Below are 115,343 nucleotides of genomic sequence, written 5' to 3' on the forward strand. Positions count from 1 at the left end.
GTTCAGGAATTATCAGCTGAAGAAAGGGCCGAAATGGCAAAAGCGCCTTTCAGCTTAGAGAAATATAAAAATGCTTTGAACATCGCTGATGTTTACGGCGAAAAAGGATATGTAACCAACGAACGCAACTCAATCCGTCCGACATTAGACGTAAACGGAATCTGGGGTGGTTACACCGGAGAAGGTGCCAAAACGGTTATTGCCAGCAAAGCATATGCGAAAATTTCTATGCGTCTGGTGCCTAATCAGGACTGGCACGAAATTACAGAACTTTTTACCAAACATTTCACCAGTATTGCTCCGGCAGGAGTTACCGTAAAAGTAACACCGCACCACGGAGGTCAGGGCTATGTTACGCCAATTGACAGTATTGGGTACAAAGCAGCAAATATGGCATATACCGAAACGTTTGGAGTTCCTGCTATTCCGGTTCGTTCCGGCGGAAGTATTCCGATTGTGGCTTTGTTTGAGAAAGAACTAAAAAGCAAAACTATTTTGATGGGATTTGGTTTAGATTCTGATGCTATCCACTCTCCAAATGAACACTTCGGAATCTTTAATTACCTGAAAGGAATCGAGACGATTCCGTTGTTTTATAAATATTTTGTAGAGCTTTCGAAATAATTTTTTCATTATAAATTCTAAATCCGTTCAGCAATGAGCGGATTTTTTTTGTTTAAAATTTAAGATTTGAAATTGATTTTTGCCATTGAAATTGATAATTGTTATTGCATTTGGGCGTTCCCTGCGGTCGGGCTTTCGGCTAAATTCCCGATTAACAAAAACTACGGCTGAAAAAGCCTTGTTTTTCTAAATCGGGAGATACCGCCTCTATCCCTAACGCATTCTCGTGTAAATTAGAAAATTTTGATTTCATAACTAATTATTTTACAGTTAGATGAAAATAATTGTAATAATAATTCCACATTTAAAATTTTGTTCTACATTTGTAGAGTTAAATCTATAATTGTAGAATCAGAATGAGTAAAAAAGTATGTTTCATAATAATTCTGATTTCCTTAATTGGCTGTAAAACGGCAGTAACCAATCAGACAATAGATAAGAAAAAAGAAGGTAAATGGGTAGAATTGTACGACGATGGTAACAAATACAAATCGGTTGAATATTACAAACAGGGACAACCAGTAAAAAAATGGAAATCGTACATTGACGGAAAAATTTATAAAACAGAAAAATACAAAAATGGAATTTGTACTGTAAAATATTATCACCCAAACGGAAAACTGCAATCAAAAGGAAAAACCAGCGTTGAAATTGATTCAGTCGAAACACATTGGTTTTACTTTGGAAAATGGAAATTCTATTCGGATAAAGGAAAATTAACCGATATCAGAAAATATGATAAAGGAAATTTAGTTTCAGAACAAAACATGGAATAAAAAACTTAGAACCTCGAAAAACATGCAATTATCAAACTCAGAAGAACAATTAATGGAGCATCTCTGGAAACTTGAAAAAGCCTTCATGAAAGAGCTGCTCGAAGCGTACCCAGAGCCAAAACCGGCAACCACAACAGTTGCAACGCTTTTAAAACGTATGATTGACAAGAAATTTGTTGCTTACAAAGAATTCGGAAATTCAAGGGAATATTATCCATTGGTTAAAAAAACAGATTATTTCTCCAAACATGTAAAAGGTCTGATTAGCAATTTCTTTAATAATTCGGCTTCACAATTCGCTTCTTTCTTTACCACCGAAACCAATTTATCAGCTTCGGAACTGGAAGAACTCAAAAAAATAATCGATTCAGAAATTCAAAAGAAGAAAAAATGATAAGCTATCTTTTAAAATCCGGATTACTGCTTTTTCTTTTTTATGCAGCCTATAATTTATTGCTGGAAAACGAAAAGATGTTTCGTTTTAATCGTGCTTACCTGCTTCTAAGTTTAGCATTTAGCTTTTTAGTTCCACTACAAATCATTTCATTACAATCTGATGCTAATAATGAAATAGGATATTTTAGTTTAGATGAATTAGTGATTCAAAAAAGCAATGAAAGTTTAAAATCATTAGTTGATTATCTAAACTTACCTAATGTTATTTTTGGAATTTACTCTCTTGTAGTTTCGGTTTTAATTATTCGTTTCGTATTGAATCTGTATTCATTATGTAAAAAAATTAAAGCAAATGAAACACAATTTATAAACGGAGAGAAAATCATTTTAATAGAAGAAAGTATTTTGCCACACTCGTTTTGGGATAGAATTTTCATTAATAAATCAGCATTCGAAAACAACAAAATCCCATCAGAATTAATAGCGCATGAAAAAGCGCACTTGCAGCAAAAACATACTTTGGATATTCTGTTTATAGAAATTTTACAAATTGTGTTTTGGTTTAATCCAATCCTTGTTTTATACAAAAAAGCGATTAAACTTAATCATGAATTTCTGGCAGATGAAGCAGTTAATATTCGATACAATTCAATTTCAAAGTATCAGAATTTATTACTTGAAATAGCTTCAGATAAAACCAGTATTAATTTGGCGAGTACTATCAATTATTTAATAACCCAAAAACGTTTTGTTATGATGACCAAAAAAGAATCCAAAATCAAATCGGCTCTAAAAGCATTTGCTGTAGTTGCATTTTCAGGTTTACTATTATTTGTATTTAGTCATAAAAGTACTGCTCAAGAAAATAAGGAAAAATTAAATGATGACAGTCAAACAATTCCTGTTGACCCAATTGAAACACAGCCCGAATTTCCCGGCGGAAAAGAGGCGTTTTATAAATTTATAGGAGAAAATTTTAAAATGCCACCAGAGGCTGATAAAAACAAAGTTAATGGGAAACTTTATCTTCAATTTGTAGTGGAAAAAGAAGGCTCTTTATCTGAAATCAAAGTTTTAAAAGATTTAGGTTATGGACTGGGAAATGAAGCAATTCGAGTATTGAAACTGTCCCCAAAATGGACTTCGGGAAATATAAATGGAAAACCGGTTAGGATTTTATATAGCCTCCCCATAACTATTCAATCAGCAAATTAATTTAAAAAATCCGCTTCTTTTTTACCAGAAGCGGATACTAAAAAAATTCAAAAACTAAAAATAAATCCGTTTAAAACAAGTCCGGATTGTATCCAAAATACGGCATGCTTTGTTCATAGAAAACAACTCCGTAACTTTCTAATTCTTCTAAAATAGGGAAATACACTTCTCTATTGATTGGGAGCTGCACACCGGGAGTTGTAATTTTTCCGTTCAAAATCAACAAGGTCGCAATAGCCACCGGAAGTCCCACAGTTTTTGCCATTGCAGTATACGTCTGATCGTCGCCAATGCAAACCATTTTTGAGTCGATTTGTCTTTTGTCACCGTTGAGTTCATAGCCAAATTTATGGTACATTACAATCATATCTTTATCATCGGGCTGTAGTGTCCAGCTGTCGGTAAGTATTTTTTCTAAAATCTGTGCCGGAGTTGCATTAGGCAGGTTCACTTTTTTATTGGGGTTAAATAAATCCAGTTCCAAAAGTTTGTCCCACATTATATCGTCCTGATCGATTTTTAAAATTAGGCGCATTTTTATTTCAACCGAATCCGTTGGGTGGTAAGGTAAAAACGAATTGGTAAATTGACGGTAACTCATATTTTCGGAATCTTCCATGATGTAACTGTCGTCGGTCATGCCTAATTGCACAAACATGTTCCAGGCTTTCGAAAAACCCACTCTTCTGATTGTTCCTCTGTATAAAGTCAGAATCTCATCCAAACCATAAATAGAACGATATTTAAGCGAATCACGGTTAGAATAGGCCTCAAATTTACCATAGCCTTCTACCTCAAGAAACTCTGTCCTGCGAAATAAAGTTCCGTATGGAATGTATTTATAAGTACCTTCCTGAATAAATTTTGCTGCACCACCCTGACCGGCCAATACTACATTTCGCGGTGCCCAGGTAAATTTGTAATTCCACAAATTGTTATCTGACTCCGGAGCTACGAGACCTCCACAAAACGATTCGAAAAGCAACATTTTACCACCTTTTGCTCTGATTTCGTCAATAACTTTCATGGCACTCATATGATCTATTCCGGGATCGAGGCCTATTTCATTCATGAAAATCAAATTGTTTTTTCGGACTTCTTCGTCAAGTTCCATCATGGCATCGCTGATATAGGAAGCGGTAACGAGATGTTTTTTATATTGCAGACAGTCTTTTGCAATTTCAATGTGCAAATATGCAGGAAGCATCGAAATAACGATTGAAGCTTTTTCTATGGCAGCTTTCCTTTCTTCAACATCAAAAATATTCAGGGCAATTGGGGTGGCATTGGGGTGGTTGTTTATTTTTTTTTCGGCCAGGGCCAAAGATAAATCAGCCACAATAATATGCAGGTTTTCGCTTTCAGATTTTGAAAGTAAATACCGTATCAAAGATGATGCGGATCTTCCGGCTCCAATGATTAAAACATGCCTCATTATTTACATATATAACACAAACATAGTAAATTGTTACAAAAATAACAATTGATGAGCAGTGAAATTTTTAAAAGATTTGAAACAAAGTAAATCAGATTTTTTTGAAAAGTGTATTTGAAATGTTTTTTGTTTGGATCAATTAAGCCTATTTTTGTGATATTAAAAATACATAAAATGGAAAGAAAAATAATTATTACAGCTGCTATATTCGGAATGTTGGCCATTATTTTGGGCGCTTTTGGTGCACATGCCTTAAAGGCGATCTTGACTCAGGAGCAATTGACCAGTTTTGAAACCGGTGTTCGCTATCAAATGTATCATGCTTTCTTTTTATTTTTTGTGGCGTCACGTACAGAATTGACTTTAAAGACACTAAGAGTGATTTATAATTTAGTTCTGGCGGGTGTACTTTTATTCTCAGGTTCGATTTTTTTACTGACTACAAAAAACGCTACCACTATTGACTTCAAAATTATAGGATTCGTAACTCCAATTGGCGGATTCCTATTAATCTTCGCCTGGTTAGTCCTTTTAGTTACTTTTTTTAGGAAAAAATCATAAAATTGGATTAAAAAAATTCTATCTGAATTATAATGATTAATTTTGTTGTATATATAACACATAACTTGATCTGTGTGAATATTTTGTTTTTTAAATACTTAATGACAAATAATGTAACACACACTTGAGTTATTTATATCTTAAAGTTGATATTTAAGAATAAACAATATAACTACAACAATTAAAAATTTATGGAGACGAATACACTTTCCACGAAATCGATTTCGCTAAATAATTTAGGAATCAAAAACGCAAATGTTCACTATCAGTTATCTCCAGAAGAGTTACATGCTTTAACAATAGAGGCGGGACAGGGTATTGAAAGCTCTACAGGAGCATTGGCGATTAATACAGGTGAATTTACCGGACGTTCTCCACAAGACCGTTTTATTGTAAAAGACAGTATAACAGAAGATAAAGTTTGGTGGGGAAATGTAAATATTCCGTTTTCACCGGATGCTTTCGAAAAACTATATAATAAGGTAACACAATTTTTATCAGATAAAGAAGTTTTTGTACGCGATTCATATGTTTGCTCTGATGCCAATTACAGATTAAATGTTCGGGTTGTTACAGAAACTGCCTGGTCTAATTTGTTTTGCTACAATATGTTTCTACGTCCCGAAGAATCTGAACTGCCAAATTTCACTCCTGAGTGGACTGTAATCTGTGCACCAGGTTTTATGGCAGATCCTGCTGTTGATGGTACACGGCAGTCTAATTTTGCTATTTTGGATTTTACTAAAAAAGTAGCACTTATTGGAGGAACAGGCTACACTGGAGAAATGAAAAAAGGAATTTTCTCAGCTTTGAATTTCATTTTACCAGTCTTCGAAAATACATTGCCAATGCACTGCAGTGCCAATGTGGGGGAAGCTGGAGATACTGCAATTTTCTTCGGATTATCGGGAACCGGAAAAACTACCTTATCAGCAGATCCGGAACGTAAATTAATCGGAGATGATGAACATGGATGGACAAGTGAAAACACTGTTTTTAATTTTGAAGGCGGCTGTTATGCCAAAGTAATCAACTTATCTGAAGAAAATGAGCCGGATATTTTCAGGGCGATCAAAAAAGGAGCGCTTTTGGAAAACGTGGTTTTCAAAGCAGGCACTAATGAAGTTGACTATGATAATGTTTCAATTACGCAAAATACACGCGTGAGTTATCCAATAACACATATCGATAATATTCAGCCGGGTTCTATTGGTCACAATCCTAAAAATATATTTTTCTTAACGGCTGATTCTTTCGGAATCCTGCCTCCAATCTCAAAACTGACTCCAGGTCAGGCGGCTTATCATTTTATCTCAGGCTATACTGCAAAAGTAGCCGGAACAGAAGCCGGTGTAACAGAACCTCAGCCAAACTTTTCAGCTTGTTTTGGAGCACCATTTATGCCTTTACATCCAACGAAATATGCTGAAATGTTAAGCAAAAAAATGAAAGATGCTGATGTAAAAGTATGGTTAATCAATACCGGATGGACTGGAGGAGCTTACGGAACCGGAACCCGTATGAAGTTAAAATACACACGTGCTATGATTACGGCAGCTCTAAACGGAGAACTGGATAATGTCGAGTACATAAACCATAAAGTATTTGGAATCGCCAAACCACAATCCTGCCCGAATGTTCCAAGTGAAATTTTAAATCCGAGAAATACATGGGAAGATCCTGCGTTATATGATAAAAAGGCATTAGAATTAGCTCAGAAATTCAAAGCTAATTTTGCCAAATTTGAAGAATTTGCGAATGCTGAAATCTTAGCAGGCGCACCGATTACAGAATAAAAGGAATTATTGATTCAAACTAAAAAAGCTGTTCATAACGAACAGCTTTTTTGTTTGGTCTCCAATCGCAGCTAAAAATAAACACTTAACACTGACGCTGCGACTGAAAACACAGTAAACACTGAAATTTATTTTTTGGATTCATCAATACGTTTCTGTATCAAGTCCCAGGCATAATAATGAAATGTCATTCCGTTGCTCATGGCTACGAAAAGTCCGTTTTTGTATTTTGAGCCTAAATTTACACTGGTTACATCGGCACCATCGCATTCGATTGTTGAAGTTGGAACTTCTGCCAGTAATTTATAGGTATTTGGATTTCCGTTAACCCCTTCTCTTGGATAAACCATAAAAGTATTCGCCTGCTGGTTTGAAACTAAGATATATCCCGTAGAATCTGTTTTTTTGTAAATCGCAATTCCTTCATGATCGGCTTTGAAATCTTTTTGCCCAAAGAATGCTAATTCTTTATTATCGTTTAAAGCAGGATCTGCTTTGTATTTTCTGATTCCTGCCTGCTCGTCACAATAGTAAACTGAGCCTAATTCATTATCAACAGCAAGGGCTTCGATTTCTTTTTTACCGCTGTAAGTTCCAAATTTGCGAACCAATTTTGCTGTAGCAAATTTTCCGTTTCCAAAAAGTTCGTACTGCCATAAATAACTTCCTGAAGGACCTGATTTTCTTCCCACAATAGCAAATATTTTACCGTCTGTTGGGCGTGTGTATAAAGAAATTCCCATTGGATCGCGTTGTGCTTCTCCTTCAAAAACTGAAATACCTCCGTTGTCAATTGGTTCTAAGTCAGGCAGACTGAAGATTCTGATTTTGTTGCTTTCTCGTTCTGTAGTTACTGCGATATCAATTTTTTTTCCATCAACAACCAATCCGTAAGCGATATCAACATTGTTTGGGCGTTTTAAAGGGATTGATTTTTTGAGGATTTTTCCGTTTAAATCAAAAGCATACAAACCACCGTCTGTATCTTTATCAGTTCCTACAATAATGCTTTTTGTAGCATCAGTTGGGTTAATCCAGATCGAAGGATCATCAGTATCGTGAGGCAAAGCTTCTGTAACAGCTGTTGGTTTTACCGCATTTGGTGCAACAGGAGCCAGTTTATCATTTTTACAAGCCGTAAATGAAAGGGCTAAAAGTAAAAAGGCAATTATAGATTTATTCTTCATTTTATCATGTATTTTATGCAATTAGACAGAGCCGTTAAACTCTGTCTAATTTAAGAATTTTAAAAAACAGGTTTTTATAAGTCTAATTTCAATCCGAAATTGTAACGAGCCTGATAGTATTCAGCTTGTTTTGTATTCGATTCAATTCCCTGATAGTAACGCAACGGCTGATTTGTTAAGTTGTTAGCTTCTGCAAAAAAGCGAAGTTTAGGCGTAATTTTATAGGAAGCATTCGCATCTAAGAAAAACTGTTTGTCATAAAAACTGTCTTTGTAAGATTCTGAACCTAATTCATCTAAATAATCGGATGTAAAGTTCGTAGAAATTCTCGCCGAGAAACGTTTGTTCTCCCACGATAATGATCCATTGAACATGTGTGGAGCAGTTCCAGGAAGACTGATGTTTTTTCTTTCATTTCCATCTTCATCAGCAATTCCTTTTGCTTCAGATTTAGTATAAGTATAATTTACATAAATACCGAAACCTTTTAGGAAAGCACCAGGCAAAAAGTCTAACTTACGCTGAAAAGCTACTTCAAAACCATAAACATCAACAGTATCACCGTTTCTTGATTGTAAAAATGACCAGTTTTCGCCTGCAGGAATTGGATTTACCTGATTTGGGAAATCTGCAGCAAATTTGGCATCTGTGTATTGATTATCACTGTAGTTATAAATGAAATCATGTAATTTTTTGTAGAAAACACCTCCTGAAATCAAACCAACCGATTTGAAATAATTTTCAGCCATGAAATCATAATTATATGAATAGGTTACATCAAGATCCGGATTACCAGCCGTAATTTCTTTATCAGCCGCAATATTGTTTACATAAGGTGCCAGTGCATAATAATTTGGCCTCGCTAAAGCTGTAGTGGCAGCAGCTCTTAAAACTAAATCTTTTGTAGCGTTGTATTGGAATGATATACTTGGCAATAAATTAGTATAAGAGTTTGTGGTATTGATTTTACTTTCTAGTTCTTCTTCATCTAAAACACGATTTCCTGTATAATCAATGTGTGTGTTTTCAACACGGAAACCCAAAACCATTGAAAGTTTATCATTAAAATCCTGATCCCATCTTACATAAGCAGCAGTAATTCTTTCTTTAGCGTTATAATTAACAGCCAAATATTCAGCCGGATCTGCTTCTTTATCAAATAAACTGGCGTTATTAAGATCTAAACTGCCTAAGAAATCAGCCGAAGCAAAAGTTCCCGGTACATATTTGCTTCCCGGATTAAAGTTTTTTCCATCAAAATAGCTTGTTGGAACCTCAGATAATAATTCCATCCCGTCATTGATTGGCTCGTAAGCATAGAAAGTATTGTTTCTTTCTTTTTCTTTCAAACGAAGTCTAAGACCGGTTCTTAATCTTCCTTTTTCACCTGCGATAACAGAGAAAGGGAAACGGATATTCACTTTTGCTCCAAATTCGCTTTCGCTGGTCTCGTCAGTATTTTCTGAAACAGAGTTAAATTTAAATTCATCTGTAGATTCACCAGCGGTTGTCAGTAAAGGAAATCTTGTGTCAGATAAATCCTGGAACATGTCTAAACCTTTTTGACGGTATTCGATGTAACGCTCTTCAGGACGGTATTCTCTTGCTTTTGCATAGTTGGCAGACCAGTCTAAATCTAATTTTGAACTGATTAAATGTTCTCCACGAATTGAATAATTCTGAACTCGCTGATCTTCCAGTCTTCTGTTTTTATTGCGATTATTATCTGCACCTCCTTTTGTCTGACGTTTTACACGGCCTTCAAAACCAATGATTTCTTCACCGTTATAAAGTGGCTCAATATCATCATAAGTAGTTCTGAAACGGTTTTCCCTGTCGTCTCTCCAGTTGTAAATTGCATTGGCGAAAATACTGTTGTTTTCATCAAATTTATAATCTAAAGCGATAGATCCGCTACGGCGAATACGTTGTACATCGTATTTTCTAATTTCTGAAGCTTGCAAATACTGGTTTCCGAAATCGTCTTTTACCCATTCGTTTTCGATATTATCAGAACCGTAATCTACATTATTATAAGATCCGCTTACAACCATTCCTAATTTATTATTTAAAAAGCGATTTCCATAAACAAGTCCGGCTGTGTAAGACGCTTTTTCACGAATTGGAAGATAACCTCCTGCAAGTGTTGCTGAAATTCTTTCGCCATTTGGAGTTGCCCTTGTAACTAGATTTACAGAACCTCCAATCGCATCAGCATCCATATCTGATGTCAATGTTTTGTTTACTTCGATAGTCGAAATCATATCAGAAGGTATCAAATCCATCTGAACGTTTCTGTTGTCACCTTCTGCAGATGGAATTCGGTCACCGTTTAACGTTACAGAATTTAATGAAGGAGCCAAACCTCTAATGATGATATTACGTGCTTCACCCTGATCGTTTTGCATCGTGATACCCGGAACACGTTTTAATGCGTCACCTACATTAGCATCCGGAAAACGGCCTACCTGATCTGATGAAATTATGTTTCCTATATTTTTGTTATTTTTTTGCTGGTTCAGCGCTTTTGCCTGACCTTTCAAGATGTCACCCACTACAACCTCATTCAATTCTGTTCCTGTCGTTTTAAGGGAAAAATCGATTACGTTGTTTTTGCCCAGTTCTACTGTTATTTCCTGAGTAGTGGAGGTATATCCAATATATTTAACCGTTACCTGATATGTACCAACATTGATATTAAGCAATTCAAAACGGCCATTGTAGTCAGAGACAGTATATTTGTTTTCTCCAACAATCTGTATCATGGCTCCCGGCAAAGGAAGTTTATCATCAGCATCTAATACTTTTCCTGATATTATTGCTTTTTGAGCATAACCTGATATGGTTAATATAAAGAGTATTGCTACCACATAAAAATTTCTCATTCTGTATTTGGTTTAATTTTCGGTTGCGAAACTAAAACCTGAATGTTATTAAAGCCGTTAAAAAAAATTAATATACTGTTATGATTGGGTGTTCAAAATGAAGTTTTTTAATGTTTAAGTAACATTCAAACAGCAAATAATTGATTCACAACTAAAAACAATTCCGCTATTCGACTCCCAATTAAATTTTTGGCGTTAAATTTGCCATATCAAATCAATCAAAAATCATCAATCATGTTAAAACAATTTTTTATCCTGTGCTCAGGAGCTGACCGGGATCTTCTCGAAGGCTGTTCAGAAGGCGAACAAACCAAATATGTTGGTATTGGTGCCACTGTTTTTTTTACTGCAGTTATGGCTTTTCTAGCCAGTGCTTATGCGCTTTTTACTGTTTTTGACTCTATCTATCCAGCCCTGGCTTTTGGATTGGTTTGGAGTTTACTCATTTTTAATCTGGATCGTTTTATCGTTTCAACTATTAAAAAAAGAGATCGCTTTATGGATGAATTCCTGCAGGCAACTCCCCGAATCATGCTGGCAATTATTATTGCTATCGTAATTTCAAAGCCACTCGAAATCAAAATTTTCGAAAAAGAAATCAATACCGTTTTGCTAAAGGAAAAAAATGAAATGGAACTGGCGAATAAAAAGCAGGTTGGCAATTACTTCCAATCGGATTTAGATAAAAATAAGGCTGACATTGCTGCTTTAAAGGCTGATATCCAGAAAAAAGAGAAAGAAGTAAATGATTTGTATTCTACTTACATTACAGAAGCCGAAGGAACTTCGGGAACCAAAAGATTAGGAAAAGGTCCGGTTTATAAAGAAAAAAGAGAAAAGCACGATGCTGCCTTAAAAGAATTCGAAAGCCTAAAAACCGCTAACGAAGCCAAAATTGCCGAAAAAGAAAAAGCAGGCACACAGCTTCAGGCTGATCTGGATAAAAAAGTTTCACAGACACAACCAATTATTGAAGGTTTTGACGGATTAATGGCGAGAATAAATGCCTTGAATAAATTGCCATGGCTTCCGTCATTTTTTATCATGCTGTTGTTTTTAGCAATCGAAACCTCTCCAATAATTGCTAAATTACTGGCTCCAAAAGGCGAATTCGATATAAAACAAGAAGAAGCCGAGACTGCCATGAAAGCTACTTTGGAACAAAATAAATACCAACGCGAGTTACTGATAAAAACTAGTGCTGAAATGCATGACAAAGTGTATGGGGATATTGCCGAAGATAAAAACCTGTACAATCTGCAGCGAAAAAATGCAACTGATTTGTTAGAATTGCAATCGCATAATTTTGTAGAGAAACAAAAGGCAACTTTATAGGCATATAAAAAAGCAAAAAACCTGTTTCAGCAAAATGAAACAGGTTTTTTTATTTATTCAGAATATCTTTTAAACGTTTTTCAGATTGATGATTTCCTGATCTGTCAGAAAACGCCAGTTTCCTCTTGGTAAGTTTTTTTTGGTCAGACCTGCAAAAGATACACGGTCTATACGCAAAACATTATATTCAAAACTCTCAAAAATTGAACGAACCACTTTTACATTCGCAGTACGCAATTTTAGGCCCACTTCGCTTTTTGGCTCATTGTCAATATAGCTTATTTCCTCTACAAAAACACGGTGTCCATCCAAAACCAATCCTTTGCTGATTTTTTCCAGATCCTCATATTTTAGGTTTTTATCCAATGAAACCTGATAGATTTTAGATGATTTCTGATTCGGTAAAGTAAACTTACGAATCATATCATTATCATTCGTAAACAATAATAATCCAGTGGTGTTTTTATCCATTCTCCCTACCGCTGCTATTTTAGCGTTTGTAGCACCACGCACCAGTTCCAGAACATTGCGGTATTCCTGACCTTCATCTAACGCCGTAGTAAAGTTTTTTGGCTTATTTAGTAAAATATATTCCTTCTTTTCGGGAGTCAGGATAACACCGTCAAAATTCACAACATCATTTAGTTTTACTAAATAACCCATTTCAGTTACCGGAACACCATTTACTTTTACGTTTCCGGACTGAATGTATATATCAGCATCTCGACGCGAGCATACACCCGAATTCGAAATATATTTGTTCAATCGAATTTCGTCTGAAGCTTTTTGTCTTTTTGGAGCCTGATTCTGTTTTTTTAATTTTGCTGCTTTTTCTTCTTCCGCAGCTTTAACAGCAGGATTCACTTTTTTTGGCCCTTGCGCACGCTTTGCCATAGGAGGTTTCGGCTTGCTGGAGTTTGATCTTGAGCTGTTTGGCCTTGATCCGCCTCTTTTATTATTGCCTTCCTTGTTGTTCATAAATTCTGTAATTTGTGCAAAGATAGTTTTTTCCTGCTAATAATCTTAAGTTCAATGTCCTTAGATTGATAGCCTTAAGTATTAAATAAATTTGAAGCATCATATCCGGCTTTTTATTAAATATGGATTCCCGTTTTCCGTTCCCAATCTTTTATTTTTTAAAGGAAAAAATAAAAGGATTTCCACTTCAACCGGGGCTAGATTCAAACAATTGGCTTTTTTTAAAGATTAGTTATTGCACAAAGCTTCTCAAAGTTAGCACAGAGCTGCACAAAGTTTTTTAAAGTTCTTTGATTTGTGAGCCTTTGCGAAAAATCTCAGTGTATCTCTGCGGAACAAAAAACTAAAAATTCGATATCAATTGTTTCCCGTGCCACAAAACACTCGGATTAATCAAAACAATACAAAATACGCCTGAAACAATCAAAAATTTAAGCACATTATGAAGCAGTAAATATTGCTCTTTAGAATTTGATTTCCATAAATATAACAGAAAAAAGAGTAATGCCATAAAACACACATAGAAATAGATATCCATATAGCCCACATCATAAACATTGATCAATATGTACACGGGAAATATGGTCATAAAGGTTAAAACTGTAATAATCTGCTTTGATGCCCTTTCGCTGTAAAGAATTGGAATAGTCTGATAATTATTAGCTAAATCACCTTTTAAATTTTCAAGATCTTTAATCATTTCCCGAATTAGCAGTAGCAAAAATAAAAACATTGCATGTGCTGAAATTACTGCAAAATGACTTCTGTGGTTTTCTATTTCGTCAAATGAAATCTGATGGTAAAAAAAATACAATAAAATGGCAAAAAAAGGCAGCACAGCTAAAAAAGCCGCTGTAAGATTTCCAATAATGGCATACTTTTTAATTTTATGCGAATAAAACCAGATTAGGAAAATATAAGCTGAAAAAAATAAGCAAGCTCGCCAAGAAACGATTAAAGCAGTTAGAACAGCCATAAAGTTCAGGGAAAAGTAAACTGAAAGTTTTGTTTTCTGACTGACCAGACGATCCAGCATTGATTTGTTGGGTCTGTTGATCAGGTCTTTTTGACTGTCATAAAAATTATTAATAATATAGCCAGAAGCAATCGTAACGGCAGAAGCAAATACAATCAGAAACAAGTAGGAATCCAGTAAAATATCGAGGGCTCTTTTCTCAGGAGCTAATATAAAAATCGCAGATAAATACTGTGCCAATACAATAATCGGAATGTTATAACCTCTTACTACAGAGAACAGACTGACAATTTTCATTACTAAAAGTTTGTGCTGCCTGCTTAACATCATACGGATTTAAAGTTTGGAAAAGGTTAAATTAGAACTGATAAACCACTTCTAATTTATAGTCTTTTAGGGAAACTTTAGCGCGCTCTAAATCTTCGGTAAAACCTAAAATATAACCGCCCCCGCCAGAACCGCAAAGTTTTAAATAATAATCGTTGGTATCAATTCCGTGTTGCCAGATTCCGTGAAACTGCTCCGGAATCATTGGTTTGAAATTATTTAAAACGACTTTAGAAAGCTTTTTAGTATTAGTAAACAACGATTTCATATCGCCATGCAAAAAGTTTTCAACGCAAGCATCGGTATATTTTACAAATTGGTTTTTTAGCATCGCACGGAAACCTTTGTCTTTCAGGTTTTCCATAAAAATATTCACCATCGGAGCGGTTTCACCCACAATTCCTGAGTCTAATAAAAACACAGCGCCTTTCCCGTCAAAACTTTGAGTCGGAATTCCGGTTGCTTCAATATTATCTTTAGAATTAATTAAAATCGGAATGCTCAAATAACTGTTTAACGGATCAAGACCAGAACTTTTTCCGTGGAAAAAACTCTCCATATTTGCAAATATGTTTTTTAGCTGCAATAGTTTTTCACGCGTCAAATTCTCAAGAACGGTAATTTTATTAGTCGCATATTTATCATAAATAGCCGCAACCAAAGCACCGCTGCTGCCTACTCCGTATCCTTGTGGAATACTGGAATCAAAGTACATTCCAGTCTCTACATCGCTTTTTAAGGATTGCAAATCAAAAGCAACCAAATCAGGTTGTTCAGTTTGTAGGTTTTCAAGGTAAAGGGTATAGCGTTTTAAACTTGCATTTGAGGCAATGGCTTCTGCAGAAGGATTTTCATCTTTCTTCAGTGCGCCATTATAAAAATTATAAGGAATAGAAAGTCCTTTAGAGTCGCGAATGATTCCGTATTCTCCAAAGAGTAATATTTTTGAGTAAAATAAAGGTCCTTTCATATGTTTATTTTATGTCTTTCTTTATTTGATTTGGGTCTTGTCTGGTGTCGAAAATTGCAATAATTTCAACTCTTTTAGAATTAAATTTATAAAAAATTGTAGTCTGTTTTGTTATTACGCATTTATGAACACTTTTATTAAAATCAGATTTTGGAAATGCTTCCGGACTGTCTTTAATGATTTTTACAGTACCATAAAGTTTTTGTGCAAATTTTTGGCGAACAGTTTTAGACCATTTACTTTCAATATATTCTAAAAGATTTTTAATCTTAAGCTGAGCATAATCTGAAATTACAATTTTTCTCATTATTTAATTTCAAACATATTTCTGGATAAAAGATTCAAAATCAGAATACTCTCCGTTTTCAATTTGTTTTTCTCCAAATTTAATTTCTTCTTTCTGCTCCTCAGTCAAATCTTCCCACCAATCTTTTTTCTTTTTGGTGAAAATTTTTTGAATAGATTGAATTATAGCCGGATCTTCTGTATCTGCTAACATTTTTATCAACTCAAGTTTTTTTAACTGAATGTCCATAATCAAAATTTTAATTAAAGATACGCAAAATTATAATGCAATTGCACCAGTTCCAATTTTGTCGCAAATGTACTGACCATTTTGACAAAAGCCAACTAATTCGTTCTTAATAAATTGTAATACTTTTTCTTTAGCATTCTCAGGATACAAAACATGCACATTTGCACCTGCATCCAAAGTAAAACAAACTGGAACATGGGTTTCGTTTCTGAATTTCCAGATTGCATTGATAATCTGCAAAGTATTTGGTTTCATCAATATATAATACGGCATCGAAGTCATCATCATAGCGTGCAAAGTCAATGCTTCGCTTTCTACAACCTTAATGAATTCTTCAATATTTCCCCTTTCAAAAATGTCAATTAATTGATCCAGATTTTCATGCGCCTGCGCAAAACGTCTTTCTGCATACGGATGGTTGTGCATCAAATCGTGTCCAACAGTGCTCGAAACTTGTTTTTCTCCTTTATCAACCAATAAAATCGTGTCCTGATAATTATGGAAATTTTCGTGAATTGTATGCGGAAATTCAACTCCAAATAAATCGGAACTTCCTATAATATTGGACTGATTGCCCCAGACTACAACATTTCCTTTTACACTTCTACAGGCACTTCCTGAACCTAAACGGGCTAGAAAAGATGCTTTTTGGTAAAAATATTCGTCTGTCATTTCAGGATTCAGCAGTTTTTCAAGACTCATAAAATTCATTGCTAAAGCTGCCATTCCCGAAGCCGAAGAAGCTATTCCTGAACTGTGCGGAAACGTATTATGGGTATCAATCGTAAAATGATACTCTTTCAAAAACGGCAGATAGACTTCGATTCTTTCTAAAAACTTTCTGATTTTTGGCTTGAAATCTTCCTTAGGTTTTCCTTCAAATAGTAAATCGAATGAAAAAGCATTCTGATTTTCTTTCTTTTCAAAAGCCAGTTTTGTAATCGTTTTGCAATTTTTTAAAGTAAAACTTACCGAAGGATTCGCCGGAATCTGGTTCTCTTTTTTCCCCCAGTATTTTACCAATGCAATATTGCTGGGTGCGCTCCATTCGAAATTTCCGTTTTCGACTGTTGAAGAATATGTTTTAGGAATAAAATCAGCTGCTGTAAACATGAATTGTAAAATTTTGGCAAAGATAGTTTTTAAATTTTTTCACCATATAAGTTATATAAGAAATATAAGTAGCTTTTGACTATTTTTGATTCAAAATTTTATATCATGAATAAGTTTGTAAAAATAGCAATAGCATTAGTAATTTGTCTGGCAGTAGGCTATTCTGCAAGTTTGGTAACAAGACCAAGTGTAGCAGAGTGGTATCCTACAATCCAAAAACCTTTTTTTAATCCGCCTAATTGGATTTTTATGCCGGTTTGGACCTTGCTTTATGTTTTTATGAGTGTAGCTGCCGGCTTAGTCTGGGATAGAATAAAAGAGCAAAGTGAAGAAGTTAAAAAAGCGTTAGGATTCTTTTTAATTCAGTTAACCCTGAATGCTGTCTGGTCGTATTTATTCTTCGGATTAAAAAACCCGATGCTGGCCTTAATCGAAATCGGGCTTTTATGGCTGATGATTTATGAAACCTACTTAAAATTTATCAAAATCAATAAAACGGCTGGTTACTTATTGATTCCATATTTGGCATGGGTTGGATTTGCAGCTATTTTGAATGCGAGTATCTGGTGCCTGAATAGGTAACTTTTGTTTCATGTTTAATCAACACGTTTATACTTTATGAATAGATTTAAGGTTTTTGTTATTGTTTTGATTTTAATTTCGATTAAGTCTTTTGCTTGTTTGAATGGTGAAAGTAAAATTTTAAAAAATGGAGCGTATGCTTATCAAGACTATGATGGAATTAATCCTAAAGGTCATTATTTTTTCACAGGAGATTTTCCAAGATTGATAATTGAACTTGACAGTTTGTATAAAAAAACAAGAGATCTCGATTATTTATCTGATAAAGGGTATCTTTTAATTGTTCTGAGAAAATATGAAGAAGCTTTAAAATTATATTTGACCATTGAAAAAATTAAGCCCAATAGATATTCCACGGCATCTAATTTGGGAACACTTTACGAATTAATGGGCGAAAATCAAAAAGCTTATAACTGGATTAAGAAATCTATTGCTATTAATCCTAAATCTCATGAAGGATCAGAATGGCTTCATTTGAAAATACTAGAAGCTAAGATCAAGAATATAAATACTGTTTCCGGTCAGTTTTTAATAAATACAAATTTTGGAACTTCCCGTCAACCTAAAACAAAATTATCTAAAAAAGAAATTGACGAATTAGCACAATCGATTTATTTTCAGGTAAATGAACGAATGTCATTTATTGAACCAAAAGATAAAATCATTTCAATTCTACTTTTTGAACTTGGCAATCTTGCAGAATTGTTAGGTGAACACAATAGCGCACTTGATACTTACAGAACCGCTAGAGAATATGGTTATGATGGAGATTTGATTGTAGAAAGAATGATTACTAGCACTCAAGGCGAAATTGACTATTATCGTGAAAGAGCTGTAAGTTATGGTTCACAACTTCGTGCTTTAAGAGAAAGTAAAAAGGATATAAATTCAGATTATATATATAAAGTTGAAACAAGTTTAATTATTCTTTCTGGAATTATAGTAATTCTTTTGATGGCTTTAGTTGTATTTTTCTTAAAATGGAAAAAACTTAAAAAATCTATTTCAACTTCTTAAACTCATGATTTTTAGCATACAAAAAATCCATCGTAGCCAGAATATTTGGATTGTCCAGAAGTGTTTTAGATCTGGGATCAGCATCGCAAAATTCAAGAAATAATTCTTTTTCTTCGGGTTTTAGTTTTAAATCTTTCTCGAAAAAATCAGGATTTAGCGTGTTTTTTGCAAGCTGCCTAAAATCAATTTGTGCTATTTCCTTTTTGGGTGTTTCCTCTTTTTTCAATAAATTGTGTATTCGCTTTCCAAGGTAAATAAAATCAACACCGTTTGGCATAGTCGCTTCTTTATAACCAGCAATTTGTAACCCTTCCTTTGATTTGTGGGCATTTAGCTTAATTTCTCTTATGTCTTCTTTAGTCAGCCAAACCGCTTTTGCCTCCTTATTTAAAACGACAACTTCTTTTAACTCTTCCGGTCTCGCAATCATGTTAACTAATAAATTATTAGTCTGAATGTTTTCTAAGGTGATTTTTAATCTTGAAAAGAAAAAATCTTTTGAGAAAAATAAAAGACTGTCATTTACATTTACGGCAATTTCAAATTCTCCTGCTTCATTAGTTTTAGTGTTTCTTTTTGCCGTTTTATTGATTACTTCGACATTTTTTAGTATCAGATTTTGAGAGACTACTTTGCCATGAAGTAATTTTTCGGTTTGTGAAATACTCAGCTGATACGTGAAAAAAGAAATTGTGGTAAGTAATTTTACTCTCATAAAGTACTAATTTGTTGAGAGTAAAATTATTAGAATGGTCTTAACGAAAACTTACAGAATATGTAAAGTCTTGTTAAATAATATTTAAAAGGAATTTTTATAAAATATTTAGTAACTCAAAAGGAGTATTTATAACCACTTTCGCTCCGCTTGCTTTCAACTCTTCTTTGGTTCTGTAACCCCATGTCACGCCAACCGGAAACATTTTGGCATTTAAAGCGGTTTCAATATCCACATCAGAATCTCCGACAAAAAGGATTTCTTCAGGTTGTAAGTTCCAGTTTTTGCTGATTTCAATCGCTTTAAACGGATTCGGTTTTTTGAGTTCTTCTGTGGTTAAACCTGCAATTGCATCAAACAAATTGGGGAACAATGCCTCTGTTACTTTTTTAGTCAGTTCATCGGCTTTGTTTGAAAAAACAGCTAATTTGATTCCTTTCGAATTTAAATCATGTATCAATTCAGCTATTTCATTATACGGTTTAGTTTTCTGAACACAATTGCTATCGTATGTTTTAAGCATGCTCTCAAAACAAAACTCAACCTCATCTTCCGTATTGTTGGTTGGAGGCAAAGCTCTGGCAACTAATTTTCTTAAACCATTCCCAATAAAATACTGATAGCTGTCGTAGGTATGAATTGGATAATTTAGTTCGGTAAGAACACTATTCATCGCATCTGAAATATCTTCTAATGAATTGACTAATGTTCCGTCTAAATCAAAAATAATTCCTTTAAATTTCATTTTTATTTTAAATATTATTGGCTAAAATGAATCCGCTGGTCCAGGCATTTTGAAAATTAACACCTCCGGTAATAGCGTCAATGTTTACAATTTCACCCGCAAAATACAGATTCTGGTGTAATTTGCTTTCCATGGTTTTAAAATTGATTTCTTTTAAATCAATACCAATCAACACTACCATCATTTTTAATTAGGAAAATTTTCTTGATATGGGTTGATTTATCTATAAAATGATACAGGGTGTTTGTTCTTATATTTAGATTTGAAGATAATATCCATTGATCTTTTTGATCGTTTTCTTCAATCACTCTTTTGCAAATTTCTACGTTTGTTACAAAATCTAAAATAAAAGTATCATTTTTTGCTTTTTTTAATTCTTTATTCTGTACATCGTTTAAATTAATATCCTTTTTAAAAGGTAAAGAAGAGATGTGTATAATTTCTCCAAATTTATCAATGATGAAAGGTTCTTTTACTTCTTCTACTGTACGGTACTTATATTTAGTCAGGCAGTATAAATTTGTTTTGGATACTTTTTCAAATATTGCTATATTTTGATTAGGGTTATAAAAATAGGTAATTGGTTTCCACCAACCGTTATTCCAAATAGATAAATATAGAGGCTCTTGAAGTTTTTTGTTCAACGGTATAACTAAATCTGTGGTTTCAAAATATTCGTTAGTAACCGTTTTTGAATTATCTTCAAATAAATCGTGATAAATAATCGATTGATCATTTTTTATTGAATTTTCTGACAGTATTGCAAATTGATTTCTGCTTACTAAAGGTGCATTTTTATAAGGTAAATTGAAAAAACCTGGACCATTCTCGGATAAAGGATCAAAAGGATAGTAGTGTTTTGTTTTTGTGTCTAAAATGAAACACCAACTGTGGCCAACATCGTTAGAGGCTCTTTTATAACGAATATAATCAGAACCACTCGGAATTCCTAAAGCACGAAGTACCAATACCATCAGGTTGCACATGTCATCACATTTTCCCAATTTATCTTTTAATAATTCAGAATAGGAGCGAACCTTTTTTTCTTTAAAATAACGATTGCCCCCAAATGAAAATCTTTTTTCATAAATTTTATTTACATAAGCTGTAGCGGCTAAAACAGTAGAAAAGTTATAGATAGAATCTAGTTGCGCTTTTGTAAAGTTATTTAAAACTAAAGTTCTCCAATTTTCTAGCTTTTCTGTACTAACACGATACGGTAAAATGTATTCATAAAAATCGGCATCTGATAAATTTTTACAAAATGGGCTTTTCTCTCTGATTTCAAAGGCTTTATCAATATTGTCAATCAGGAATTGTGCCGTAATATTTTTTAAATCTGGCAAAAAGCTTTCTTTCTTATATAGTTTCCCTCTAACGTCAGCAACAGAATCAAGCCCTTTTTTTTCATCCATTTCATCTTTAAAATTAGAAATGTTATACCCAACAGACTTTTCGTTACTATCTACTAAATCATACATATAACTGCCTTTGCTACCTATATTTGCTATTAAAAAGTTCACAGCTTTCAGTTTTTCATTATCGTCTTTCTTTTTGTAATGTTTTATTACAGCTTCGAGTTCAGGATAGTTTTTAATTGTTTGCTTTAAAGTGTTTTTGTTTTGTTGACAAAAGCAATTTGGACTAATAAAAAATATTAATAGAAATATAATGAGGTTTTTCATAAATTAGGATTATGTAGTTGATGCTGTGTAAATAGTAAAAGTACCAAACTGTAAAATTTGCTACTTTTTTATCTAAAATAAAAATGTTTTTTATTGTAAATACTACATTAATATTATTCTTGATATGATATTTTCATAGGCCATAGATTATAAGAGGAATTTTTTAAATTTTCAATAAATATTATTACGTGATTGTATTTTGTATTTTTTTGATTTTTACTTAGATCTTCCACGCTAAGTGTTTTTAAATTTTTAATGGAGAGAATATGCTTTGGACTATCGATTGAATAATATTCGTAGTAATTATGAATAGGAGGTTGAGAATTTACTTTAACAATATCATTTTTATCTGTTTTTTGCCTCTTATAACCATAATTGAATACTTTTATACTAGCATTTTTATTTGTTTTGTCTTTTTTAAATACAAATAATTTTTGATTTTTTGTATTATCTATATTGATATAAATAGTATCACTACAATTTTTTTGCGAATACGAACTGAAATTTATTAAAATAAACAATAATAATATTTTTTTTCATGATCTTAAAGTTTAATTACAGTTTTCACTGCCCATATTATTAAAATTTGAGATAGTATTATTTATTTAAAGTCCTTTGATTAGGACTAAGGAATTCCATGCGGTTGTATTTTTTAATCCTTCCCATGCTAAAGAATCATAAATGTTTTGAGATAATCCAGGTTTTAATTCATTTCATGATTGTAAAATATTATGTTTTATTATTCAAATTAAAAGCACCAAATTATTGAACTTGGTGCTTTTTAAAGGAATCTGGATGTATATATCTGTGGTAAAGTTTAAAAGGAGCTCAAATATTTTCAGAATATCTTTTCAACTTAAGCAATTAGTGATATACTGGTTTTAGATCTATATTAATATAATAACTATTTTTTCCAATCGGATTCCCCTAAAACTTTTTCTACGGAATTTATTTTATCCGCATAATAAATAGGTTCTCCAAAAAAACCTTCAGATTTTTTTATACCTTCAAAATTAATAACTATATGTTCTTCGTACTTATCAAAGTTTTCGATTTTAGTTTTTATTTTTACAAATTCTTTATTAGTTGTGAATACATTAATGATTTTTTCACCATCGACTTTTAATTTAAAACGTGGATTATCTAAAAGATTATTTTGTGAAAGGAACATATAATATTGAATCCCTTTTTTTTCAGAATCAGAATATTCTTTTTCATAATTGGGATTAGAAATAATTTTGTTCATTTTTTCTTTCAAATCCTTGGGCATTCCATTAAAAAGATCATGAACATCAATTAGTTTAATGTAATAATCTCCTTTAATATTTTCATTTTGACTCTTTGCTATTATAGAAAATAGTAAAAAGATTGATACTATTAGAAATGTTTTTGTCATAATTTTTATTTTTTAATCAAGGACATGTTCCGCTCTTTGTTGGTGCTGTAGAAGAAGTTGTATTTCTTGTAGCTCCTGTTGGAAGTGAAAGAATTCGCAAATCTTGACCTAAATCACTTGGATTTCGACCAGAAAAATTTAAACCTGGTAAAATAGAATAGTTCCCGACAGTTTTTGGAATTGTCAAACCTCCTAGGCTCATAACTTTTATTCCAAAATCAGTGCAGTTAAAGTTATTTAAATCGTAGGTTCCTGGATAATTTGTAATGTATTGAATTATATTAGTCAGCTGTCCTGATGTAATATTTATTGTAACGCTTACGTCATACTCCGAACCAGAATTGTCATGTATTTCACTGGTCTGGCTGCTAAGTAATGCGGCGTTTGGAGAGTCTGGATAAAAACCTAAATTGCGTGTAACGCCATTTTGTGTAATTCCAATAAATGTATGACCTATATTGGATGTTAACTGTCTGGAGTTAGGTATAGATTGTTCTGCATAAATTGTTAGTTTAGCTCCAGAATTTTGATTGAAACATTTTAGTTCTTTAGTTAGGTTAGTGATTTTTGGAGTAAAAAATGTTGCAATTGTTAACGTTCCTGAACCAGAACCTCCATCAGAGCCATCATCACCAGTACCTGGATCTGTTGGTTGATCAGGAACTTCCCAACATGTTTCACCGTAAACAGGGTAGCAATATTCTAATTCTTCAGAACAAGATTCCCAACTTTCCCCTCCATTAATGCTATAACATTGGTAGCTGTAAACACACATATCGTACAAGTATTGGCTTTGACAAATGGTTTGATTCATTTTTTGGGTATCATTACTTACGGCTTTCTTTTTTAGTCCGGGATTTCCGTTTTTAATACCGAGTATGTCTTTGTCTAGTGCCATAAAGTACCCAATCCATTCCCCTCTGCTCCAAAAAGGCAGTTTGTTGTTTTTGGTAAAGAGGCGGGTACGTACGGTCATATCCTCTACCATAGCAATTCCTTTTGAGTCTTTTGCAAGGCTGAGTACGCCAATAACATTTTCTTTGTCTTCACTTAAAAAAGGTACTAAAATCCTTTTTTTATTTTCAATGTAAATAAACATGGCTTCGTTCCATAAGACATCGTTTTTAGCTAGTTTTCGCTCTAAAGAAGCACTGCTTGAACCATTTTTGAGCTGTTCAATGACTTTTTTCAAAACGGCACTATCACCATTGTAATGCCATAAATGGACAGCATTCGCTCTGTTGGTTTCTTCAATTTCAATTTGGTCGCTTGCACAGGAGGCAAGTAACGTCAGTAAAAATACTGACCCTAAATGTAGTAATTTTTTCATGATTGGTTACTAATTATTGTTGTTTATATAATGTTTTGCTTTAGTTATAATATTTTTTACTTCTTCACTAGGTATTTTTATTGGTGTTTGAAGTATTCGTTTTGCTATCCAATTTGCTTTATAAAAAAGAGATCTTCGTATATAATAATCTAACAAATCTTCTTGGGGTTTAAACAAATGCGGATTAGTATAATGACGTTGCAATAAGCTTTTTTCTGCTTGTTCAAAATCCCTTTTAGCCTCGTATAATTTGGCGAGTTTTAATTGAAGTAAAGGGCTATTACCTGTTTCCTTAGCTTTTTCCAGTAGTGATAATGCCTCCGTGGGATTGGTTTCTTCGAAGAATCTGGAGTAATGTATTAAATAGCTATCATCGTTTTCTAAAGCATTGAAAGCTGTTTTATATAAGTTTGCAGATTGAGTCGGATTATCAAATTGTAATTCACTGGCTTCTTTCCAATTCCTGAACGCTTTGTATTGTTTGTTAATGATAAATAACAAAAACAGACTCATACAACATCCAATTATCTTTACAGAGAATGTTTTTATTTTGGGAATATTTAAACAGGTGGTTGTTTCTTGTAATGCAATTTGATTAAGAAGAAGCAGTTTGAAAGGTAAAAATTGAAGCGGATATGAAAAACTTGCAAAAATCGCAAATGAGCAGTAAAAAACTATTGATTGCACAGAGGTCTTTGAAATAGCACTAGTAAACTTTTTATTGTAATTTTTTGAAATCCATAAAACTCCAATTAGTAAAAGCAGCGTACCAATTATTCCGTTTTCGATAATGAATTTTAATACTTCATTAAATGCCTGGGTGTTTGCATTTGCTAATAGTATCTCTTGCTGTGTGTCATTTTTTGAGAAATATTCAGCTTGGAAATTCATATAGTCTGCTTGAAACATACCATATCCAATGCCCATTACTGGTTTTTCTAAAAATGAAAAAAATGAAATCTTCCAGATTAATAAACGACCAGCAATTGAATCGGTAGATTTAATTGTTATAATTAAGAAAAGGATAGGGAAAATTATTGCGAAAGCTGCATATTTAGCAAATACTCTTTTTCTTAAATAATAATAGTATAGCAGGATTAAAAAAGCAGAGAACGATGCTAAAATTGCTGTTCTTGATTCGCTTTTAATGATTATAAAAATCATAATTATTGCAGAAAATAAATAGGAAATTAACTTTGCTATATTTGAATATATATTTTTTTGAAACAGTTCATAAAGTACTAATGCAAATAGTATTGAAAGAAATCCTGCAAGTGGCCCTGGATTTGGAAAGTTTCCTTTCATATTCCAATAAATGTTTGACGGATTTACATAACCACCTAATTCTAATAAACAATATAAACAAAGAAAAACTCCTGTGAGTGTTAAAAGTTGATAATAAAAGTTTTTTTCTTTTACGCTTAATTTTAAAGATTTAATGGCTAAAAAATAGATAATCAGGACAAAGCTATTTATGATATGAATTTCATTAAAAGTGTTTAATCTGAAAAACCGAGATAATATTGTTATGAAAAGGACTAATATTATTATTAAATCTAATTTATTAAATTTTATTTTTTGTGTTTTTATAATAAATAATAAAAAAGAAAATACTATCATATAAAACAAAACGATGTATTGATTTTGCTTGAATTTCCAAAAATCAATATCATGATTAAAAATCAAGCTGGTAATAAGGACTGTTACAATAAATACAATTTTAACGGAATTTGTTTTAAATAAACTCATGTTGGGTATTTGTAAATTGATTTTTTTTTATTGCTTTACACAATAATATTGTAATCATTTTCTTTCCAAAGAAATTATTTTTTTATCGTTTTAAAAATGTGATACGTGCATTTTTAATGTTTTAGGAACATAAATACCCCCAACATGAGAGTCTACCAAAGAATTAAACAAGAAAGAGAAAAAAAGAAGTTTTCTCAAACCTATTTGGCTTTAGAACTAAAGTTAGATCAATCCCAATACTCTAGAAGAGAAAATGGAGCTATTCCATTTACAGTTGATGAATTGTTAAAGATTGCCGAAATTCTTAGAGTAAGGCCTGAAAAGTTTTTTGGTATAATAGATGATGAATGTCCGGTAGCAAAATCGGATGAAGGAATAGTAAAAATTATAGGTTTATATGAAACTTGTATAAAAGAGAAAGACGAGCGTATTGCTTTGTTGACTTATCAACTAAATAATAAAATTGTAAAGAAATAATTTCTAAAAATTCTGCGCTACGATATACCCGCTGGTCCAGGCATTCTGAAAATTAAAACCTCCGGTAATAGCGTCAATGTTTACAATTTCACCCGCAAAATACAGATTCTGGTGTAATTTACTTTCCATGGTTTTAAAATTGATTTCTTTTAAATCGATTCCGCCAGCAGTTACAAATTCTTCTTTAAAAGTGCTTTTTCCGTTGACCTGAAATTTTGCCTGCGTTAATTGTAAAGCTAAACTTTGTAATTGAATTTTGGATAAATCCGCCCATTTTGTTTCTATTTCTATCGAAGAAGCTAAAACCAGACTTTCCCACAAACGGTTAGGAAACTCAAAAGGTGATTTTTTTGAAACGGCTTTTTTGGCATGTGCCTGTTTTAATTCTTTCAGGATTTTCTCGGCATCTTCGGTATCAACATCATTCAGCCAATTGACGAAAATCGTAAACTGATAATTTTTATCATGAAGGATTCTTGCTCCCCAAGCCGAAAGTTTTAGGATTGCCGGACCACTCATTCCCCAATGGGTAATCAATAAAGGTCCGGTTGATTCAAGTTTAGTGTCTTTTACGTTTACGGTAACTTTTGCCGCAACTCCGGGTAATTCTTTAATTCTTGGATCTTTGATATTGAAAGTAAATAAAGATGGAACCGGACTAACAATAGCGTGACCTTGTTCCTGAAGCATTTCCCATATTTTTGGATTGCTTCCGGTTGCCATAATCAATTTTTCAGCAGCATAATTATCAGTTTGCGTATCGATTTTCCAGTGGTTTTCTTTTTTGAAAATAGACTGAACGATTTGTCCTGTCAATATTTTGATACCTAATTTTTCTGTTGCTTTTAAGAAACAGTCAATTATCGTTTGAGACGAATTTGAAATCGGAAACATTCGCCCGTCTTCTTCAATTTTAAGTTCGACACCATGTTTTTCGAACCATTCAATAGTATCTCCTGAACAAAATTGATGAAACGGCCCGCGAAGTTCTTTTTCGCCACGCGGATAAAATTTAATCAATTCATTCGGTTCAAAACAAGCGTGTGTTACGTTGCATCTTCCGCCTCCGGAAACACGGACTTTAGAAAGCACTTCTTTTCCTCTTTCTAAAATGGCAATTTTCAGCTTCGAATTTTTTTCAGCAATATTGATTGCGGTAAAAAAACCAGCTGCGCCTCCGCCAACTATGATGATGTCGAAATTTTTGATCATATTTTTTTGAGCTGCCACGAATTCACTAATTTATTCTCAAAGATTGTCAAAAAATAATTCGTGAATTCGTGGCTATTTAAACTTTATATTTTGTCTGGATTATCAGAGATAATTCCGTTTACTTGATAACTTTTTACTTTTTGTATATCTTCTTCAGTGTTAACAGTCCATGGTAAAACCCAAAAACCTTTTTCCTGCATTTTGCGAACATTTTCTGCATTCAATAATTGAAAATCCGGATGAATTGCTCTTGCTTTTATCGATTCGGCGAAAGCCAAAGCGCCATCCAAATCTTCTTCTGTTAAAACACCAATCGGGATATTTGGATTTAGGTTTTGCACTTCTTTTAAAGCATTCCAGTCAAAACTTGAAATGATAAAATGTTCGTAGTTCCAGCCTTTTTTATTGATGTATTCTTCAATCAATGAAACCACATTTTTTGAAGTATCGGCATTTTTTAACTCCACGTTGATGAAGCATTTTTTGTCTACTAAATCAAAAACTTCGTTTAGAGTAGGAATTTGAAGTTTTTCAGCGATTCGAAATGACTTTAATTCGGCTAAAGTATACGAGTTGATATCGCCTTTTCCGTTGGTCATTTTATCGATTGTATCGTCGTGCATTACGATGATGTGTCCGTCAGCGCTGAGGTGAACGTCCAGTTCAATTCCGTCTGAATTTAAGTCTAAAGCTTTTTGAAAAGTCTCAAGCGTGTTTTCGGGTTCGTATGCTTTGGCACCTCTGTGAGCTATTTTTAGCATTTTCTGAGTTTTTTCTAACCGCAAAGGTCGCAAAGTTTTCCGCAAAGGGCACAAGGAATTTATAAAAAAATAAATAGCAAATTGAAGCACTTCCTATTTAATTTGCGAGCAAGCCGATTTTAACTCTATAAATAAAAAAGTTATTTTAAAAAAAAACAGACAGACTGGTCTGTTTTTTTATATCTTTGTTGAGCAATTAAGGAATTATGAGTTTACCAAAAGAAAGAATATTAGAAAAAGCCTCTGTTTTATTTCATCAGCAGGGTTATAATAGTACAGGAATTAACCAAATTATAAGTGAAGCAAATGTTGCAAAAGCAAGCTTTTACCAACACTTTAAATCTAAAGATGACTTATGTATCGAGTTTCTGAACAGGAGACATCAATATTGGTTTGAAGAACTTTCAAATTATACTTCAAATTCAAAAAAACTGGAGGCAAAAGTTATTTCTGCTTTTGATTTCATTATCTATATGAATGAAAAAGAAAATTTCAGAGGTTGTTGTTTCTTGAATATCTTATCCGAAATATCAAAAGAACAAGAAAATATTCTTACGGTTATTCAAGCTCACAAAAATGATTTGAGAATTTTCTTTAAACAAGTGCTTGAAGATGAATTATTAGCCACACATATTTATCTTCTATTTGAAAGCGCTATCATAGAAAGCCAATTATTCAAATCAAATGAAATCGTAAACAAATCCAAATCAATAATAAACAGTCTAATTTAAAAAAAATACAAAATGGAACAAAAACATCCGCTTCCACCTTTTACACTGGAAACCGCAAAACAGAAAATTCAGATGGCCGAAGATGCCTGGAACTCACAAAATCCAGAAAGGGTTTCGTTAGCTTATACTATTGACAGTGAATGGAGAAACCGAAGTACATTTGTTAATGGGAGAGAAGAAATTGTAAAATTCTTAACTGATAAATGGAATAGGGAATTGAATTATAAGCTCAAAAAAGAGTATTGGTCGCATTCGGAAAATAGAATAGCTGTCAGATTTGAGTATGAATATCAAAACAAAGACGGAAAATGGTTTAGAGCTTACGGAAATGAAAATTGGCAATTTGACGAAAATGGATTAATGGAAAAGAGATACGCAAGTATAAATGACATTGAAATAAATGAGTCAGAAAGATATCTGTAAAATGAACAGCAGGTAACTGCGGCTACACGCCATTGCTCGTTTTCGGTAAATTGAACGTTTTATTTTGATAACTCCGTTCAGAGCAGCTGAAAATATTCTGCTCTAAACACCCCCACAGGCGTGTAGCTGCGAACCTTAGAAAACTAAGCTTCTATTTTTTAAATATTTTTTTACTGCAATTCTAAAACCAAAGCTGATTTGGGTTCCAAAGTAATTTCAGAACTTAAATCGAATGTTTTTCCTGTGATAACATCTTTTCCTGATGTATAGTTTTTAATGCTTTCTTTAAAACGATTGGTTTTTACAACTTGCTCTTTTGCATTGTTATTAAAAACCACCATTACCGTTTTAGCATCTGTGTATCTGAAATAAACATAGGTATTATTCTCCGGAATATAATGTGTCATTTTTCCGAAGTGAACCGCTTCATTTGATTTTCTCCAATTGAATAATTTTGAAGTGAAATCAAAGTAAGCCGCTTGTTCTGGAGTTCTTCCTTCTTTTGTGAAAGCGTTGTTTTTATCGCCAGCCCATCCGCCCGGGAAATCCTGACGAATATCAGCATCTCCGCCTTTACCTTTGTCTCCGCCCATTCCAATTTCGGAACCGTAATAAATCTGTGGGATTCCGCGAACTGTAGCAAGTAAAGTCATAGCCAGTTTGTATTTCGCTAAATCATATTTAAAGGTATGATTCATGCGATCTGTGTCATGATTTTCGGAAAAAACCAAAAGATTATTAACGTTAGGGTATAAATAATCCATTGCAAAATTGTTGTAGAATTTAATCAGACCTCCATCCCAATTCGGCGTGTCGTCGTTGAAAACCGAACCAATCTGGCTTTGAAGCGTAAAATCCATTACACTTGGTAAATTCGAATTATAGTCCTTAATAGCGCCAATTTTACTGTCTTTCTGCCAATAGGCTAAGCTTGCCTGATTGTGCATCCAGATTTCGCCCACAATATTAAAATTTGGATATTCATTCGTAATTGATTTAGCCCAATTTGCCATTGCTGTCGGGTCTGAGTAATTATAGGTATCAACTCTGAAACCATCCAAATTGGCGAATTCAATCCACCAAATAGCATTTTGAGTTAAATATTTTGCCACAAGCGGATTTCTTAAATTTAAATCCGGCATTGAAGGCACGAACCAGCCATCAACGCAAACTTCCTGATCGATTTTTGAAGCGTGAATATCTGTAATTACTTCACGTCTGTGATGTGTTTGAGTGTATTTTTCAAACTGATTGATCCATGATTTGGTCGGTAAATCTTTCATCATCCAATGTGTGATTCCCCAGTGATTCGTCACATAATCCATAACCAGTTTCATATTTCTTTTGTGCATTTCTGCAGCAAGTCGGGCGTAATCGTCATTTGTTCCGTAACGAGGATCGATTTTGTACACATCAGATTGTGCATAGGTATGATAGGAATACTCCTTGTCGTTGTCTTCGCATAAAGGGGTGCTCCAAATCGTCGTTGCGCCAAGAGACGAAATATAATCAAGGTTTTTGATGATTCCTTCGATATCGCCGCCGTGACGTCCGCCTGGTTCTGCGCGGTTTCCTTTTTCTGTTAAATTAGCATTGCTATCGTTTTTCGGATTTCCGTTTGCAAAACGATCCGGCATAATCAGGTAAATCAAATCTGATGCATCGTAGCTTTTTCTGTCGGCAGAATTGGCTCTTCTTTCTTTAAGGGAATATTTTTGGGTAAAAGCAACTTTGTTTTTCAGTTTAAACGAAAAAGTAAGTTCCGAAGCTTTTACATCTTTTGTATCAATGGTTAAAAACAGATAATTTGGATTTTCGGTTTTCTCGACATTTTTAATTGCAACATTGTTGGAAACCGAAGCTTCGTATTGTGCCATATTTTTCCCGTAGAACATAATCTGCAACTCAGGATTCTTCATTCCGGCGTACCAGAAAGGTGGTTCTACTTTTTGGATTTGTGCTTTCGCGGAAGCGGAAAACAACAAAACCAAAAGGGCTAATTTATAGATAAGTGATGTTTTTTGGTTTTTCATAGTAAAGATGAATTTAAACCATATAAGAAATGTAAGAACATTTAAGACAAAAATGGGGGAGATTTCTATTTAAATGTACTTACATTTCTTATATGGTTAATTTAAATTATTTCGTTTCAATAATACTAATCGCATATCCTCCTCCAGGAGCAGAAAACTGAGATAATTTTGATTTATTGGTTACAGCAATTTTCTTGATGGTATAAGCTTGCGGATTTGTTTTGTAATGCGCCTCTTTTGCATCAGCATAAATAGTTGCCGTGTATTTTTTGCCTTTTTCAAGGAAACTGAAATCGATGTTTGAAGTACGCGGAGTTTCTCCGTTTACGTTTCCAACGAACCAATTGTTTGTTCCTTTTGCTTTACGGGCAACGGTGATAAAATCTCCAGGTTCAGCCTCGATATATTTACTTTCTGACCAGTCAACCGCTACATCTTTGATGAATTGAAAAGCATCTGGAAAACGGTTGTAATTCTCCGGAGTATCAGCCGCCATTTGTAACGGGCTGTACATTGTAACGTATAAAGCCAGTTGATTACAGATTGTACTGTTTACATGTGATTTATTATCAGGATTCAATTTACTGATATCCATTTCGAAGATTCCCGGAGTATAATCCATTGGCCCACCAATTAATCTTGTAAAAGGTAAAACAGTAACGTGATTTGGTTTAGAACCACCAAAAGCCTGGTATTCTGTTCCTCTTGCCGCTTCGTTTCCAATTAAGTTTGGATACGTTCTTGCAATTCCTGTTGGACGAACTGCTTCGTGAGCGTTTACCATAATTTTGTAATCTGCCGCTTTTTCAATTGCGTACTGATAGTGGTTTACAATCCATTGGCTGTAGTGGTTTTCACCTCTTGGCAAAATATCACCCACGTAACCACTTTTTACAGCATCGTATCCGTTGTCTTTCATGAATTGGTAGGCTTTATCCATGTGGCGCTCGTAGTTGCGAACAGATCCTGAAGTTTCGTGGTGCATGATAATTTTTACGCCTTTCGATTTTGCATATTCGTGAAGCCCTTTCACATCAAAATCTGGATAAGGAGTCAAGAAATCAAAAACATAATCTTTAGAATGACCAAACCAGTCTTCCCAGCCTTCGTTCCATCCTTCAACTAAAACAGCGTCGAAACCATTTGCAGCAGCAAAATCAATGTATTTTTTTACGTTGACGTTGTTTGCTCCGTGTGTTCCGTTTGGTTTTGCTTTCGCGAAATCTGTAACACCCAATTGAACTGTTGGATAGTCGTTTGTGTATGACCAAGAGCTTTTTCCTGTAATCATTTCCCACCAAACACCAATATATTTTACTGGTTTAATCCAGGAAGTATTGTCAATTTTTGATGGATCGTTTAAGTTATACGTCATTTTTGAAGCTAAAATTTCTCTAGCATCATCGCTCACCATAATTGTTCTCCAAGGCGAATGACTTGGTGCCTGGATATAACCTTTATCTCCTTTTGCGTCTGGTGTTAACCAAGAAGTAAAAGTCATGTTTTTATCATCTAAATTCAGGTGCATGCAAGAATAGTTGATCAAAGCCGCTTCGTGCAAGTTAATGTAGATTCCGTCATTTGTTTTTAACATCAAAGAAGTCTGAACTCCTGTTGGTGAAAAAGATTTTTGAGAAACGTTTGCCGTATATGCTTTTTCTGCTAAACCTCTGATTTCAGACAATTTCGATTTGGTATAATCGTATTCCTGAGTGTCATAATCTCCCGGAATCCAGAAAGCGGTATGATCGCCAGTCATTGCAAACTGAGATCTTTCTTCTTTGATTACGAAGTAAGTCAGATTTTTTTGTGCCGGGAATTCATATCTAAATCCTAAACCGTCATCAAACAAACGAAAACGGATTACGATTTGTCTGTCTGTACTTTTTTGGTTTAAAGTAACTGCTAATTCATTATAGTGATTTCTGATGTGATCCACTTCTCCCCAAACCGGTTTCCAGGTTTCATCAAAAGTTGAAGTTTTAGTATCAGTAATTGTAAAATCGTTTAGTAAAGATTTTTTGTCATCCTTCAGTTCAAGACCTAATTTACTGGTTTTTACAACTTCTTTGTTTTTGTATTTTAAGTTGTAAGTTGGAGTTCCGTCGCTTTGAAGCGAAAATTCCATTACGAACTTTCCTTCGGGTGATTTTAATTGCTGCGCCTTAGCAATCGTGCTAACCGCAAACAAAACTAAACTGGCGAAAAATAAGTTTTTCATGTTTTTAGATTTTTAGAGAATTGTAATTTAATTAATTTGTGCGAGTTTACCAGCCGTTATAGTCATGCCATTTACTATAATGTCTAAATCCTGATCGCCATCTACAGTAAAAGTAGTTTCAGTATGACTTACTGTAACTTTCAAAATCTGATGTCTGAAATTGATTTTAAACGAATACCCTTTCCATTCTTTTGGGATTTTTGGAGAGAAATGAAGCTGGTTATTTTTAACACGCATTCCGCCAAAACCTTCCACGATACTCATCCATGTTCCTGCCATTGACGTGATATGACAGCCTTCTTCTACTTCTTTGTTATAATCGTCTAAATCCAAACGAGAAGTTCTTAAATAAAAGGTATATGCCATGTCCATTTTATCTAAAGCTGCAGCCTGAATCGAGTGTACGCAAGGCGAAAGCGAACTTTCGTGAACCGTAAAAGATTCGTAAAATTCGAAATTGCGTTTTAATTCTTCTTTAGAAAAATGATCTTCGAAGAAATAGAACCCTTGTAAAACATCGGCTTGTTTAATGTACGGCGAACGTAGAACACGATCCCAGGACCATTTTTGATTAATTGGACGCTGTGATTTGTCTAAATCTTTTACGCGGACTAACTCTTTGTCAAGGAAACCGTCTTGCTGCAAATAAATCCCTAATTCCTCCGATTTTGGGAAATACATATTATCTGCCACTTTTTTCCATTCTTTGATTTCTTCTGACGAAAGATTGACTTTGTCTAAAATTCTTTTGTGATCTGACGGATATTCTTTTGCAACTTTTTCAATTTGTTCTGAAGCAAAATCGATACACCATTTAGCAATATAATTGGTGTAGAAATTATTGTTGATGTTGTTTTCGTATTCGTTTGGACCTGTAACACCCAAAATCACGTACTGATTTTTGTCATTAGAAAAAGAAGCCCTCTGATGCCAGAAACGCGCAATTCCGATTAAGACCTCTAATCCTTTTTCCGGAATATATGAGTAATCTCCAGTGTAACGGTTATAGTTATAAATTGCAAAAGCAATCGCACCATTTCTGTGGATTTCTTCGTGTGTGATTTCCCATTCGTTATGGCATTCTTCACCATTCATGGTTACCATCGGATACAAAGCTGCACCGTTTTTGAACCCTAAATTGTCATTCGCATTTTCAATAGCTTTATCCAATTGATTGTAACGATACGTTAACAAGTTTCTTGCCACCTGTTGATCTTTAGTCGCCATATAAAAAGGAATACAATACGCCTCTGTGTCCCAATAGGTTGATCCGCCGTATTTTTCTCCCGTAAATCCTTTTGGACCAATATTCAATCGGCTGTCTTTTCCGGAATAGGTTTGGTTCAATTGGAAAATATTGAAACGAATTCCCTGTTGTGCTTTAACATCACCTTCAATAGTGATATCTGACATTTCCCAAACTTTTGCCCAGGCTTCAATTTGATTTTGACGTAAAGTTTCATAGCCTAAACCAACTGCAGTTTTGATTACTTTTTCGGCTGCAGCCAAAGTATTTTCGTGGTTTAAAGAAACCGTGTAACCTCCAATTTTCTGAATAGATGAGGTTTGCCCCTTTGCAATAATGGTTCCGTAAGTAAATTGCACTTTATCAATTGTCGAATCAATTGCTGAAGGCGAAATATGGATGTTTTCACCATTAGCCAAAATTGTATTGTGCATAAAAGTCGTTACCTTAAAATGCGTCTTAAATGTTTGTGCCGTTACAAAAGCTTCACTGTTTGATTTTTTAACCTCTAATGGTTCCCAGAATTTTTCATCCCAATTGGCGTCTTCATTGGTTACACCAGCGTCAATATAGGGTTTATAAACAATCTTGGCGTCTTTGTTTAAAGGGGTAATATCATATTTAATGATTCCTGCTTCATCTAAATCCAGAGAAAGAAAACGACGGACATTAACGGCGATTTCGGTTCCGTTTTTTAAAACCGCTTCAAAAGAACGATTGTACCATCCTTCTTTCATGTTCAGTTCCCTGCGAAAGTTTCGAACCTCATCACATGCATTTAAATCGAGGCTTTCTTCGTTAATTTCGATGTTAATTCCAATCCAGTTAGGTGCATTTAATACTTTGGCAAAATATTTCGGGTAGCCGTTTTTCCACCAGCCTACTTTGGTTTTATCCGGGTAATAAATTCCGGCAATGTAACTTCCCTGAAAAGTCTCGCCGGAGTACGTTTCTTCAAAATTGGCCCGCTGTCCCATAGCCCCGTTCCCAAGGCTGAAAAGACTTTCAGAAGATTTGACCTTTTCGGTATCAAATCCTTCTTCAATGATGGACCAGTTGTCTGGTTTTATATAATCCTGATTCATTTCTTTCTTAATTAGATAATTAGAAAATATGTCCATTTGATAATTATTTGACTGTTTCTTCTAATTTGATTTTATCTGTTAATTGATGATTTATACTATTTTATTATTTGATAATTTTCCATTTCTAATTATCAAATGGACACATTTTCTAATTGATTAACTTTTGGATAAAACTTTCCTCGATAAGAGTGAAGTCCTTGAAAATGTATTCCGCTTCATGTAGAATTGTTTCCTCACCAATTCCAATACTTACCATTTCTGCGATGTTTGCTGCCTGAATTCCGGCAACAGAATCTTCAAAAACGATTGCATTTTTTGGCTCAATGTTAAGCAACTGAGCCGCTTTTAAGAAAACTTCAGGATCTGGTTTTGCATTACTGACGTCATTTCCGTCAACAATAGCATCGAAGTAAGACAGAATCCCTGTTTTCTCTAAAATTGGCCTTGCATTTTTACTGGCAGAGCCCAATGCGATTCCCTGATTTTTATCTTTCAATAATTGCAGAATTTTAAAAACTCCCGGAAGAATTTCACTTTCATCCATATCAACTAAATACGATAAATAATCCTCATTTTTCTGAATTAACATTTTGTCCTTTTCAGCCTGAGAAACCTGGACATTGCCTAATTCTAAAATGATATCCAAGGACCGAACACGGCTAACACCTTTAAGTAATTCGTTATGTTCGTGTGTAAAATTTATATGTAATGCTTGCGCGATTTTTTGCCAGGCCAAAAAGTGATATTTGGCGGTATCGACAATGACTCCGTCAAGGTCGAAGATGAATGCTTTTTTCATTAAAAAGGAGAATTCTTTAATTTATGATTTTAGAATAGCGTCGTCTACATCTTTTACTTTGTAGACTAAAAGTGCAGCAATTAAGAAACTTATGCCACTTGTGATCAGGGCATAAATTGCATCGCCATCATAAAGATATTTTACAATTGGACCGCCAATTAATGCGTTTACAATTTGTGGAATTACAACAAAGAAGTTGAAAATTCCCATGTAAACCCCCATTTTTTTAGGCGTAATTGAGCCGGCAAGAATCGCATAAGGCATTGCCAGAATGCTTGCCCAGGCTACTCCAATTAAAATCATTGGCAAAACGACCCAGTTTTCATCTGGCATGAAATAAATGGAGATTAAACCAATTCCTCCAATTATTAATGAAAGTGAATGGGTTGCTTTTCGGCCGATTTTTTTAGCAATGTAGGGTAAGAAAAACAAAGCGACTATAGCAGAAACTAAATTGTAAACACCAAATAGAATTCCGACCCAGTCACCAGCATTTTGGTATTGCTGGCTCGAAGTGTCACTAAGCGGTAATTTGTAAATATGGTGTGCAATGGCCGGAGTTGTAAAAACCCACATTCCGAATAAACCAAACCACGAAAAGAATTGCACCCAGCTCAACTGCCGCATGGTGGCAGGCATTTTTGCAAAATCTGTGAGAATATCTGTGATTTTTGATTTTTCTTCAGAATCAGGAATCACCTCATTTTGCGGATCTTCAAATTTGGCCAGTTCTTCAGGTGAGTATTCTTTAGTTGTGAATAAAGTTACCAAAATGGAACCAACTAAAACTGCTGCTCCAATGATAAAGGACAACATCAGGTTTAACGGAACACTACCGGGAACGGTGCTGTTTGGTACATCAAACCATTTTGTTAAAACGTAAGGAAGTGCTGAACCAATCACGGCTCCAAAACCAATTAATGAAGTCTGAATACTAAATCCTGCAGTACGCTGGTCTGTACGCAAATTATCTCCAACAAGTGCACGGAAAGGCTCCATAGCAATGTTAAAAGAGGCGTCCATAATCATTAACATTCCGGCTCCAACCCACAAAGCGGGCAATACTGAAATGAAAATATTGGCCTGTGGCATCAGGATTAATCCAACAGAGGCTAAAATTGCCCCAACTAAAAAGAAAGGTTTTCGTCTGCCAAATCTTCCCCATGTCCTGTCACTGTAATGACCAATGATCGGCTGTACTATCAATCCCATAAGGGGAGCAATAATCCAGAACCATGAAAGCTCATGGACGTCGGCACCAAAGATTTGCAGAATTCTGCTGGCGTTTGCATTCTGAAGTGCAAATCCCATTTGTATCCCCAGGAAACCGAAACTCATATTCCAAATTTCCCAGAAACTTAATTTACGCTTTTCCATTATCGTAATTTGTGAAAATTATACGATAAGCGCTTTGCTTATCAAAACTTACTATTATTTCGAAGTAAAAGTAAAAGCTTTGAACCAGGCTGTAAATATAGAAATATATTTCAGTTTTTTGTTTTATAAAGGCAAATAAGAGCAAACATTTTTTACTACAAGGTTGTAGTAATGAATTAAATAAGAAAAAAGTACCACTAAAATTGAAAATGATAAAGTGTAAGACAAATTCAGATTAAACAGTTGCATCACTATTCTTTACGATTGACAAAATTAGTCGGTAGATTCTCTTTTTATAAGATGCGTTTCGATAACCTCTGTTCTGTAATTTTCATTTTCTTCATCATCTTCATGTTCAGCTTCCAGTCTTTCAATAAGCATTTTAGCGGCTTTATTACCCATTTTTTTTCCGCTTTGACTCACCGTTGTAATACTTGGCGTTGAATATTTAGAAATAATACCGTCAGTAAAAGCAATTACAGCGAGATCTTCCGGAACTTTAAGCCCCATTTTGTTTGCTGTTTTAATAATGGTTACAGCAAAAAGCTCGTTTACGGCAAAAACAGCATCAAACGCCCTGTCATGTAAAAGCTGGCTGATCGTAATTTCGCAGGTATCTACGTCTTCAATTTTTATGATTAAATCTTCGTTAAATGGTAATCCATTATCCAATAATGCTTTTTCGTAACCATCGGTTCTCAGTTTCCCAACGCTTACATAATCAACAGTCGTGACAAGCGCTATTTTTTTTCTTCCGCTGTCAATCAGACTCTGAACCGCTTCGTATGCAGCAGCCTTATCATCAATAATTACTTTATCGCATAATATATCATTGGTGACACGATCAAACATTACAACCGGCATTCCCTGATTGATTACTTCGGTAATATGATGAAAATCGCCTTTAAATTGTGTTTCTTTCGAAAGTGACATGATAAAACCGTCAATACTTCCGTTGGCCAGCATTTCCATATTTAATACTTCTTTATCAAAAGAATCATCGGATAAACAGATTACAACACTGTAGCCGTTTTCATTAGCAACCTGCTCAATGCCGTCAATTACAGTAGAGAAAAAATAATGTACAATTTCCGGAATGATAATGCCAATACTTTTGGTTTTCCGGTTTTTTAAACTAAGGGCAATGTTGTTGGGTTTGTAATTGTAAAATTTTGCAAAAGCCTGAACTTTTAACCGGGTTTCTTCACCAATTTCAGGACTGTTCCGCAATGATTTTGAAACAGTTGAAATAGATACATCGAGCTCTTTTGCTATCTGTTTTAGGGTCACTTTTCGCTTCATGATGCTAATTTGAAAAAAATGTTATTGACAATAAAGGTATATTTAATTTCCACAAATCATAATTTTATTCCTAAAAAAACGCAATAACATATAAAGTTTTCAACACTACCACGTTTGCGTAAGCCAATAAAAAAGGACTGGCGTTGAGCATGTTAATTAATTCCTAATTTTGAAATTCGAAGTAAAATTAAAAGCTTAACTAACAATCACTAACTCAAACTAATTTAAACAAAAAGTATGAAAACAATTTCGAAAAAGTTGTTATTTTTATTCCTGCTGCTACCGTTTACTATGCTCGCTCAAAGCACTTTAAAAGGTACAGTTGTCGACAAAGCGACAGGACAGCCAATCCCGGGAGTAAATGTAAATGTACAGGGTGCTCCGGGAGGCACATCGACCGGATTTGACGGTAATTTTGAATTATCTAATGTAAGGAACGGAAACAAAATCACGATTTCTTTTATTGGATACAAAACACAAACTGTTGACTATAACGGACAAAAAACTCTAAATATTTCATTAGAAGAAGATACCAATCAGCTTAAAGAGGTAGTTGTACAGGTAGGTTACGGTACTGTTAAGAAAAAAGATGCAACGGGTGCAGTTTCGGTATTATCTGCTGCCCAGCTTAACAAAGGACCGGTTGGATCTGCAGATCAGCTTTTAGTTGGTAGAGCTGCGGGTGTCAGAATCACTTCTGATGGCGGTGCACCAGATTCTAATCCAAACATTAGAATTAGAGGAGGAAGTTCTTTATCAGGAAACAACAGTCCGCTTATAATTATTGATGGTGTGCCAATTGACAATACCAATCCTGCCGGAATCTCTAATCCACTAACCTTAATTAATCCGAATGACGTAGATACATTTGCAATTTTAAAAGACGCTTCTGCAACCGCTATTTACGGATCGAGAGCATCAAATGGTGTTATCATTATTACTACTAAAAAAGGTGTATCGGGTGCTCCTAAATTCAATTTTTCATCTAATGTAACCATTGGAAAAGTAAACAATCCTGTTGATATGCTAAGCGGAACTGAATTTACTTCTTTCATACAAAAATACCATCCTTCTTATACAAATCTACTGGGGATTCCTGATGGCTCAGGGGCAACTGATATTGCAGGTACTGCACAAATAGAAGGAAGGATATTGTATGATACCAATTGGCAGGATTTGATTTACAGACAATCTATTTCTACTGACAATAATTTCAGTGCCAGAGCGAATTTGTTTGGAAAAATTCCGTTCAGAGCTTCTGTTGGGTATGCAAAAAATGAAGGCGTTGTAAAAACGAATGATTTGGACAGATACTCTGCTTCTATTAAGCTTTCGCCGTCCCTTTTGGATAATCACTTGAAAATTGATATAAATGCTAAAGGAATTTCAGTTAAGAAAAATGCTATTGATGGAGATGCTGTTATTGGTAACGCTTTGGGTATGGATCCAACAAAACCGGCTTATGACAATAGCGCCAATAATAGATTCGGAGGATATTATCAATTACTAAATACCAATAATTCTTTAAGCGGACAGCAAAATCCTCTAGCTATTCTAAACCAGAGATCACGTCCTGAGGAAGTTCAGAAATTATTAGGAAACATCGAATTAGATTATAAAATGCCATTTTTGGAAGCTTTAAGAGCTGTAGCAAATGTAGGTATCGAAGCATCTAAAACTAAAATTGAGGAAACATATACAGATAATTCTATTCAGACTTATCAACTGGATAATTCAGCAGCAACAACGCCTCCAACGTATGTTTTTAATCCGGGCCTGAATTATTTAGAAAATCAAACCGTAACCAATAAAACATTGGACGCTTATTTTGCTTACACTAAAAATTTAGACGGATTTGTCTCAAGATTAGATGCTCAGGCAGGGTATTCGTATCAGAACTTTGTAACGGATGGTAATAAAGAAATTTACAGATACAGTACGGTTAATGGTTTAAGAGAGTTAACTCCAAACCCGTCCAACCCAAACAATAGATATTACAATGAAAGAAACTTACAGTCTTTTTTCGGAAGAGCTAATTTTGATTTAGTGAATAAGTATTTATTTACTTTGACCTTAAGAGCTGACGGTTCCTCTTTATTTAAAGAAGACAGCAGATGGGGTTATTTTCCCGCAGCAGGTTTTGCCTGGAGAATCAAGGATGAAACTTTCTTAAAAGATTCTGGAACTTTCAAAGAATTAAAATTAAGATTAGGATATGGTATAACTGGTCAGCAGGATATTACAGGTGTTGCAGGCTCTTATCCTTATAGTCCGTTATTTGGTTCTACGAGTGCTTCAAGTACATATATTCCGGGGGTAAACGGATATTTTGCAAAACCTTATAACGAAGATTTGACCTGGGAAAAAACAACAACTTATAATATAGGAGTTGATTTTGAATTATTTGAAAATAGTATCGTTACGGGTAGCATTGATGCGTATCAAAAATACACAAATGACTTGCTTTCAGTGGTTTCAGCTCCTCCGGGACAGGCATTAACAAATGAATTTGTTTCGAATGTTGGTAAGATGGAAAATAAGGGTGTCGAAGGAAACCTGAACGTTAAAGTAATAAGCAGCAACGATTTCAATTTAGCTGTAAATGGAAACATTGCTTATAACATAGGCGAAATTACGGACTTGAACAATAGAATTACCAATGTTGATAATGCATCTACGATTCCTGTTGGAACAGGTCAAAAGATCGCTTACAACACTGTTGGCGAACAACCTTATTCTGCATGGGTTTTTGAACAAATTTATGATTCGAACAACAAACCAATTCAAAATGCTTTTGTAGATAAAAACGGAGACGGGACTATTGATGATAATGACAGAAGCTATATCGCTTTAAGACCAAACTGGACTTATGGTTTTGGTTTAACAGCTAATTATAAAAAATTCGACCTGACCACTACTTTCAATGGTCAGATAGGCGGAAAAGTATATAATGCACGAAAACTTCAATCCGGTTATTTAGATAAAGCAATTCCTGTTAACTCTACGAATTTATCTAACGTTTTAGACACTGATTATGCTTTTCAGAATATTAACGGGAACATTCCTTTTTCTAATTATTATTTAGAAGATGCAAGTTTTTTACGTTGTCAGAATATTACTCTCGGGTATAATTTTGATACTATATTTAAAGGCACGGTTTTAAGATTATATGCTTCTGCCAATAACTTATTTATCGTAACAGATTACACTGGTGTAGATCCGGAAAACTTTAATGGAATTGATAATAATTTCTATCCACGATCCAGAACTTTCAGTTTAGGTCTGAATTTAGATTTTTAATAAAAAAACATATACAAATGAATCAATTTAAATTTAAAATAATAGGAGCTGCTTTTGTACTTTTTTTATTCGCTTCCTGTGTGGATGACCTGAATACAGAGCCAAAAGTAGAGTTGACTTTGGATAAGCTTTTAGAGCAGGATCCAAATGCAGTAGACGGTTTGGTTTCTAAAATTTACGGAACTTTCGCTCTTTCAGGACCAGATGGTCCAACATCTACAGATGTAGTTACAAAAGATGCCGGTGAAGCTGCATTTTTAAGAAGTATCATCAATTTGCAGGAGTTCTCTGCCGATGGTATGAAAAACCGTTGGGGTGATGATGGTCTGGATCAGTTGACAACTACAAGTAACTGGAACCCAAACAATAAATTTTTCCGATACTTGTATGACAGGGCTTACTATACAATTCCACAGGCCAGTAATCTGATTAAAATTCTGAAATCAACTTCTGTTGCAATTCCTGAAAAAGAAAACCATATAGCAGAACTTCGTTTTTTAAGAGCATTAGCCTACTATTATGTGATTGATTGTTTTGGTAAAGGAGTTATCACTACTGAAGATGATATTAACACCTCGACACCTAAAAAAGAATCAACAAGAAAAGAACTTTTTGATTTTGTTGAGTCTGAATTGAAGGATATCGAAGGCACCATTACAGCAACCAAATCGTACGGTAAAGCCGATAAACATGTGGTAAGAATGTTGTTGGCAAAATTATATTTAAATGCAGAAGTGTATTCAGGAACTCCAAGATATGATGACGCTTTAACATATACTAAAAAGGTAATTGACGAAGGTGGTTATACAATTGCCCCAAAATTTGTGAGTATTTTTTCTGGTGATAATAATACTTCTCCTGAAATTATCTACACCTTAATTGCGGATGCCGTTGTAAGTCAGGGTTACGGTAATACAACTTATATCGTAAATGGAAATTTAAGCACCGAAACTATGAATCCAAATGATTTTGGATCGACTGATAACTGGGGTGGACACAGGGCAACAAAAGCCTGGTACGGATTGTTTAATAACGGTGACTTAGCCAATTCTCCAGATGACAGGGCAAAACTGTTCTGGACAACCGGACATTCTTATGAAATGAATGACTATAAATTATGGACAGACGGTTATCCTAGTGTAAAATTCAGAAACAAAAACTTTGTTGGTACTTCTAATGCAACCAGTTTTTCTAATACCGATTTCCCTTTGTTCAGGCTGGCAGATGCCTATCTGATGTACGCGGAGTGTGTCGTTAGGGGAGCTTCTGGCGGTACCGCTCAACAAGCTTTGGATTATGTCAATGCGGTGAGAAACAGGTCAAACGCCGGAGCGATTACAGCAGGACAACTTACATTGAATTTTATCTTGGATGAAAGAGCCAGAGAACTGAATCTGGAGGGTCACAGAAGACAAGATTTGATCCGTTTTGGAAAATTTACCGGAGGATCTTATTTATGGCCGTGGAAAGGTGGGGTGAAAAATGGAACTTCGATTCCTGATACGTACAATTTATATCCTATTCCAACAAGTGCTTTACAGTCAAATTCAAATTTAACCCAAAATCCGGGTTATCCTCAATCTTAAATACGAAAAACATGAAAAATATAGTAAAAATAAGCATATTTTCGATGTTGTTTGCTACAATATTGTCCTGTAATCCGGATGACCATATAATGGTAACGCCATCAGAGGCACCTAAATTACTGACACCTGCGGCAGGGTTTAGTATTGTATTGTCGAAAGAAACTGAAAATAATGTTGCAGCAGAAGTAAAATGGGATGCTGCAAAATACACAGGTTCACAAACTGTGGTAAATTATACCATCGAGATTGCAAAAGCTGGGACTAATTTTGCTAATCCTATCACTGTAGCAACTACAACAGAGTTTTCCAAAAGTTTAAAAGTGTCAGAATTAAATCCGGCACTTGTAAATGGAGGTTTTGTTGAAAAACAAGTGAACGACGTAGAGATTCGCATAAAATCTGTGGTAGGAACATCAGGAATACCACAATATTCGAATGTCAATACATTCAAAGCAACTCCGTATCGGGTGCCATTGGCTTCCTCTCATTGGTTAGTTGGTGCAGCAACACCAGGCGGATGGTCATGGGAAGGAGATTCAGAAACTGAATTCCCATTAGTTACTGGAAAAACAAATGTTTATCAGGTAACAGTTGTCCTTAAAAACGGAGAAGCTTTTAGGGAGTTTTTAGGTAACAACTTTACAAATGACGGCAATTGGGATTCCAGCCGTAACTACACTTACTACACTGGTTTGGGTTTTACTATTGATTCAGAATTAGTAAATGCGGGTGATGGAGATGCCAATTTTAAATATACCGGGCCAACAGGACCAAGGGTTTTAACAATTGACAACGCTGCAAAAAAAATAACATTAGACTAATTTTTTAGTCTCAATATTCAAAAGGCTATCTGTAATGGTAGCCTTTTTTTATCGTACTAACCAAAACCAGCCACTCTTATGAAAAAAATCATACTTTTATTAATTCTTTTACTGACAATAAGTGTCTTTTCACAGCAACAAAACGTAACCTATTCCATAAGTCCTGCTACTTTTGAAGAGACCAATTCTATTACCATTACCATAAACGGAAGCAACATCAATGAGACCACATGGGGCATTGCCGGGACTCACGAATTGTATATGTGGGCATGGGCTTTTGATATCAATGACACTACTTCAAAGGGAACGCCAAATAACGGTTCATGGGCTGCTTCAAGCGCAGCGAGTATGTTTACGTATAATGCCGGAACAGATACTTATACCAAGACCATTACACCTGCTACTTATTACAATGCTACCGGAATTGGGAGAATCGGTTTTTTGATTAAAGCCAAAGACGGAACCGGAGACAAAAAATCGCAGGACATCTTAGCTGAAGTAGGCACTTTTCAGGTTACCCTTACTGCACCTTCAGAAAACAGCTCAGCCATTTTAACATCAGGGGCTACTTTTAATATTATGGCTGCAAACACCAATGGTGTTGCAAGTTATGTGTTAAAATCAAACGGAAATATTCTCAATACAAACCCAAGTACAGCAAGTTATTCCTTTAGCCATACTAATATTACTACGAATCAAAGTTATGAATTACTGGTAACGCAGGGAGCAACAACCATTTCAAAGAAGTTCTCGGTTATTGTAAACCCTAATACTGTTTCGGAAGCAATGCCTGCCGGTGTAGTTGATGGAATCAATTATAACACAACCGATGTTACCAAGGCAACTTTAGTTCTCGACGCACCTTTAAAAGATTTTGTTTACGTGGCCGGAAGTTTTAATAACTGGCAGCCTTCATCGGCGTATGCCATGAAAAAAGATCCGGTTTCAGGAAAATTCTGGCTGGAGTTATCTGGTTTGGTTTCAGGCGTAAGCAATTCTTATCAATATTGGGTAGGAGATGCTACACCATTGGCCAATTCGCCTGCATTGGTAAAAACGGCCGATCCCTATTCGACTTTGGTTTTATCCCCTTATGATGATGCTTCGATTCCTTCTGTAAATTATCCTAATATGCCTGCTTATCCATCAGGGCAGCAATTCGAAGTAACAGTTTTAAAAACCGGACAAACGACGTACAACTGGCAGGTAACCAATTTTACAAAACCTGAAAAAGATAAATTAGTCGTTTATGAAGTTTTGGTGCGCGATTTTGATGCTAACAGAAACTATCAAAGTCTGATTGACCGAATTGATTATTTTAAAAATTTGAAAATTAATGCAATTCAGTTAATGCCGGTAATGGAATTTGAAGGCAATGAAAGCTGGGGTTACAACACTTCTTTTCACATGGCGCTGGATAAGTTTTACGGGACTTCAGACAAATTAAAAGAACTAATCGATTTATGCCACCAAAATGGGATCGCGGTGATTCTGGATGTGGCTTTAAATCATGCTTTCGGAAGAAATCCGATGGTCAGAATGTGGATGAACGATCCTGACGGAGACGGTTTCGGCTCTCCAACTACTGAAAACCCTTATTTTAATACAGTTGTCAGACACAGTTATAGTGTTGGTGAAGATTTTAACCATCAGTCGGTTAGGACTCAGAATTATGTAAAACGTGTCATCAAACAATGGGTCGAAGAATACAAAATTGACGGCTTGCGTTGGGATTTGACCAAAGGGTTTACTCAAAATTGTACGGCTTCAGATGAAACGTGTACGAATGCTTATCAACAAGACAGAGTTGATGTTTTGAAATCATATGCTGATTATTCCTGGAACCTTGATCCTACACATTATACTATTTTCGAACACTTAGGAACCGATTTGGAAGAACAGCAATGGGCAAATTACAAAATTGCAGAATCACCAAGTAAAGGAATCATGATGTGGGGAAATATGAATAGTGCTTATAACGAACTGTCTATGGGTTACACAGGCAATATTTCAAGAATGACAAGTTCCAGCCGCGGTTTTACTTCGAATCGTTTAATGGGTTACGCAGAAAGCCATGACGAAGAGCGACTGATGTATAAAAACATTCAATACGGAAATTCATCAAATCCAGCGCATAATGTCAAAACATTAGCTACAGCTTTGTCAAGAATGTCGGCTATTGGAGCGGTTTCATTATTGGTTCCGGGACCAAAAATGATCTGGCATTTTGGAGATTTAGGCTGGGATTCATCTATTTTTACTTGTAACAATGGAACTGTGAATGATGCTTCGGTAACGATTTCAGGAGACTGTAAATTAGACACAAAACCACAGCCACAATGGACTGGAAACTGGCTTGGTAATGCCGGGCGAAGCAAAATTTATAACGATTGGTCAAAAATAATCACCATGAAAATTGCGGAGCCTGTATTTTCCGGAACAACAACCATGGCAAATACCAGTTCATTGTATCCGAACATTAAAATTACAAACTCAGCTCTATCTTCAGGACAACTTAAAGATGTGTTGATTTTTGCCAACTTTAATGTTACCACTCAAAACGTTGCTACAGGTTTCTCCTATCCGGGAACATGGTATAATTTGATGGACAATACTACAATAAATGTTACCGACGTGAATGCTGTAATGAGTATTCCACCAGGAGAATTCAGAATTTACGGGAACAAACAAGCGAGTCTGGCTATTGAAGATTTCGAAAAAGGAAACGCATTGAGTTTGTATCCAAATCCTGTTTCGAATTACTTCACATTGAATTTTACTGCTGTAAAAGTTGAAATTTATGCCATTACTGGTCAATTGGTAAAAAGCTTTACACACAATAAAAATGCAGATTTTCAATTTGGGGTAAGCGATTTAAAACCGGGCTTATATATTGTAAAAGCACTTAATGAGAATAATGAAGCAGAAGTAATAAAGTTTATTAAAGAATAAATTTTTGGTTGGTTTGGTAATGCGAAAAGGCTGTCCGTGTATCGGCAGCCTTTTGTTTTTTATATGATAGAAATTAATTCTCTTTGTCGTATTCTCCAGTTAAAGAGAAGTAGCCAAAAACCCCAAGTCCCAAAACGATCAATGGAGTCAGAATAAACAGAATGATAATTCCAAATACCAAATCCTCTTGTTGATCCGATAAAAATTTTGGAAGACCAAATTCAAAAACACAAAAATAGGCAGCAGCAATTGCTAATATGATCCACAGAATTCCTAAAGCTCTTTTTATAAAATTCATTTTCATTAGATTAAAGGTGAGCGTTTTTATTTTTATTATCGATGTAAATCATTCCAATTACAAAACAAACAGAGGCAATTACTATAGGATACCAAAGTCCGTCCAGATAGAAGTCCTGTTTTCCTGCTGCTTTTGAATGAGTCACAAAATAAGTCGAAATCGCAGGAAGCAAACCTCCGAAAATTCCGTTTCCAACATGATAAGGCAGCGACATGGAAGTATATCGAATTTTAACCGGAAACATTTCGACCAAAAAGGCTGCAATTGGCCCATAGACCATGGTAACAAATATAACCTGTATAAACACTAAGAAAATCAAATTCCACTCATCACTCGAATTGATCATCACAGATGTACTAAACTGAGTATCTTTTTTAGTCGCAAACACGGTTTTCTTTTCTATTGAAACAGTTCCATCAGTAAACTCTTTATGAGTCGTGTAAACAGAATCTTTTGCAGCCGTTAGTTCAACAGTAGTTTTCGTTTTTTCTGTAATTTCGGTTTTAAGAGCTGTATCTGTTGTGGTGTACATTGCCTTATAAATTGGTCTGTACAGCAAAATAGCAAGCAGCATTCCGCCCATCATAATATATTTTCTCCCCACTTTATCACTCAGCCATCCAAATACAATAAAAAATGGCGTTCCCAGTAAAAGTGCAATTCCCAATAAAGTATCAACCTGTGAAGAATCTATGTTCATGACCGTTTTCATGAAACTCATGGCGTAAAATTGTCCGGTATACCAGACAACGCCCTGTCCCATTGTGGCACCAAATAAAGCAAGCAATACAAACTTTAAATTGTAGCGGTTTCCAAAACTTTCTTTTAGCGGACTGGCGCTTGTAGTTCCTTCTTTTTTTGCTTTCGCGAATTCAGGAGACTCGTCCATATTTTTTCGGATGAGGTAAGAAACGCCAACCATGACAATCGAAACCCAAAACGGAACGCGCCATCCCCAAATATCAAAATCTTCAGCTGAAAGGACGGTTTTTGTCGCCAGAATTACCATCAGTGAAATAAATAATCCCACTGTTGCGGTGGTCTGGATCCAAGAAGTCCAATAACCGCGCTGGCCCTTAGGAGCATGTTCTGCAACATAGGTTGCTGCTCCGCCATATTCTCCGCCTAAAGCAAGTCCTTGGAGTAAACGTAAAATCAAAACTAATAAAGGTGCTAAAAAACCAATTGTTTCATAACTCGGAATACAGCCTATTAAAAAAGTTGAACCACCCATTAATAACAGGGTAGCCATAAAAGTATATTTACGGCCAATAATATCTCCAAGTCTCCCAAAAAATAAAGCTCCAAAAGGACGAACCACAAATCCTGCAGCAAAAGTCGCTAATGTTGACAGAAATGCTGCGGTAGGATTGTCACTGGGAAAAAATTTAGTTGAAATTACAACGGCTAAACTTCCAAAAATATAAAAATCATACCATTCAATCATAGTTCCCATAGAAGAGGCCGAAATCACTTTCCAAATGCCTTTTGTAGATGTATTACTCATAAAATGCAAATAATGTAATTGATAATAAATAAATAATTAAAATATTTTTTTACGAATATAAAAGATATTTATTTATTCGACTGATACTTTTTTAACAAAAGCAGATTAATTGTTTATTTTACATTTTTAAACAATGAGAAAGTTGTGGTAAATGAAAAGAAAATGTTGACCGTAAATGAGGCAAAGAACATAAAGGTTCATAAAAGTTGTAATGAGCATTATAAACCTTTGATGCACTGTGCGGTTTTAGAATTAATCAGAGGGCTAGAAATATGGAATATTTTCTTAGCTCTATGTTTAATCACCTTATTTTAGGAGATATTTTTTAAAAACCTTAAAAGTCCTATCTCTTTTTTAATCATTTTAATCAAAAGCAATCCGAAAAACAGTAAAAAACCAAACCCACTCACTAGTATATAAAGATAAAACCCAGCGGAAAAACTTTCTTTAAAAACAGGCAAGAGGAGCGCAAAACCTGCAATGTATATCAGATAAACTACCGGTGTAAAAACATAATGAATTCTTTTTCTCCATTCATAAAACTGTTCTGCCAGCTTACTATATTCAATCAAAGAAACATCTGATTTCAGGTTCTTTAATTTTTCCATACTAACCCACTCTAAAATTATACGGAATATAAGCATCGTAATCATAATGCTTAATCCTAAACTAAATAACGTTTGTTTATAAGCACTTGCCCAAACATAATAAAAGATTAATATCATTGAGGTAACGCTTAAAATTACTCTGGTCCAAAAATGATTGCGTTTAATTTTTTTGGTATATTCCTCTGCTTTTTTAACAATATCAGCGACTGCTGGTTTTGAATCTGGACCGGTTTGCTGGTTCCAAATAGTCTGTAAGTCTTCAAATGTTTTCATTTTGTACGCATTGAGTTAAACTTTTTTTAATTCGATGAATTCTAACGCGAAGTGCTTCCTCGGTTATACCAATTACCTCTGCTATTTCAGAATATTCTACGCTGTCTAAAGTCATTAGAATTATCATTTTATTTGTTTCTTCAAGTTTTTGTATGCACTGATACATTTGTTGAAGTTGTTCTTCTTTTTCATTCGAATACGATTCTGAAACAACCTGAGGCTGAATGTGAGTCCTGATTTCTTTTTTCGAAGATGATTTCCGCAAGTAAAGGAGACAGGTATTTACAGTGATTCTGTAAATCCAAGTACTAACGCTTGATTCATTACGGAAAGTGTCTAACTTCTCCCATATCTTAATGAAGATTTCCTGAGTCGCATCCGAAGCCAGTTCTGCATCTCCACAAAAATAACCTTTGCACAAACGAAACACCTTCGGATAATGGCTGTTGTATATCTTGTTAAATTGTTCTTTGGTGCTCACCTTATTTTATTTCTGATTTTATTTTTTCCATAAACCACTCCGGCTGATCATACATTACAAAATGAGCCGCTTTTTCTGCGTAATAAATTTTAGCGGAAGGTAAATTTTCGTATTGACTCTTATAGGTATTTTGTACGGTATTAATATCTGGATTTGTCGCTGCGAGAATCACTACCGGAATTTTAATTTTAGCAATTTCTTTTCGTAAATCTAAATTAAGCATGTCAATATAACCATAAACATAGGTTTTTCTATCCGCAGTTTTCATCCATTCTGCAATTATTTTTTGCTTTTCTTTATTAAAACACATGTAAGAAACCGACTGGGTATTCATAGCATTGAATGCGTTTGCATCCATAGCAAGCATCATCTTGCTCTGCGGGTTGTCATAAGGAATAATATCTCCTTTGTAATTAGGAATCATTAAAACTGCATTTGCAGGTAATGCATCCACAATAATTGCTTTTTTGAACAAATCAGTTTCTGCAGATGCCAACCATAAACTCAAAGTTCCTCCCAAACTATGACCAATTAATGTGGCTTTCTTTAATTTTTTAGTTTTTACATAAGTAATAACCTGATCCTTTATAGTCGACAACCAAGGGCCTTCAATTGGAGGAACATTTCCAAATCCTGCAAAAGTAAAAACGTGGCATTCGTAGTTTTTAGACAATTCGGCTATCGTTTCATTCCATACTTCTCCTGTACAGCTAAAGCCAGGGAATAATAAAACAGGATCACCTTTTCCTTTCACCTGTACCTCAAAGGCAGTTTGAGAAAAAACAGGTCTTGAAACGATAAGCATAAATACGATAATTAAGATTGATTTTGTTTTCATAATGTTTGTTTTTTTAAAATTTACCTTTTGATGCAGCACTATATTATTTGTTACATCAAAAAATCTACTTTTTTAAAAAAAAACTTTCAAGGCCTGATTTTACTGGCTATACGAATAATAAAAAATTATTCAGATCATAATTTTTGCCTCATTTCTTAACAAACTTTACGACTTATAATTGGTTTTTCTCATTTTAAATCCAAATAAGGATCTAAAGATTCAGCTAATCTGTTCATTCAATAAAAACTGTTTTGAAGATTGTTAATTTCAGCTTGCAAGATTTCGAATTCTCTCAATACACTTAAAGTGAATATCATAATCGTATTTGGTTTGCCTATTCGCTAATTACATATTTCAATTTTGGAGATTTGCAAATGCAAAGGAAAACAAGATTGTTTTTAACGAAAGACAATATGAAATCTTTCTTGATAAAATTGTTTCTCATATGGGAGAATATCTGAGCGTACAATTGATATAAACAACTTTATAAAAGTTTTGAATTAAAAGATCTTTATCTTTTATACCTATCAAAAGGTCAGACATTATTTTTTTCAAAACGAATTTTTGAAACTCCGGAAGATGAAAAATTGGTTTAGAAATGAAGTCTTTTTGAAGATCAAGAAACAGATAAAATTTTGTAGAAGTCTTTTTCTTTCAATCATAAAAAATTCTCCAGCTATTGATTGAGTTAAATTATTCTTTAAAATGAAGAAATTCATCTAGTTTATTATTTCGAGGAACGAGAAATTACACTCCTCGTGAATCTACAAAGAATAATTGCCAATCTTTCTCTAGTTTCTGGTGCGATTTCTCGTTGCTCGAAAATGACAAGTTTGTAATTAAAGAATTGAGAAAAAAAACTTTGGCAAGTTTTAAACTTTGCCAAAGGTTTTCCTGAATAGTTTTGGAATTTTAATAATTGGAATTCAATAACTCCAAAACCTTATCCACATTAATTTCACTATAATCATTAATATAAAAATCACATGGTGGCAATTGTTCTTTAGTATGGGTACTCAATACGCCAACTACTTTCATTCCTGCATTGATTGCAGCTGAAGCTCCCGAAAAAGAATCCTCAAAAACGACACAATCAGCCGGAGAAACGTCTACAAGCGCTGCTGACTTTAAATATACTTCCGGATCAGGTTTATGATGTTTTACATCTTCGCTGGACAACATCGAGTCCATTTTGTCTTTTATCTGTAAAGCGGTTATGATTAAATCAAGGTTAGCACGAGGTGCAGAGGTTGCCACAGCTGTTTTGAATCCGTGAGATTTTAGTTCTTTTAAAAACTTCAGGTAATGCGGAATCGTTTCTACTTTGTCTTTATATATTTCACGGAACATAGCTTCTTTTTCGAATTCAAGTTTAGCTAATTCTTCTCCCGCAACGGAACGTTTGAAGAAATGTGTCATGATGTATCCGTTATGTTTTCCGTACATATGCTCTTCAAATTCTTCCTGTGTGTATGGGATTTGGTATTTATCGAAAAAGGCTTCGAAAGCTACTACATGATGTGGATTGGTGTGGCATATCACGCCATCCATATCAAAAATTACACATTGCTGGCTCATAATTGTTTGTTTTGTTTAACGTGTGCAAGATAAGTTTTTATACAGAGATACGTGGAAGTTTTCACGGAGATACACTATAGTTTTTATTAATCTCTCAAAGTTTGTTTCACGCAGATTAAAAAAAAGATTAAGCAGATGGTGGCAAATTGTTGGTGTTCTAAAATATTAAAATTAAATCTGTGTGAAAAATTTAAGATCACTTGCGTTTTTGCTCTCAAATTTATTAAGATTGTGGGATTAATTTTAGAAAGTGATTTTTAATTTAGAAAATAGCATCGAACTAAAAATAAAAAAGCCTTTCCGTTAAGAAAGGCTTCTCCAATATTGCGGTCTGGACGGGACTCGAACCCGCGACCCCATGCGTGACAGGCATGTATTCTAACCAACTGAACTACCAAACCTACTTGCTTTATTGTGCTGCAAAAATACAATAGAACTTTGATTTTACAAGGTTTTTTGTGTTTTTTAAACAAATAAAAAGCGTTAAAATTTTAACCGGTTGATTTCTATTGTAGTAGAAAGATAAGAAAGAAGGTTTTGATCCTAAAAACAGTACAAATATGATAGGTAAGCTGCTTTTTTCGTATAGATCCGTTTTTGTATTGATCCCGTATTGATCCTATTTTACAAAAGGTAACACGAAAATTATAAAAACAAAAAACCCGAATATTGCTATTCGGGTTTTGTGGTACCTCCAGGGATCGAACCAGGGACACATGGATTTTCAGTCCATTGCTCTACCATCTGAGCTAAGGTACCTTGCTTATAATTCACTTTCTTTCTGTTTCCGTCTGTTTCTGTGAACGTGTTTGCGGGTGCAAATATAGAATCATTTTTCGTTTATCCAAAACATTTTTTTAAAAAAAATCAATTCGTACCTTAGCAGTGGTAAATAAATAAATATGGTTTTAACAGTTGATGTTGGGAATACCCGAATTAAAGCTGCTGTCTTTGAGGGAAGTACTGTTCTTGAGAATTTTGTTTTTGAGAAAAATGAGCTTGAAAAAAAAATTGAAAAAATTTTAAATAAATTTCCAAACTGCTCTGATTTAGTGGTGGCATCAGTCGGAAATATCGAAAAACAGTCTTTTCTGGCTTTCGAAAAACAGCTTGACATTCATTTTTTGACGCAGGAAGATCGCTTTCCTTTCCTAAATAAATATGCAACACCAAAAACCTTAGGGATAGACAGGATGGTTTTAGCCGCCGGTGCAACTTTACAGTTCCCAAAACAAAACAGATTGGTTATTGATGCCGGCACTTGTATTACCTATGATTTTATCGACGAATCGGATCATTATTGGGGCGGTGCCATTTCGCCCGGCTTACGATTGCGTTATGAAGCATTACATAATTACACTGCCAGACTGCCTTTGCTGTCTTTACAAGTTCCGGAATCCTATATAGGTAATACTACTGCACAGGCGATACATTCAGGTGTTGTAAATGGTTTCGTCTATGAGATTGACGGTTTTATCGATGAATATCGTACAAATTTTTCAAATTTTATAATAATTTTAACGGGAGGCGATACAGATTTTTTGGCTAAACGATTAAAAAATACCATATTTGCCAATTCAAATTTCTTGCTTGAGAGTTTGAACCAAACATTTCAATATAAAATCAACAATGATTAAAAAAATTATACTAAGCGCTTGTTTGCTTATCTCGTTCGTTTCATTCGCTCAGCAAGGTACTGCCTCACCATATTCTTTTTACGGAATTGGTGATGTGAAATTTAAGGGAACCATAGAAAACAGGTCGATGGCAGGTGTTTCAGTAGAGCAGGACAGTATACATCTGAATGTGGAAAACCCTGCAAGTTACGCCAGTCTTATACAAACAACTTTTACTGTTGGTGGGACTTACGGGAGTTCGAAATTAAAATCTGAAAATGCGCAGGCCAGTACTACAAGATCGACTTTTGATTATTTACTTTTAGGGATACCAATGGGAAAATTTGGCGTTGGATTTGGATTGATCCCGGTTTCATCAGTTGGATATAAAATCAGGAATGATCAGTCTGATGACATCAATGGAAAAAGCAGTCAATATGAAGGAAAAGGTGGTGTGAACAAAGTTTTTTTAGCATTAGCCTACAAAATAAAGCCAAATTGGAGTATAGGTGCTGATATGCAATATAATTTTGGAAAGATTGAAACAACTGGTATTAAAGCTATTACAGGGGTTGAAAGTGGTACAAGAGAAATTAATACTTCAACATTATCCGGGACTAATTTCAATATTGGTACAATGTATCAGACTAAGATTTATAAAAAAACGGAGTTGTTTACGAGTTTAGCCTATACATTTGGAGGTAATTTGAATTCAGAAACTGAAAGAACGATTCAGGTAGATGGAGATGCTGCAATAGTGACAGATACGCCTGATAGTGTTTTAAAAATGTCGAATAAAGTAACTATAGGTGCAGGTATTGGAGAAGCAAGAAAATGGCTGGTAGGGAGTTCATTAGCTTTTCAGGGTGCTGGAGATTTTAAGAATTCTTATAATAGCACTGACAATGTACGTTATGAAAAATATGCTAAATATGCTATCGGGGGGTATTATCTTCCAAATTATACCTCATTCACAAGTTATTTTAGCAGGATAACGTACAGGGCAGGTTTTAAATATGAAAAAATTGGTCTTGTAGTTAATAATGAATCCATAAAAGATGTTGGTGTTTCAGTAGGAGCGGGCTTTCCTATTACAGGAAGTTTTTCCAGTGTCAATTTTGGAATTGAATATGGTAAAAAAGGAACAGTTTCTGCAAATTTAGTTCAGGAAAATTATATAAATTTTAGCCTTAGTTTCTCTTTCAATGACAAATGGTTTGTGAAAAATAAATTCAACTAATGTGTAAACTTATGTTTTCATAAGCTCAATACAATTTACTACATTTGGCGAATGAATTTACCAAAAAGATATACTATTATAACCGTTGTCACAGTTTTTACTGTGACACTGTTTTTTGGGTGTGAAAGTAATTTTAAAGAAGTCCAGAAAATTAATTATTCAGAATTTTTTCCGGCTACAGATGCTGATACAATCAATATAAAATATACAGATTCTGGGCGAATCACAGGCGTTCTCAAAAGCCCCAAAATGCTGGATTATGCAAGCGTTGATTTTCCTTTTACAGAATTTCCTAAAGGAATTGATGTTACATTATATGATAAAAAGCAAAAGCGTACTTTTATTTTAGCTAATTATGCTGTTTCATATAAAGAAACAGGAATAATTGATTTACAGGGAAAAGTAAAAATTACTTCTGAAGCCGGACAGGTACTTGAAACAGAGCAATTGTATTTCGATCAGAAAAATGAATGGTTTTATACGGAAAGAAAATTTAAACTGACAGATGCAAAAGGAGTCTCGTATGGTCAGGGAATCGATTTTAGCAAGGATTTTAAAGTGATAAATTCACAAAGAGTAAGCGGGGAAATTGAAGCCGACGAAGATTAAAATATAGATTATGAATTATTTAAAATATACACAATACGTTTACTTGTTAATTGCAGTTGCTTTTATTTATGATGGCATTACTAAGCTTAGTGAGCCTGAGGGGACTTACTGGCTAAGTTTCTTAATTGCTGGCGTGAGCGTGTTTATGTTTTTCTTCAGAAGAAAATTTTCTAAGAAATTCGATGATCATTATAAAAAAAAGTAGAAAATGGAAATTAGTATTATAATACTATGTTTAATACTATCAGCCTTTTTTTCGGGAATGGAAATAGCTTTTGTTTCCTCTAATAAGATTTATCTTGAGATAGAAAAAAAACAGGATAATTTTATTTCCCGAATATTAACAAAACTTACCGAAAAACCATCTAAGTTTATTGCAGCAATGCTTATTGGTAATAATGTAGCGTTGGTTGTTTATGGTTTTTTTACCGCAGATTTGATTCTGAAATGCATCATAAATTTAGGATATCAGTTTTCTGGTTACACAAATTTATTTCTTCTCACTTTAATAGCTACGTTTATTATTCTAATTACTGCGGAGTTTTTCCCAAAGGTTTTTTTTCAGATTTATGCTAATTCCTTAATTCGGATTTTTGCTGTTCCTGCTTATGTTTTTTATCGGTTATTCTATTATGTCTCCACTTTTTTTATCTGGATTTCAGATTTAATTCTAAGAAAATTTTTTAAGACAGAAGGCGATCAGGTACAGCTGTTTTTTAGTAAAACGGAACTCGGGAATTATATTACGGAGCAGATGAATTCTGTTGAAGACAATGAAGAAGTAGATTCTGAAATTCAGATTTTCCAAAACGCATTAGAATTTTCAGGTTTAAAAGCACGTGATATAATGACTCCCCGAACAGAAATTGTGGACATTGATTTATTCGATAGTGTGTCCGATCTCAAGGCGTTATTTATAGAAACAGGCTATTCTAAGATTATTGTAAGTCAAAATTCTCTTGATGATATTGTAGGTTATGTGCATTCTTTCGATTTGTTTAAGAAACCAAAATCAATAAAATCAGTTTTAATGGCAGTTGAGTTTGTGCCTGAAACAATTTTGATAAAAGATGTCTTAAGCCTGCTTATCAAAAAAAGAAAAAATGTCGCTGTTGTTTTGGATGAATATGGAGGGACTTCAGGCATTATTACCATTGAAGATATTGTTGAGGAACTTTTTGGCGAAATTGAAGATGAACATGATCTGGATGAAGAATTGATAGAAGAGGAATTAGAGGGAGGGAAATATCTTTTTTCTGCCAGACTTGATGTGACTTATCTCAATGAGACATACAAATTAGAAATTCCCGAAAGTGATTCTTATGGGACTTTAGGAGGGTTTATTGTAGATTTTGCGAAGGATATTCCTGAAAAAGGCGAAAAAATCAGCATTGGAAACTATTTCTTTGTGATCGAAGAATGCTCGAATAAGAAAATCGAATTAGTAAAAATGACTGTAAAAGAATAATTATTTTAAGAATTTTAAAAAAAAGTCGAAAATAAAACACTAGTTGTATTGTTATTAACCAGATAATTGTATTTTCGCAAACTGAATATAAAATTAACGATAATAAAAATGGCAGTTTTAGCAAAAATTAGACAGCGTTCCGCATTATTGATAGGAGTTATTGCACTTGCATTATTTGCATTTATAATACAGGATCTTTTCAATAGCGGTACTTTTGGTCAAAGTTCAAAAGATGTTGGAAGCATCGATGGAAAGGATATTTCATTTGAAGACTTTAGAGTTAAAGTTAGTAATGTTGAAAAAAGTGGGCAAGGGATTACTTCAACTGAAGCTGCAAACAGAGTATGGGATCAGGAAGTTTCAATCGCTTTACTGTCAGCCCAATTTGATAAATTAGGATTGAGAGTAGGAGAGAAACATCTTTTAGAAGTTTTAAAATCGGATCCTAATATTGGTAAAAATCCAATGTTCCTGAATGCTGCAGGTATGTTTGATATTGCAAAATTCAAAGAATACTTTAAAGCAAATCCTGAAGCTGCTCAGTTCATTACTGAAAAAGAAAAAGATGCTACCTTAAATGCAAAATTCCAAATCTACAATACACTTGTAAAATCAGGTCTTTATACTACAGCAAGCGAAGGAAAGCTGAAATATGAAATGGAAGCTAATAAAGTAGATTTTTCATATGCAGCAGCCTTATATTCTTCTATTAAAGATAGTGAAGTGAAAATTTCTGACTCAGAGATTGTGGATTACATGAAGAAAAACGAGAAAAAATTTAAAGCAGATGCAACTCGTGAAATTCAGTATGTACTAGTAGAAGACAAACCTTCTAAAGAAGATGAAGCTGAAATTAAAGCTAAAATTACATCATTATTAAACGGAAGAGTAGAGTACAATGCTAAAACTGGTAAAAATGATACATTACCGGGATTTAGAAATGCTAAAAACATTGCTGAATTTGTAAACGCTAATTCAGACGTTCCTTACGATTCAACGTATATCGCTAAAAATTCTTTACCTGCAGTTGATGCTGATAAATTATTCAGTTTAGCTCCGGGTCAGATTTACGGACCATATGTTTTTGGAAAATACTATGCGATTTCTAAATCTTTAGGATTTAAAGCAGGTGTTAACGCAAAAGCAAGTCATATCTTAATTGGATATGAAGGATCTCAGACTCCTAACCAGAAAGAAAAAAGAACAAAAGAAGAAGCTAAAGCTAAAGCTGAAGATATTTTAAAACAAGTTCAGGCTAATCCTGATAGTTTTATGATGCTTGCTTTTACAAGCTCTGATGACTCATCTGCACAGCAAGGTGGTGATTTAGGATATTTTGGTCCAAACCAGATGGTAAAACCATTTAATGATTTTGTATTCAGTAACGGAATTGGAAAAGTTGGTTTGGTTGAAACTCCTTTCGGATTTCACGTTATCAAAATTACAGATAAACAAGATGGAATTCGTTTAGCTACAATTGCTCAAAAAATTCAGCCTTCTGAAGCAACATCTGATAAAGTATTTACACTGGCAACTAAATTTGAAATGGATGCTGCTGATAAAGATTTTAATGCTACTGCTAAACAGTTAGGATTAAAAGTTGAAGCTCCTGTAACGGCTAAAGCTATGGATGAATCTTTTGGTCCATTAGGAAACCAACGTGCTATTGTAAGATGGGCATTTGATAAAGAAACAAAAGAAGGTGATGTAAAACGTTTTGAAATAGCAAATATTGGTCACGTAATTGCACAATATAAAAGCGAAAACAAATCTGGTTTAGTATCTGTTACACTGGCAAGACCTTATGTAGAGCCAATCCTTAAAAACAAGAAAAAAGCAGAAATCTTGAAAGCTAAAATGACAGGTTCAAGCATTGAAGCTATCGCTAAGAGTGCCGGAGTAAAAGTGCAACAAGCAACAAATGTTACTTTAGATAATCCGGTATTACCTGGAGGTGTTGGTCAGGAGCCTAAAGTGGTAGGTAATGCATTTGCATTAGCTGCTAATAAAGTATCTGCTCCAATTGAAGGAAATACAGGGGTATATGTTGTGAAAAATATTAAAACAATTAAAGCACCAGCATTGCAAAATCATGCTGAGTATGTATCTAAGGTAAAAGCTCAAAGCGCATCTGATGCAAGCAGAATTTTACCAGCTTTGAAAAATAACGCTAAAATCGAAGATAACAGATTGCAGTTTAATTACTAATTAGTAATAATAAATACAATAAAACCCGAAATGTATTAAAACGTTTCGGGTTTTTCTTTGTTTTAAAATCATTTTGTAAGATTTTATTGTAGTATTTAAAAGTGTTTTTCTAATGTTACATAGGGGTAATAGAAATATGATTTAAAAAATTTGGGATATTCAAATTATTGCAGTTAATTTGTCAGAATTTTTGTTTTAACAAAAGTAAATTACGAAAGCATGATAGGTAATTACATTAATAATCAGGTATTTAGTTTGTTGTATGTTTAAGTTTTTTAGAAAAAAAGCTAAAGTGTATTCCAAAATTGAAAATCATATTTTTGGGATCATAACAGAACTTTTAAAAGTTAGCAGTACTGATATAAATGTTGACGAATTAGGAGGTAAATACTACTTAAGTAATGAAGAACAGCATTTTAAGGTTACTATTCTAAGTAACGATTATGTTATCAGGCTAACCAATACCCGGGATTCTGTTGCTGAGAAATATGACAAAGTTTTTGTAGAAGATGTTTTAAGGGCTGTAAAGGAAGAAAAACACCGCAGAATGGAGCTGGTATATGATTCTATTACCAACAGTATAGAAAAAATGGCAGAACGTTTACATAATACTCTCATTGAATCTAATGAACTGGAGAGTCAAAAAGTCCGGCAACTTAAAACAAAAATTACAAAAGAAAACGATAAAAAGGTAAATTATTAATATAGTTTATTACAATATCATTTCGTCATAAGTAAGGATAGTTTCATAACCTCTAGAGTTAAAATAACCTTTGGGGTTTTCTTTAGAAACGACCATAACAAAATCGCCACCCCAGGCGCCAAGACTTTTAATTACTCCATCAAAATCAGGAAAAACTTTTTCTTTAATTGTTTGCAGTTCCAGTATATCACTTAAATGGATTTCGTGGTTTTCTAATGCATGAGCAAATTCTTTTACCGTTTTTGCATTGATTACAGCATCGGTAATCTTGTTATTGTCGATTATATTTTTAGCTAAATGATTATTTTTATTATTGTAGTATGCATTAATAGCTCTTTTACTGCTTTGTTTTTGATTTAGATAAACAAAATAAATGTTTTGAGTATAATCACGATAAAAATCTATGGGTTCCACAATAGGTAAATTGTTTTCCAAATGATAAACAATAGGTATGTTATTTTGTGCACAGGCAATATCATAGCCGCTGCCTCCAAAACTATTTTTAAGCAAAGTAAAAGCATCAATTTGTGTCCACTGCGCAATATTATTTAATAGGGTAGAAGATGTACCAAGTCCCCAGTTTTTTGGAAAGGTAAGTTCTGTAGTGACTTTGTATCCGTTGGCATTCTCTATGAAAACAGGATTTAGAAGATAGGCTTCGTGTAAAATAGTAACCAGCGTTGTTTTTACAGATTCAGTTGCTGCATTTATATTATTAATTATTTCATCGAACGAAATAATATCTTCGAACCAGATTTTTCCGTCAACATTGTAACTCTTCCATTGAATTTTCTTGTCTGAGCTATTTTCTATAATCAGGTTTTGACCAAATTTTGTGGGCAATGCCAAAGCTTTTGCCCCGTCAAGAACTAAATATTCTCCTGTAATTAAAAGTTTTCCGTTGCTGTAAAAGGTTGTTTTCATTCTGTATTTTTTAGCCCCGATAGTAGTGTAAATCCTTTTGTGCCGGGGTTCGGCGCAAAAGATTGAAACGAATAGCGGGAATAGCTTCTAATTACTTTCGTAAATTTTCAATAAATTCTACTACTGCACTATGAGATATGGCAGTTTTTTTAAAATGTGCCTTAATTAAATGACGCTCTTCTTCAGTGGCTTCAAATTGGTTAATTATATTATTAAGGTGCATTTTCATATGGCCTTCCTGAATACCTGTTGTGGTAAGGGAACGCAAAGCGGCAAAATTTTGCGCCAAACCTGCTACGGCAACAATCTCCATTAATTCTTTGGAAGAGGGCTTCTGCAAAATTTCTAAACACAATTTTACTAATGGATGTAAGGAAGTTAGACCGCCAACTGTTCCCAGAGCCAAAGGAATTTCGAGCCAGAAAGTAAAAATTCCGTTTTCTATTTTAGCGTGGGATAAACTTGAATATTGTCCATTTTTTGAAGCATAAGCATGAACAGCAGCTTCAACTGCCCTGAAATCATTTCCTGTTGCCAAAACCACTGCATCGACACCATTCATAATCCCTTTATTATGTGTTACGGCCCTGAAAGGTTCTGCTTCGGCGATTTGTACAGCCTGTACAAAACGTTCTGCAAAATCCTGTGGATTGCTAATGTGTTTTTCTGTTAAATCTTCGACCGGACAGGAAACCTCTGCTCTCACAATGCAATTTGGGACATAGTTAGACAAAATGCTCATAATAACCTGAACTTCCAGACCTGCATTTTGAGTTTCTTCTTTTAGAGTAGTGGCAAATTGTTCCAGACAGGAGTTGATAAAATTCGCTCCCATGCTGTCTTTTGTTTCAAAAGTGGCATGTAGCTGAAAATAATTCTCAAGTAAATTTCTCTTGTCTTTTAATTGGATATCCAGAATTCCGCCGCCACGCTGCTGCATATTTTTAGTAATGCTTTGGGTGTCAGAAAAGAATTTTGGTTTTATTTGATTGAATAAATCGTCTAATTTTTGAGCATCTCCACTGAAAGTAAAATGAACCTGTCCGATTTTTTCAGTATCGATTACCGTTGCTTTGAAACCGCCGCGTGTAGCCCAGTATTTTGCAGATTTTGATGCCGCTGCAACAACAGAACTTTCTTCAATTGCCATTGGAATGGTTTTGTATTTACCATTAATCAGGAAATTTGGGGCAACCCCAAGCGGAATGTATAAATTAGTAATGGTATTTTCTATAAATTCATCATGCAGCTGTTGCAGCTTTTCATCTGAATTCCAGTAATTTCTTATTATATTTTGTGCCTCTTCAGGATTTGAAAAATATTCTTTTGCAATCCAGTTAATTTTTTCTTTTTTGGATAATTTAGAAAATCCGGCAACAGCGTTATTCATTCTCAGTATATTAAGTAGTATCTAGTAGCAAAGATACCATTTTAAGACTTTTATTTAAAATGTTTTTTAAAATGTAAAAGGAGTCTAAACTTTATTTTTTTAACATTTAACAATTAAAATGTGTATTATGTTCGTTTTTTTTACTAAAATTGGGCTCTTTTATACTAAAATACGATAGATGAATTCAGGTAAAATTACTGTAATGCTTTTATTTTTAGTTGCTGCCGCTTTTGGACAACAAAAAATAACTGTAGAAAATATTTATAGCGGGGCTTTTCGGGCCAAAGCGATGGACGAATTGCAGTCATTAAAAAAATCAGATCAATATACGGTTTTAAATGTTGATCAGGCGAGTAGAAGCATGCAGATTGATTTATATGATTTTGCCACCCTTAAAAAAGTATCCAATTTAATTGATACAAAAAATCATGCAGAACTTTCAGAAGGAATCGACAGCTATACTTTTGATGCTTCTGAAAAAAAGATTTTAATCGCCTGTAATTCCAATCAGATTTTCCGCCACTCGTTTACGGCTGATTATTATTTATATGATATTACTTCAAAATCTTTAACTAAGCTTTTTGATTTTCAGGTTCAGGAACCTACTTTTTCACCGGATGGAACCAAAATTGCATATGCGAAAGAAAACAATCTTTATGTGTATGATGTAGCTTCAAAAAAGTCAACCGCAATTACTACTGATGGAAAGAAAAATGCAATTATAAATGGTATTACGGATTGGGTTTATGAAGAGGAATTTGCTTTTGTTCGTGCATTTGACTGGAGCAAAGACAGCAAAAAAGTAGCTTATATTCGTTTTGATGAGAGTCAGGTTCCAGAATTTTCGATGTCTATGTTTCATAAAGATTTATATCCAACAATCGAAACGTTTAAATATCCTAAGGCAGGAGAAAAAAATTCAGAAGTTTCTTTGCATATTTTTGATATAGCCTCAAATGGTACTAAGAAAGTTGATTTAGCAAAATATAATGATTTTTACATAGCAAGGCTGCAATGGACAAATGATAACAATGTTTTATCAGCTCAGGTTTTAAACCGACACCAGGATAATCTTGATTTGCTATTTATTGATGGAAACACAGCTGCTGTAAAAGTCGTTCTAAATGAAAAAGACAAAGCCTATGTTGATGTTACTGATAATTTGACATTCTTAAAAGATAATAGTTTTATCTGGACCAGCGAAAAAGACGGATTCAATCATATTTATTTGTATGATAAAACCGGAAAACTTAAAAATCAGGTTACAAAAGGAAACTGGGAAGTGACTTCATACTACGGTTTCGATGAAAAAACAAAAACAATTTTCTACCAGTCTACAGAAAATGGTTCTATCAACAGAGCTGTTTATCGTATTTCATTAGATGGAAAAAATAAAATTGCTCTTGCAGCTAAAACAGGGACAAGTGCAGCGACTTTCAGTCCAAATTTCCAATATTTCATTACTACTTTCTCTAGTAATCTACAGCCTACAACTTATACTTTAAATGAAGCGAAAACCGGAAAGGAAATTCAGGTAATCGAAGATAATAAAGCTCTTGCTGCTAAATTAGAGGCTTATAATTTGCCGAAAAAAGAATTCTTTGTTTTAAAAACAGCTAAAGGGAATGAACTAAATGCCTGGATTTTAAAGCCAAAAGATTTTGACCCTTCTAAAAAATATCCTGTTTTTATGTACCAATATTCAGGTCCTGGTTCTCAGCAGGTTAATAATGACTGGAACAATACGGATGATTATTGGTTTCTTTCCCTTACACAGCAAGGTTACATAGTGGCTTGTGTTGACGGAAGAGGAACCGGATTTAAAGGTGCCGATTTCAAAAAAGTAACCCAGAAAGAGTTAGGTAAATACGAAGTAGAAGATCAGATTGATGCTGCGAAAGTAATAGGTGCTTATCCTTATGTAGATGCTTCGAGAATTGGAATTTTTGGATGGAGTTATGGCGGGTTTATGGCTTCAAACTGTATTTTTCAGGGAGCCGATGTTTTTAAAATGGCAATTGCAGTTGCTCCGGTAACCAACTGGCGTTTTTATGACAGCGTTTATACCGAAAGATATATGCAGACACCCCAGGAAAATGCAAGCGGATATGATAATAATTCTCCAATCAACCACGTAAATAAATTAAAAGGAAAATTCCTTTTGATTCACGGTTCTGGTGATGATAACGTTCATGTGCAAAATTCAATGCAAATGATGGAAGCGTTAATTCAGGCAAATAAGCAATTCGATTCTCAGATATATCCGGACAAAAATCATGGTATTTATGGGGGAAAAACCAGAATTCAGCTTTACAATAAAATGACTAATTTCATAAAAGAAAATTTATAAAAGTAAACAATGAGCGTAACTAGACCAACTTTACAGGAAATTCAAAATTTCGAAGGAAAATACCCTAAGCAGTTATGGTATTTATTTTTTGTTGAAATGTGGGAGCGTTTTTGTTTCTACGGAATGCGTGGTGTATTAACCATTTTTATGGCAGATCAGCTTTTAGGGCTTGCTTTGTCTGATAAAGATGCTAATTTAAAATATGGTGCTATTCAGGCTTTTGTGTATGCTTTTACTTTTATAGGCGGAATTTTTGCAGATAAAATTTTAGGATTTAAAAAATCCTTATTCTTTGGAGGTTTGATTATGATTTTAGGAAACTTAATCATTGCTTTTTCACCTCAGGCTTTGTTTTATGTTGGAATTACTTTAACTATTATAGGAACCGGTTTTTTTAAACCTAATATATCCTCAATGGTTGGCGAATTGTATAAAGAAGGAGATCCTCGTCGTGATGCAGGTTTCGGCTTGTTTTATTCAGGAATTAATGCAGGTGCTTTTTTAGGAGGAATTATTTGTGTTTACTTAGGTAAAAGTGAAGATTTTGGATGGAGTTATGCATTTTTGGCTGCTGCTGTGGTAATGGTAATAGGATTGATAACTTTTTTATATACAAAAAATGCTTTGGGTCCAATTGGAGATTCACCTTTGTTAGAAAATGAACCTTCCAAACGCAAAATCAAAGAGATTGCAGTTTATGTAGGGGCATTATTAAGTATTCCGCTTGTATTTCTAATGATTAAAAATACAGATTATACAGATTATTTTATGTATAGTATTGGACCATTGGCTTTGTTGTATTTTTTGTATGAAACATTTAAAGAAAGTAGTCATGTGGCTCGTAAAAAATTGATTGCGGCCTTAGTTTTTATTTTATTCTCAGTAATTTTCTGGGCTTTCTTTGAGCAAAGTGGAGGATCGCTGTCATTATTTGCTAAATACAATTTGTCTAATAAATTATTGTTTTTTAGTATTGATCCTAATATGGTAAATAACTCTTCAAATTCTTTATTTGTAATTATTTTTAGTCCAATAATCGGTTTGTTGTGGTTAGGGTTAGCTAAACGAAAAATTGAACCTAATACTGTAATTAAATTTGGAATTGGATTCCTTTTCCTGGCTGCTGCATTTTATGTTTTTTACTCTACTCGTTTCTTTGCAGGTCCTGATGGCAAAACATCTTTAAATGTCTTTACGATTTCATATCTGATTATTACTTTGGCAGAATTGTGTTTGTCGCCAATTGGTTTGTCAATTATGACAAAATTATCTCCGAAAAGATTGTCAGGAATGATGATGGGAATGTGGTTCTTGGCTAGTGCTTACGGACAGTATGTCGCAGGTTTATTGGGAGCAGGAATGTCATCGCCTGATGAAAATGCTTCCGCATCCGATAAATTGATTGGTTTTACAGATGGTTATTATCAATTAGCAATTTATGCACTGATAGCTGGTGTGATTTTAGTTGCACTTTCACCTTTGGTACGTAAATTAATGCAAGAGGTTAAGTAAGTTTATAAAATACTTGAAAAAATAGTTTAAATTTTTAATATGTCTCAAAACAATACAGATCAATTTTTTAAAAGTACCGTTTTAGGACATCCTGCCGGTCTATTCGTTTTATTTTTTACAGAGATGTGGGAACGTTTCTCATTTTACGGAATGCGCTCATTACTGATCTTATTTTTGACCACTTCGTTTGTTGATGGCGGTTGGGCGTGGACTCGTGAAAATGCTTCTGCTCTTTTTGGTTCATATGTAGGATTAGTTTATCTGTCTACCATGCTTGGAGGATATTTCGCAGATAAAGTAATAGGTTTTCGATGGGCCGTAGTCGTAGGAGCAGTACTAATGACCTTAGGGCATGCTTCTATGGCTGTTGAAACTGAATTTTCAATTTATCTGGGATTAGTATTACTTGTTTTTGGGAATGGTTTTTTTAAACCAAATATGACTTCAATAGTTTCAGAAATGTATAAAGACCGGCCTGAAAAGAAAGACGGAGCATATACATTATTTTATATGGGTGTAAATGCAGGTGCATTTTTTGGAATTTTGCTTTGTGGATATCTGGGAGAAAAAGTGGGTTGGAGTTATGGTTTCGGACTGGCAGGGATATTTATGTTCTTTGGAATGCTTCAGTTTTGGCTTTCTCAAAATATTTTTGGAGATATTGGCTTAAAACCAAGCAAAGAAAGTAAGGCAAAAGCTGAAGCTTTGGATACAGATAAAAGAAATCCTTTTTCGTCATTACAGTTAGCAGCAATAGCCTTCTCTTCAATTGTAGCTTTATTATGGCTTGTAAGTGATCCTGCAGCAAAAATATCAGGAGGTAAAGTAAACATTTTTTCTTTTTTGGGGGATAACGGAAATTCAATTGCGATACTTTCTGCCTTAATTGTTTTTATCTTCTTGCTGGTTTACAGATTTACTCAATATTCTAAAATTACGAAGGAAAAATTGATAGCAGTTACTTTTTTTGCTTTTCTGACTATTTTCTTTTGGGCAATTTTTGAACAATCTCCAAACAGTTTGACCATTTTTGCTAGTGATTACACAGACCGTGTTTTGGTTGGCAACTGGAGCGTTATATTTTTAGTTGTGAATTCATTAATAACGGTTTTGCCTTTGATAATCATAACCTGGGTTCTGATTTTATTGTTTAAACAGACTTTCAAATTATATGCTATCGCTAATATTATTTTGAGTATTAGTTTTATAATCATTTGGGCAATAGCAATCTGGATGCTGGTTAAAGATTATTACACAGCTGGATTTCTGACATTATCAGATGAGACATTACTGGCGTTAAAAATTGATAAGGTAACAGTTCCCTTGACAGAAGTTCCTGCAACTTGGTTTTCAACTCTAAACTCGCTATTTATTATTTCATTAGCACCATTATTTTCTAAATGGTGGGAGAGTAAATATAACCCTTCAGCGAATTTAAAATATGGAATCGGAATGGGTTTACTGGCATTAGGAATGGCTTGTGTTGCCTTTGGTGCCAATGGTATAGAACCGGGTGCAAAAACGGCTTCAGTAAGTATGATTTGGCTCATTCTGGTTTATCTTTTTCACACTATGGGAGAGCTTTGCATTTCTCCTGTAGGACTGTCATATGTGAGTAAATTGGTTCCTGGACGTATGATTGCTTTTATGTTTGGTGTTTGGTATTTAGCAGTAGCGATAGGTATGAAAGGTGCCGGTATGTTCGGAGAGAATATTGATAAAATAGCCAATGAGCATGGATTAAGTTATTTCTTTTGGATGCTCACTATTATATCAATTTTGGTTGCTTTGTTTTCAATTTTAATGACTCCTGTGATTAAGAAATTAATGCATGGTGTGCGATAACCAAGTTTATTATTTTGTTTAAATTTGAAAAAAATTAAAACCAAATGAGAAAAATATTTATACTAGCTTTTTTTATAATAGGATCTCTTGCTTTACAAGCTCAGGATTTAAACTGGCACACAGATGTGAGGGAAGCAATAGCAATCAGCAATAAAGAAAAAAAACCTTTGATGATGTTTTTTACGGGAAGTGACTGGTGTGGCTGGTGTATCCGTTTGCAAAATGAAGTATTGAAAACACCCGAATTTCAAAAATGGGCTAAAGAAAATGTAATTCTGGTCGAATTAGATTACCCTAGAAGAACTGCTCAAACTCCTGAAATTAAGAATCAAAATGCAGAATTGCAGCAGGCTTTTGGAATACAGGGTTTTCCAACCGTATATTTCACAAATGCCGAAAGCAAAGATGGAAAAGTAAATTTTAAAGGGCTTGGCAATACAGGTTATGTTGCTGGTGGTCCAACAGCCTGGCTGGCAGTTGCTGATGGAATAATTAAGGTACAAAAAATGTAAAAAATATATTTTTCACAATATTATGAATCCTCTCGCATAAATAAAGCGAGAGGATTTTTTTTGTTTAGTAGGAAAAAGTATCTCATTTTTTTGATTTTTTTAGGTTGTATTTTATTTTAATAAAATATTGTATTTAAAAAAACATATAATATAATTTTAATGCTAAAAAACCTTGTAGAATTAAAATATAATGTTAATTTCGTTTTGCTAACAAACCAAATCTTTATACTATGATAAAAAAAATACTCCTGCTAATTTTATTTTTAGGGTCGCTAACTTTCCAAGCCCAAAATGTAGTTTGGAAAACGAGTATGGATGCTGCTATAGCTGCAAGCAATGAAGAAAATAAGCCAATGTTGATTTTTTTCACTTCTTCCAGTGCTCCAAATAATCTTCAAAACGAAGTTTTTAAAACGCCTGATTTTGCTGTCTGGTCCAGGGATAATGTGATTTTAGTTAAATTGGATTTATCTGATATCAACGCATCAGATCTTGATAAAGAACAAAATGTTAAACTTAAAAATGCATTTGGTGTTGAGGATTTACCAGAAGTTTGTTTTGCAAATGCATCTGTTAGAAAAAGCAAAACAACATTTCAGGCACTTGGCAAAATTGGATATAAACCCGGAGGTGCAAAAGCATGGATTTCTGAATCGGAGGCAATTTTACATCCAAGCGAATAAAATTTTAATTTATTATTTTGTAGAATCCCTTTTCATTCGTTGCATGGAAAGGGATTTTTTGTTTTAAACAACTCTGTTTCCAATGTTTTTGAATAGTATATGAATTTGATGCATCGGCAATTATTATCTTAGGATGTAATGTTTTTAAAATCCGATCCAGATTAATTTTTGGTGACTGAATTAAAAGTAAAATGTCAGGTTGTATTTTATCCTGATAAATTCCTGTACTATCAATAATAGAAATCTTATTGTTGTTAAAATATAGTGTGTTTTTGATTTGTACTTTCTTTTTTAAAGAGCTAAAATTGCCAACCAGATAGGAATTCAAAATACCGTTTTTTGATGTTTTCTTTAAAAAATCTTTATTGCTAATCAAAGTAATGTTTTCTCCTTTTTTTACAGAAATGATTGTTTCTTTTTTCATGTTATAAATAATAATTTCCTGTTGGCTCTGGATATCATTTTTAGTCATTATAAATGAGATTTGTAAAACAATTACAGCTGATAATGCCCAACACAGTTTTAAATAGGTTGGTTTTTTTATCCAAATAATGGCAAACGTTATAAATAAGTAAAATGAAAATAAATAGTAATTGTTAAAACTAATGTTTTTTATTACAAAAGAATCAAATGAAGCTACAATATGAATAACCTTATTTAAGAGATAAATGCTTTTTTCTAAAATTTGAATCAGAAATTCCGGAGCGGCATTAAAAACGGCTAAAATCATTACCAATATCCCAACAATCATTACGACAGATAAAATCGGGATAATAACAATATTGGTCACAAAAAATAAGCCGGGAAACTGATGAAAATAATATAAACAGAGTGGTAAAGTGCCAATTTGTGCGGCAAACGAAACCGTCAAAACATTCCAGATGTTCATTACAATTTTGTTTTTAGGGTTCCATATATTTTTCAATACAGGCTGGAGCCAAATAATAAAAAATAATGCCAGATAACTTAGTTGGAAACCTACATCAAATAAAAAATAAGGTTCAAAAAGTAATATCAAAAAAAGGGAAACTAATAAAGTATGGTAAGTATTGTCGCTTCTTCGGAGATGATTGCCAATCGAAAGAAATGAAAACATGACAACTGAACGCAGTACAGAAGGGGATAAACCTGAGATTATTGCAAAGATAAATAGAGCTATCAGAATGGCAATTAGTTTTATAAAAGAGCCTTTTCGTGTATTTCCAATTGGCTTTAGAACAAAACCAATCAATAACATTATAAAACCGACATGCAGCCCTGAAACCGAAAGGATATGTGTAGCACCAGAAAATTGATAATCCTGAATAATGTCAGAAGATATTTCTTGTCTTTGACCCAGGATAAGAGCCAAAGCAACATTCATTTCAGTAGGAGCAAAATGTTGCTTATTAAGATTATTTACAATCATGGAATGTAATTTTGCCGTATAATACCAAATGTCTTTTTTTATTGTTTTGTTAATTCTTATTTCTGATTTAGTCGCAAAAACCTGCGCATAAATTTGTTTGTCTTTCAGATACCGGGCATAGTCGAACTGGTTCGGATTTTTGGGACTGCTATTTTGCTGTAATGTAGTTTTTAAGCGAATTGTGTTCCCAATTATAAGCGGGTTAGGTAAGCTGTCTTTTTGGATATTTACAATAATTCTTCCTGTGTAATTTTGATTTTCAATTCGGCTAATGATGGCTATATATCTGTCATTATAGTCATTGCTTTTTAATTTCTCACGCAGGCAGAATGTTATTTGTTGTGGCTTTTCAAAAACCTTTTTGCAATTTGTATAATTTGTTTTTTGTAATGACTCCGTATGAAATAACAAGGTGAGGCATCCAATAAAAAATGCTGACAAATAAGTATTGAGGGTAAAAAGTGTTACAAGTTTCTTTTTCTTTTGTGATAAGAAGTAAGAAGTTGTAAGAGATAGTAAGGCTAAAAAAAGAGCAAAACTTATGTAATGTAAATCGGGATTTAAATAATAACCAGCTAAAATGCCAATTATAAAAAAAATGGTGATTTTACTCAAAGGGTAATTTAATACTTTCATAATTCAAAAGTATTAAAAAATGTAAGAATTATCCTTTTTTATTTAAAATTATTCAAGTATTCTGTTGATCTGAACAAATGAAGTTTTATAATAATTCTCTTTTGTTGACGAAATAATTACTCCTTTGGAAGTTGAGGAATGTACAAATTTTATTTCATCGTGGCTTACCTCTGTTATAAGCCCAACATGATTAATTTGCTTGCTTTTGTTGGTTTTAAAGAAAATTAAATCCCCTTTTTTTGCATCATCGAATTTTATTACTCTTCCAATTTTCGATTGTTCGTAAGAACTTCTGGGAAGTTCAATGTTTTCTGTTTTAAAAGTAAAAAAGACTAAACCAGAGCAATCAAAACCTGCTTTTGTGGTGCCAGCAGCTTTATAACCTGTACCAATATTGTTAGTTGCAGTTTCAATTAATTTATTTATTACAAATTTTGTATCTTTAGTGGACTCTCTATTTGAGGTTGAAGCTGTTTTACACGATGCCAACAAAATAGGGAACAGTATTAGTATAAAGGCCTTTTTCAAAATGAAATTTTTTATTGTTTTTTTAAATCAGTGACAATAAGACTGGCTGTTTTTTTACTGGCTCCAATTCCTCCAAGCTTTTGTTCTAAAAGATCATATTTTTTTAATATTTCCTTGCGATAATCTGGATCTAATAATTTTTGTAATTCTTCTTTGATTCTTTTTGTGTTACATTCATTTTGAATTAATTCGGTTACGACTTCTTCATCCATAATCAAATTAACCAGTGAAATATATTTTAAAGTAATAATTCTTTTTGCGATTTGATAGGATGCCCAGCTTCCTTTATAGCATACAACTTCAGGCACTTTAAAAAGTGCGGTTTCTAAAGTTGCAGTTCCTGAAGTAACTAAAGCAGATGTTGAAGACCGTAATAAATCATACGTCTTATTCGAAATGAATTTAATGTTTTTATCTGAAATAAATTGCTGGTAGAATTCAAAATCCTGACTGGGAGCACCGGCAATGACAAATTGATAATCTTTAAAATCATCAACAACGCTTAACATTACGCCCAGCATTTTTGTAATTTCCTGTTTTCGGCTACCCGGTAAAAGAGCAATAATTGGCTTATCACTCAATTGGTTTTCTTTTCTAAAAATCACTTCATCAAAAGCGGGCTGATTATGAATAGCATCAATTAAAGGATGCCCGACAAATTCTACCGGAAAGCCATGTTTGTCTTCGTAAAAGCCTTTCTCGAAAGGTAAAATTACGAACATTTTATCTACATCATTTTTTATTGCTGTAATCCGGCTTTCTTTCCAGGCCCAAATTTGAGGTGAAATGTAATAATGTGTTTTATAATGCAATGTTTTTGCCCATTTAGCAATTCGCATATTAAATCCAGGGTAATCAATAAAAATGATAACGTCAGGCTGAAATTCTGAAATATCTTTTTTGCAGAATTTAATATTGTTTAATATCGTTTTTAAATTAAAAACTACTTCGACAAAGCCCATGAAAGCCAGTTCGCGATAGTGTTTTACTAAAGTTCCGCCTGCTTTTTGCATTAAATCCCCTCCCCAAAATCTAATGTCAGCTTCAGGATCCTCTTGATATAATGCTTTCATTAAATTAGAACCGTGTAAATCACCAGAAGCTTCGCCTGCAATAATGTAGTATTTCATACTTTTTAGTATTTTTTTAAAGGAATACAAAGATAGTAACTTAAATCAGTAAAGTTGAGAATGCCAAAACAATCACTGCAAAGATGACGCCTCCTGCCATAGATTCTTTATTCCTTTTTAACAAAATTGCAAAAACAGCAAGATCTAACGTGGTACCTAATGTAATTACTTTTCCTAAATAGCCATTCTCTTTAATGGTGTTGATTGCATATAGAATATCAAATTCTGTAAAAAAAGTAATGAACAAACAAGTTCCAATTAAAGAAGTCAAAATTCCGGCAATGAAGCCAATTAGTATGTCTTTTTTATTCATTTAAATTCCATGTATTTAGTTGTTGAATCGCATGATGGGCAGTCAAATCAAACTGAACAGGAACTACCGAAACATAGCCATTTTCTAACGCCCATTCATCTGTGTCATCTCCTTTATCCTGATTTATAAATTCGCCTGAAAGCCAGTAATAGTCTTTTCCAAAAGGAGTTTGTCGCTTATCAAATTTTTCCACCCACATTGCTTTTGCCTGTCTGCAGACTTTAATGCCTTTGATTTCTTTTTCTTTCAGCTTTGGGAAATTAACATTTAAAATAACACCAGGAGGTATTTTTTTTTCAAGTGTTTCTAAAACTATTTTTTTCACAAATGTTTTAATTGGTTCAAAATCGGCATTCCAGTTATAATCCAACAAAGAAAAACCTATAGCAGGGATTCCTTCAATACCTGCTTCAACAGCCGCACTCATGGTTCCGGAATAAATTACATTTATAGAAGAATTTGAACCGTGATTGATTCCGGATACACATAAATCAGGTTTCATTTTCAAGATTTCATTTACGGCTAATTTTACGCAATCTACAGGAGTTCCTGAGCAGCTATATTCTGTAATTGGATCATTTTCTTTAGATATTTTGTTAAGGTATAAAGTATTGTTTATAGTAATAGCGTGTCCGGTTGCGCTTTGAGGCTTATCGGGTGCAACAACAATTACCTCGCCAATAGTTTTCATAATTTCTATTAAACTTCTTATACCAGGAGCAGTAATGCCATCATCGTTGGTAACTAATATTAAAGGCTTTTTAGTTTTCATAAAATAAAGATTTAACACAAATGTAGGTACAGATTTTCATAGAATACCAACAAATAAATTAAAATTTGTCAACTAAATTATCAATGTTTTTAGTGATTGAAAGATTTTTATATCTTTAACAAAAAATTATAGAAGGGTTGGCTTTATTGGCTTGATTTTTACTATAACTTAGAGAAAAAAATTGATGAATGCTATTATTAAATTTATGAAAAGAAATTATAAAATCCTTATAGCCGTATTATGCTTGTCTGTAACCTTGTTTGCTTTCAAGGTTAATGCAGATAAAACAATAGATCCGGATCCTAATAAAGATAAAATGCTTTTAGAAATATTGGCATTTGTTATAGAAAAAGGGCACTATAATCCGCCACCAATTGATGATGAATTTTCAAAAGGAATTTTCAAAGATTATATTGATGCGCTGGATCCTTCAAAGAGATTTTTTCTGCAGTCTGATATTGATGAATTCAGACAGTATGAATTAATGCTGGATGATCAGTTCATTAACAAGGATTTGACGTTTTTTAATCTTACTTATGCCAGATTAATGAAACGTATGGAAGAAAGCAAAAAAAGATATAAAACGATTTTAGCACAGCCATTCAATTATAATATTGATGAAACTTTTAATGCAGATTATGAAAAAATCCCATATGCAAAAAGTACTGCTGAAATCAATGAAAGATGGAGAATGCAGATTAAATTATCAACTCTTTCTTCTTTGGTAACAAAGCAAAAGTTAGAAGAAGATAAAAAGAAAACAGACCCGTCATATAAAGTAAAATCTTTTGAAGCTCTAGAGAAAGAAACACGTGAAAGTTCTCTTAAATCATTGGATGATAATTTTAGTTTAATAAAAGATCTAGATAAGCAAGATTGGTTTTCTGTTTATGTAAACTCAATTATGACTCGTTTTGATCCGCACACCAGCTATTTTGCGCCAGAAGAAAAAGATCGTTTTGATGTAAATATTAGTGGAAAATTAGAAGGAATTGGAGCCCGTTTGACTAAGAAAAACGATTTCACACAAATTGATGAATTGATTTCCGGTGGTCCGGCCTGGAAAGGAAAGGAGCTTGAATCAGGCGATTTGATACTGAAGGTAGGGCAAGGTAATGAAGAGCCTGTAGATGTAGTAGGTATGCGTCTGGATGATGTTGTGAAAAAAATCAAAGGGCATAAAGGTACAGAAGTAAGGCTTACTGTTAAAAAGGTAGACGGAAGTATCAAAGTTATTTCAATTATCAGAGATGTAGTTGAGATAGAAGAAACATACGCTAAGTCAAGTATTGTTGAAAAAAACGGATTGAAGTATGGTGTAATTTATTTACCTAAATTTTATATCGATTTTGAAAACAAAGACGGCCGCGATGCAGGTAAAGATATTGCGCTGGAAGTTGAAAGACTTAAAAAAGAAAACATTAGCGGAATTGTACTTGATGTTCGTGATGATGGTGGCGGATCACTTTCTACTGTAGTTGATATTGCAGGGCTTTTTATCGAAGAAGGTCCAATTGTTCAGGTAAAATCAGCGGGCAAAAAGAAAGAGGTTTTATACGATAAAGATAAAAAAATTGAGTGGGATGGTCCATTGGTAATAATGGTAAACAGTTTTTCTGCCTCAGCATCTGAAATATTGGCTGCGGCAATTCAGGATTACAAACGAGGTGTAATCATTGGTAGTAAACAAACGTATGGAAAAGGTACGGTTCAGACTGTTATAGATTTGAATCAGTTTGTTCGTAATAGTGATTTTGGTGATTTTGGAGCCTTGAAAGCAACTGCTCAAAAGTTCTATAGAATCAATGGAGGTTCAACTCAGCTTGAAGGAGTAAAAAGTGATGTTGTCATGCCGGATCGTTACGCTTATTTAAAAATGGGTGAGCGCGATATGGATAATGCAATGCCTTGGGATAAAATAGATCCTGCAAACTATAATGTATGGAATTCAAACGAAAACTTTAATCAGGCGATATCCAATAGCAAAATTAGAATTTCTCAAAATCCTCAGTTTAAATTAATAGAGGATAATGCGAAATGGATTGATGTTAAAAACAAAGAAAATACGTACAGCTTAAATATTAAAAATTTCAAAGCCACACAGGAGCAAGTTGAAAGTGAAGGTAAAAAATACAAACCAATTGCTGATTATAAAAACAATCTGGTTTTTAAATCATTGCCTTATGAAAATCTTGAAATAGCTAAAGATGCTTCTTTAAAAGAAAAAAGAGAAGCATGGCATAAGGCTTTGTCAAAAGACATATATGTTGAAGAGGCTTTAAATGTATTAGACGATCTACAGCCTAAAGGCAATGTTAATAAGCAAACAAATTCTTCTAAATTAAAAAAAGACAAAGTGGTTAAGTCTTAATATTAATTATACTTACATAAAAAGTTAAAGCTCCATATTTCTTGATTTATGGAGCTTTTTTTTGAAAACATATTTAATTACATACATGAAAAAAATACTCGGTTTATTTTTAATTACATTTTGTATAATCTCTTGTAAAAAAGATGAAAATAAAGTATTGATGGCTCAAAATATATTGGTTGATTACAAACAAAATATTTCGCAATCAGGTTATACTGTTGATTATCTTCCAACTTCTACAACAAAGCAAATTGTAAAGCATGATTATTATACTTTGTCATACAATGAAAAATTTGAACAGGCAGAATGGGTGGCATATGAATTAAAAAAAGAGTATTTGAAAGATAATGATTTTAAAAGACCTTATTTTATTGAGGACCCAAAGGTGACCACCAGATCGGCAGACTGGAGGAATTACAAAAAGTCAGGGTATGACAAAGGGCATTTGTGCCCTGCAGGGGATATGGAGTTTGATAAAAAAGCTTATGATGATACCTTCTATACTTCGAATATTTCACCTCAGAACCATGAATTTAATAGCGGAATCTGGAATCGTTTAGAAAATAAAGTTCGTTATTGGGCCGGAAAGTATAATGCTATTTATGTAGTTACCGGAGGAATTTTAAGGGATTCTGATAAAAAAATAGGAACAGAAAAGGTTTCTGTTCCTAAATATTTTTATAAAATTGTTTTGGTTAAATCAGGAAAGGAACACAAGGCAATTGCTTTTTTGATTCCGAATGAAAAAAGCCAAAAGGGAATTTACGAGTTTGTAGTTCCTGTTGAGACTTTAGAAAAGATGACAGGAATTGATTTCTTTCCTAATTTAAAAAATTTAAAAAGCAGTAAGGACTTTTAAGTCGGCTATAGTTGCTATTGGATTTTCTGCCTTAAAAACAAAACTTCCGGCAACTAAAACATCTGCACCTGTTTCTACTAATTGTTTTGCATTTTTGTTGGTTACACCTCCATCAATTTCAATAAGTGTTGAAGCGTTTTTGCGTGTAATTAAATCTTTGAGTTTTTTAACTTTATTATAAGTGTTTTCAATGAACGATTGCCCGCCAAAGCCAGGATTTACGCTCATAATACAAACTAAGTCAATATCATTTATTACATCTTCTAATAAATCTATATTTGTATGGGGATTTATGGCAACACCCGCTTTCATTCCTTCGGCTTTAATAGCTTGTAAAGTTCTGTGTAAGTGGTTGCAGGCTTCGTAATGCACAGTTAAATTATTGGCTCCGAGATCTGCAAAAGTTTTGATGTAACGATCAGGATCGACAATCATTAGGTGCACATCGATTGTTTTGTTTGCATGTTTTGAGATTGCTTCTAAAACAGGCATTCCAAAAGAAATGTTAGGAACAAAAACTCCATCCATAATATCAATATGGAACCAGTCAGCCTGGCTATTATTAATCATTTCAATATCACGTTGTAAATTGGCAAAATCAGCTGCAAGAACAGAAGGAGCAATAAGAGTGTTTTTCATTGTTGTTAGTTGTGATGCGTTATTTTTTGCAAAGGTAATTATAAAAAATAAAAAACTCCGGTAATCAGCCGGAGTTTCAATCATCAATCAAAAAACGAACAGTCAATCAAACTGTTGTTTACGGTAAAAACTTCAAATTATAAATTCCAAATTCCAATTTTAGTTGGGATTTGGAATTTTAAATATTGAAATTTAATATTATTATCCTAAATAAGTTTTAAGGATTTTACTTCTCGAAGTGTGTTTCAATCTACGAATTGCTTTCTCTTTAATCTGACGCACACGCTCACGGGTTAAGTCAAAAGTTTCTCCGATTTCTTCCAAAGTCATCGGGTGCTGATCACCAAGTCCAAAATATAAACGAACAACATCAGCTTCTCTTGGAGTTAATGTTTCTAATGAACGCTCTATTTCAGTACGAAGAGATTCGTGAATTAATTCTCTGTCAGGGTTTGGAGACTCTCCAGAACGTAATACGTCATAAAGGTTAGAATCTTCTCCTTCAACAAGTGGAGCATCCATTGATAGGTGACGTCCGGAGTTTTTCATAGACTCTTTTACATCGTTTACAGTCATGTCAAGTTCTTTTGCAATTTCCTCAGCAGAAGGCGGACGCTCATTAGACTGCTCTAATAAAGCATACATTTTGTTGATTTTATTGATAGAACCAATTTTGTTTAATGGTAAACGAACAATACGGGATTGTTCAGCCAATGCCTGCAGAATCGATTGACGAATCCACCAAACTGCATAAGAGATAAATTTGAAACCACGGGTTTCATCGAAACGTTGAGCGGCTTTAATAAGACCTAAGTTTCCTTCATTAATTAAATCAGGAAGTGTTAATCCTTGATTTTGATATTGTTTGGCCACAGATACTACGAAACGTAGATTGGCTTTTGTTAGTTTTTCTAATGCTCTTTGATCACCGGCCTTTATTCTTTGTGCTAATTCTACCTCTTCATCAGCGGTAATTAGGTCAACTTTTCCAATTTCTTGTAGATATTTGTCTAACGATGCAGTTTCACGATTGGTTACCTGCTTGGTGATTTTAAGTTGTCTCATGTTGTTGTCTCCCTATTTTTTAAAGTGTACAAATGATTATACGTAAGGAGTATCAAAAAAGTTACAATAAATAAAAATATTTTTTAAAATAATAAATCTACCTGAGAATTTATTCTTTCCAGATAATAATCTATTTTTCGGATTGCCCGGTTAAAAAATAAGTTTTGCTCTTTAATACCGGATTGCCCTAACGGTTTTGAATTAATGATTTGTTGTTTGAAAAATTGAAGTACATTCTTGCAGCTTTCCTCGTTATCAGTAATAAAATAACCTAATAGAGTATAAGGTACAAACATGGTCAGTTTTTCAGGATTCTCTATGAGCATATTGTTGTTCAGCAATATGAGTTCGTTGTAATAGAGAGAAAAATTACTGTTCGAAGCATTACATTTTTCCTGAATTAAATTTATAATCCTTTTTAAATCTTTGCATAAAGCATTTGCACTTTTGAGATTAAGCAGACCGGATTCATAAAAGTACAATATTTGTTGTAAGCTGCTATTTATAGTAGTATCGTTCCAGACTTCATTTACTATTGTATTTTCATATGTTTTTTTTAGCGTTTGCATATATTCCGAAAAAGATTCATCAACTACAAAATTCTCAAAAGCAACTTTTTTCTGATTAGTGTTTAAAAGATTCAGCCAGACAAATGCTTTGAACTTTGAAAGAATAGTTCCCTCCATAAAATAAAATAAAGGAATATCTTTTGCAGAATAAAAAAGAGTAGTTTCTGAGTTTTTAGTCAATATTTCTATACGCTCAGCAGAGGATTTGAAATATTCCAGCATGTCTTTCATTGTTGTAATTTCAATGGTTTTCTCAACAATGACTTTCTCTTTTTTTGCGAATAAATTGTCTAAAGAAATGGTATAATGATTAGCCAGTTTAATGGTTTCGTCGATAGAGAATTTACTCTTTTGAGAGATTCTTCGGTGGGATGCATCGTAACTGATTTCCAGGATAGCGGCTATTTCGTCTATTAGTGACACAGATTTAGAAACTTTGCTTCTAATGGCTTTTAAAAAAGATTCCTGATGATTCATGGTTTGTGATAATCACAAATATAAAAAATAATATTATTAGTTTACACAAATTTTGATGCGATAATTGCAATAGGTTTGCCGTGTAATTTTAAAATTGAATAATTATGAAAGCCAAATATTTTAATAAATCTGATGATGAAAAATTGTTTTTTTATGTTTTAAAAGAAAGAGTTAATAAAAAACTTCAACATAAAAATGTTTCTTATGGTGACATCAGATTTTGGTTTAAAGGTTTATTTTGGACTTTAATTTGTTGTTTCTCTTATTCATTGCTTTTTTTAAGTATTAATAAAACTACTTTTTGGTTATTTTATGTTGTTTTTCAGTTATCGGGACTTTTGATTGGATTTAGTTTTGGCCATGATGCCTCTCATAACACTGCTTTCCGAAATAAAAAGGCTAATGCTGTTTTACATTTTTTTAGTTTTCTGACAGTCGGAATTGATCCTTTATTATGGGGACTCCGACATATTCGATCCCATCATTTGTATGCCAATGTAGAAGGGAGTGATATTGATATAGATAAAAATCCGTTTTTGAGACTGAGCCCAACGCATCCCTGGAAACCAAAGCATAAATATCAGGCTTATTATGCGCCTTTTGTTTATATGTTTACCTTACTGCATTCTGTTTTTATGAGTGACTGGGTGTATTTATTTTCAGATGAATATGGCTGGATGAAAAGAGGAGTTTCAAAAGCTGAATTATATTTTAGATTTTTATTATATAAAGCGTTCTATTTTTCTTTAGTATTAGTAATACCATTGTTGTATGCTGACTTTTCCTGGTCTTTTATTGTTCTGACTTATCTTAGTGCAAGTGCTTTTACGTCTATGGTATTTATCATAATGCTTGTTGGAACCCACTTTTTTGACGGCGCAGATTACCCTCAGCCGGAAGGAGAATTTTTGGAACATACCTGGGCGGTTCATCAGCTCCACACAAGTTGTGACTGGGATGCAGATAAAGGATGGGCAAGATTTTTAAGTGGTGGTTCCAATTGTCATGCGGCACATCATCTTTTTCCTAACATCTGCCACACTAACTACAGCGAAATAAATTCGATAATTAAGGAGACTACAAAAGAGTATAGCCAGCCTTATCATCATAAGACTTTATTTGAAATGATGTTTTCGCATTTTAGGCATTTAAATAAAATGGGAAACCCTAATGTTTCTGGTTTGTAATAATTGAAGCAAGTTGTTATTGTAATTTTAAAATAGAAAATTATGAAAGTTTTAAATCAAATAAAAAATAGAAAACTCATTTCAAAACTTAACAGCAAGCGATATGTGATAGTTTTGCTAATGTTTTGTGGATTTTGTTATGGACAAAATAGTTTGAAAGAAAAAAACAGTACTTTAATTGATAGTGTGTTTCAAAATCATCCTTTCAAAACCGAAAATGAAAATAATAGTCTTGATTATTTCAAATGGAAATCGGATTATAATTTAAGGAATGACAGCATTAAGATTTTTAGTTTGTCACCAATCTCCAGAAGAGTTAGCAAAGTAAATGGTTTTGCTCTTGGAGGTGGGCACTATGAAAATCAAAAAATCAAACTTCAGATCGTTAATGGATTAAATATTGAAGCCAGTCCCATATCATTGGCTTTGATTTCATTTTCCATTAATGTTCCGTTTGAGTCTTTATTTGTGGGTATTAATGATAACGTTATTAGTAATGTGGCTTTTTTTGATGACGAAATAAAAACTTATATTAAAGTGAATGGTTTAAATATAAGCTCAGGTGGTTTTATGGGAGGTGCGGAGTTAAGGGGAGTCAATTTTTCGGTATTTTCAGCAATGAATAAAATGAAAGGTTTTTCTGTTGGAGGAATACTAAATACTAAAAGTTTTTCTGGTATTAGTATTTCCGGTTTGGCTAATCTTTCTGATTCCGGAAATGGAATTCAGATTGCAATTTCAAATGTTTCAAGAAGACATAATGGCATTCAGTTAGGGCTATTTAATAATTCTAAAGATCTCCGAGGAATGCAGTTTGGTCTTTGGAATACAAATGGAAAAAGAAAATTACCTTTATTTAATTGGCAATTTAGAAAATAAACAAAATTAAAAATAGCTTTTCTTTTAAGCTATTAATCGAAAAACCCCCGATTCAAATAAATGAATTGGGGGTTTTCTATGAATAAACCTTTAGTAAACTAAGATCTGATTACTCTTTTTTCTCCTCACGCGGAGGTCTTGGAACAAGTGCTTTTTTAGACACTTTTTCTTTTTTAGTTTTAGGGTCAAGACCAAGATATTTTACTTGGAAAACATCTCCCATTTTAACTACATCAGCAACGTTTTCCGTACGTTCCCAAGCTAACTCTGATACGTGAAGCAATACTTCGTTTCCTGGTGCAGCAGTATATTCTACAACGGCTCCAAAATCAAGCATTTTAATTACTTTAACTTCGTAAGCTTCTCCCATTTGTGGTTTGAAAGTGATCGATTGGATTTTTGCCAATACTGCTTCAATTCCTGCAGGATCTGTACCTAAGATTTCGATTACACCTTGCTCGTCAACTTCGTTGATAACAATTGTAGTTCCGGTAGCTTTTTGTAATTCCTGAATTACTTTTCCACCAGGTCCAATTAATGCTCCAATAAAGTTTCCAGGAATAGTTCTCGTAATGATTTTTGGAGAATGTGCTTTTACGTCAGCTCTTGGTGCAGCAATAGTTTCAGTTAGTTTACCTAAAATATGTAAACGTCCTTCACGCGCCTGAGCCAAAGCTTGCTCCATAATGTCATAACGTAAACCATCAATTTTGATATCCATTTGGCAAGCCGTGATACCGTCAGCAGTTCCGGTTACTTTAAAGTCCATATCCCCTAAGTGATCTTCGTCTCCTAGGATATCAGACAATACTGCAAATTTCTCACCGTCAGTAATCAATCCCATAGCAATACCAGATACTGGCTTTACCATTTGAACTCCAGCATCCATAAGCGCCATTGTTCCTGCACAAACCGTTGCCATAGAAGAAGAACCGTTAGATTCTAAAACTTCAGAAACAATACGGATTGTATAAGGGCAATCTGCAGGAATCATATTTTTTAAAGCTCTTTGAGCTAAGTTACCGTGACCAACTTCTCTTCTTGAAGTTCCTCTTAATGGTTTTGCTTCACCAGTAGAGAAAGGAGGGAAGTTATAGTGCAGGTAGAATTTCTCTTCACCTTGTTCTGATGGAGAATCGATTTGGTTAGCCTCTCTGGAAGTTCCTAAAGTTACTGTAGCTAAAGCCTGAGTTTCTCCACGTGTAAATAAAGATGATCCGTGAACTCTTGGTAAGTAATCAACTTCACACCAGATTGGTCTGATGTCTGTAGTTTTTCTACCGTCAAGACGTACGCCTAATTCTAAAACTACGTTACGAACAGCCTCTTTGTTTGTTTTGTAGAAATATTTAGAAACTAAATCTCCGTCAGTAGCCAATTCCTCTTCGGTAAATAAAGCTTTTACTTCTTCTTTTACTTCTGCAAATGCAGCGCTTCTTTCGTGTTTAGCAGATCCAACTTTTGCAATAGCATAAATTTTATCGTATGCTGCAGCTTTTACTTTTTTGTATATTTCTTCGTTTTCTTTCTCACCTTCGTAAGTACGAATTTCTTTTTTACCAAAAGCAGCTTGTAAACGATATTGTGCTTCGATTTGAACTTTAATAGCTTCGTGAGCAAATTTAATAGCTTCGATCATTTCGGCTTCTGAGATTTCTTTCATCTCACCTTCAACCATTGCTACAGAATCCATAGAAGCTCCAATCATCATGTCGATGTCTGATCTTTCTAAATCTTCTCTGCTTGGGTTGATAACCAATTTTCCGTCGATACGTGCAACACGAACTTCAGAAATTAAGTTGTAAAATGGAATATCTGAAACGGCTAATGCTGCAGATGCAGCTAAACCAGCTAATGCGTCTGGCATAACTTCTTCGTCGTGAGACATTAGTTGAATCATAACCTGAGTTTCAGCATGGTAATCGTCTGGGAAAAGCGGACGTAATACACGGTCTACTAATCTCATTGTTAATACTTCACTGTCGCTTGGACGAGCTTCTCTCTTGAAGAAACCTCCTGGAAAACGACCAGCTGCTGCAAATTTTTCGCGATAATCTACCGTTAGTGGTAAAAAATCAACACCTGGGTTTGACGTACGAGCTGAAACTGCTGTTGCAAGTATCATCGTATCGCCCATTCTTACTACTACAGAACCGTCAGCTTGTTTTGCTAAACGTCCTGTCTCGATTGTGATGCTTCTACCATCACCCAAATCGATTTTTTCTACAAATAATTGTGGAATCATAAATTTTTTCCTTTTGATTATACAATGGGTTTTAGTTGTGTTGTAGTTGTTGTTGTGTAGTTATTGTTATCTAAAACCCAATGAAAAACCAAACTTTTTTTCTTGTAACAAATCCTGTCAGACTTGTGTATTGTAAAAACAAAAAGAGGCACTCTCGCACCTCTTTTCTATATTGATTATTTTCTGATATTCAATACTTTGATAATCTCACGATATCTGTTGATATCTTTCTTTTTCAAGTAATCCAACAAAGCTCTTCTTTTACCTACTAATAGTACAAGAGAACGCTCAGTGTTATAATCGTGACGATTTTTTTTCAAGTGTTCAGTTAAGTGTGAAATTCTGTAAGTGAACAATGCAATCTGACCTTCAGCGCTTCCAGTGTTTGTTGCACCACCGTGTTGTGCGAAAATTTCTTCTTTCTTTTCTTTAGTTAAATACATTCCAATATTATTTAATGATTTTTATGTATGTCGTACATCTTTTGTAAGACGGGTGCAAAATTAGATTAAAAAAACAGAAAAATCAAAAAAAAAAATAAAAGAATCTAAAAAAAGAATATCGATTCTTCTTTTTTGAATAATTTCCGCACTTTTATTTGTTTAATTTGACACTGTTATAGGTATTGAATATAAAACCCTTACAGGCACACCTCTTTGTTGTCCAGGGGTCCAGTTTTCATAGCTTGTTACTACTCTCATGGCCTCTTCATCAAGACCATATCCTAATGATTTTAGTATTTTTGGTTCAACAATTTTACCATCTTTTTCAATTACAAACTGAACGACTAATCTTCCGGAGATTTTATTAAGTACTGCTTCTTTTGTTTTTGTAAAGTTTGCGCCTATAAATTTATAAAAATCAGAAATTCCTTTTTCAGGTAAAGGTCTTGATTCCAAAACAGTGTATTGTCTTTCTTTGCCTTCAGAATTTATACTTTTTCCAGAAATAAACTTTCCGTTATCATATATATCAGTGTATTGATAGTTTGTAACTTCATTAATGCCTTTCCATTCACCATCTTTAAATCCATTTTTGACATTTCCTTTTGCAGCATATTTTTCGCGAATTTCTTCATAGGTGCCGTTTCCATTCTTAACCATCTGCTCATTTTTGGTATTCCAAAAATCATAAATTTTTAAATTGGAGCTAAATCCTTTTTCAGATTCAATATATTCAGCTTTTAATTTAGGATTTCCATTTTCATACCATTCAGAAAAACTGCCATTTAATCTTGATTTAATGTAGTTTTCTATTCTTTTTTTCTTGCCATTTTTATAATAGTAAATATATTCACCTTCTCGGGAAAAGCCGTCTTTTGTCTTAGAATTTCCTTCCATTTCTAGTACACCAGATTTATAATAATCTTTAATTTGATATAAATCTTTTTCGGTGTAATAATCTTTAATAATCCGATAAGAGAAATGCTTTTCTTTAGAAACATCTTTTCCAATTGAATCGTAATAGATGATTTTATCTGTAATGTTTTGTGAAAAAATCCACATTGGAAGTGTCAAAAAAAGAAAATGAAAACTTCTTTTCATAAAAATATAATGTATTAGTTATTTGGTTTTAGCAATTTCTTTCTCCTTTAATGAATAAGAACGACTCACATTATTTTCATCAGTCTTAGTTCCTGAAACTAAAATTCCTTTATCATAATTTTCAGTAAATGTAATTTTACGTTCGGCATCACTTCCCTGCCAGATGCCTTGCTTTAAACCATTTTTAATAGTTCCTTTTTCTGTTATAAAGTTATCTGTATTTTCATATTCTCCATTTCCATCAACTACGGTTTGTTCTTTATTTACATTCCAAAAATTAAGGATTAAAGTTTGAGCTGTTTTTGTTTTAGGATCCCAGGAATTCTGCTTCTCGCACTTTTTGCTTTGATTTTCGTACCAGGTGATTTCTTTTCCGGATTTATGATTGTCAGTATAATTTATAACAGATTCCTTTGCGCCATTTTTGTAGTAATAGATAAATTCACCATCTTTTTTCAGTATATCTCTGTCTAGAGTGGCGCCTGTCATTTTCTTTCTTCCGTTTTTATAAAAATCAGTAACCACATAGCGTACGCTTTTTTGGGAATAGTTTGTAATGATGCGTGTGTAGATTTGGTTTTCGGGCGTAGTTTCACGATATAATGAGTCAAGAAAAATTTTTTTCGAGACCATGTTAATTTGTGCAGATAGAGTAACTGAAATTAAAAGAAAGAATAATATGAAAAGGCTTTTTTTCATTTAGATCTATTTTTTGTAATAAAAATAGGGCTTCTAAAATAACTTGGCAACTTCCTGATTTACAAATTCTAAAAATCGTTCGTCAGCTTCTGTAAAAGGGTTTATTACGTGACTGTCAATATCAATTTGTCCAATGTTTACTCCGTTTACAAATAAAGGTACAACAATTTCTGATTTTACAGTAAAACTGCAGGCGATATAATTATCCTGAGCCTTAACATCCGGTACAACAAAATTGGCATTGCTTTCAGCGACCTGTCCACAAATACCTTTTCCAAATGGAATAACGGTATGATCTGTTTCGGCACCTACATAAGGTCCTAAATGTAAAGTTTTGTTATCATGATTGGCAAAATAAAAACCAACCCAATTATAATAGTCTATACTTTCGCTTAATAACTGACAGACTGCCAGTAATTTCTCGTCTCTGGTTGTATTTGTCTCAGCTACAATAGCTGAAATTTTTGGCTGTAATTCCTGAAATGTCATGATTTGAAAATTTTATACAAAAGTATTTAAAGCTGAACTCAAAAAATACATAAATTTGAAAAAAAAATCTTTTGAAAAAATATTTAGTACAATTTAAACCATTCCTTATTTTCATAGGGACTTTTTTTGTGGCTTATATTTTACTTACCCTAATTTATAAAAGTTATCTGAACAGTTTTGAGTCAAATAATATTGACGGAATTACTGCTGTTGTTGGCTCTAATATCTATTGGTTAATGGATGTTTTTAATTGTGATGTTCTGATTCAGAAAAGTTTATCGGGAGCTTATTTAGAAGTTTGGTACAATAAGCATTATGTTATTCGAATTGTAGAAGGGTGTAATGCAGTAAGTGTAATGATTTTGTTTATCTCATTTGTGCTCGCTTTTTCCGGAAAACTTAAAACGACTGTATTGTTTATCTTATCAGGAACTCTTTTTATTTATATTTTAAATGTGATCAGAATTGCGTTATTGGCTGTTTTGTTATTTCGCTATCCTGAAAAAGTACATCTTTTGCACGGCGTTCTTTTTCCTTTAATTATTTATGGACTTGTTTTCGCTTTATGGGTTTTCTGGGTAAATAAATTTTCAAAATATGCTAAATAAACTTTCCGAAAATAAATTCAGGATTATAATTACTATTCTGGTCGTTTTGTGTTTAGGGATTGTCAGGGCTTTCGAAAATAAATTGTTTTACGATCCTTTTCTGGTTTATTTTGAGTCTGATTTTAAAGGATTGCCATTTCCTCAGGTTGACAATTTAAAACTTTTTGCAGGACTTTTGTTTCGTTATGCTTTAAATACTGCTTTGTCATTAGTACTTATTTATACTTTGTTCAAGGATAAAGAAATCTTCAAGTTTAGTGCATTTTTATATGTGTTTTTTTTAGTTCTTCTTTTGGCTGCTTTTTTTATCATTCTCGAATTTTTTCCCAATGCAAACTGGCTGCTTTTTTATGTAAGAAGATTTATCATTCAGCCAATTTTTTTACTATTGTTTGTGCCTGCTTTTTATTATCAGAAGCAAAATCTTAAAAAATAACATTTTATTTAGCTTTTTATCCGGACTTTTTAAATAATTTTGCACTATGAATTTAAAGAAGTGCACAGGAGTATTTTTAGCGTTCCTATTGTTGGTATCCAACATAGGGTTTGCTTTTGATGTGCATTATTGCGGAGGAAAAATTGCTTCGGTTTCCTTAAGTAAGATTTCTCCTGAAAAAAAATGCTGTGGAGACAAAGAAAAAAAATCTTCCTGCTGTAAAGACAAGGTGGTTAAATTTGAAAAAAAATCAGATGATGCTACTTTTAAAGTTTTCTTTTTTCAGATTGCTTTTCCTGCAGTAATTCATGAATTTAAATCGCTTGGGTTTTTATCAGTTCCAAGTTTTAAAAGTAAAGAAGTCATTTCGTATTATGCTGATGCGAATGCTCCTCCTTTATATCAACTCTATCATCAATATATTTTTTACGCCTGATTTTAATGTTTAGAATCAAGCCATATTTGGTTTGTACTATACTGTTTTGGTTTTTCCTTCTGTATTCAGGAAATTAAAAGACAGTTTCTAATTAACATTAAAATCTTTTTTTATGCAAAAAAATATCATGCTTTTTATGATGATTTTGCTTTCCGTTTCTGTGTTTTCACAGGAAGATTTAGAGGAAGTAAAAGTTACCAAAAAGCAAAAATCACTTAAAAAATCCTATACGGTTACTGCTAATACAACCGTGATTACAAGCAAGGAATTGCTTAAAGCAGCCTGCTGCAATCTGGCAGAAAGTTTTGAAACGAACCCATCAATCGATGTGAATTTTTCTGATGCCTTAACCGGAACCAAACAAATAAAAATGCTGGGTTTAACGAGCCCGTATTTAATGATTACTGAAGAAAACATCCCTTCGGTTCGTGGTGCTTCCCAAGCTTATGGATTGTCTTTTACACCGGGAACCTGGATTGAAAGTGTTCAGATTACGAAAGGTGCCGGAAGTGTAATTAACGGATACGAAAGTATTTCGGGGCAAATCAATACGGAACTTTTAAAGCCTCTAAGTGATATTCCGTTTTTTCTGAATGCTTATGGCTCTACTGATGCCCGTTTTGAACTGAATACCCATTTCAATAAAAAAATATCTGACAAATGGGCGACAAGTTTATTTCTGCACGGAAATACGCGCGTAGCAAAAAATGACATGAACGATGACGGATTCTTAGATAATCCGTTAGGCAAACAAATCAATCTTTTGAACCGTTATCAATATTATAATCCGGACAGCGGTTTGGTGAGTTTTATCAATTTCAGGTATATGAATGATAAAAAACAAACGGGTGAAGTAGATTTTGATAAAGACACCGATCGTGGAACAATGAATCACTGGGGTTCAGAAATCAATACAGAACGTTTTGATGTATCGACAAAAATTGGTTACGTTTTTAAAGATATGCCCTATCAGAGCATTGGTTTTCAAAATGCTTTTAACAGTCATAAACAAGATTCATATTTTGGTTTAAATCAATACGATATTAAACAGAATAGTTTTTATTCGAATTTGATTTTCAATTCCATAATAAGCAACACAATGAATAAGTTTACAGCTGGTTTGAATTTTGCCTATGATCAATATCAGGAATTTGTAAATACAACTGATTATAGCCGAATTGATAATTCGGTTGGTGCTTTTTTTGAATACACTTATGATAATACGGATAATTTCAGTTTGATTTTGGGCGGAAGGGTTGATAATCATAACCGTTTAGGGTTTTTCGTAACCCCTCGTCTGCATATGCGATACAATCCATGGAAAGACGGTGTAATTCGTTTTTCTGCCGGAAGAGGAAAACGTTCTGCTAATATTTTTGCAGAGAATCAACAGCTTTTTGCAAGTTCGAGAGCCTTTTCAATCTTAGATAATAGTGGAAAAATTTATGGTTTAAATCCTGAAATTGCATGGAATTATGGTGTGAGTTTTTCTCAGAAATTCAAGCTTTTCAATAAAAATGCCGAAGCAGGTTTTGATATTTACAGAACAGATTTCCAAAATCAGGCAGTTGTCGATTTGATGCAAAGTCCACAAGAGGTTTTGTTTTATAATTTAAAAGGAAACTCATTCGCAAATAGTTTGCAGGTAGAATTCAATTATGAGTTAATCCATAACCTGAATTTAAGAACAGCCTACAAATACTATGATATTCAAACCGATTATTTAAGAGGTACTTTTCAGAGACCATTGCAGGCCAAACATCGTTTTTTAGGAAATCTTGAATATGAAACCCAATTAAATGATGGCAAACAATGGAAGTTTGATTACACCTTTAACTGGTCTGGAAAACAACAATTGCCATACACGGTATCAAATCCTGAAGCTGACCGATTTTCAGAATTTTCACCTTCTTATGCTGTAATGAATGTTCAGGTTACCAGAGTTTTTTCTCCAGTCTTTGAAGTATATGCAGGAGGGGAGAATATTGGAAATTACAAGCAGCAAAAAGCAATTTTAGGTGCAGAAGATCCGTTTGGTGCGAACTTTGATGCTTCAATTGCATACGCGCCAATTTTTGGACAAATGTATTATGCAGGATTACGATTTAAAATAAAATAAGCAAACAATGTCAAAAAGCAATGGCAATAACAAATTCAATAACAATAAATAATAAAAAGATGAACAAGATAATTTTAATAGCATTGATAACTTTTTTAGGATTTTCAGCTCAGGCACAAACTAAAAAAAATAAGAATTTAAAATACACTACAGAAGTTAATGGCAATTGTGAACAGTGTAAAAAACGTATCGAAAAAGCGGCTTTTAGTGTTCCGGGTGTAAAAACTGCTAATTGGGACATCAGTTCTCACCAGCTAACAGTGATTTTAAACGAAGAAAAATCATCAACAGCTGATTTGAATAAAGCTGTTGCAAAGGTTGGTCATGATACCAAAGAAGTAAAAGCAACTCAGGCAGATTATGATAATCTGCATTCTTGCTGTAAGTATGAAAGAGAATAATTAGGAAGCCCGGGTTTTGAAAAAAGCCCGGGCTTTTTTAATAGTTAATTTATCTTTAAAATACCGTATTTTATTGTGGTTAAATTAAATTATTGTTACTTTCACCAACTAATAAATGTAACCAAACCTGATATGAATAATTTCGACTGGACTCAATTAATAAACCCTGAATTTTACATCACATTAAGCATTGGAGGTTTTCAGATTGGTTTATTTATTGTTTTGTTTATCGTTTTTGCTGAAACAGGACTTTTTGCAGGCTTTTTTCTGCCAGGAGACAGCTTGTTGTTTTTAGCGGGAATTTACAGTCGGGAATTAATAGAGAATATGGTTTATATTCCTAATGATTTTTTAAACGTCTTTTTACTGGCATTTATGGTAGCAGTAATGGGGGTTTTAGGAAATATGACCGGATATTGGTTTGGCGCCAAAAGCGGATATTATTTATTCAAAAAAGAAGATAGTTTTTGGTTTAAAAAGAAATACCTCTTACAATCGAAGGATTTCTTCGAAAAGTATGGAGGTAAAGCTATTATATATGCAAGATTTCTACCAATTTTCAGGACATTTGCCCCAATTATTGCAGGTATAGTTTCTATGGATAAAAAGAAATTTATGTTCTATAATATTTTGAGCTCTTTTCTATGGTCTTTTATTCTGATTTTTGCAGGTCATTACTTATACGGAGTATTTTTAAAACAAGGAATCGATCTGAAACATCATATCGAATATATCATTATAATCATTGTGGTTATATCTACATTCCCTGTTTTGTTGAAACTTTTAAAGAAAAGACCAATTGAGAAAATCTAATTTTTAATCTATTTAAAATTTAGCTGTTTCCAAAAAGATTAAAAATTGATCTTGCAAAACGCGAATTATTTTTTTCTTCCACAGTTTCATAACAAGAGAAGCCTAAAATAATTTTAATTCCCGGAGGTATGCTGTTTAAGATGTCTCTTTTTTGTTCATCCAGAAGCAATTTTAAACTTGAAGCTACTTCAGCATTATACTTTAAATAAGAAAGGATAAGCAATGTAGAAAAGTTTAAAACTTCACGTGCTGTTTCACTTTTGATGCCAACTTCATTCGAAATCATTTCAGTAATTCTGGCTTTTTTGCTGGTGAAAATTTTTTCTAAAAAGTGATTTCCTTCTGATTTATAATTTTCATCCACAGACAAAATTCTCGAAGAAGTAAAATCAACTTCTTTGTAAAATGTTGATTCTGGTACAAGCTCAGTCATTTCGGCTAAAGCTTTTTCATCAAAATTGTTATAGCATCCCATTAAAACAGTTCCCAGCGACACATCGATAGCCTTAATTAGTAAGGCATCATTTTCGAAATAGAATTTGTTAAGTTTTGAGATGACATTAGACGAGATAAAACGGCGTAGTTCAATTTGTAGATTTGGGGTCATAATTGTTACGGGATTAGTTAATAATTGCTGTCAATAAACCGATTAAATGTGGTATTTTGTCGATTATAGTGATAAAAATATAAAATAAATTAACATATCCAAAAAATAAGTTAAATATATTATTTTGACTTTTCTGCAATTTAACTAATAAATTATAGTATTATCAACGAATATCATACTTTGTCATAATACCAAGTAGCATTAATTTAGAATAAAAAAAAGATTTTTTATTTGAACGACCATAAAAATAAGAAAATACTTAAGTGTTTATAAGCGATTAAAACAATAAATTTCTGTTCTGCCAAACTATAGTAAGAAATAATCCCATATAAATAATGCACATTAAAAAATTGATAAAACCGGAGGCTAAAAAACCAATTAGTGAACCTGTTGCAGCCTTAAATGCTCTTCTATGATCTTTAGAATCGTATAACATTTCACCTATAAATGCCCCTGCAAATGGGCCTATAATTATTCCGAAAGGAATTGGGGCAAGGATGCCAACTATAAGACCAATATTAGTTCCCCAAATGCCGTATGAGCTGCCGCCAAAACGTTTAGTTCCCTTGGCTGGAATCACATAATCTAAAATCGTGATAATAATCATGATGATAAAAGTAATTCCTAAAACCCAGTAATTATTTTCAACCGCTTTGGTTAAATACAGTAATAACAAACCAACCCAACAACTTGACAGCCCGGGTAAAACAGGCAAAAAACTTCCCATGATTCCTATAGCCATGCAGATAAAACCAAGTAAAACTAATACTAAATCCATACTAAAAACCGTTGTAAATTTTAATTGTAAATTTATGTCATCTATTGAATCATCATTTATAAAGTAATGAAAAAATAGTTCATAATTTCTCTTTGAAGAATATTTGCAATACAAAGTTTACCAAAAAATAATCGTATTTTTACAATATTAGTCAAATCAACATCAAAATCTTGAAACGTTTTTTTCTTTTTTTTGTTTTCATATCTTTAAATTCTTGTCAATATTTTGAGAAGCAGATACCTTCTGAAAAAGAATTGCTTCAAAAAGAATTAAAATCAATCAACTGGAAAGTAGTTGATGAATACCCCTCTGTGCCAGACTGCGAGAAAATCAGCGATAAAAGTCAGCGACAGCAATGTTTTTTCGAAATCATGTCGCAGCTTATTCAGGAAAAACTGGATATAGATACACTCTCCATTTTGTATCCCGAATTAGATACCATAGAAGTTAAAGTAACTGTCTTTCCTAATTCGACCCTGGAATTTGAACCACAGTTCCCTAAAGATTCAGTGACTTATGACACGATAAAAATCGATAGTATTCTCCGCGCACGATTGATAGATTTTCCAAAAGTGAATCCAGCCATTAAACGTGGAATTCCCGTTAAATCACAATTTATTTTACCTGTCATTCTTAAGGAAAAGAAAAATAAACTAAATGAGAAGGATTTAAAGTAGCTGTTCCTGCTGTCCGTTATATCTTTTTATTTTTAAAGAAAAAATAAAAAGGATGTCTCTACCATCAGGGCTAGGCAGTAAGATTCAAAAGAAAATTATACTTTAAACCGACGGTTTTTCCATTCATAAGAGCCAAACAAACTGTATAAAGCTACAGCCGAACTAAAAAAGGGATAAAACAGACTACTCAAAAGCCAACTTTTTAGATGGCCTTTAGTCAAATAAAGACTGGTGATATAAAGCAAGACAAAATCTATAACAAACTTAAGAAAAGCAAATAAAACAAAAATAGGATACGACCAGATTCCGAAAAGGAGAAATAAAAATCCAATAACAAAACTCAAATTTCCAAAGAAAACAATCAATCCCAATAACTTTCCAAACGAACTTTGATACGAGCTTGTCTTTGCCGCCCAGCGTACTCTTTGATAAAATAAGGCTTTCCAGGTTTCAGTTGGTTTGGTGGTTATGATAGCTTCTTCACTTTTTAAATAATGAACTTCTTTTGGGAATCTCTTATTTGCTTTTTGTAATAAAAAAACATCATCTCCGCTGGCAATTTTATTGTTTCCTTCAAAGCCGTTTAAGCTTTCAAATAATGATTTCGTATACGCAAAATTGGCGCCATTGCACATAAAAGCATAGTCAAGTCCAAAACTTCCAATGGTAGCCCCTTGCAGGCTTGTTAAATCCAATTGCTGGAAATGATCTAAAAATGATTTTTTGCAATCATACCTAACTGCCCCTGCGAGCATCGAGATTTTATTTTCCTGAATATAATTGTCGAATGATAAAAGCCAGTTTTCAGGAACAATACAATCGGCATCGGTGGTAATAACCCATTCGGTTTTTACATGTTGCATTGCACTGGTAATCGCGTCTTTTTTAGGGGAATTTGAAACCCGAATGTTGTCAATTATCGAAATTTGGAATTTGGAATTTAAAACTTGAAATTTATCTGTTGAATTATCATCAACCAAAATCACTTCAAATAAATCAAGTGGGTAATTTAATTTCGAAAAGCTTTCTAAAAGTAGCGGCAAATTTTCTGTTTCATTGCGAAACGGAACTATAATCGTAAAACTTGTTTTAGGTTCTAAATCTGATCTTTGATATTTTTTGACTTTGAAAAAGCCATAAATCAGCAAGCCGATTGTTATAACATAAATTTTTAATATGACGAACAATATCAGACTCATGCAGCAGTTTTTGTTTTAAAATTCAAAACATAATAACTTCCTAAAACTACAGGAAGAACTACATTTAAAAACCACATTAAAGTGCTGATGAAAACCACAATCCATTCGTTTACGCCTAAAATTCCAAAGAAATAAATCGCAACGCTGCCTTTTACCGCAAAATCCAAAAACTGAAATGTGGGTAATGAAGAAGCCAAAAAATAGACAGAAGTAATAGCGGCCATTAAAGTTAAATAAGGTAAATGAACTTCAAAAGCGAGAAACAAAAAGTAATATTGGTGCGAGAAAACCAAATAACGGCAAATGCCTAAAAATATATTTTTCTGATGAACTGGTTTAGGGATTTCATTGATTTTATGAATCAGTTTTTCAATTGAAAATCCTTTTACTTTTATCTTTTTTATTGAAAATAACAGAATCAGAATCAATACAAATCCGCCAAATAAAATCAATACTGATTTTGTGGTAATGACATCGTAAAGTGCATTGAAATATAACAAACCGAAAATGCCAAAAATGATGGTCAAAATCATCTGGATCCCGTTACAGATTAAGTTCAGGAACACCACTTTTTTAGCTTCCGCTTTAGGATAATACAAAGCTTTTCCGGCGTATTCCCCAACTCCGTTTGGAGTGAAAATGCCGGCGGTTAAGGCAGCTAAAACCTGTTTTGTTGCTTCTCCTAAAGATATCGGATATATGACTCTGGCTAAATTCTGCCATTTTAAAATTTCAAAAAAGCGATTCAGCACGCTCAACAGCAAGATAAATCCAACTCCTAAAACCGACTGATTTTTTCGGAACAATACAATGAACTTCTGCCAGTCGAGTTTATTATTGTTCGCCAGCTGGTCGTAAATAAAATAAAATGCGCCGCCAACAATCAAAAGTTTGGCCAGAAGAACAAGGAATTGCTTAGCTTTGTTAGGAATTGAAATCATGCCGCAAAAGTAGTCAATTTGAGAATGAGATAATGTGGCAATTAGTAAATTAGAAAATGATTTATTCGAGATTCAGATAACTTGAAACAAAATAAACTTGACAAAAGAACGTATCATATCATGTTTTCTATTATTACTCCTAATTTCATGTAATAAAATCGAGAATAAATCGTCTAGTTCGTATGTTCGAATTATGGTAGAAAACTCATGTGGCTATAATGATGGAAATGGAAAAGTTGTTATTCCGCTTGGGAAATATAAATTTCTAAATCCAATGGATGAAAAAGGAATGATATTGGCTGAATTAAAAGACAAACACGGTTATATTGATATTAATGAAAAGATAATTGTTCCTTTTGAATATGATGATATTAATCTATTTAATAAGGATTTAGCTTGTGTTAAAAAAAATGACAGATATGGTTTCGTGAATCGAACCGGAAAAATTGTAATTCCTATTCAATTTGATAGTGATAACGATTTTGAAGATTCAGGATTAGCGCTTGTAGAAAAAAATAAAAAGTTTGGTTTTATAGATAAAACTGGAAAAGAAATAATTCCAATTATTTATGATGATGCGAACCAAAGTACATTCGACAGTTTAGTTGTTGTGTCGAAAAATAAAAAATGGGCATTTTATAACAATCAAGGAAAACAGAAAACAGATTTTATTTATGATGAAATAGTTCTGACAAGTTTTGAGAAAGATAATATTGCAGGAAATACTTTTTGGAAAAACGGTTTAATTTTAGTTAAAAAAAATAATCAAATTGCGTATTTAAATAAAAACTTAAAAGAAATAATTTCTTTTGGGAAATACAACACCGGCGAAAGATTCAATCAAAACAGAATTGCAATTGTTTCTAAAAATGGAAATTACGGAATTATTGATGAATTTGGGAAAGAGCGTGTAAAGCTCGAATATGACACCATAGAAAATCCCGAAGAGTCATACCATGAATCTGAAATTTTTGCTGCTAAAAAGGATAATCATCTGGTTTTACTTGATGAGTATGCAAAGAAAGTTTATGATAATATAAAAAACTTCTCTTTTGATTATTGTCGTTTAAATAAAAAAATTGAAAAAATTTACCATATTCAGAATTTGAATGGAAAATATGGCGCAATCGACACAAAAGGAAAATTGATAATTCCAATTATTTATGATCAACTTGAAGATTTTGCAAGCAATTATAACGCAATTGTTAAATATAAAGGAAAATTTGGATTAATCGATTCCAATAACAAAATAACTTACCCAATTGAGAACGAATTAATTTACGCTGACACTAAGGAATTAGATTATTACATTGTACAGAAAAATAACAAATTTGGAATAATAGATAAAAATCTAAAACCGATTTTTGATTTTACCTTTCAAGAGATATCGCCTTGCTTCTATGATACTAAAAATAGATTTATTGCTAAACAAAATGATAAGTATGGCGTTATAGATCGAGCTGGAAGAATCATTATTCCTTTTACATATAGTGAAATGTCAAATTGGGTTGAATATGGTCCTGGTGAAAATTATCATTTTGTGACAAAAGACAACAAACAAGGTTTGATTACAAAACAAGGAAAAACAGTTATTCCTGTTGTTTATAATAGTCTTTTTTATCATGATGATAAAACAATTATTCTCTCAAAAAATGGAAAATATGGAGTAGTTACAATACAAAACAAACCCGTTATTCCTTTTATGTATGAAAAAATATATGTTGAATCTATTTTTGTGCCTAAAAAGAAAAAAAATGAATTTTATGTGTTACAAAATGGAAAATACAATATAGTAAATAATAAAAACGAAGTCATTAGATCTAATATTTCAAAAAAAGAAATAGAAGAAAAAATTCTTCGATTATAATTAAAAAAGTGACAAAAGAACGCATCATATTAGGTATTGACCCTGGAACCACAATTATGGGTTTTGGACTGATCAAAGTAACCAATAAAAAAATGGAATTTCTGCAATTGAATGAATTGCAGCTTTCCAAATACGATAATCATTACCAAAAACTGAAAATTATTTTCGAAAGAACTATCGAATTAATCGAAACACATCATCCGGATGAAATTGCAATTGAAGCTCCTTTCTTTGGTAAAAACGTCCAGTCGATGCTGAAATTAGGTCGTGCGCAAGGCGTTGCGATGGCAGCCGGACTTTCAAGGGATATTCCAATTACGGAATATGAACCTAAAAAAATAAAAATGGCGATTACCGGAAACGGAAACGCCAGCAAAGAACAAGTTGCCAAAATGCTGCAGCAGCTTTTAGGTTTAAAAGAATTACCCAAAAATTTGGATTCGACTGATGGTTTGGCGGCAGCTGTTTGTCATCATTTCAATTCAGGAAAAGTAGTGGCCGGAAAAAGTTATTCTGGCTGGGATGCTTTTGTCAAGCAAAATGAGGATAAGATAAGAAAATAAGTATATTTGCCGAAATTAACATAATCTTTAACTAATGACAAAACTTAAATTTATTGCGTTTATTTTATTTGCAACACTTATTTCTTCATGCTCTTCTGATGACAACGGTGATAACCAATCAGGAGACTCTTATTTTAAATTTACTTATGATGGTAAAGTGCAAAATGTAAAAACCTGGGAAGCCATTAAATTAGGTGATTTAATAGAAGTCACAGGACAGTCCGCAGATGGAGGAGTGGGAATCGATTTTAAATTCAATATTTATGGAAATTTATATGAAGCTTTTACCTACGGAACTGCTATTACAAGTAATATCCCTTTCTTGGAGGCTTCAGAACATTTTACATCTAATACTTTTACATTCACTTTAGAAAATTTGAATACGACAAACAAAACAATTCAGGTAAAATTTTCTGGAAAGGTTTATGATGATCCATATGATCATGAATCAGATTATATTAATGTAAGTGGATCATTTAAGGTTTCATATAAAGATGATCCATCATCATCTCTTGAAGGATATGGGACTTTTGCAAAAATAGACGGAAAAGACTGGCATGGTTTATCTATGAGTAGTACAGTTGAAAATCAGGAAACAAAAATACTTTACGCAGAAAATGACAGTGAATATATAATTGGTATTGCTTTTCCTAAGTATGGAGCAAAAGCAGGAACTTTCTCTTTTACCAACAATAATTTTGCAAATAGAATTACTTTTCAAAAATATGATTTATCAACACATGAATTTATTGATTTTGATGTTTCAGGAACCATAACTTTTACCACTATTAATGATTCTTACGCAGCTGGAACATTTAGCCTGACAGCAACAAATCCATTAACCAAAACGAAAATAATAATTTCAAACGGTAATTTTAAAGAAGGACTTTAGTGAAAAAAACATAATTTAGTATTGATTATTGAAGAGCAAGATTTAACTTGCTCTTTTTTATTATGTCAGGAATCTACATTCACATACCATTTTGCAAACAAGCTTGTCATTACTGCGACTTTCATTTTTCGACTTCGATGAAAAAGAAAGATGATATGGTTTTTGCATTGGCCAAAGAAATTGGTATGCGAAAAAATGAATTTGAGAATGAAATTGTAGAAACGATTTATTTTGGCGGAGGAACACCTTCAGTTTTAAGTAATGAAGAAATAAATTTTTTGATTTCTGAAGTTTATAAGAATTACAAGGTCATCGAAAATCCTGAAATCACTCAGGAAGCCAATCCGGATGATTTGTCTTTGGAACGGATTTTAGAATTATCTAAAAGTCCGATAAACCGCTTAAGTATCGGAATTCAGTCTTTTTATGAAGAAGATTTAAAAATGATGAACCGCGCTCATAATTCGGCAGAAGCCAAAAAATGTCTGGAAGAAGCGATTAAGTATTTCGACAATATTTCGCTCGATTTAATTTATGGAATTCCAGGAATGACTGACGAAATGTGGAAACAAAATATTCAGACCGCTCTGGATTTTGGTATTCCGCATATTTCGAGTTACGCTTTGACAGTTGAGCCAAAAACAGCTTTGAGCAAGCTAATTCAAACTGGAAAAATTGCAGAACCTCAGGATGAAGCTGCTTCAAATCATTTTATGATTTTAGTTGAAATGCTTCAGAAAAATGGTTTCATTCATTATGAATTATCCAATTTTGGAAAAGAAAATTATTTCTCTAAAAACAATTCAGCTTACTGGCTCGGGAAAAAATATATCGGAATCGGACCTTCTGCACATAGCTATGACGGTGAAAAAAGAGGCTGGAATATCGCTAATAATTCGCTTTACCTAAAATCAATTCAGGAAAATAAACTTCCCATAGAAACTGAAATTCTGAATACATCTGATCGTTATAATGAATATATTATGACAGGATTACGAACGATTTGGGGTGTTTCTTTGGAAAGAATTGAAAATGAGTTTGGATTGGAATATCTAAATTATCTTCAAAAACAATCTCAAAAGTTCTTAAATGATGATTTACTTTCAATAGAAAATAACATACTGAAACCCACTCTAAAAGGAAAATTTTTAGCGGATGGAATTGCTTCAGATTTATTTTATCTAAATTTGTAAGAGTAAATGAAACGCTGATTAAATTCGTAATATCCGCGTTATAATAGCTGTAAAACTTGTTCAAAATGATTGCAATTATTGAAGATAAATATCAAATTGACCTTTTGAAACCCATTGATATCTCAATTCCTTTAACGAATACAGATGAAAACCCAATTGCATGGTATATAGAAAAGCCGGTTATTGAACCCGTAGTTTTTGGAGACTGGATCGGCAAAGTTTCTGAAGGAAAATCATCGACTAATTTCAATAATATTTTCTTTAATCCGCATGGGCATGGTACGCATACGGAATGTTTAGGGCATATTACAAATGATTTTTACAGTATAAACCAATCTTTAAAAAAGTTTTTCTTTTTTGCCAGACTGATTACCATCGAACCTGAAAAAATTGAGGAAGATTTTGTGATTACAAAAGAGCAGGTTTCAAATGCTCTCAATAGTTCAGATTTTTCAAAAACAGAAGCAATTATTATTAGAACGCTTCCTAATCAAAAAGATAAAAAATCAAGAAAGTATTCGAATACAAATCCACCCTATTTGTCTGAAGATGCAGCGGTTTTTATCCGCGAAAGCGAAATTCAGCATCTTTTAATTGATTTGCCAAGTGTTGACCGTGAGCATGATGAAGGAAAATTGTTGGCGCATAAAGCTTTTTGGAATGTTAAGGACACACATAATTTAAACAGCGATGCACGTTTTGAAACGACAATCACAGAAATGATTTTTGTGCCAAACGAAATCCAGGACGGAAATTATCTTTTAAACATACAAATTACTTCTTTTGAAAACGATGCAAGCCCGAGTAAACCGGTTTTGTATGCATTGGAAACTTTTGATAAATAATTTTCAATTCAGTTTTGATTAGGTTATATTTACTAAAGCCAAATTAGTTAACATTGAAAGCATCAAAGAAACAGAGTTCATATTCGGCCAGTAATTATTTTGCTGGAATATGTCCTTTTTTGGTGTTTTTTGTTTTGAGTTCTACAAAATTATTCAGCCAGGACGAAACAAAAAAAGACACCTTAAATTTTATTTATTACTCGGATAAAATAATGGTAAGAACAAATCTCAGTACCCAGACAGATGCCTATTTTTTAGACAATGCAAACGGACCTGATTTGGATTTGCAAACTAATAACAGTTATAAGCTGTTTCTAAGTATTGATTATAAATTTATCGGTTTTAGTTATGGTTTTTATCCTAATTTTTTTGGAGGAAATAACGATGAAGATTTAAAAGGAAAATCTTCTTTTTCAGATTATAATTTCCGCTTCTTTTTTGGCAGATGGATTCAAACAGCTCAATTTAGCAAAACAAAAGGTTATTATGTAGCCAATATGACTGATTTTGTACCTGATTGGCAGCAAGATAAAGACCTGTATATTCAGTTCCCGGATTTCAAAATCCTGCAATACGAGATGTCAACTTCGTATCTGTTTAATCCTAAATTTTCCCTTAAAAGCACAACTTCCTTTACCGAATGGGAAGAAAAGAGTGCCGGCAGTTTTATACCGTCATTGATTTATTCATACAACAGGATTACTTCGAAAACAGAAACTCTGGATGGTAAACAAAAAGAGTTTGACATCCGTTTGGCTGCAGGGTATCATTATAATTTCATCATTCATAAAAACTTTTATATTGCACCACATTTAGCTCCTTCTATTGGAGTTAAATTTTTAAAGGATAAAAGTATTAGTTCGGGAGTTGAAACTATCGAAAATGAAACCTATTTCACCCAAAATCTCGAAGGAGGGCTAAAAATGGGTTTTAACAGCGATCGTATACTTTTTGGAGCAAGTTTAAATTTTAACAGCAGTTCTTATAATGAAGATAAAGCTACTGCTGTGACCAATGACAAAGTCTACGGGTTACTGTATTTTGGTTATCGTTTTGATGCTCCGGAATTTATAAGTAAGCCAGTTGAAAAAGTTGGCGAAAAAATGAAAATGTAATACCCAATAGCCTTAAAAATTGTTTAAAAAGATATAATATTTCCCATGCCATGAACCAAATTACGGTCTCTATAGATAAAAGCAAACTTGATATTTTGTTTATTCAAAATTTTCTAAAAGATATTTACTGGGCTGCCGGACGGACTATTGAAGAAGTACAGACTACAATTGATGCGTCGGTTTGTTTTGGAATTTATTTGAATGAAAAACAAGTTGGTTTTGCAAGGGTAATTACTGATTATGTTGTTTTTGGCTATGTAATGGATGTTTTTATTGCAGAAGAATATCGTGGAAAAGGATACTCTTCCATTTTAATTCAGCATATGATGAATGAACCATTGCTGAAAGATATTAAAATCTGGCGTCTGGCAACAACAGACGCACATTTTTTATATGAAAAATTCGGATTTTCTAAACTGAGTCATCCTGAAAAAATGATGGAAAAAATACTATGATGAATACAATTGTTAAACTCGAAGAAACGGCTTTATTTATTTTCGGAATCTATTTATTCAGTCTTTTAAGTTTTGAATGGTGGTGGTTTTTGGTTTTGATTTTAGCCCCCGATTTATCGATGCTGGGATATTTATTTGGAAATAAAAGCGGAGCGTTTTTTTATAATGTGTTTCATCATAAAGGAATTGCCATTTTATTTTATATTTTCGGAGCATATTTTAAAATTGAAGTTCTGCAATTAGCAGGAGTTATTTTGCTGTCACATTCTGCAATGGATCGTATTTTTGGTTATGGCCTTAAATATGAAAAAGGTTTTAAATACACTCATTTGGGTGAAATTGGTAAATAAACAATTATGAATTTAGAAACATTTTACGAATATTGCCTTTCGAAAAAAGGTGTCAGTGAACATTTTCCTTTTGATGAAGATACTTTGGTATTTAAAGTAGGCGGAAAAATGTTTGCTTTGTCATCTTTATCACAATGGGAAAACAATCAACCCTCTGTCAATTTAAAGTGTGATCCGGAGCGTGCTCAGGAATTAAGGGCAGAATATGATGAAATAAAACCGGGATTTCATATGAGTAAAGTTCATTGGAATACAGTTTCGTTAAACGGAAATTTACCGGCTGCTTTTATCAAAGAACTCATAGATCATTCGTATGAATTGGTTTTCAAAAGTTTGACAAAGAAAATTCAGAATGAAATTATTGATCCGAGGTAAAATTTTTACTGAACAGGCGGAGCAATTAGAAAATTAGGCATTACATTTGTAAGGAATGTCAAAAACATAACACTCAATTAATTTGCAACTTAGTAGTTTATAGAATATGAAAGAACAATTTAAAAAATTTCTGAACGAAGAGCAAGATCCTAAAGCGATTGAAAAAATTACTTCAAAACTCAATGATTTATTGATGAAAGGAGAGGAAGTAGGATATATTGCAGTTCAAAAAAAACCTGCAATTACTGTTTTTCCGGATAGTATTGTATTAACGAATAAAAGAATTATTATTTGTAAACCTAAAAATCTGGGTCTTTCAATGGATTTTACAGATTATACCTGGGATGATGTTGCGGGAGCTTTTGTAAAAGAAAATATTCTGGGTTCAGAATTTTCTTTTAATACCAATACTGATTTGTCAATTTCAATTGATTATATTCCAAAAATCCAGGCCAGAAAAATATATACATACGCAAAAGAACAATTGGATTTACTTAAAAATCCGGTGACTATAGCAGCTCCGGTTTCAGAAACTATTCAGGCAGAAGAGCCAGAGGATACAGTTGAAGAAATTGAAACAGAAGAAGTAACTAATTTTGCAGAAATTTTACCGGCAGCTCCGTCTTACACAGAGACTTTCGAACCAATTCAACAAACTCAGTCAACAGGTGAGCGTAAATTAAGTGAATTATCTAAAGAAGAGCTTTTTGATAAATTACAGAATTATAAAAAACTGCTGGATAATGGCTTAATTCTCCAGGGTGAATATGATAATTACAAAAAAGAAATTTTAAGTTATATGTAATAAAAAATCCGAAGTTCTAGACTGCACCTAAAAGTTTAGACAAATTTATAATTAATTTTGATAATGATGAGCTCGATATTGTATCGGGCTCATTTTGTTTAAATTTGACTTGATTCTTTCTCTATTGTAATAGATAATATAATTTTCGATATCTTGTTTTAATTGACTTATAGAACTGTACTTTTTAAGGTAAAACAATTCGGATAATATCCCGAAGAAGTTTTCTATAATCGCATTATCCAGACAATTCCCTTTTCTGGACATACTCTGTACGATTCCTTTTTTTTTCAATAAATGCTGGTATTGTTTCATTTGGTATTGCCAGCCTTGATCAGAATGTAAGGTCAAATTAGTATTGTTTGGTATTTTCTTAAATGCTTTTTTTAACATCACGACCACTTGACTAAATACGGGTCGTTCCGCTAGCTCATAACTGATAATTTCTTGGTTGAATAAGTCTATAATAGGCGATAAATATAGTTTTTTCCCTGATACATTAAACTCGGTTATGTCGGTTGCCCATTTTTTATTTGGAGCTTCTGATTTAAAATTGCGTTCCAAAATATTAGGTGCGATTTTGCCCTGTTCCCCTTTATATGATTTATATTTTTTTATTCTAATAATGCTTTTTAGCCCTAATAGCTTCATCAATCTGAAAACTGTTTTATGATTGATAGTTATCCCTTTATTGTTTAATTCGTCGGTAATTCTTCTATAGCCATAACGACCTTTGTGCTTGTGATAAATGGATTTTATAAATTCTTTTATAATTTGATACTTATCCACAGATTTGCTTTGTTTTTCATAGTAGTAAAAACTGCTACGTGCCATATTAGTACGATTCAAAAGTAAATCTAAATCATATAAATGCCTTAATTCCATTATGGCTTGCGCTTTTTGGCTGCTTCTTCGGCTTGAATTAAGGCTTGTAGCTTTTTTAGCAAATCGTTCTCACAGCGCAGGGCTTCAATTTCCAAGAGAAGTTCTTCTTCCCTGGATAATGGCTTGTCTGATTTGCGTTTTTTACGTTTGAAATTGCTCATAGATTTGGGCCTGCCTTTGGGTTTTGGTTGTAATGCTTCAACTCCAAAGTTAGCAAAATCTTTTTGCCATTTTAACAGAATAGATGCATCGGCAATATTAAACTTCACCGAGGTCTCGCGTAAGGAAAGTGATTCTTTTTTAATGGCTTTTAGAACCTTTAACTTAAAATCAACCGTATAATTATGATTCCTTCTAGGTAATAAGCCCTCTTTGCCGTATGCTTTATAAAAAGCTACCCATTTACGGATATTGGACTCGTCCAAACCCTTCAATCTTGAAACATACACGTTCGAATAATGTTTCTTTAAAACTAATTCTACACATTCTAACTTAAATGCATAATTGAATTTTACTTTTCTGTCCATAAAAAATACCCCAAATAGTGTCTAACTTTTTGGGGCATGTTCATTGAACTTCGGATTTTTTATTTAATTTTTTAGATTGCCTACCATTCATTAACTTTATTGGCATCCATTTTTAAGAATATAAAAAGTAAAATGGTGAATCCCCATAAACCAGATCCTCCATAAGAAAAGAAAGGCAGAGGTACACCAATTGTTGGGAAAATACCAACTACCATGGCAATGTTTACAAAAAAGTGAATGAATAAAATTCCGGCAACACAATATCCGTATACTCTGCTAAATTTTGTTTTTTGTCTTTCAGCTAAATAAATAATTCTTAAAAGTAATCCGGCAAATAATGCAATAACAATAAAGGAGCCAACAAATCCCCATTCTTCGCCTACAGTTGTAAATATGTAATCAGTGTGCTGTTCTGGTACAAAACCACCTTTTGTCTGTGTCCCCTCTAAAAAACCTTTTCCTGTCCAGCCTCCTGATCCTATAGCAATCTCAGATTGGTTAGTATTGTATCCGATACCTTTCATATCGACTGTTTTTCCTAGTAATATATTGAAACGATCTCTGTGATGTTGTTTAAAAACATGATCAAAAACATAATCAACTGAAAAAACAAATGCTGAAATAATGGCCAGGAGTATACTGCTTAAAATAATATTACGGTCAACAGCTCTTCCTTTAAAATGTATAATAGCCAATACTGCGAACGCAATTAAAATGACAACATAAGGTTCTAAAATGAGTGTTAGTACAAATAAAAGTATGGTTATGAAACCGGTCCATACATACCAGGCAGGCAGTCCTTCCCGATATAAAACAATAATGAAAATACTATAAATTAAAGCACTCCCGGGATCCGGTTGCGGCAAGATCAAAATTACAGGCAGGAATATTATGGCAAGAGCCTGTATTTGACGATTGGTTTCCTTAAGATTAATTTGTGTGTCGCTCAGGTATTTGGCTAAGGCCAATGAAGTAGCTGCTTTCGCAAATTCTGATGGCTGAAGTGTAAAGCTTCCGATAGCGTACCAGCATCTTTGTCCTGCAATTGTTTTTCCAAAGAGAAACAGTCCGGCCAGCGATAATAATGCAACTCCAAAGATGATACTGGCATATTTTTCATAGAATTTACCGTCAACGAATAAAACAACGAAAATTAAAGGAATGGTACAGCCAATAAATATTAACTGCTTTTCATAAGTTCCTTCTGTAGAAGATAAGGAAGACGAATATATGTTTAACCACCCCAGAATCACCAGAATACTGTAAATGATAACGCTTATCCAATCAATATTTTTTTTTACACTTTGATTTTTCATTTTAAATGAATCCCTTATTAATTTCGTTTGATGGAATCAGCTTTGGTTTTTGGAATTATTCTTTTGCTTTTTGCAATTGAGTCTTTTCGTTTAATTTCTAACTTAGCAACATTTGCAATAGAATCCTTTATTCGTATTTCTTTTTTAACACTTTCTGAAAGTCCGCCTAATTTTGCATATTCGCTTTGAAGGCTTTTGTTTAAAACCCTGACTTCTAAATCCGTTCTGGAAATTTTCTTTTTTAAATATTTTTCTATCATTAAACTCGCAATAGGTCCGGCAATCGAAGCTCCAAAACCACCATTTTCAATCATAATTGCAATCGCAATTTTTGGATTGTCTTTTGGTGCAAATGCAACAAATATAGAGTGATCTTCAAGCTGAACTCTTTTACCGTCAATCTTCGCAAAATTTTCAGCCGTACCTGTTTTTCCACAGATGTCTATGCCTTCAACTTTTAATCTGCTTGCTGTTCCCATATTATAAACATCAAATAAACCGCTTATGATTGGAGGGAAATATTTTTTATCAATCGATGTTGTGTGTTTTGTTGTAAATTTTGAATCGATGCTTTTGCCTTCAATCTTTTTTATGATGTGAGGGGTGTAATAATAGCCCTGATTCGCAATTGTAGCCATCATATTTGCCAGCTGAATTGGTGTCATTACAACTTCTCCCTGCCCGATAGCATTTGAAACAATAGCAGTACTTTTCCATCCTCCGTTAGGATACATTTTTTTGTATGTTTTAGAAGTTGGAATTTTCCCTCTCTTACCAGTTGGTAAATCGTAACCCATAAATTCACCTAGCCCAAAACTTTTAAGGTGATTACTCCACACATCTACTGCAGCAGCAGGTTTTGTGTATTTATTAATTGTTCGCATGTAAGAAGTTGCGAAAAAAGTGTTGCATGATTGGTAAATAGCTCTGTGTAATTGCAATTGGCCTCCACTGCAGTGACATCTCATAAATCGCCCTCTTGCATAACTGAAACCATGATGACAGGTAACAGAAAAATTTTCATCAATTACACCCTCTTGTAAAGCGACCAGACCTGTTAATATTTTAAAAGGGGAACCGGGTGGGTATTCCGCCAAAAGTCCTCTGTCATATAACGGTTTAGCTATTGAATCACGATATAAAAGTGTGTAATTCTTAGAGCGCTTTCTTCCAACTAAGATTCCCGGATCGTATGACGGAGCGGTTACGAGTGCTAAAATTTCACCCGAGCTAGGCTCAAGAGCAACGATACCGCCTCTTTTATTGATCATCAATTCTTCACCATATTTTTGAAGTGCAGCATCAATAGTTAAATTAATATCTTCTCCCTGAACAGCTATAGTATCATATTTTCCGTTTTTATAAGAACCAATTTCTCTGTTGTATTTGTCTTTTTGGATATATTTTACACCTTTTATACCTCTCAGGATTTCTTCGTAGCTTTCTTCAACGCCTTGCCTACCAATTAAATCACCACTATTGTAATAAGGGTTTTTTGCAATCTGTTTTTCGGTTACCTGTGTGATAAAACCAAAAATATTAGCACCACAATCAACTTCATAATCACGAAGAGAACGTTTTTGAAAATAAAAACCTTCATATTTTCTTATTTTCTCCTGAAAAGCTGCAAATTCTGTCTTGTTAAGCTGTGCTAAAAAAACAGATGGTAGTCTAGGGCTATACACCTTCGCTTTGGCTATTCTTTTATCGTATTCTTCCTTAGTAATATTTAATAGTTGGCAGAATTCAGCGATATTGAGATTATCTTTAATTTCTCTTGGAATCACCATGATATCATAAGATGACTGGTTTGCAACAAGCAGTTTTCCGTATCTGTCATAAATATACCCGCGTTCAGGGTAGTCATATTTTATTTTGATGGCATTATTTTCTGATTTCAGTTTGAAAGAATCATCAATAATCTGCAAATAAAATATCCTGATCACTAGCAAAGATGCTGCAATAATAATTAAAGTGGGCAGCAGGACTTTTCTCATCGTTTATTTGGCTTAATAAGATAAATGATTATGATAGAAATGAGTATTGTAAAAATCGAACTAAATAAAGCGCGGAGCAAAATATCCCAAATGAATTTAAATTGGAAAGCTTCCAGTATAAATAAAACTATATGATGTAAGAAAACAGAAACTAAAATAAATGAGAAACGCTCAGGCGTTAAGGATTCGTTTAGCTTGATAGTTTGATATTCATAACTCAATCCGAAAGAGAATTTGAAAATATAAGGTCTGTAATAAGCTAAAATAACACAGGCTGCTGCATGAATACCTCCTGAATTACAAAACATATCCATTGTAATACCCAATAAAAAACTCGAAATTATTAAACCGGATCGATTGCTGTTTACAGGGTACAAAATAATATATAAAATATACGGGTAAGGACTTATGTATCCTAAGAAATTCATGTTGTTAAAAATAACAATCTGAATTGCAAGTAACATAATAAATCGAAAAATATTGACTAACAGTGCGCTATTCATCTTTTTCCTTGTTTTTATTTTCTAAATTAATAAGTTCTTCCCTTCCCTTACTTTTAATAATATAAACATGTCCTAAATTAGTCATGTCGTTAAATAATTTGACATCAATGGTATAGAATGTTGTTTTTGTGTCTATATAATATTTATCAATTACACCAATATTTATATTTTCAGGAAAAATTACAGATTGTCCACCTGTAACAATAGTATCTCCTTTTCTAACAGAAGCCAGTCTCGGAACATCGGTTAATTGAACAGTCCCTGTACTTTTACCGTCCCAGGTCAAAGAACCAAAATGATTTGATTTTTTTAATTTTGCATTAATCTGAGATTTCATATTCAATATACTAATCACAGTAGAATAGTTAGGGGATGTATTGTCTACAATACCAATAATTCCTAAACTATTAATTACTCCCATATCTTGTTTAACACCTTCGTTTGATCCGGAATTTAATGTAATATAATTTTCGTGTGTGCTATACGAGTTATGAATTACTTTAGAGACAATAATATCCGCTGGCTTAACACCTTTAATACTGTCAATCATCGGTGCTTTTGTTGTGTCTTCTATGTTGAATAAAAGACTTTTTAATCTTGCGTTTTCAAGTACCAGTTCGTCATTTTCAGCTCTTAAATTCAAATACTCATTTACGCTGTTTATTTTTTCATAAACGCCACCACTAATAAAGTTAGCAGAGCTGATAGTCCTGCTTCTGTGAAATGAGTGAGATTGGATTGTGAGTGCCAACGAAATACCTAAAAGCAGCAAAAACAGCAAACGATTACTGTTTTTTATAATGAAATTAAAAATTTGCTGCATTTCTTGTTTGGTTATTTTGTTTCAGGATATGCTTTGAGTTCAAATTTTTTTAGAGTCAAATGATTTATAATTTAACTCTAAAAAATATTGATTCTTATCTTGTCTTATTTGATTAAGATACTTTTAAATTTTGCAATGTTTTTAAGTGCCATTCCCGTTCCGCGTACAACTGCTCTCAACGGATCTTCGGCAATGTAAACCGGTAAATCTGTTTTTTGAGAAATACGCTTGTCAAGACCTCTTAACATTGATCCTCCACCAGCTAAATAAATACCCGTATTGTAGATATCTGCTGCTAATTCTGGAGGAGTCTGAGATAATGTTTCCATTACTGCATCTTCGATACGCTGAATAGATTTGTCTAATGCTTTAGCGATCTCACGGTAAGAAACATCAACTTGTTTTGGCTTACCTGTAAGTAAGTCTCTACCTTGTACTGACATATCTTCTGGCGGTCCGTCAAGATCTTCGATAGCCGCTCCAATCTGGATTTTTATTTTCTCTGCAGTACTTTCTCCTACGAATAGGTTGTGTTGCGTACGCATGTAATATACAATATCATTTGTGAAAACGTCACCCGCAATTTTTACAGATTTGTCACAAACAATTCCGCCTAATGCAATTACAGCGATTTCTGTTGTACCACCTCCGATATCTACGATCATGTTACCTTTTGGCTGCATAATGTCGATACCAATACCAATTGCTGCTGCCATTGGTTCGTGAATCAAGTAAACTTCTTTTCCGTTTACACGCTCACAAGATTCTTTTACAGCACGCATCTCAACCTCAGTAATTCCAGATGGAATACAAACTACCATTCTCAATGCTGGAGTAAACATTCTCTTCTTTAATGCAGGAATACTTTTAATGAACATATTGATCATTTTTTCCGAAGCATCAAAATCGGCAATTACACCATCCTTCAAAGGCCTTATGGTCTTGATGTTTTCATGTGTTTTACCTTGCATCATGTTGGCCTCTTTACCAACAGCAATGATTTTGCCGGATACTCTATCGCGTGCTACGATAGAAGGGCTATCAATAACAACTTTATCATTATGAATGATTAAAGTGTTTGCGGTTCCAAGGTCTATCGCAATATCCTCGGTCATGAAATCAAAAAATCCCATAAGTTTTTTAGGGGTTTAAAATGTTATAAAATAATTTATCGAACAAAGTTAAACAAATTAATGTTTAAAATGACGTGTTCCTGTAAATACCATTGCAAGATTATTTTCGTTGCAATAATTTATGCTTAATTCGTCTTTTATTGAGCCTCCTGGTTGAATTACAGCAGTTATTCCTGCTTTTTTAGCTAATTCTACACAGTCAGGAAATGGGAAAAAGGCATCACTTGCCATTGAAGCACCATTTAAATCAAATCCAAAAGCTTTTGCTTTATCAACAGCCTGAATCAAAGCGTCAACTCTTGAAGTCTGACCTGTACCAGATGAAATCAATGTTCCGTTTTTAGCAAATACAATTGTGTTTGATTTTGTATTCTTGCAGATTTTAGAAGCAAAGATCAAATCTTCGATCTCCTGAGCAGTAGGTTCTGTAATTGTAACGGTTTTTAAATGCTCTTTATTATCCGTAATATTATTTCTGTCCTGAATTAACAATCCGTTAAGACAAGTTCTTACTTGACGAGATGGTAATTCAACCTCATTTTGAACTAAAATAATTCTGTTTTTCTTCTCTTGTAAAACCTCAATCGCGTCATTATCATAAGCTGGCGCAATTACAACTTCACAGAATAATTTATTGATTTCCTGAGCAGTTTCTAAATCAATTTTAACGTTTGAAATTAAAACTCCTCCAAAAGCAGAAGTCGGGTCGCATGCTAAAGCTGCTAAATAAGCTTCGCTGATTGTTTTTCTTGAGGCTAAACCACAAGCATTGTTGTGTTTTAGGATCGCAAATGTTGGTCCGTCTGTTTTAAATTCAGCAATTAAATTTACTGCAGCATCAACATCTAATAAATTGTTGTATGATAACTCTTTTCCGTGAACTTTTTTGAACATTGCATCGAAATCTCCAAAAAAGAATCCTTTTTGGTGAGGGTTTTCACCATATCTTAAAACTTGACCGTTTGCAATACTTTCTTTGTAAATCGTCTCGTCTGTATTGAAATAATTAAAAATAGCTCCGTCATAGTGAGATGAAACGTGAAACGCTTTTGTTGCAAACAATCTTCTGTTTTCTAAAGTTGTTGCCCCATCTTGCTCTGTAATCAAATCTAAAAGCAAGCTGTATTCGTTTACTGAAGCTACAATCACAGTGTCTTTGAAGTTTTTTGCACCTGCGCGGATTAATGAAATTCCGCCAATATCAATTTTTTCAATAATATCTTGTTCGCTTGCACCTGAAGCAACCGTTTTTTCAAAAGGATATAAATCAACAATCACTAAATCAATCTGAGGAATATCAAACTCTTTCATTTGCTCAACATCACTTTCGTTGTCCTGACGATTCAAAATACCTCCAAAAATTTTTGGGTGTAATGTTTTAACTCTTCCTCCAAGGATTTCAGGAAACGAAGTTATATCTTCAACAGGAACTACCGGAATACCAAGGTTTTTAATAAAATCTTCAGTACCGCCAGTTGAATAAAGTGTAACATTTTGCTTGTGTAATTTTCTAACGATTGGCTCTAATCCATCTTTCGAAAAAACAGATATTAATGCTGATTGTATTTTTTTAGTTGTGC

106 protein-coding genes, 2 tRNA genes and 2 pseudogenes (2 of these 110 running past the window's edge) are annotated in these 115,343 nt (G+C 33.4%); 50 read left to right on the forward strand and 60 right to left on the reverse strand.

The window, feature by feature from the left end:
• The 4 genes from OZP09_RS14280 to OZP09_RS14295 all read left to right on the forward strand — a co-directional run.
• Positions 1-624, forward strand: the 3' end of a protein-coding gene (locus OZP09_RS14280) for a dipeptidase (RefSeq protein ID WP_269234415.1). The gene continues 765 nt to the left of window position 1, outside the view; only the last 624 of its 1,389 coding nucleotides appear in the window; the start codon falls outside the window, past its left edge; it ends in the stop codon at positions 622-624.
• Positions 625-980: 356 nt separating this feature from the next.
• Positions 981-1,400: a toxin-antitoxin system YwqK family antitoxin gene (locus OZP09_RS14285; protein WP_269234416.1), complete on the forward strand. Its 420-nt coding sequence runs from the start codon at positions 981-983 to the stop codon at positions 1,398-1,400.
• A gap of 22 nt (positions 1,401-1,422) precedes the next feature.
• Positions 1,423-1,794, forward strand: coding sequence for a BlaI/MecI/CopY family transcriptional regulator (locus OZP09_RS14290; RefSeq protein WP_269234417.1), 372 nt, complete (start codon positions 1,423-1,425; stop codon positions 1,792-1,794).
• A complete protein-coding gene (locus OZP09_RS14295; RefSeq protein WP_269234418.1) occupies positions 1,791-3,011 on the forward strand; it encodes a M56 family metallopeptidase in 1,221 nt (406 codons plus the stop codon). The genes OZP09_RS14290 and OZP09_RS14295 overlap by 4 nt, the downstream gene beginning before the upstream one ends.
• A 70-nt stretch (positions 3,012-3,081) precedes the next feature.
• Here OZP09_RS14295 and OZP09_RS14300 read toward each other — a convergent pair whose 3' ends face one another.
• Positions 3,082-4,446 carry a saccharopine dehydrogenase family protein gene (locus tag OZP09_RS14300; protein ID WP_281309563.1) on the reverse strand — a complete coding sequence of 455 codons (1,365 nt, stop codon included), beginning with the start codon at positions 4,444-4,446 and terminating at the stop codon, positions 3,082-3,084.
• 174 nt (positions 4,447-4,620) lie between these two features.
• On the opposite strand from OZP09_RS14300, the gene OZP09_RS14305 reads away from it, so the two are divergent.
• Both OZP09_RS14305 and pckA read left to right on the forward strand, forming a co-directional pair.
• A complete protein-coding gene (locus OZP09_RS14305; protein WP_269234419.1) occupies positions 4,621-5,007 on the forward strand; it encodes a DUF423 domain-containing protein in 387 nt (128 codons plus the stop codon).
• Between the two features lie 191 nt (positions 5,008-5,198).
• Positions 5,199-6,803, forward strand: a complete 1,605-nt coding sequence (gene pckA / locus OZP09_RS14310) for a phosphoenolpyruvate carboxykinase (ATP) (RefSeq protein ID WP_269234420.1) — start codon at positions 5,199-5,201, stop codon at positions 6,801-6,803.
• Positions 6,804-6,931: 128 nt separating this feature from the next.
• On the opposite strand, the gene OZP09_RS14315 is transcribed toward pckA, so the two are convergent.
• Complete coding sequence (locus OZP09_RS14315; RefSeq protein ID WP_281309564.1) at positions 6,932-7,990, reverse strand: phytase; 1,059 nt, start codon at positions 7,988-7,990, stop codon at positions 6,932-6,934.
• A gap of 74 nt (positions 7,991-8,064) precedes the next feature.
• Positions 8,065-10,875 carry a TonB-dependent receptor gene (locus OZP09_RS14320; protein WP_269234421.1) on the reverse strand — a complete coding sequence of 937 codons (2,811 nt, stop codon included), beginning with the start codon at positions 10,873-10,875 and terminating at the stop codon, positions 8,065-8,067.
• Positions 10,876-11,109: 234 nt separating this feature from the next.
• On the opposite strand from OZP09_RS14320, the gene OZP09_RS14325 reads away from it, so the two are divergent.
• Positions 11,110-12,210 (forward strand): DUF4407 domain-containing protein, encoded by a 1,101-nt coding sequence (locus OZP09_RS14325; RefSeq protein ID WP_281309565.1) that lies wholly within the window; start codon positions 11,110-11,112, stop codon positions 12,208-12,210.
• 69 nt (positions 12,211-12,279) lie between these two features.
• On the opposite strand, the gene OZP09_RS14330 is transcribed toward OZP09_RS14325, so the two are convergent.
• From OZP09_RS14330 to OZP09_RS14355, 6 genes are all read right to left on the reverse strand, one after another.
• Entirely contained in the window at positions 12,280-13,188 is a 909-nt protein-coding gene (locus OZP09_RS14330) for a pseudouridine synthase (protein ID WP_025571791.1), read from the reverse strand.
• Positions 13,189-13,531: 343 nt separating this feature from the next.
• Positions 13,532-14,491 (reverse strand): geranylgeranylglycerol-phosphate geranylgeranyltransferase, encoded by a 960-nt coding sequence (locus tag OZP09_RS14335; RefSeq protein ID WP_281310763.1) that lies wholly within the window; start codon positions 14,489-14,491, stop codon positions 13,532-13,534.
• Positions 14,492-14,522: 31 nt separating this feature from the next.
• On the reverse strand, positions 14,523-15,461 hold the full coding sequence (locus tag OZP09_RS14340; protein WP_269234422.1) for a mevalonate kinase family protein: 939 nt from the start codon (positions 15,459-15,461) through the stop codon (positions 14,523-14,525).
• A gap of 4 nt (positions 15,462-15,465) precedes the next feature.
• Positions 15,466-15,768, reverse strand: a complete 303-nt coding sequence (locus OZP09_RS14345; RefSeq protein WP_269234423.1) for a type II toxin-antitoxin system RelE/ParE family toxin — start codon at positions 15,766-15,768, stop codon at positions 15,466-15,468.
• A 9-nt stretch (positions 15,769-15,777) separates the two neighbouring features.
• Entirely contained in the window at positions 15,778-15,996 is a 219-nt protein-coding gene (locus OZP09_RS14350) for a hypothetical protein (RefSeq protein ID WP_269234424.1), read from the reverse strand.
• A gap of 30 nt (positions 15,997-16,026) precedes the next feature.
• Positions 16,027-17,109, reverse strand: coding sequence for a diphosphomevalonate decarboxylase (locus tag OZP09_RS14355; RefSeq protein ID WP_269234425.1), 1,083 nt, complete (start codon positions 17,107-17,109; stop codon positions 16,027-16,029).
• 105 nt (positions 17,110-17,214) lie between these two features.
• Here OZP09_RS14355 and OZP09_RS14360 point away from each other — a divergent pair, with 105 nt between their 5' ends.
• A complete protein-coding gene (locus OZP09_RS14360) occupies positions 17,215-17,691 on the forward strand; it encodes a TspO/MBR family protein (protein ID WP_281309566.1) in 477 nt (158 codons plus the stop codon).
• A gap of 36 nt (positions 17,692-17,727) precedes the next feature.
• Positions 17,728-18,708: a tetratricopeptide repeat protein gene (locus OZP09_RS14365; protein WP_269234426.1), complete on the forward strand. Its 981-nt coding sequence runs from the start codon at positions 17,728-17,730 to the stop codon at positions 18,706-18,708.
• Here the strand turns inward: OZP09_RS14365 and OZP09_RS14370 are convergent.
• The 8 genes and pseudogenes from OZP09_RS14370 to OZP09_RS14405 all read right to left on the reverse strand — a co-directional run bounded on the left by OZP09_RS14370 (position 18,692) and on the right by OZP09_RS14405 (position 26,328).
• Entirely contained in the window at positions 18,692-19,423 is a 732-nt protein-coding gene (locus OZP09_RS14370) for a hypothetical protein (RefSeq protein WP_269234427.1), read from the reverse strand. The two genes, OZP09_RS14365 and OZP09_RS14370, sit on opposite strands and share 17 nt — an antisense overlap.
• 97 nt (positions 19,424-19,520) lie before the next feature.
• Positions 19,521-20,168 carry an HAD family hydrolase gene (locus tag OZP09_RS14375; RefSeq protein WP_269234428.1) on the reverse strand — a complete coding sequence of 216 codons (648 nt, stop codon included), beginning with the start codon at positions 20,166-20,168 and terminating at the stop codon, positions 19,521-19,523.
• A gap of 7 nt (positions 20,169-20,175) precedes the next feature.
• A pseudogene (locus tag OZP09_RS14380) lies at positions 20,176-20,334 on the reverse strand (NAD(P)/FAD-dependent oxidoreductase); the annotation flags it as partial.
• On the reverse strand, positions 20,327-21,853 hold the full coding sequence (locus OZP09_RS14385) for a transglutaminase-like domain-containing protein (RefSeq protein WP_349293597.1): 1,527 nt from the start codon (positions 21,851-21,853) through the stop codon (positions 20,327-20,329). The pseudogene OZP09_RS14380 and the gene OZP09_RS14385, both read right to left, overlap by 8 nt.
• Positions 21,854-21,966: 113 nt before the next feature.
• Positions 21,967-22,374: a hypothetical protein gene (locus OZP09_RS14390; protein ID WP_281309567.1), complete on the reverse strand. Its 408-nt coding sequence runs from the start codon at positions 22,372-22,374 to the stop codon at positions 21,967-21,969.
• A gap of 383 nt (positions 22,375-22,757) precedes the next feature.
• Entirely contained in the window at positions 22,758-23,249 is a 492-nt protein-coding gene (locus tag OZP09_RS14395; RefSeq protein WP_281309568.1) for a hypothetical protein, read from the reverse strand.
• 16 nt (positions 23,250-23,265) lie between these two features.
• Complete coding sequence (locus tag OZP09_RS14400) at positions 23,266-24,579, reverse strand: hypothetical protein (protein ID WP_269234434.1); 1,314 nt, start codon at positions 24,577-24,579, stop codon at positions 23,266-23,268.
• Positions 24,580-24,588: 9 nt separating this feature from the next.
• Positions 24,589-26,328: an O-antigen ligase family protein gene (locus OZP09_RS14405; RefSeq protein WP_269234435.1), complete on the reverse strand. Its 1,740-nt coding sequence runs from the start codon at positions 26,326-26,328 to the stop codon at positions 24,589-24,591.
• Positions 26,329-26,472: 144 nt separating this feature from the next.
• Between OZP09_RS14405 and OZP09_RS14410 the strand changes: the two genes are divergently transcribed.
• On the forward strand, positions 26,473-26,805 hold the full coding sequence (locus OZP09_RS14410; protein WP_281309569.1) for a helix-turn-helix domain-containing protein: 333 nt from the start codon (positions 26,473-26,475) through the stop codon (positions 26,803-26,805).
• A gap of 3 nt (positions 26,806-26,808) precedes the next feature.
• Here OZP09_RS14410 and OZP09_RS14415 read toward each other — a convergent pair whose 3' ends face one another.
• Both OZP09_RS14415 and OZP09_RS14420 read right to left on the reverse strand, forming a co-directional pair.
• The gene (locus OZP09_RS14415; RefSeq protein WP_269234436.1) at positions 26,809-28,017 is read right to left on the reverse strand and encodes a BaiN/RdsA family NAD(P)/FAD-dependent oxidoreductase; all 1,209 of its coding nucleotides are present in this window, start codon (positions 28,015-28,017) and stop codon (positions 26,809-26,811) included.
• Between the two features lie 83 nt (positions 28,018-28,100).
• Positions 28,101-28,778, reverse strand: a complete 678-nt coding sequence (locus OZP09_RS14420; RefSeq protein WP_269234437.1) for a glycerophosphodiester phosphodiesterase — start codon at positions 28,776-28,778, stop codon at positions 28,101-28,103.
• Between the two features lie 206 nt (positions 28,779-28,984).
• Between OZP09_RS14420 and OZP09_RS14425 the strand changes: the two genes are divergently transcribed.
• Both OZP09_RS14425 and OZP09_RS14430 read left to right on the forward strand, forming a co-directional pair.
• Complete coding sequence (locus tag OZP09_RS14425; protein WP_269234438.1) at positions 28,985-29,509, forward strand: TetR/AcrR family transcriptional regulator; 525 nt, start codon at positions 28,985-28,987, stop codon at positions 29,507-29,509.
• Positions 29,510-29,521: 12 nt separating this feature from the next.
• Positions 29,522-29,932, forward strand: coding sequence for a nuclear transport factor 2 family protein (locus OZP09_RS14430; RefSeq protein WP_163391948.1), 411 nt, complete (start codon positions 29,522-29,524; stop codon positions 29,930-29,932).
• Positions 29,933-30,102: 170 nt separating this feature from the next.
• Here OZP09_RS14430 and OZP09_RS14435 read toward each other — a convergent pair whose 3' ends face one another.
• The 6 genes from OZP09_RS14435 to OZP09_RS14460 form a co-directional block, all read right to left on the reverse strand.
• Positions 30,103-31,965 carry a glycoside hydrolase family 13 protein gene (locus tag OZP09_RS14435; protein WP_281309570.1) on the reverse strand — a complete coding sequence of 621 codons (1,863 nt, stop codon included), beginning with the start codon at positions 31,963-31,965 and terminating at the stop codon, positions 30,103-30,105.
• A gap of 106 nt (positions 31,966-32,071) precedes the next feature.
• The gene (locus OZP09_RS14440) at positions 32,072-34,186 is read right to left on the reverse strand and encodes a glycoside hydrolase family 97 protein (protein WP_281309571.1); all 2,115 of its coding nucleotides are present in this window, start codon (positions 34,184-34,186) and stop codon (positions 32,072-32,074) included.
• Between the two features lie 27 nt (positions 34,187-34,213).
• Entirely contained in the window at positions 34,214-36,517 is a 2,304-nt protein-coding gene (locus tag OZP09_RS14445; protein WP_269237883.1) for a glycoside hydrolase family 65 protein, read from the reverse strand.
• A 148-nt stretch (positions 36,518-36,665) separates the two neighbouring features.
• A complete protein-coding gene (gene pgmB / locus OZP09_RS14450) occupies positions 36,666-37,316 on the reverse strand; it encodes a beta-phosphoglucomutase (protein ID WP_269234439.1) in 651 nt (216 codons plus the stop codon).
• 21 nt (positions 37,317-37,337) lie between these two features.
• Positions 37,338-38,693, reverse strand: a complete 1,356-nt coding sequence (locus tag OZP09_RS14455; RefSeq protein ID WP_269234440.1) for an MFS transporter — start codon at positions 38,691-38,693, stop codon at positions 37,338-37,340.
• A 273-nt stretch (positions 38,694-38,966) separates the two neighbouring features.
• A complete protein-coding gene (locus tag OZP09_RS14460) occupies positions 38,967-39,995 on the reverse strand; it encodes a LacI family DNA-binding transcriptional regulator (RefSeq protein ID WP_278011962.1) in 1,029 nt (342 codons plus the stop codon).
• A 237-nt stretch (positions 39,996-40,232) separates the two neighbouring features.
• Between OZP09_RS14460 and OZP09_RS14465 the strand changes: the two genes are divergently transcribed.
• From OZP09_RS14465 to OZP09_RS14480, 4 genes are all read left to right on the forward strand, one after another.
• Positions 40,233-43,295 carry a SusC/RagA family TonB-linked outer membrane protein gene (locus tag OZP09_RS14465; RefSeq protein ID WP_281309572.1) on the forward strand — a complete coding sequence of 1,021 codons (3,063 nt, stop codon included), beginning with the start codon at positions 40,233-40,235 and terminating at the stop codon, positions 43,293-43,295.
• A gap of 17 nt (positions 43,296-43,312) precedes the next feature.
• Positions 43,313-44,881: a RagB/SusD family nutrient uptake outer membrane protein gene (locus OZP09_RS14470; RefSeq protein ID WP_281309573.1), complete on the forward strand. Its 1,569-nt coding sequence runs from the start codon at positions 43,313-43,315 to the stop codon at positions 44,879-44,881.
• A gap of 11 nt (positions 44,882-44,892) precedes the next feature.
• Positions 44,893-45,702, forward strand: a complete 810-nt coding sequence (locus tag OZP09_RS14475; protein WP_281309574.1) for a SusE domain-containing protein — start codon at positions 44,893-44,895, stop codon at positions 45,700-45,702.
• 78 nt (positions 45,703-45,780) lie between these two features.
• Positions 45,781-48,654, forward strand: a complete 2,874-nt coding sequence (locus tag OZP09_RS14480; protein ID WP_269234444.1) for an alpha-amylase family glycosyl hydrolase — start codon at positions 45,781-45,783, stop codon at positions 48,652-48,654.
• 73 nt (positions 48,655-48,727) lie between these two features.
• Here the strand turns inward: OZP09_RS14480 and OZP09_RS14485 are convergent, their stop codons facing one another.
• The 5 genes from OZP09_RS14485 to OZP09_RS14505 form a co-directional block, all read right to left on the reverse strand.
• Positions 48,728-48,952, reverse strand: a complete 225-nt coding sequence (locus OZP09_RS14485; RefSeq protein ID WP_025572750.1) for a DUF6814 family protein — start codon at positions 48,950-48,952, stop codon at positions 48,728-48,730.
• 10 nt (positions 48,953-48,962) lie between these two features.
• A complete protein-coding gene (locus tag OZP09_RS14490; RefSeq protein WP_269234445.1) occupies positions 48,963-50,459 on the reverse strand; it encodes an MFS transporter in 1,497 nt (498 codons plus the stop codon).
• Between the two features lie 311 nt (positions 50,460-50,770).
• Positions 50,771-51,340 carry a hypothetical protein gene (locus OZP09_RS14495; RefSeq protein ID WP_269234446.1) on the reverse strand — a complete coding sequence of 190 codons (570 nt, stop codon included), beginning with the start codon at positions 51,338-51,340 and terminating at the stop codon, positions 50,771-50,773.
• The gene (locus OZP09_RS14500) at positions 51,327-51,821 is read right to left on the reverse strand and encodes an RNA polymerase sigma factor (RefSeq protein ID WP_269234447.1); all 495 of its coding nucleotides are present in this window, start codon (positions 51,819-51,821) and stop codon (positions 51,327-51,329) included. The genes OZP09_RS14495 and OZP09_RS14500 overlap by 14 nt, the downstream gene beginning before the upstream one ends.
• A gap of 1 nt (position 51,822) precedes the next feature.
• Positions 51,823-52,659, reverse strand: coding sequence for an alpha/beta fold hydrolase (locus tag OZP09_RS14505; RefSeq protein WP_269234448.1), 837 nt, complete (start codon positions 52,657-52,659; stop codon positions 51,823-51,825).
• Between the two features lie 485 nt (positions 52,660-53,144).
• Here OZP09_RS14505 and OZP09_RS22675 point away from each other — a divergent pair.
• Positions 53,145-53,255 (forward strand): annotated as a pseudogene (locus OZP09_RS22675) (hypothetical protein); the annotation flags it as partial.
• A 316-nt stretch (positions 53,256-53,571) separates the two neighbouring features.
• Here the strand turns inward: OZP09_RS22675 and OZP09_RS14510 are convergent.
• The 3 genes from OZP09_RS14510 to OZP09_RS14520 form a co-directional block, all read right to left on the reverse strand.
• A complete protein-coding gene (locus OZP09_RS14510) occupies positions 53,572-54,237 on the reverse strand; it encodes an HAD family hydrolase (RefSeq protein ID WP_269234449.1) in 666 nt (221 codons plus the stop codon).
• A gap of 327 nt (positions 54,238-54,564) precedes the next feature.
• Positions 54,565-54,638 (reverse strand) — tRNA-Asp (locus OZP09_RS14515).
• Positions 54,639-54,923: 285 nt separating this feature from the next.
• A tRNA-Phe gene (locus tag OZP09_RS14520) sits at positions 54,924-54,996 on the reverse strand.
• A gap of 143 nt (positions 54,997-55,139) precedes the next feature.
• Here OZP09_RS14520 and OZP09_RS14525 point away from each other — a divergent pair.
• From OZP09_RS14525 to OZP09_RS14555, 7 genes are all read left to right on the forward strand, one after another.
• A complete protein-coding gene (locus OZP09_RS14525; protein WP_269234450.1) occupies positions 55,140-55,874 on the forward strand; it encodes a type III pantothenate kinase in 735 nt (244 codons plus the stop codon).
• A complete protein-coding gene (gene bamG, locus OZP09_RS14530) occupies positions 55,867-57,093 on the forward strand; it encodes a BamG family beta-barrel-assembly machinery protein (protein ID WP_269234451.1) in 1,227 nt (408 codons plus the stop codon). Before OZP09_RS14525 ends, bamG begins: the two co-directional genes overlap by 8 nt.
• 51 nt (positions 57,094-57,144) lie before the next feature.
• Positions 57,145-57,702, forward strand: a complete 558-nt coding sequence (lptC, locus tag OZP09_RS14535; protein WP_269234452.1) for an LPS export ABC transporter periplasmic protein LptC — start codon at positions 57,145-57,147, stop codon at positions 57,700-57,702.
• Between the two features lie 10 nt (positions 57,703-57,712).
• The gene (locus OZP09_RS14540; protein ID WP_025572049.1) at positions 57,713-57,907 is read left to right on the forward strand and encodes a hypothetical protein; all 195 of its coding nucleotides are present in this window, start codon (positions 57,713-57,715) and stop codon (positions 57,905-57,907) included.
• Between the two features lie 3 nt (positions 57,908-57,910).
• On the forward strand, positions 57,911-59,170 hold the full coding sequence (locus tag OZP09_RS14545; RefSeq protein ID WP_269234455.1) for a hemolysin family protein: 1,260 nt from the start codon (positions 57,911-57,913) through the stop codon (positions 59,168-59,170).
• A gap of 108 nt (positions 59,171-59,278) precedes the next feature.
• Positions 59,279-61,378: a peptidylprolyl isomerase gene (locus tag OZP09_RS14550; RefSeq protein WP_269234457.1), complete on the forward strand. Its 2,100-nt coding sequence runs from the start codon at positions 59,279-59,281 to the stop codon at positions 61,376-61,378.
• 292 nt (positions 61,379-61,670) lie between these two features.
• A complete protein-coding gene (locus OZP09_RS14555; RefSeq protein WP_223679147.1) occupies positions 61,671-62,081 on the forward strand; it encodes a hypothetical protein in 411 nt (136 codons plus the stop codon).
• 9 nt (positions 62,082-62,090) lie between these two features.
• Here the strand turns inward: OZP09_RS14555 and OZP09_RS14560 are convergent, their stop codons facing one another.
• The gene (locus tag OZP09_RS14560; protein WP_281309575.1) at positions 62,091-63,005 is read right to left on the reverse strand and encodes a GYDIA family GHMP kinase; all 915 of its coding nucleotides are present in this window, start codon (positions 63,003-63,005) and stop codon (positions 62,091-62,093) included.
• Between the two features lie 91 nt (positions 63,006-63,096).
• Entirely contained in the window at positions 63,097-64,395 is a 1,299-nt protein-coding gene (locus tag OZP09_RS14565) for a hydroxymethylglutaryl-CoA reductase, degradative (RefSeq protein WP_269234458.1), read from the reverse strand.
• A 178-nt stretch (positions 64,396-64,573) separates the two neighbouring features.
• Here OZP09_RS14565 and OZP09_RS14570 point away from each other — a divergent pair, with 178 nt between their 5' ends.
• The 5 genes from OZP09_RS14570 (at position 64,574) to OZP09_RS14590 (ending at position 71,297) form a co-directional block, all read left to right on the forward strand.
• The gene (locus OZP09_RS14570) at positions 64,574-66,745 is read left to right on the forward strand and encodes a S9 family peptidase (RefSeq protein WP_269234460.1); all 2,172 of its coding nucleotides are present in this window, start codon (positions 64,574-64,576) and stop codon (positions 66,743-66,745) included.
• Between the two features lie 9 nt (positions 66,746-66,754).
• The gene (locus OZP09_RS14575; RefSeq protein ID WP_269234461.1) at positions 66,755-68,257 is read left to right on the forward strand and encodes a peptide MFS transporter; all 1,503 of its coding nucleotides are present in this window, start codon (positions 66,755-66,757) and stop codon (positions 68,255-68,257) included.
• 39 nt (positions 68,258-68,296) lie between these two features.
• Positions 68,297-70,102 carry a peptide MFS transporter gene (locus OZP09_RS14580; protein ID WP_269234462.1) on the forward strand — a complete coding sequence of 602 codons (1,806 nt, stop codon included), beginning with the start codon at positions 68,297-68,299 and terminating at the stop codon, positions 70,100-70,102.
• Between the two features lie 44 nt (positions 70,103-70,146).
• Entirely contained in the window at positions 70,147-70,614 is a 468-nt protein-coding gene (locus OZP09_RS14585) for a thioredoxin family protein (RefSeq protein WP_281309576.1), read from the forward strand.
• Positions 70,615-70,844: 230 nt separating this feature from the next.
• Entirely contained in the window at positions 70,845-71,297 is a 453-nt protein-coding gene (locus OZP09_RS14590; protein WP_281309577.1) for a thioredoxin domain-containing protein, read from the forward strand.
• A gap of 4 nt (positions 71,298-71,301) precedes the next feature.
• On the opposite strand, the gene OZP09_RS14595 is transcribed toward OZP09_RS14590, so the two are convergent.
• From OZP09_RS14595 to surE, 5 genes are read right to left on the reverse strand one after another with little or no spacing between them, the layout of a single operon-like run.
• Positions 71,302-73,341, reverse strand: a complete 2,040-nt coding sequence (locus tag OZP09_RS14595) for a ComEC/Rec2 family competence protein (protein ID WP_281309578.1) — start codon at positions 73,339-73,341, stop codon at positions 71,302-71,304.
• Positions 73,342-73,389: 48 nt separating this feature from the next.
• Entirely contained in the window at positions 73,390-73,869 is a 480-nt protein-coding gene (locus OZP09_RS14600; protein ID WP_269234464.1) for a C40 family peptidase, read from the reverse strand.
• Between the two features lie 11 nt (positions 73,870-73,880).
• Entirely contained in the window at positions 73,881-74,999 is a 1,119-nt protein-coding gene (lpxB, locus tag OZP09_RS14605; protein WP_281309579.1) for a lipid-A-disaccharide synthase, read from the reverse strand.
• Positions 75,000-75,039: 40 nt separating this feature from the next.
• Complete coding sequence (locus tag OZP09_RS14610) at positions 75,040-75,312, reverse strand: hypothetical protein (RefSeq protein WP_269234465.1); 273 nt, start codon at positions 75,310-75,312, stop codon at positions 75,040-75,042.
• The gene (surE, locus tag OZP09_RS14615) at positions 75,305-76,084 is read right to left on the reverse strand and encodes a 5'/3'-nucleotidase SurE (protein WP_281309580.1); all 780 of its coding nucleotides are present in this window, start codon (positions 76,082-76,084) and stop codon (positions 75,305-75,307) included. Before surE ends, OZP09_RS14610 begins: the two co-directional genes overlap by 8 nt.
• Positions 76,085-76,268: 184 nt before the next feature.
• Between surE and OZP09_RS14620 the strand changes: the two genes are divergently transcribed.
• A complete protein-coding gene (locus OZP09_RS14620; protein ID WP_281309581.1) occupies positions 76,269-78,455 on the forward strand; it encodes a carboxy terminal-processing peptidase in 2,187 nt (728 codons plus the stop codon).
• A 160-nt stretch (positions 78,456-78,615) separates the two neighbouring features.
• Complete coding sequence (locus OZP09_RS14625; RefSeq protein WP_432419453.1) at positions 78,616-79,314, forward strand: DNA/RNA non-specific endonuclease; 699 nt, start codon at positions 78,616-78,618, stop codon at positions 79,312-79,314.
• Here OZP09_RS14625 and rpe read toward each other — a convergent pair.
• The 3 genes from rpe to OZP09_RS14640 all read right to left on the reverse strand — a co-directional run bounded on the left by rpe (position 79,291) and on the right by OZP09_RS14640 (position 82,064).
• Entirely contained in the window at positions 79,291-79,953 is a 663-nt protein-coding gene (gene rpe, locus OZP09_RS14630) for a ribulose-phosphate 3-epimerase (RefSeq protein ID WP_269234467.1), read from the reverse strand. The genes OZP09_RS14625 and rpe overlap by 24 nt on opposite strands.
• A gap of 201 nt (positions 79,954-80,154) precedes the next feature.
• A complete protein-coding gene (locus OZP09_RS14635) occupies positions 80,155-81,018 on the reverse strand; it encodes a sigma-70 family RNA polymerase sigma factor (RefSeq protein ID WP_007804760.1) in 864 nt (287 codons plus the stop codon).
• A gap of 83 nt (positions 81,019-81,101) precedes the next feature.
• A complete protein-coding gene (locus tag OZP09_RS14640; RefSeq protein ID WP_269234470.1) occupies positions 81,102-82,064 on the reverse strand; it encodes a hypothetical protein in 963 nt (320 codons plus the stop codon).
• A 104-nt stretch (positions 82,065-82,168) separates the two neighbouring features.
• Here OZP09_RS14640 and OZP09_RS14645 point away from each other — a divergent pair, with 104 nt between their 5' ends.
• Positions 82,169-83,251: a fatty acid desaturase family protein gene (locus tag OZP09_RS14645; protein WP_269234471.1), complete on the forward strand. Its 1,083-nt coding sequence runs from the start codon at positions 82,169-82,171 to the stop codon at positions 83,249-83,251.
• Between the two features lie 42 nt (positions 83,252-83,293).
• On the forward strand, positions 83,294-84,130 hold the full coding sequence (locus OZP09_RS14650) for an LA_2272 family surface repeat-containing protein (RefSeq protein WP_269234472.1): 837 nt from the start codon (positions 83,294-83,296) through the stop codon (positions 84,128-84,130).
• Between the two features lie 109 nt (positions 84,131-84,239).
• On the opposite strand, the gene OZP09_RS14655 is transcribed toward OZP09_RS14650, so the two are convergent.
• The 5 genes from OZP09_RS14655 to OZP09_RS14675 all read right to left on the reverse strand — a co-directional run bounded on the left by OZP09_RS14655 (position 84,240) and on the right by OZP09_RS14675 (position 89,107).
• Complete coding sequence (locus OZP09_RS14655; protein ID WP_269234473.1) at positions 84,240-86,375, reverse strand: polyribonucleotide nucleotidyltransferase; 2,136 nt, start codon at positions 86,373-86,375, stop codon at positions 84,240-84,242.
• 176 nt (positions 86,376-86,551) lie between these two features.
• Complete coding sequence (rpsO, locus tag OZP09_RS14660) at positions 86,552-86,818, reverse strand: 30S ribosomal protein S15 (protein ID WP_008466503.1); 267 nt, start codon at positions 86,816-86,818, stop codon at positions 86,552-86,554.
• 159 nt (positions 86,819-86,977) lie between these two features.
• Positions 86,978-87,919: an energy transducer TonB gene (locus tag OZP09_RS14665; RefSeq protein ID WP_281309582.1), complete on the reverse strand. Its 942-nt coding sequence runs from the start codon at positions 87,917-87,919 to the stop codon at positions 86,978-86,980.
• A gap of 18 nt (positions 87,920-87,937) precedes the next feature.
• A complete protein-coding gene (locus tag OZP09_RS14670) occupies positions 87,938-88,618 on the reverse strand; it encodes a toxin-antitoxin system YwqK family antitoxin (RefSeq protein WP_281309583.1) in 681 nt (226 codons plus the stop codon).
• A 33-nt stretch (positions 88,619-88,651) separates the two neighbouring features.
• Positions 88,652-89,107 (reverse strand): GAF domain-containing protein, encoded by a 456-nt coding sequence (locus OZP09_RS14675; protein WP_269234478.1) that lies wholly within the window; start codon positions 89,105-89,107, stop codon positions 88,652-88,654.
• Between the two features lie 71 nt (positions 89,108-89,178).
• On the opposite strand from OZP09_RS14675, the gene xrtF reads away from it, so the two are divergent.
• From xrtF to OZP09_RS14705, 6 genes are all read left to right on the forward strand, one after another.
• A complete protein-coding gene (gene xrtF, locus OZP09_RS14680) occupies positions 89,179-89,715 on the forward strand; it encodes an exosortase family protein XrtF (RefSeq protein WP_269234479.1) in 537 nt (178 codons plus the stop codon).
• Positions 89,705-90,151, forward strand: coding sequence for an exosortase F system-associated membrane protein (locus OZP09_RS14685; RefSeq protein WP_269234480.1), 447 nt, complete (start codon positions 89,705-89,707; stop codon positions 90,149-90,151). The genes xrtF and OZP09_RS14685 overlap by 11 nt, the downstream gene beginning before the upstream one ends.
• A gap of 46 nt (positions 90,152-90,197) precedes the next feature.
• Complete coding sequence (locus tag OZP09_RS14690) at positions 90,198-90,587, forward strand: HYC_CC_PP family protein (RefSeq protein WP_281309584.1); 390 nt, start codon at positions 90,198-90,200, stop codon at positions 90,585-90,587.
• 112 nt (positions 90,588-90,699) lie between these two features.
• Positions 90,700-92,706, forward strand: a complete 2,007-nt coding sequence (locus OZP09_RS14695) for a TonB-dependent receptor plug domain-containing protein (protein WP_269234482.1) — start codon at positions 90,700-90,702, stop codon at positions 92,704-92,706.
• A 59-nt stretch (positions 92,707-92,765) separates the two neighbouring features.
• Entirely contained in the window at positions 92,766-93,107 is a 342-nt protein-coding gene (locus tag OZP09_RS14700) for a heavy-metal-associated domain-containing protein (protein WP_269234483.1), read from the forward strand.
• Positions 93,108-93,239: 132 nt separating this feature from the next.
• Positions 93,240-93,920 carry a DedA family protein gene (locus OZP09_RS14705; RefSeq protein ID WP_269234484.1) on the forward strand — a complete coding sequence of 227 codons (681 nt, stop codon included), beginning with the start codon at positions 93,240-93,242 and terminating at the stop codon, positions 93,918-93,920.
• Between the two features lie 19 nt (positions 93,921-93,939).
• On the opposite strand, the gene OZP09_RS14710 is transcribed toward OZP09_RS14705, so the two are convergent.
• Together OZP09_RS14710 and OZP09_RS14715 are read right to left on the reverse strand one after the other, a co-directional pair.
• Positions 93,940-94,527, reverse strand: coding sequence for a DUF937 domain-containing protein (locus OZP09_RS14710; protein ID WP_281309585.1), 588 nt, complete (start codon positions 94,525-94,527; stop codon positions 93,940-93,942).
• Positions 94,528-94,804: 277 nt separating this feature from the next.
• Positions 94,805-95,305 carry a DUF456 domain-containing protein gene (locus tag OZP09_RS14715; RefSeq protein ID WP_281309586.1) on the reverse strand — a complete coding sequence of 167 codons (501 nt, stop codon included), beginning with the start codon at positions 95,303-95,305 and terminating at the stop codon, positions 94,805-94,807.
• Positions 95,306-95,475: 170 nt separating this feature from the next.
• Here OZP09_RS14715 and OZP09_RS14720 point away from each other — a divergent pair, with 170 nt between their 5' ends.
• Complete coding sequence (locus OZP09_RS14720) at positions 95,476-95,982, forward strand: hypothetical protein (protein ID WP_281309587.1); 507 nt, start codon at positions 95,476-95,478, stop codon at positions 95,980-95,982.
• A 95-nt stretch (positions 95,983-96,077) separates the two neighbouring features.
• Here OZP09_RS14720 and OZP09_RS14725 read toward each other — a convergent pair whose 3' ends face one another.
• Together OZP09_RS14725 and OZP09_RS14730 are read right to left on the reverse strand one after the other, a co-directional pair.
• Positions 96,078-97,181 (reverse strand): glycosyltransferase family 2 protein, encoded by a 1,104-nt coding sequence (locus tag OZP09_RS14725; RefSeq protein ID WP_281309588.1) that lies wholly within the window; start codon positions 97,179-97,181, stop codon positions 96,078-96,080.
• Complete coding sequence (locus tag OZP09_RS14730) at positions 97,178-98,122, reverse strand: lysylphosphatidylglycerol synthase transmembrane domain-containing protein (protein WP_269234487.1); 945 nt, start codon at positions 98,120-98,122, stop codon at positions 97,178-97,180. The genes OZP09_RS14725 and OZP09_RS14730 overlap by 4 nt, the downstream gene beginning before the upstream one ends.
• 193 nt (positions 98,123-98,315) lie before the next feature.
• Here OZP09_RS14730 and OZP09_RS14735 point away from each other — a divergent pair, with 193 nt between their 5' ends.
• The 10 genes from OZP09_RS14735 to OZP09_RS14780 all read left to right on the forward strand — a co-directional run bounded on the left by OZP09_RS14735 (position 98,316) and on the right by OZP09_RS14780 (position 106,582).
• Positions 98,316-99,989: a WG repeat-containing protein gene (locus OZP09_RS14735; protein WP_281309589.1), complete on the forward strand. Its 1,674-nt coding sequence runs from the start codon at positions 98,316-98,318 to the stop codon at positions 99,987-99,989.
• 8 nt (positions 99,990-99,997) lie between these two features.
• Positions 99,998-100,552 (forward strand): crossover junction endodeoxyribonuclease RuvC, encoded by a 555-nt coding sequence (gene ruvC / locus OZP09_RS14740; RefSeq protein ID WP_031454255.1) that lies wholly within the window; start codon positions 99,998-100,000, stop codon positions 100,550-100,552.
• 34 nt (positions 100,553-100,586) lie between these two features.
• Positions 100,587-101,444 (forward strand): hypothetical protein, encoded by an 858-nt coding sequence (locus OZP09_RS14745; protein WP_269234492.1) that lies wholly within the window; start codon positions 100,587-100,589, stop codon positions 101,442-101,444.
• Positions 101,445-101,506: 62 nt separating this feature from the next.
• Positions 101,507-102,637, forward strand: a complete 1,131-nt coding sequence (gene hemW, locus OZP09_RS14750; protein WP_269234493.1) for a radical SAM family heme chaperone HemW — start codon at positions 101,507-101,509, stop codon at positions 102,635-102,637.
• A gap of 65 nt (positions 102,638-102,702) precedes the next feature.
• Positions 102,703-103,482, forward strand: a complete 780-nt coding sequence (locus tag OZP09_RS14755; protein ID WP_269234494.1) for a cyclase family protein — start codon at positions 102,703-102,705, stop codon at positions 103,480-103,482.
• A gap of 53 nt (positions 103,483-103,535) precedes the next feature.
• On the forward strand, positions 103,536-104,597 hold the full coding sequence (locus OZP09_RS14760) for a DUF4421 family protein (RefSeq protein WP_269234495.1): 1,062 nt from the start codon (positions 103,536-103,538) through the stop codon (positions 104,595-104,597).
• A 50-nt stretch (positions 104,598-104,647) separates the two neighbouring features.
• Positions 104,648-105,052, forward strand: coding sequence for a GNAT family N-acetyltransferase (locus OZP09_RS14765; protein ID WP_269234496.1), 405 nt, complete (start codon positions 104,648-104,650; stop codon positions 105,050-105,052).
• Positions 105,052-105,402 carry a DUF4260 domain-containing protein gene (locus OZP09_RS14770; RefSeq protein WP_269237886.1) on the forward strand — a complete coding sequence of 117 codons (351 nt, stop codon included), beginning with the start codon at positions 105,052-105,054 and terminating at the stop codon, positions 105,400-105,402. The genes OZP09_RS14765 and OZP09_RS14770 overlap by 1 nt, the downstream gene beginning before the upstream one ends.
• Positions 105,403-105,408: 6 nt before the next feature.
• On the forward strand, positions 105,409-105,777 hold the full coding sequence (locus OZP09_RS14775; protein WP_269234498.1) for an MmcQ/YjbR family DNA-binding protein: 369 nt from the start codon (positions 105,409-105,411) through the stop codon (positions 105,775-105,777).
• Between the two features lie 106 nt (positions 105,778-105,883).
• On the forward strand, positions 105,884-106,582 hold the full coding sequence (locus tag OZP09_RS14780; RefSeq protein WP_269234499.1) for a PH domain-containing protein: 699 nt from the start codon (positions 105,884-105,886) through the stop codon (positions 106,580-106,582).
• A 51-nt stretch (positions 106,583-106,633) separates the two neighbouring features.
• On the opposite strand, the gene OZP09_RS14785 is transcribed toward OZP09_RS14780, so the two are convergent.
• The 8 genes from OZP09_RS14785 to purH all read right to left on the reverse strand — a co-directional run.
• Positions 106,634-107,464 carry an IS3 family transposase gene (locus tag OZP09_RS14785; protein ID WP_281309590.1) on the reverse strand — a complete coding sequence of 277 codons (831 nt, stop codon included), beginning with the start codon at positions 107,462-107,464 and terminating at the stop codon, positions 106,634-106,636.
• The gene (locus OZP09_RS14790; protein WP_269234501.1) at positions 107,464-107,991 is read right to left on the reverse strand and encodes a helix-turn-helix domain-containing protein; all 528 of its coding nucleotides are present in this window, start codon (positions 107,989-107,991) and stop codon (positions 107,464-107,466) included. Before OZP09_RS14790 ends, OZP09_RS14785 begins: the two co-directional genes overlap by 1 nt.
• Before the next feature lie 80 nt (positions 107,992-108,071).
• Complete coding sequence (rodA, locus tag OZP09_RS14795; RefSeq protein ID WP_223679246.1) at positions 108,072-109,307, reverse strand: rod shape-determining protein RodA; 1,236 nt, start codon at positions 109,305-109,307, stop codon at positions 108,072-108,074.
• A 17-nt stretch (positions 109,308-109,324) separates the two neighbouring features.
• Positions 109,325-111,304: a penicillin-binding protein 2 gene (gene mrdA / locus OZP09_RS14800; RefSeq protein WP_269234502.1), complete on the reverse strand. Its 1,980-nt coding sequence runs from the start codon at positions 111,302-111,304 to the stop codon at positions 109,325-109,327.
• Positions 111,301-111,807, reverse strand: coding sequence for a rod shape-determining protein MreD (locus OZP09_RS14805; protein WP_269234503.1), 507 nt, complete (start codon positions 111,805-111,807; stop codon positions 111,301-111,303). Before OZP09_RS14805 ends, mrdA begins: the two co-directional genes overlap by 4 nt.
• Entirely contained in the window at positions 111,800-112,630 is an 831-nt protein-coding gene (gene mreC, locus OZP09_RS14810; RefSeq protein ID WP_269234504.1) for a rod shape-determining protein MreC, read from the reverse strand. The genes OZP09_RS14805 and mreC overlap by 8 nt, the downstream gene beginning before the upstream one ends.
• A 104-nt stretch (positions 112,631-112,734) precedes the next feature.
• Positions 112,735-113,763, reverse strand: a complete 1,029-nt coding sequence (locus tag OZP09_RS14815; protein ID WP_008466528.1) for a rod shape-determining protein — start codon at positions 113,761-113,763, stop codon at positions 112,735-112,737.
• Positions 113,764-113,820: 57 nt separating this feature from the next.
• Positions 113,821-115,343, reverse strand: the 3' portion of a protein-coding gene (gene purH, locus OZP09_RS14820) for a bifunctional phosphoribosylaminoimidazolecarboxamide formyltransferase/IMP cyclohydrolase (RefSeq protein WP_269234507.1). It continues 4 nt past the right edge of the window; 1,523 of the gene's 1,527 nt are visible here — the last part of the coding sequence; its start codon lies off the right edge, out of view; the stop codon is at positions 113,821-113,823.

It is taken from the genome of Flavobacterium flavigenum, assembly GCF_027111255.2.
GTDB classification, from domain to species: Bacteria; Bacteroidota; Bacteroidia; order Flavobacteriales; family Flavobacteriaceae; genus Flavobacterium; species Flavobacterium flavigenum.

Excerpts from the sequence above, each read along its gene's own strand:
- OZP09_RS14650 (WP_269234472.1), top strand. The coding sequence starts at position 83,294 with ATGAAAGTTTTAAATCAAATAAAAAATAGAAAACTCATTTCAAAACTT.
- OZP09_RS14590 (WP_281309577.1), top strand. The coding sequence starts at position 70,845 with ATGATAAAAAAAATACTCCTGCTAATTTTATTTTTAGGGTCGCTAACT.
- OZP09_RS14575 (WP_269234461.1), top strand. The coding sequence starts at position 66,755 with ATGAGCGTAACTAGACCAACTTTACAGGAAATTCAAAATTTCGAAGGA.
- OZP09_RS14305 (WP_269234419.1), top strand. The coding sequence starts at position 4,621 with ATGGAAAGAAAAATAATTATTACAGCTGCTATATTCGGAATGTTGGCC.
- OZP09_RS14430 (WP_163391948.1), top strand. The coding sequence starts at position 29,522 with ATGGAACAAAAACATCCGCTTCCACCTTTTACACTGGAAACCGCAAAA.
- OZP09_RS14755 (WP_269234494.1), top strand. The coding sequence starts at position 102,703 with ATGATTGCAATTATTGAAGATAAATATCAAATTGACCTTTTGAAACCC.
- OZP09_RS14560 (WP_281309575.1), bottom strand. The coding sequence starts at position 63,005 with ATGAAAACAACCTTTTACAGCAACGGAAAACTTTTAATTACAGGAGAA.
- OZP09_RS14435 (WP_281309570.1), bottom strand. The coding sequence starts at position 31,965 with ATGAAAAACCAAAAAACATCACTTATCTATAAATTAGCCCTTTTGGTT.
- mreC (WP_269234504.1), bottom strand. The coding sequence starts at position 112,630 with ATGCAGCAAATTTTTAATTTCATTATAAAAAACAGTAATCGTTTGCTG.
- lpxB (WP_281309579.1), bottom strand. The coding sequence starts at position 74,999 with ATGAAATACTACATTATTGCAGGCGAAGCTTCTGGTGATTTACACGGT.
- OZP09_RS14505 (WP_269234448.1), bottom strand. The coding sequence starts at position 52,659 with ATGAAAACAAAATCAATCTTAATTATCGTATTTATGCTTATCGTTTCA.
- OZP09_RS14685 (WP_269234480.1), top strand. The coding sequence starts at position 89,705 with ATGCTAAATAAACTTTCCGAAAATAAATTCAGGATTATAATTACTATT.
- OZP09_RS14485 (WP_025572750.1), bottom strand. The coding sequence starts at position 48,952 with ATGAATTTTATAAAAAGAGCTTTAGGAATTCTGTGGATCATATTAGCA.
- OZP09_RS14410 (WP_281309569.1), top strand. The coding sequence starts at position 26,473 with ATGAGAGTCTACCAAAGAATTAAACAAGAAAGAGAAAAAAAGAAGTTT.
- lptC (WP_269234452.1), top strand. The coding sequence starts at position 57,145 with ATGAATTTACCAAAAAGATATACTATTATAACCGTTGTCACAGTTTTT.
- bamG (WP_269234451.1), top strand. The coding sequence starts at position 55,867 with ATGATTAAAAAAATTATACTAAGCGCTTGTTTGCTTATCTCGTTCGTT.
- OZP09_RS14735 (WP_281309589.1), top strand. The coding sequence starts at position 98,316 with ATGGTAGAAAACTCATGTGGCTATAATGATGGAAATGGAAAAGTTGTT.
- OZP09_RS14285 (WP_269234416.1), top strand. The coding sequence starts at position 981 with ATGAGTAAAAAAGTATGTTTCATAATAATTCTGATTTCCTTAATTGGC.
- OZP09_RS14455 (WP_269234440.1), bottom strand. The coding sequence starts at position 38,693 with ATGGAAAAGCGTAAATTAAGTTTCTGGGAAATTTGGAATATGAGTTTC.
- OZP09_RS14335 (WP_281310763.1), bottom strand. The coding sequence starts at position 14,491 with ATGTTAAGCAGGCAGCACAAACTTTTAGTAATGAAAATTGTCAGTCTG.
- OZP09_RS14340 (WP_269234422.1), bottom strand. The coding sequence starts at position 15,461 with ATGAAAGGACCTTTATTTTACTCAAAAATATTACTCTTTGGAGAATAC.
- OZP09_RS14725 (WP_281309588.1), bottom strand. The coding sequence starts at position 97,181 with ATGAGTCTGATATTGTTCGTCATATTAAAAATTTATGTTATAACAATC.
- OZP09_RS14585 (WP_281309576.1), top strand. The coding sequence starts at position 70,147 with ATGAGAAAAATATTTATACTAGCTTTTTTTATAATAGGATCTCTTGCT.
- OZP09_RS14625 (WP_432419453.1), top strand. The coding sequence starts at position 78,616 with ATGGCTCAAAATATATTGGTTGATTACAAACAAAATATTTCGCAATCA.
- OZP09_RS14550 (WP_269234457.1), top strand. The coding sequence starts at position 59,279 with ATGGCAGTTTTAGCAAAAATTAGACAGCGTTCCGCATTATTGATAGGA.
- OZP09_RS14440 (WP_281309571.1), bottom strand. The coding sequence starts at position 34,186 with ATGAAAAACTTATTTTTCGCCAGTTTAGTTTTGTTTGCGGTTAGCACG.
- OZP09_RS14295 (WP_269234418.1), top strand. The coding sequence starts at position 1,791 with ATGATAAGCTATCTTTTAAAATCCGGATTACTGCTTTTTCTTTTTTAT.
- OZP09_RS14620 (WP_281309581.1), top strand. The coding sequence starts at position 76,269 with ATGAATGCTATTATTAAATTTATGAAAAGAAATTATAAAATCCTTATA.
- OZP09_RS14345 (WP_269234423.1), bottom strand. The coding sequence starts at position 15,768 with ATGAGAAAAATTGTAATTTCAGATTATGCTCAGCTTAAGATTAAAAAT.
- OZP09_RS14695 (WP_269234482.1), top strand. The coding sequence starts at position 90,700 with ATGCAAAAAAATATCATGCTTTTTATGATGATTTTGCTTTCCGTTTCT.
- OZP09_RS14805 (WP_269234503.1), bottom strand. The coding sequence starts at position 111,807 with ATGAATAGCGCACTGTTAGTCAATATTTTTCGATTTATTATGTTACTT.
- OZP09_RS14350 (WP_269234424.1), bottom strand. The coding sequence starts at position 15,996 with ATGGACATTCAGTTAAAAAAACTTGAGTTGATAAAAATGTTAGCAGAT.
- OZP09_RS14315 (WP_281309564.1), bottom strand. The coding sequence starts at position 7,990 with ATGAAGAATAAATCTATAATTGCCTTTTTACTTTTAGCCCTTTCATTT.
- OZP09_RS14675 (WP_269234478.1), bottom strand. The coding sequence starts at position 89,107 with ATGACATTTCAGGAATTACAGCCAAAAATTTCAGCTATTGTAGCTGAG.
- rpsO (WP_008466503.1), bottom strand. The coding sequence starts at position 86,818 with ATGTATTTAACTAAAGAAAAGAAAGAAGAAATTTTCGCACAACACGGT.
- OZP09_RS14445 (WP_269237883.1), bottom strand. The coding sequence starts at position 36,517 with ATGAATCAGGATTATATAAAACCAGACAACTGGTCCATCATTGAAGAA.
- OZP09_RS14355 (WP_269234425.1), bottom strand. The coding sequence starts at position 17,109 with ATGTTTACAGCAGCTGATTTTATTCCTAAAACATATTCTTCAACAGTC.
- OZP09_RS14400 (WP_269234434.1), bottom strand. The coding sequence starts at position 24,579 with ATGAAAAAATTACTACATTTAGGGTCAGTATTTTTACTGACGTTACTT.
- OZP09_RS14705 (WP_269234484.1), top strand. The coding sequence starts at position 93,240 with ATGAATAATTTCGACTGGACTCAATTAATAAACCCTGAATTTTACATC.
- OZP09_RS14540 (WP_025572049.1), top strand. The coding sequence starts at position 57,713 with ATGAATTATTTAAAATATACACAATACGTTTACTTGTTAATTGCAGTT.
- mrdA (WP_269234502.1), bottom strand. The coding sequence starts at position 111,304 with ATGAGAAAAGTCCTGCTGCCCACTTTAATTATTATTGCAGCATCTTTG.
- OZP09_RS14365 (WP_269234426.1), top strand. The coding sequence starts at position 17,728 with ATGAATAGATTTAAGGTTTTTGTTATTGTTTTGATTTTAATTTCGATT.
- OZP09_RS14710 (WP_281309585.1), bottom strand. The coding sequence starts at position 94,527 with ATGACCCCAAATCTACAAATTGAACTACGCCGTTTTATCTCGTCTAAT.
- OZP09_RS14460 (WP_278011962.1), bottom strand. The coding sequence starts at position 39,995 with ATGAAGCGAAAAGTGACCCTAAAACAGATAGCAAAAGAGCTCGATGTA.
- OZP09_RS14300 (WP_281309563.1), bottom strand. The coding sequence starts at position 4,446 with ATGAGGCATGTTTTAATCATTGGAGCCGGAAGATCCGCATCATCTTTG.
- OZP09_RS14405 (WP_269234435.1), bottom strand. The coding sequence starts at position 26,328 with ATGAGTTTATTTAAAACAAATTCCGTTAAAATTGTATTTATTGTAACA.
- OZP09_RS14425 (WP_269234438.1), top strand. The coding sequence starts at position 28,985 with ATGAGTTTACCAAAAGAAAGAATATTAGAAAAAGCCTCTGTTTTATTT.
- OZP09_RS14770 (WP_269237886.1), top strand. The coding sequence starts at position 105,052 with ATGAATACAATTGTTAAACTCGAAGAAACGGCTTTATTTATTTTCGGA.
- OZP09_RS14545 (WP_269234455.1), top strand. The coding sequence starts at position 57,911 with ATGGAAATTAGTATTATAATACTATGTTTAATACTATCAGCCTTTTTT.
- OZP09_RS14745 (WP_269234492.1), top strand. The coding sequence starts at position 100,587 with ATGACAAAACTTAAATTTATTGCGTTTATTTTATTTGCAACACTTATT.
- rodA (WP_223679246.1), bottom strand. The coding sequence starts at position 109,307 with ATGAAAAATCAAAGTGTAAAAAAAAATATTGATTGGATAAGCGTTATC.
- OZP09_RS14775 (WP_269234498.1), top strand. The coding sequence starts at position 105,409 with ATGAATTTAGAAACATTTTACGAATATTGCCTTTCGAAAAAAGGTGTC.
- OZP09_RS14290 (WP_269234417.1), top strand. The coding sequence starts at position 1,423 with ATGCAATTATCAAACTCAGAAGAACAATTAATGGAGCATCTCTGGAAA.
- OZP09_RS14610 (WP_269234465.1), bottom strand. The coding sequence starts at position 75,312 with ATGAATAAAAAAGACATACTAATTGGCTTCATTGCCGGAATTTTGACT.
- OZP09_RS14780 (WP_269234499.1), top strand. The coding sequence starts at position 105,884 with ATGAAAGAACAATTTAAAAAATTTCTGAACGAAGAGCAAGATCCTAAA.
- OZP09_RS14320 (WP_269234421.1), bottom strand. The coding sequence starts at position 10,875 with ATGAGAAATTTTTATGTGGTAGCAATACTCTTTATATTAACCATATCA.
- OZP09_RS14690 (WP_281309584.1), top strand. The coding sequence starts at position 90,198 with ATGAATTTAAAGAAGTGCACAGGAGTATTTTTAGCGTTCCTATTGTTG.
- OZP09_RS14700 (WP_269234483.1), top strand. The coding sequence starts at position 92,766 with ATGAACAAGATAATTTTAATAGCATTGATAACTTTTTTAGGATTTTCA.
- OZP09_RS14370 (WP_269234427.1), bottom strand. The coding sequence starts at position 19,423 with ATGAGAGTAAAATTACTTACCACAATTTCTTTTTTCACGTATCAGCTG.
- hemW (WP_269234493.1), top strand. The coding sequence starts at position 101,507 with ATGTCAGGAATCTACATTCACATACCATTTTGCAAACAAGCTTGTCAT.
- OZP09_RS14330 (WP_025571791.1), bottom strand. The coding sequence starts at position 13,188 with ATGAACAACAAGGAAGGCAATAATAAAAGAGGCGGATCAAGGCCAAAC.
- OZP09_RS14360 (WP_281309566.1), top strand. The coding sequence starts at position 17,215 with ATGAATAAGTTTGTAAAAATAGCAATAGCATTAGTAATTTGTCTGGCA.
- OZP09_RS14375 (WP_269234428.1), bottom strand. The coding sequence starts at position 20,168 with ATGAAATTTAAAGGAATTATTTTTGATTTAGACGGAACATTAGTCAAT.
- OZP09_RS14385 (WP_349293597.1), bottom strand. The coding sequence starts at position 21,853 with ATGAAAAACCTCATTATATTTCTATTAATATTTTTTATTAGTCCAAAT.
- OZP09_RS14475 (WP_281309574.1), top strand. The coding sequence starts at position 44,893 with ATGAAAAATATAGTAAAAATAAGCATATTTTCGATGTTGTTTGCTACA.
- OZP09_RS14580 (WP_269234462.1), top strand. The coding sequence starts at position 68,297 with ATGTCTCAAAACAATACAGATCAATTTTTTAAAAGTACCGTTTTAGGA.
- OZP09_RS14665 (WP_281309582.1), bottom strand. The coding sequence starts at position 87,919 with ATGAAAAGAAGTTTTCATTTTCTTTTTTTGACACTTCCAATGTGGATT.
- OZP09_RS14510 (WP_269234449.1), bottom strand. The coding sequence starts at position 54,237 with ATGAGCCAGCAATGTGTAATTTTTGATATGGATGGCGTGATATGCCAC.
- OZP09_RS14495 (WP_269234446.1), bottom strand. The coding sequence starts at position 51,340 with ATGAAAACATTTGAAGACTTACAGACTATTTGGAACCAGCAAACCGGT.
- OZP09_RS14595 (WP_281309578.1), bottom strand. The coding sequence starts at position 73,341 with ATGAAAGTATTAAATTACCCTTTGAGTAAAATCACCATTTTTTTTATA.
- OZP09_RS14715 (WP_281309586.1), bottom strand. The coding sequence starts at position 95,305 with ATGGATTTAGTATTAGTTTTACTTGGTTTTATCTGCATGGCTATAGGA.
- OZP09_RS14480 (WP_269234444.1), top strand. The coding sequence starts at position 45,781 with ATGAAAAAAATCATACTTTTATTAATTCTTTTACTGACAATAAGTGTC.
- surE (WP_281309580.1), bottom strand. The coding sequence starts at position 76,084 with ATGAAAACTAAAAAGCCTTTAATATTAGTTACCAACGATGATGGCATT.
- OZP09_RS14420 (WP_269234437.1), bottom strand. The coding sequence starts at position 28,778 with ATGCTAAAAATAGCTCACAGAGGTGCCAAAGCATACGAACCCGAAAAC.
- OZP09_RS14525 (WP_269234450.1), top strand. The coding sequence starts at position 55,140 with ATGGTTTTAACAGTTGATGTTGGGAATACCCGAATTAAAGCTGCTGTC.
- OZP09_RS14790 (WP_269234501.1), bottom strand. The coding sequence starts at position 107,991 with ATGGACAGAAAAGTAAAATTCAATTATGCATTTAAGTTAGAATGTGTA.
- OZP09_RS14730 (WP_269234487.1), bottom strand. The coding sequence starts at position 98,122 with ATGATTTCAATTCCTAACAAAGCTAAGCAATTCCTTGTTCTTCTGGCC.
- OZP09_RS14670 (WP_281309583.1), bottom strand. The coding sequence starts at position 88,618 with ATGAAAAAAAGCCTTTTCATATTATTCTTTCTTTTAATTTCAGTTACT.
- OZP09_RS14815 (WP_008466528.1), bottom strand. The coding sequence starts at position 113,763 with ATGGGATTTTTTGATTTCATGACCGAGGATATTGCGATAGACCTTGGA.
- OZP09_RS14395 (WP_281309568.1), bottom strand. The coding sequence starts at position 23,249 with ATGACAAAAACATTTCTAATAGTATCAATCTTTTTACTATTTTCTATA.
- OZP09_RS14765 (WP_269234496.1), top strand. The coding sequence starts at position 104,648 with ATGAACCAAATTACGGTCTCTATAGATAAAAGCAAACTTGATATTTTG.
- OZP09_RS14415 (WP_269234436.1), bottom strand. The coding sequence starts at position 28,017 with ATGATCAAAAATTTCGACATCATCATAGTTGGCGGAGGCGCAGCTGGT.
- OZP09_RS14490 (WP_269234445.1), bottom strand. The coding sequence starts at position 50,459 with ATGAGTAATACATCTACAAAAGGCATTTGGAAAGTGATTTCGGCCTCT.
- OZP09_RS14785 (WP_281309590.1), bottom strand. The coding sequence starts at position 107,464 with ATGGAATTAAGGCATTTATATGATTTAGATTTACTTTTGAATCGTACT.
- rpe (WP_269234467.1), bottom strand. The coding sequence starts at position 79,953 with ATGAAAAACACTCTTATTGCTCCTTCTGTTCTTGCAGCTGATTTTGCC.
- pgmB (WP_269234439.1), bottom strand. The coding sequence starts at position 37,316 with ATGAAAAAAGCATTCATCTTCGACCTTGACGGAGTCATTGTCGATACC.
- OZP09_RS14465 (WP_281309572.1), top strand. The coding sequence starts at position 40,233 with ATGAAAACAATTTCGAAAAAGTTGTTATTTTTATTCCTGCTGCTACCG.
- OZP09_RS14570 (WP_269234460.1), top strand. The coding sequence starts at position 64,574 with ATGAATTCAGGTAAAATTACTGTAATGCTTTTATTTTTAGTTGCTGCC.
- OZP09_RS14565 (WP_269234458.1), bottom strand. The coding sequence starts at position 64,395 with ATGAATAACGCTGTTGCCGGATTTTCTAAATTATCCAAAAAAGAAAAA.
- pckA (WP_269234420.1), top strand. The coding sequence starts at position 5,199 with ATGGAGACGAATACACTTTCCACGAAATCGATTTCGCTAAATAATTTA.
- OZP09_RS14635 (WP_007804760.1), bottom strand. The coding sequence starts at position 81,018 with ATGAGACAACTTAAAATCACCAAGCAGGTAACCAATCGTGAAACTGCA.
- OZP09_RS14325 (WP_281309565.1), top strand. The coding sequence starts at position 11,110 with ATGTTAAAACAATTTTTTATCCTGTGCTCAGGAGCTGACCGGGATCTT.
- OZP09_RS14655 (WP_269234473.1), bottom strand. The coding sequence starts at position 86,375 with ATGATTCCACAATTATTTGTAGAAAAAATCGATTTGGGTGATGGTAGA.
- OZP09_RS14645 (WP_269234471.1), top strand. The coding sequence starts at position 82,169 with ATGAAAGCCAAATATTTTAATAAATCTGATGATGAAAAATTGTTTTTT.
- OZP09_RS14640 (WP_269234470.1), bottom strand. The coding sequence starts at position 82,064 with ATGAATCATCAGGAATCTTTTTTAAAAGCCATTAGAAGCAAAGTTTCT.
- OZP09_RS14470 (WP_281309573.1), top strand. The coding sequence starts at position 43,313 with ATGAATCAATTTAAATTTAAAATAATAGGAGCTGCTTTTGTACTTTTT.